We start from the raw sequence: 113,411 nt of genomic DNA on the forward strand, positions 1-113,411 counted from the left end.
GGTTGGGTGTGTAAGCGCTGTGAGGCGTTGAGCTAACCAATACTAATTGCCCGTGAGGCTTGACCATATAACACCCAAGCAATTTGCCCATGCAGGTTGCGGTGGTGAAGACGAAACGCTGAAGATTCGTACACAAACATCACATATCCGAATTTGCTGGGCCGTTCATCTGGACGTTCTGGCTACAGAATTTCTTGACGACAATAGAGCATTGGAACCACCTGATCCCATCCCGAACTCAGTAGTGAAACGATGCATCGCCGATGGTAGTGTGGGGTCTCCCCATGTGAGAGTAGGTCATCGTCAAGATTCATTTCGCAAAACCCCTATCTGCGCGAGCAGGTAGGGGTTTTGTCTTTTCCGGGATCCGGAAATCTGGGGCTTTATAGCGGCCCCCATCGCATTCGCGACATAAGGCCGCTCCTACTACGACCGCGCAACGTCAATTCAACGCGGCCCCAAAATATCTGCCCCCGCCACGATCATCGACATTTTTACCCCATCCGCCGCTCCGGCGCCGCAGCAAGGCCGTTCCTACGGCGATGTCAAACTATAGAATCAAAACACTACAGATAATGATTCGTATTTGCTAGATTGCGTGATCAAACCTATTCCATCACGCCCAGCAGGTCCGCTCATGCTTATCCCTAACGTCCCCCGCAAAAATGCGTTTAATTCCGTGTGGCTGCCGATCGGGCTGGTCGCGAGTATCTCAACACCGTTCGCCTTGGCAGAAACGGCGCTGGAGAACCAGCAACCGGCTAGCGCAAGCGATAGCCCGGGCGTCGTTCTGGAGTTGGAGGAAACTGCGATCTCGGCAAGCGCCGATGCCTCGCGAGAAGGCTTGGTGCCTGAATATGAGGGTGGTCAGGTGGCCCGCGGTGGGCGCGTGGGTATTCTGGGCAACAAGGATTACATGAGTACGCCATTCACCTCGACGTCCTACACCAATCAGCTGATTCGGGATCAACAGGCACAAAGTGTCGCCGATATCCTTCAGAACGACCCGTCGGTGCGCATTGCCCGTGGTTTTGGAAATTTCCAGGAACTCTACGTAATGCGCGGCTTCCCTCTGTATTCCGATGACATTGCTTACAACGGCTTGTACGGGTTACTGCCACGCCAGTATGTGGCTGCCGAATTTATCGAGCGGGTGGAGGTGTTCCGCGGCGCCAACGCCTTCCTCAACGGTGCGGCGCCGGGCGGTACCGGGATCGGCGGTGCGATCAATATCCTGCCCAAGCGCGCCCCCAACGAGGCGCTGACCCGTTTGACTGTAGGTGCCGAGAACAATGGCTTTGGTACCGCCGCCGCGGATCTGGCACGACGCTTTGGCGAAGAGGATCGCTTCGGCGTGCGCGTCAATGTGGCCAAGCGCGGAGGCGAGACTGCGGTAGAAGACCAGGACCGTAGCCTGGACATGTTCGCCTTGGGCCTGGACTATCAAGGCGAGCGCTTGCGTTTGTCCGCAGATGTCGGCCATCAATACCACTTCATCGACAACCCATTGCCCAGCGTCACGCCGACGGGCAGAGTGCCGAGCCCGCCCGATGCAGACAAGAACTACGGGCAGTCGTGGACCTATTCGAAAGAGAAGCAGACGTTCGGCACCTTTCGCGCGGAGTACGACCTGAGCGACGCTGTCACCACGTGGGCAGCGATCGGCATGCGCAAAGGCGAAGAGAAGAATGTGCTCGCCAACCCCTCTTCCAATGCCGCAGGCGTAACCCGAGCCAATCGTTTCGACAACTATCGCGAAGAAACCATCACTACCGGCGAAGTCGGGATGCGCTTCAACCTGCAGACCGGCCCGGTGTCGCACCAGTGGGTGGTGTCGGGTGCGATGTTCGACAGCAAGGATCGAAACGCGTGGGCGGGTAACTTCGGCGGCTTCGCCGGTGACCTGTATGATCCCGCAGATTTTGCTAAACCGGACAATGTGAGCTTCAGCGGTTCCATGTCCGATCCGCACATCACTGCCCGCACGCACACGCAAAGTCTCGCAATCGCCGACACGCTTGGCTTCTTTGATGATCAACTGCTGCTGACGCTCGGTGCTCGTCGTCAGGGCATGGATGTGACCGGTTATGACTACAACAGTGGCGACAAGACGTCGAAGTACAACCGCTATGAGACCACACCTGTTGCGGGTGCTGTATACCAACTGAACGAGCAGTTCTCGGTATATGCCAATTACATCGAAGGGCTGACCAAGGGTGATACGGCCAGCGCCACCACAACCCTGCCTGACGGCTCCAGCGCGCCTGTTCTAAATGCTGGTCAGTCACTCGCACCGTATGTCGCCAAACAGACCGAGTTCGGCGTGAAATACGATGGCGGTGCTCTGGGCGGTAGCCTCGCAGTGTTCGAAACGCGCAAACCTGTAGGTATTGTCGAGAATCAGGTATTCAAGGATGGCGGCGAACAACGTAACCGCGGCATCGAACTGTCGCTGTTTGGCACACCAATTCAACGCGTGCGCCTGCTCGGTGGGGTAACACTGCTTGACGCAGAACTGAGCAAGACTCAAAACGGTGAAAACGACGGCAACGAGCCGATCGGCGTGCCTAAGGTGCAAGCAAACATCGGCGGCGAATGGGATGTGCCCGGCGTCGACGGCCTGACCCTGACCAGTCGCGTTGTCTATACCAGCAGTCAATACGTAAACAACGCCAACAGCCTCGAGATCCCCTCCTGGACCAGGTTTGATCTGGGCGCGCGGTACGGCTTTAAAGTCGATGACAAGGATGTAACCTTGCGCGCGCGGCTGGATAACGTTGCGGGCCGTAACTATTGGGCTTCAACTGGCGGCTACCCCGGCTCGAACTACCTGGTGCTGGGCGCCCCGCGCACGTTTTCGGTCAGTGCGTCGGTAGATTTCTGATGATTTGATCCTGCCTGGAGTTTTGTACAGCCGGGTTGTCATGCTGCAAACAGGCCTCGCTCTGGTAGTACCCGCAAAGGGAAATATCCACCTAAAGCTTGAGAGGCAGTTCTAGTCGATCAGACAGGGGCTGTGCTGACGACCGCTCCAGATTTCGCCGCTTCGGCAATGGCCTCAGTGATGATCAGATTTCTGAGGCCATCGCGCACCGTGACCAGCGGCGCTTCAAACCCTTGGATGACCCGGCAGAAGTGCTCGAGCTGGAGCTCCAGAGGATCTCGACGTTCAACATCAGCGGTCGCCGTCTGGAAAGGTTTGAACCAGGATCGGTCCTCAGCGCGGGCATAGTATTTGAGGCGCATTGTGGGCACTGCAAGTGACCCGTTCTTGCCGCTGATTACATAGCAGTCTTCATCGGCGTAAGCGGCGTAGCTCGCATTCTCCTGGGACGTCTGCTCCCAGCTGCGGGCACACCCCGCAGAGTCCGACAGCAGAAACGAGCCCAGGGCTCCGTTGGCAAAGCGCAGGCCGATACACACCGTGTCTTCGACCGGAAAGTTGCGCGCGGCACTCGACTGCATGGCCTGGACGGCAACGATCTCTCCGCACAGCGAGCGCAAGTTGCCGATCTCGTGAATCATGTTGATCAGGATCGGGCCGCCACCTTCCTGGCGCCGCCACACGGCCGCATCGAAGTAGTCATCCGGCTTGTAGAACAGCGCGCTGCCCTGCACGGCAACAATGTCGCCGAGCACGCCTTCGCCGATGATCTCCCGTGCCTTGGCCAGCACAGGGCTATGTGCTCGATGGTGCCCGACCAGCAGACGCGCACCCTTTGCGGTTGCCGCAGCGAGCAGACGCTTACCTTCTTCAACGCTGTGGGCGACGGGTTTTTCGATCAAGGCGGCAACGCCTGCCTCGACGCATTGCAACGCCTGCGCAACATGCAGCGCATTGGGCGTGGCAAGGATAACGCCGTCCGGTTTGACGTTGTCGAACAAGGCCGCCAGATCTGCATATTGAGGAACGCCCAGAGCGGTCAGGTAATCGTCCGGGATCGTTACCGGATCAACAACGGCAACCAGTTCACAAGACAGGCTCGCTTGTACAAGTTCGATATGGCGGCGACCGATCATGCCGACGCCGGCCACTGCAACTCTGATTCTGGACATGATTTGATCTTCACAGTTGTTTTTGTGTTCCTGAGGAGCAGCGCTGGCTCATCAGGTGCTGTTAGGATCCAGCCTACTATCGCCGGCGAAGGTCATAATTGGCTCAGATGAAATATCAGAATTCTCGATTACTGAACAATGACCCATTCCTGCGTGACCTTTTGCTCTTCACTGCGATCGCCCGCTGTTCGAGCTTCGTCAGTGCAGGGGCTGAGTTGGGGATCTCGCCAGCGCACGTCAGCAAGCGCATCGCGACACTTGAGCAAAGCCTCAACTGCAAGCTGTTCAACCGCACGACGCGCCGCGTCACCATCACCCGTGAAGGCGAGGCGATGCTGGTCTGGGCCAAACAGATTCTGGAGAACGTCCACGGCATGCTGGAAACGTCCCATGGAGACCGGGTAGAGCCCAGAGGGCTGCTGCGGATCAGCACCAGTCAACGACTGGGCCGTTTCCACGTGGCACCCATTCTCGGCCTGCTGCGCAAGCGCTACCCAAGACTTGAGGTCTGGATCGAGTTGATGGACAGGCGCACGGACCTGATCGGTGAACAGTTCGATATCGATATTCGAGTAGGGGAGGTGACCGAGCAGCATCTGATTGCCCACAAGATCGCCAGCAGCCAGAGGATTCTGTGCGCCGCCCCGAGCTATGTCGCGGAGCGAGGCCATCCCGCTTCGCTGGCTGATCTGGCACAGCACGACTGCCTGCTGCTGCGCGACAGGGACAGTAGCTTTGGTTTGTGGCGTCTAGAGGGGCCAGCTGGCATGGAGACCGTCAAGGTGACCGGGCCTATGGCATCGAACAACAGCGACATCGTGCGCGAGTGGGCGCATGAGGGGCTGGGCATCATCATGGCCTCCACATGGGACGTCGCCCCCAGTTTTGCGCAGGGCAAGCTCATGCGACTGCTGCCTGCTTGGCATCAGGTTGCGGATATTTCCGCGGTCACCACGGTCCGTGCTTCGCAGTCGGAAAGAATCAAAGTGTGCCTTGAGTTTCTGACTGAGCAGTTGACGGCGGGTGCTTATGCGCTTGAGGGCATAACTGACTGAGCAGCACATCAAAGAGCACTGCTTTGCTGGAGAAAACGTTCAAACTGTAGAAACTAAAAAGCCCGCAATCAGCGGGCTTTTGGGATGTTGCGTAGACGCCGGTAAGGCGTCTATGTGTTGCGTTTGGTGCCCCGAGGGAGACTCGAACTCCCACTCCTTTCGAAAACGGATTTTGAATCCGCCGCGTCTACCAATTCCGCCATCAGGGCTTGTGGGGCGGCAGTATAGAGAGGCTCCGCGGGTCGGTCAATCGGCTTTCATGGAGAATTTTCACAGGTTGGGCTAAACTTTGCGGCCCTGTCGAACCGAACACAATCATGCGCGTCGCCGATTTTTCCTTCGAACTCCCCGATTCCCTGATCGCCCGCCACCCACTGGCCGAGCGCCATGGCAGCCGACTGCTGGTTCTTGATGGACCGAGCGGCGCGCTGGCTCATCAGCAATTCACCGATCTGCTCGAACACCTGCGCCCAGGTGACCTGATGGTGTTCAACAACACCCGGGTGATCCCGGCGCGGTTGTTTGGCCAAAAAGCCTCGGGCGGCAAGCTCGAAGTGCTGGTCGAGCGCGTGCTCGACAGCCACCGGGTACTGGCCCATGTGCGTGCAAGCAAGGCGCCCAAGGTCGCTACACAGTTGCTCATCGACGGCGGCGGCGAGGCCGAGATGGTCGCCCGCCATGACACGCTGTTCGAGCTCCGTTTCAGCGACGAAGTGCTGCCGCTGCTCGATCGCGTCGGCCATATGCCGCTGCCGCCGTATATCGATCGCCCGGACGAGGGCGCCGACCGCGAGCGCTATCAGACTGTTTATGCCGAGCGCGCAGGTGCCGTCGCGGCGCCAACCGCAGGCCTGCACTTCGACCAGCCGCTGCTCGAGAAAATCGCAGCCAAGGGCGTCGAGAGTGCGTTCGTTACCTTGCATGTGGGCGCCGGCACCTTCCAGCCGGTGCGGGTCGACAAGATCGAAGACCACCATATGCACAAGGAATGGCTCGAAGTCAGCCAGGAGGTAGTCGACGCCGTGGCCGCGTGCCGTGCGCGTGGCGGCCGAGTGGTTGCCGTCGGCACCACCAGCGTGCGCTCGCTGGAGAGTGCCGCGCGTGATGGCCAGCTCAAGGCGTTCAGCGGCGACACCGACATCTTTATCTACCCGGGCCGGCCGTTCCATGTGGTCGATGCCCTGGTCACCAACTTCCACCTGCCGGAGTCCACGCTGCTGATGCTGGTCTCGGCCTTCGCCGGTTACCCCGAGACCATGGCGGCCTACGCCGCTGCGGTCGAGCATGGCTACCGCTTCTTCAGTTACGGTGATGCGATGTTCATCACCCGCAATCCGGCGCCGCGCGGCCCCGAGGATCAAGCATGAGTCGCACCTGTCGTATGTCCTTCGAACTGCTGGCCACCGACGGCAAGGCCCGTCGTGGCCGCCTGACCTTCCCCCGTGGCACGGTCGAGACCCCGGCGTTCATGCCGGTGGGCACCTATGGCACGGTCAAGGGCATGCTGCCGCGTGACATCGAGGCCACCGGCGCCGAGATCATTCTCGGCAACACCTTCCACCTGTGGCTGCGCCCGGGCACCGAGGTGATCAAGAAGCACAACGGCCTGCACGATTTCATGCAGTGGAAAGGCCCGATTCTGACCGACTCCGGTGGCTTCCAGGTGTTCAGCCTGGGCGCCATGCGCAAGATCAAGGAAGAGGGCGTGACCTTCGCCTCGCCAGTCGATGGCTCCAAGGTGTTCATGGGCCCGGAAGAGTCGATGCAGGTCCAGCGTGATCTGGGCTCGGACATCGTGATGATCTTCGACGAATGCACGCCGTACCCGGCCGAGCATGACGTCGCGCGCACCTCGATGGAGCTGTCGCTGCGCTGGGCGCAGCGCTCCAAGGACGCCCACGCCGACAACACTGCGGCGCTGTTCGGCATCGTTCAGGGCGGCATGTATCAAGACTTGCGGGAACGCTCGCTGGAGGCGCTGGTCAACATCGACTTCGACGGCCTGGCGATCGGCGGCTTGTCGGTCGGTGAGCCGAAGCACGAGATGATCAAGGTGCTCGATTACTTGCCGGCGATGATGCCCGCTGACAAACCTCGTTACCTTATGGGGGTAGGCAAACCAGAGGATCTTGTGGAGGGTGTGCGCCGCGGCGTCGACATGTTCGACTGCGTGATGCCGACGCGCAATGCGCGCAACGGCCATCTGTTCATCGACACTGGGGTGATCAAGATCCGCAACGCGTTCCATCGCCATGATGATTCGCCGCTGGATCCGACCTGCGATTGCTATACCTGCAGCAACTTCTCGCGCGCCTATCTGCACCACCTGGACAAGTGCGGCGAAATGTTGAGCAGCATGTTGAATACAATCCATAACTTGCGTCATTACCAGCGCCTGATGGCCGGTTTACGCGAGGCTATTCAACAAGGTAAATTGGCCGCCTTTGTCGACGCCTTCTATGCCAAACGCGGGCTTGCTGTGCCGCCTTTGGACTGACTGACTGTAACCGTTTGCCAACCCAACACGTTGCAACATAACAACTGGAGTGTCACATGAGCTTTTTGATCCCCGCCGCCTACGCGGACGCCGCAGCCCCTGCCGCCGGCCCTATGGGTGGTGGTTTCGAGTGGATTTTCCTGGTCGGCTTCCTGGTCATCTTCTACCTGATGATCTGGCGTCCACAGGCCAAGCGCGCCAAAGAGCAGAAGAACCTGCTGGGCAACTTGCAGAAAGGTGACGAAGTTGTCACCAACGGCGGCATCGCCGGCAAGATCGTCAAGGTTTCCGATGACTTCGTGGTACTGGAAGTGTCCGACACCGTCGAGATGAAGTTCCAGAAGGGCGCCGTGGCTGCGACCCTGCCTAAAGGTACGCTCAAGGCTATCTGAGGTACCGGTTTTACTTTTTCCAGTCGGGGCGCGCAAAGCGCCCCGCGTCTTGAACGGGCGGCGTGATGCTGAACAAATATCCTCTGTGGAAATACGCACTGATCGTGCTGGTGCTGGCGATCGGTTTCATTTATTCCGCTCCCAACCTCTATCCGGATGATCCGGCTGTACAGATCAGTGGTGCCAGCTCGGCGCTGCAGGTCAACCAGGCCGACCTCGATCGCGTCAACAAGGCGCTGACCGAAGCGGGTATCACCGTGAAGGGCACTAGCCTGGGCGAGAAGGGCAGTGGCTTGGTACGCCTGACCGACCAGGAAGACCAACTGCCAGCCAAGGATGTGGTGCGCAAGGCCCTGGGCGATGATTACGTCGTGGCCCTGAACCTGGCCCAGACCACCCCGCAGTGGCTGCGTAACCTGGGTGCAAGCCCGATGAAGCTCGGTCTGGACCTGTCCGGTGGTGTGCACTTCCTGCTCGAAGTGGACATGGACAAGGCCATGAGCGCGCGCATGAAGGTCTACGAAGGCGAAGTGAAGACCCTGTTGCGCAAAGAGCGCATCCGCTACCGCAGCCTGCCTCAGCAGGATGGCGGCATCGTGCTGGGCTTCTCTGACGACGCCACCCGCGAACAGGCTCGTGCCCTGATTCGCAAGAGCTTCACCGATTTCGACCTGACCACCACCGAGCGCAACGAGCTCGCTGTGCTGCGTCTGGCGCTGACCCCGGCCAAGGTTGCCGAGATCCGCGAATACTCGATCAAGCAAAACCTGACCACCGTGCGTAACCGGGTCAACGAACTGGGTGTGGCCGAGCCGCTGGTGCAGCGTCAGGGTGCCAACCGTATCGTGGTCGAGCTGCCAGGCGTGCAGGACACTGCCGAAGCCAAGCGCATCCTCGGCAAGACCGCCAACCTCGAGTTCCGCTTCGGTGCCGAACCAGGTGCCTCCAAGGCCACTACCGAGGTCTTCGAATTCCGTGACGGCGGCCGTTCGGCGCCGGTCGAGCGTGGTTTGATCATTACCGGTGACCAGGTCACCGACGCCCAAGCCAGCTTCGACGAGCAAGGCCGGCCACAGGTCAACATCCGCCTCGATGGCCATGGCGGCGAGTTGATGAGCCGCGCGACGCGCAGCAACGTCGGCCGCAGCATGGCAGTAATCTTCATCGAGCAGAAGCCGATCACTCGCTACGTCAAGCAGACCGTCGATGGCGTCGAGAAGGAAGTTGCCGTACAGAGCTTCCAGGAAGAGAAAAAGATCATCAGCCTGGCGACCATCCAATCGCCACTGGGCAGCCAGTTCCGCATCACCGGCCTCAATGGCCAGGGTGAATCGTCCGAACTGGCCCTGCTGCTGCGTGCCGGTGGTCTGGCTGCGCCGATGTACTTCGCTGAAGAGCGCACCATTGGTCCAAGCCTGGGTGCCGACAACATCACCAAAGGTGTCGATGCATCGCTGTGGGGCATGCTGTTCGTGTCCATCTTCATCATCGCCATCTACCGCGGTTTTGGCGTGATCGCGACCGTTGCCCTGACCGGCAACATGATCCTGCTGCTGGCCTTGATGTCCCTGCTGGGTGCCACCCTGACCCTGCCGGGCATCGCCGGTATCGTGCTGACCATGGGTATGGCGGTCGACGCCAACGTGCTGATCTTCTCGCGGATTCGCGAGGAGCTGAAAAACGGCATGTCGGTGCAGCGCGCCATCCACGAAGGCTTCAGCCGTGCCTACACCGCGATCATCGACGCCAACCTGACCAGCCTGCTGGTCGGCGGTATCCTCTTCGCGATGGGCACCGGGCCGGTCAAAGGCTTTGCGGTAACCATGTCCCTCGGGATTTTCACCTCGATGTTCACCGCCGTCATGGTGACCCGCGCAATGGTCAACCTGACCTGCGGCGGGCGTGACATCAAGAAGCTGTGGGTTTGAGGGAATAACCATGAAAACCATCAACTTCATGGGCGTGCGCAACGTTGCGTTCGCCGTCACTGTCCTGCTGACCATCCTGGCGTTGTTCAGCTGGTGGCAGAAGGGTTTGAACTTCGGTCTGGACTTCACCGGCGGTACGCTCATCGAGCTGACCTACGAGCGTCCGGCAGACCTCAAGCTGGTCCGCGCCGAGCTCGCTCAGTCGGGCTTCGAGGACGCCATCGTGCAGAGCTTCGGTGCGACTACCGATCTGCTGGTGCGCATGCCGGGCGACGACCCGCAACTGGGCAGCAAGGTTGCTGCAGCGCTGCAGAAAGTCGGCGGCGACAACCCGGCGACCCTCAAGCGAGTCGAGTTCGTCGGCCCGCAGGTAGGTGAAGAACTGCGTGACCAGGGCGGCCTGGGCATGCTGCTGGCGCTGGGCGGGGTACTCATCTACCTAGCCTTCCGCTTCCAGTGGAAATTCGCCGTCGGCGCGATCATCTCGCTGATCCACGACGTGGTCGTGACTGTGGGTATCCTCTCGTTCTTCCAGATCACTTTCGATTTGACGGTGCTGGCGGCAGTGCTGGCGATCATCGGTTACTCGCTGAACGACACCATCGTGGTATTCGACCGCGTGCGGGAAAACTTCCGCGTCATGCGCAAGGCCTCGCTGATCGAGAACATCAACGTCTCGACCACGCAGACCCTGCTGCGCACCATCGCCACTTCGGTTTCGACCTTGCTGGCCATCGCCGCGCTGTTGATCTTCGGGGGTGACAACCTGTTCGGCTTCTCCCTGGCTCTGTTCATCGGGGTCATGGCCGGTACCTACTCGTCGATCTACATCGCCAACGTGGTACTGATCTGGCTGAACCTGAACAGCGAAGACCTGATTCCACCGGTCAAGGCCGAGGGTGTGGACGAGCGTCCATAACCGCAAGCCGCCGCCGTTTGGCGCCAAGAGAGCCGCGAGTGTTGAACTCGCGGCTTTTTTTTTGCTCCAAGGCTGGGACAAGCGCGGGTTATGGCCCGCTGGTACGATCAGGAGGTTCACGTGAATAAATCAATGCTGGTGGGTGCGGTGCTCGGTGCCGTCGGTGTAACTGCCGCAGGCGCAATGGCGACCTACAGCTTGGTGAACAAAGGCCCAGAGGTCGCTGAGGTGACCGACGTGCAGCCGATCAAGCAGCAGGTCAAGACTCCACGTGAAGTGTGCAAGGACGTGACCGTGACGCGCCAGGCGCCGGTCAAGGATCAACATCAGATCGCCGGTACCGTGGTCGGTGCGTTGGCGGGTGGCTTGCTCGGCAACCAGATCGGTGGCGGCACCGGCAAGAAGATTGCCACCGTGGCCGGTGCGGTCGGCGGCGGCTACGCCGGTAACAAGGTGCAGGAAGGCATGCAAGAGCGTGACACCTACACCACCACCCAGACCCGCTGTAACACCGTGCATGACCTGAGCGAGAAAGTGGTTGGCTACAACGTCACCTATTCGATTGGCGACAAGGTCGGCAAAGTGAAGATGGATCACGAGCCAGGTTCGACCATTCCGCTGGATGAGAATGGCAAGCTGGTGTTGAGTCAGGCCCAGAACGGGCAGTAAAGCTGTGCAGGAATCACACTGGCCGCTGCTACGCCGAGCGGTGCGGTTCTTGCGGACACAAAAAAGCACCCCGTGGGGTGCTTTTTTTCTGGCTGACCGGCGCTTAGCGCTTCAGCGATTGTGGTACGTGCGGCTGGATGGCAGTCAGCACGGCTTTGAAGCACTTGATGTTGCCAGCAACGATGTGGCCTTTCTCGAGGAATTCGTGGCCACCGTTGAAGTCGCTGACCAGACCGCCAGCTTCCTGCACCAGCAGTACGCCTGCAGCCATGTCCCACTCGGACAGGCCCGACTCCCAGAACGCATCGAAACGACCGGCCGCTACATAGGCCAGGTCAAGGCTGGCAGAACCGGCGCGGCGGATGCCGGCAGTCTGGCCAGTTAGGGCGCGGATCATACCCAGATAGTTGTCAAGGTCCGCCATCTGGTTGTCGCGGAACGGGAAGCCGGTACCCAGCAGAGCGCCTTCAAGGCTGGTGCGCGAGCTGACGCGCAGGCGGCGACCGTTGATCTGGGCGCCACGGCCACGGCTGGCGGTGAACTCTTCCTGGCGAACCGGATCCAGTACCACTGCGTGCTCCAGGCGACCGCGGTATTTGCAGGCGATGCTCACTGCAAAGTGCGGAATGCCACGCAGGAAGTTGGTGGTGCCATCGAGCGGGTCGATGATCCACAGGTAGTCTTTGCCTTCTTCACCTGAGCCAGCGTGGAAGCCGGTCTCTTCACCCTGGATCGAGTGGTTCGGGTAGGCCTTGCGCAGAGCATCGACGATTTTCTGCTCGGCAGCGCGGTCAACCTCGGACACGTAGTCCTTGGCGTCCTTTTCGTCCACCTTGATGGTGTCCAGGCGTTCGATGGAGCGGAAAATCAGTTCACTGGCGCTGCGAGCAGCGCGCAGGGCGATAGTCAGCATAGGCTGCATGGGCGGTTCACCTGGAGATGTTAAAGAAGAAAGCCGGCCATTTTAGCAGAGTTTTTTGACAACGGCAGCGCCGCATTTGCTTTCATGGCGTAACGTCCGTCGGTTCTGTAAGATCGACCGCCCTGATATCTGCCTTTGAGAGCACCCACCGTGCTGCAAAATATTCGTGTTGTTCTGGTCAATACCAGCCACCCCGGCAACATCGGCGGCGCTGCGCGTGCCATGAAAAACATGGGCTTGTCGCGCCTGGTGCTGGTCCAGCCACAGGAGTTTCCGGCAGCTGACGCCAGCGCCCGCGCTTCTGGCGCAGACGACGTACTCAGTGGCGCGCTGGTGGTCGACTCGCTGGAAGAGGCGCTGGTTGGCTGCAGCCTTGCGATCGGCACCAGTGCCCGCGACCGCAGCCTGCCGTGGCCGATGCTGGATCCGCGCGAGTGCGGCGCCAAGTCGGTCGAGCGTGCCACCATGGGTGACGAAATCGCCCTGGTGTTCGGTCGCGAGCATGCCGGGCTGACCAACGACGAATTGCAGCGATGTCACTTCCATGTGCACATTCCCTCGAACCCTGACTTCAGCTCGCTCAATCTGGCCGCCGCCGTGCAGGTGCTTGGCTATGAGGTGCGCATGGCCTGGCTGGCCGCGCAGGGTGCGCCGTCGATCAGTGACAAGGCCGACGCCGTCGAACTGGCGACCCTGGACGAGATGGAGCGTTTCTACGACCACCTGGAAAAAACCCTGGTGGACATTGCCTTCCTCGATCCGGACAAACCCAAGCACCTGATGGCGCGCCTGCGTCGCCTGTACGGCCGCAGTTCGGTAGAGCGTACGGAAATGAGCATTTTACGCGGCATCCTCACCGAGACTCAGAAGGTCGCTCGGGGTGAGTCGCATAAGCGGAAGGATTGAGCAATGTTCGAACGTCTGCGTGAAGATATCCAAAGCGTATTCCATCGTGACCCGGCGGCGCGTAACGCTTTTGAAGTGCTGACCTGCTATCCCGGCATGCACGCGATCTGGCTGCACCGCCTCGGCCACGCCCTGTGGACGCGTGACCTGAAGTGGCTGGCGCGGCTGGTGTCGAACTTCGGCCGCTGGATGACTGGCATCGAAATCCACCCGGGCGCGACCATCGGCCGCCGCTTCTTCATTGACCACGGCATGGGGATCGTCATTGGCGAGACCGCCGAGATCGGTGACGACGTCACCCTCTACCAGGGCGTGACCCTCGGTGGTACCAGCTGGAACGCCGGCAAGCGCCACCCGACCCTGGGCAATGGCGTGGTGGTCGGTGCCGGCGCCAAGGTGCTCGGCCCATTCACTGTCGGCGCCGGAGCCAAGATCGGCTCCAATGCTGTGGTCACCAAGGAGGTTCCGCCAGGCGCCACCGCAGTGGGTATCCCCGGTCGCATTATCGTCAAGGCGCAGGAAGACTCCGAAGTCGAAGCCAAGCGCAAGGCCATGGCCGAGAAGATCGGCTTCGATGCCTATGGCGTCAGTGGCGACATGCCTGACCCGGTCGCCCGCGCCATTGGCCAGATGCTCGACCACCTGCAAGCGGTCGACGAGCGTCTGCAGGGCATGTGCGGCGCGTTGACCAAGCTGGGTAGCGACTATCACGGCAAGGCGCTGCCGGCACTGCCCGAAGAAGATTTCGTTGAAGTCGCTCCGGTCGAGGCAAGGCAGCAGGCGCAGAGCGACACCCAGCCACATTGACAGCGACGATGGCGCTGGCCGTGGGCGTGTGCTCGCGGCCAGTGTCTGCTACACTCGCGCCCGCCCTTCGAGTGCAAACCCGACTAAAGCAGTAGGTCTAATAGTTGACTTAAATGCTCGGGAATCGCATACTTGCTCACATTCTGTAACTCCCGTGGTACCCATACGCCATGCGACTGACTACCAAAGGCCGATACGCAGTGACCGCCATGCTTGACCTGGCGTTGCACGCGCAGCATGGGCCGGTGTCACTGGCCGATATTTCCGAGCGCCAGGGCATCTCCCTCTCTTATCTGGAGCAGCTGTTCGCCAAGCTGCGCCGCAGCAGCCTGGTTTCCAGCGTGCGCGGCCCAGGCGGCGGCTATCAGCTGTCGCGCGGCATGGAAACCATCCAGGTTGCCCAGGTCGTCGACGCGGTCAACGAATCGGTCGACGCTACCCGTTGCCAGGGCCTGGGTGACTGCCATGCCGGTGATACCTGCCTGACCCACCACCTGTGGTGTGACCTCAGTCAGCAGATCCATGAATTCCTCAGTGGCATCAGCCTGGCCGACCTCGTCAAGCGCCGTGAGGTGCAAGAAGTCGCTCATCGCCAGGACCTGCGCCGTGTTGCAGGTCGATCCGCCCAGTTGGACAAGATTGAGACGTCCGCCGTCGACTGACATTGGTCACGAGCGACGCCACCGCCTGATAGGAGATATTCAATGAAGTTGCCGATCTACCTCGATTACTCCGCGACCACGCCGGTCGACCCACGCGTTGCCCAGAAGATGGCCGAATGCCTGCTGGTCGACGGCAACTTTGGTAACCCGGCGTCGCGCTCCCACGTGTTTGGCTGGCGCGCTGAAGAAGCGGTCGAAAACGGCCGTCGCCAGGTGGCCGAGCTGATCAACGCCGACCCGCGTGAAATTGTCTGGACCAGCGGTGCCACCGAGTCCGACAACCTCGCGATCAAAGGCGTTGCGCACTTCTATCAGACCAAGGGCAAGCACATCATCACCTCCAAGATCGAGCACAAAGCTGTGCTCGATACCGCTCGCCAGCTCGAGCGCGAAGGTTTTGAAGTGACCTATCTCGAGCCAGGCGAAGACGGCATCGTTACCCCGGGCATGGTTGAAGCGGTGCTGCGCGACGACACCATTCTGGTCTCGCTGATGCACGTCAACAACGAAGTTGGCTCGATCAACGACATCGCTGCAATCGGTGAACTGACCCGTGCCCGCGGCGTGCTGTTCCACGTTGACGCTGCACAATCGGCCGGCAAGGTCGAGATCGACGTGCAGAAGCTCAAGGTCGACCTGATGTCGTTCTCCGCGCACAAGGCCTACGGCCCTAAAGGTATCGGCGCGCTGTACGTCAGCCGCAAACCGCGCGTGCGTCTGGAAGCAATCATTCACGGCGGTGGTCACGAGCGCGGCATGCGTTCCGGCACGCTCCCTACGCACCAGATCGTCGGTATGGGTGAGGCATTTGCCATCGCCAAGCAGGAGATGGCCAGCGAGAACGCCCGCATCAAGGTGCTGAGCGATCGCTTCTTCAAGCAGGTTTCCAACCTCGAAGAGCTGTACGTCAACGGCAGCCAGACTGCGCGCGTGCCGCACAACCTGAACCTGAGCTTCAACTACGTTGAAGGCGAGTCGCTGCTGATGGCCCTCAAGGACATCGCGGTATCGTCCGGTTCGGCCTGCACCTCCGCTTCGCTCGAGCCGTCGTACGTACTGCGCGCCCTGGGCCGCAACGACGAGCTGGCACACAGTTCGATCCGCTTCTCCTTCGGCCGCTTCACCAGCGAAGAAGAAGTCGACTACGCCGCGCAGGAAGTCTGCAAGGCTGTCACCAAGCTGCGCGAACTCTCGCCGCTGTGGGACATGTACAAAGACGGCGTCGATATCTCCAAGATCGAGTGGGCCGCCCACTAAGCAGTCGCCGGCAAGAGCGGCTACCTGATGAGGAAGGAATTGCACCATGGCATACAGTGAAAAGGTCATCGACCACTACGAAAACCCGCGCAACGTCGGCAAGATGGACGCTGAAGACCCGGACGTCGGTACCGGCATGGTCGGCGCGCCGGCCTGCGGTGACGTGATGCGTCTGCAGATCAAGGTCAACGAGCAGGGCGTTATCGAAGACGCCAAGTTCAAGACCTACGGCTGCGGTTCGGCTATCGCTTCCAGCTCCCTCGCCACCGAGTGGATGAAGGGCAAGACCCTGGACGAAGCCGAGACTATCAAGAACACCCAGCTGGCTGAAGAGCTGGCGCTGCCACCGGTCAAGATCCACTGCTCGGTACTCGCCGAGGACGCCATCAAGGCGGCCGTACGCGATTACAAGCAGAAAAAAGGCTTGATCTGAGTCGTTTGACTGGACGCTAAGGAGTTCCGATGGCTATCAGCATGACAGAAGCCGCCGCCAACCACGTGCGGCGCTCCCTCGACGGGCGTGGCAAGGGTGAAGGCATTCGCCTGGCCGTACGCACCACCGGTTGCTCGGGCCTGGCCTACGTGCTGGAGTTCGTCGACGAAGTGGCAGGCGAAGACGAGGTCTTCGAGAACCACGGCGTGAAGGTCATCATCGACCCGAAAAGCCTGGTTTACCTCGACGGCACCGAGCTCGATTTCGTCAAGGAAGGGTTGAACGAAGGCTTCAAGTTCAACAACCCCAACGTGCGCGGTGAATGTGGCTGCGGCGAAAGCTTCAATGTTTGAGGCTTGATGTGGGTACTCCTTGTCATTTTGCCCTGTTCAATCTGCAGCCGGGCTTTCGCCTGGACCTCGATCAACTGGCCGTTCGTTACCGCGAACTCGCCCGTGAGGTCCATCCGGACCGCTTCGCCGATGCTTCCGAGCGCGAGCAGCGTGTCGCCCTGGAAAACTCGGCAGCGTTGAACGACGCCTATCAGACCTTGCGCAGCGCCCCCCGTCGGGCGCGCTATCTGCTGGCCATCAGTGGTCACGAAGTGCCGCAGGAAGTCACCGTACATGATCCGGCCTTCCTGTTGCAGCAGATGGAGCTGCGTGAAGAACTTGAAGAGCTTACCGACCTCGACGGTGTCGCGGTATTCAAGAAGCGCCTCAAGCTCGCGCAAGATACGCTGTTCGAGGAATTCGCCGCCTGCTGGGATGATCCTGCGCAGCGTCAACAGGCCGAGCGCCTGATGCGCCGCATGCAGTTTCTTGACAAGCTCGCCCAGGAAGTGCGCCAGCTCGAAGAGCGCCTCGACGATTAACCCGGTGTTGCCGTGACAACGCCTAAGGTAGCTAGATAAGCATGGCCCTACTGCAGATCGCCGAACCCGGTCAAAGCCCCCAGCCGCACCAGCGCCGCCTGGCGGTAGGGATTGACCTGGGTACTACCAATTCTCTGGTTGCTGCCGTGCGCAGCGGCCGCAGCGAACCGCTGCCCGATGCCGAGGGGCAGGTCATCCTGCCATCGGCTGTGCGCTACCTGGAGGCGGCTGTCGAAGTCGGCCAGGCCGCGCGCGAAGCAGCCCCAAGCGACCCGTTCAACAGCATCCTTTCGGTCAAGCGTCTGATGGGGCGCGGCCTGGCCGACGTCAAGCAGCTCGGCGAGCAACTGCCGTACCGCTTTGTCGGTGGCGAGTCGCACATGCCGTTCATCGAGACCATTCAAGGGCCGAAAAGCCCGGTCGAAGTGTCTGCCGACATCCTCAAGGTGCTGCGTCAGCGCGCCGAGGAAACCCTCGGCGGCGATCTGGTAGGTGCCGTCATCACGGTCCCGGCCTACTTCGACGATGCTCAGCGCCAGGCGACCAAAGACGCCGCCAAGCTTGCCGGGCTGAACGTGTTGCGCCTGCTCAACGAGCCGACTGCTGCGGCCGTGGCCTATGGCCTGGACCAGAACGCTGAAGGCCTGGTGGCGATCTTCGACCTGGGCGGCGGTACCTTCGATATCTCCATCCTGCGCCTGACTGCCGGCGTCTTCGAAGTGCTGGCCACCGGTGGCGATACCGCCCTGGGTGGTGACGACTTCGATCACGCGATTGCAAGCTGGATCATTGAGCAGGCTGGTTTGTCGGCTGATCTGGATCCAGCGACTCAGCGTCAATTGCTGCAGACCGCTTGCGCGGCCAAGGAAGCCCTGACCGATGCCGCCAGCGTGCGCGTTGTTCACGGTGACTGGCAGGGCGAACTGAGTCGGGCAGACTTCGAAGCGATGATCGAGCCGATGATCGCCCGTAGCCTCAAGGCCTGCCGCCGCGCCGTGCGTGACAGTGGGGTCGAGCTCGAAGAAGTGGTTGCGGTGGTCATGGTCGGTGGTTCGACTCGCGTACCGCGTGTGCGTGAAGCCGTCGGTGGACTCTTCGGCCGTGCTCCGCTGACCTCGATCGACCCTGATCAGGTAGTCGCCATTGGCGCCGCGATCCAGGCCGATACCCTCGCCGGCAACCGCCGCGAAGGTGGCGAGTTGCTGTTGCTCGACGTGATCCCGCTGTCGCTCGGTCTGGAGACCATGGGCGGCCTGATGGAAAAGGTGATCCCGCGCAACACCACGATCCCGGTGGCCCGCGCTCAGGAATTCACCACCTACAAAGATGGCCAGACGGCCATGATGATCCACGTCCTGCAGGGCGAGCGCGAACTGATCAGCGACTGCCGCTCGCTGGCGCGCTTCGAACTGCGTGGGATTCCGCCGATGGTCGCCGGCTCGGCGAAGATCCGCGTGACCTTCCAGGTCGACGCCGATGGCCTGCTCAGCGTCGCTGCACGCGAACTGGGCTCGGGCGTGGAAGCAAGCATTCAGGTCAAGCCGTCGTACGGCCTGACCGACGGTGAAATCGCCCGCATGCTGAAGGATTCGTTCGAGCACGCCGGCACCGACAAGCAGGCCCGCCAGTTGCGCGAGCACCAGGTCGACGGCGAACGCCTGCTCGAAGCGGTGCAGGGTGCGCTGGATGCCGACGGCGAGCGCCTGCTGAGCGCCGAAGAGCGCGAAGCCATTGGCTTCCAGATGCAACAACTACGTGATTTGCTGGCCGGCACCGATGGCCCTGCCATCGAGCAACAGACCAAGCGTCTGTCGCAGGTGACCGATGCATTTGCCGCCCGTCGCCTTGATTCGACGGTCAAAGCCGCACTGGCCGGGCGCAACCTGAATGAGATCGAGGAGTAATCGATGCCGCTGGTGACATTCCTGCCGCATGAGAAGTTTTGCCCCGAAGGGCTGACCGTGGAAGTCGCAACCGGGACCAACATCCTGGAGCTGGCCCACGACCATCACATCGAGATGGAAAGCGCCTGCGGCGGGGTCAAGGCCTGCACCACCTGCCACTGCATCGTGCGCAAGGGCTTTGACTCGCTCGACGAAGCCGACGAGCTCGAAGAAGACATGCTGGACAAGGCCTGGGGCCTGGAAGCGCAGTCCCGGCTGGGTTGCCAGGTGGTCGTCGGTGATACCGACCTGACCATCGAAATCCCCAAGTATTCGCTCAACCACGCCGCCGAAGCGCCGCACTGAAGCCTGGAGGCTGGCATGAGTCTGAAATGGGTTGATGTACTTGAGATCGCTATCCAGCTTGCAGAAAGCAAGCCGGAGGTTGATCCTCGTTATGTGAATTTCCTCGATCTGCACCGCTGGGTAGTGGCTCTGCCAGAGTTCAGCGACGATCCGACACGCGGCGGAGAGAAGGTGCTTGAGGCGATCCAGGGGGCCTGGATCGAAGAAGCCGACTGAGCGTCACCTGCAGGTTAGGCATTCCCCTGGAACCCGCGTATAATTCGCGGGTTTAATTTTTCGTAATACTCAATTTTCTGGAGTTACCATGGCTGTTCAACGTACTTTCTCGATCATCAAGCCTGACGCAGTTGCCAAAAACGTCATCGGCAAGATCACTTCGCGCTTCGAAGAAGCTGGCCTGAAAATCGTCGCTTCGAAACTCAAGCAACTGTCCAAAGCCGAAGCCGAAGGCTTCTACGCTGAGCACAGCGAGCGCGGTTTCTTCGGTGATCTGGTTGCCTTCATGATCTCCGGCCCAGTTGTTGTTCAGGTTCTGGAAGGCGAAAACGCCATCGCTCTGAACCGTGAGCTGATGGGCGCTACCAACCCTAAAGAAGCTGCTGCCGGCACCATCCGTGCTGACTTCGCTGAATCGATCGACGCCAACGCCGTTCACGGTTCGGACTCCGAAGCTGCTGCCGCTCGCGAAATCGCTTACTTCTTCGCAGCTACCGAGGTAACCGCTCGCTAAGCGAAAGCTTACGGGTGAGGGTGAATCCATGACGACATCTACTGGCAAAATCAACCTGTTGGGTCTGACCCAGCCGGAAATGGAACAATTCTTCGACTCCATTGGCGAGAAGCGCTTCCGTGCCGGTCAAGTAATGAAATGGATTCACCATTTTGGCGTCGATGATTTCGCCGCCATGACCAATGTCGGCAAGGTCTTGCGCGAAAAGCTCGAGGCTGTTGCCGAGATTCGGCCACCGGAAGTGGTCAGTGAAGACATTTCCGCCGACGGCACCCGCAAATGGGTGATCCGCGTTGCCTCCGGCAGCTGCGTCGAAACCGTCTACATCCCGACCGACGACCGTGGCACCTTGTGTGTATCGTCGCAGGCGGGCTGCGCCCTGGACTGCAGTTTCTGCTCCACCGGCAAGCAAGGCTTCAACAGCAACCTCACCGCCGCCGAAGTCATCGGTCAGGTGTGGCTTGCGAACAAATCCTTCGGCACTATCCCGGCCAAAGTCGACCGCGCGATTACCAACGTGGTGATGATGGGCATGGGCGAGCCGTTGCTCAATTTCGACAATGTCATTGCCGCCATGAAGATCATGATGGACGATCTTGGCTATGGCATTTCCAAGCGTCGCGTCACCTTGTCGACCTCAGGCGTAGTGCCGATGATCGACGAGCTGGCCAAGCACATCGACGTTTCCCTGGCACTGTCGCTGCACGCGCCGAACGACGAGCTGCGGAACAAGCTGGTGCCAATCAACAAGAAGTACCCGCTCAAGGTCCTGCTCGAGTCGTGCATGGGCTACATGGCCACCCTTGGTGGCAAGCGTGTACTGACCGTCGAATACACCCTGCTCAAGGACGTCAACGATCAGCCCGAGCATGCCACGCAGATGATCGAGCTGCTGCGCGATATCCCGTGCAAGATCAACCTGATCCCGTTCAATCCGTTCCCGCACTCCGGTTACGAGCGGCCGAGCAACAATGCAATCCGCCGCTTCCAGGACCTGCTCCACCACGGTGGTTACAATGTCACCACCCGTACCACCCGTGGTGAGGATATCGACGCCGCTTGTGGGCAGCTGGTTGGTCAGGTCATGGACCGTACCCGCCGCAGCGAGCGTTACATCGCTGTGCGTCAGCTCAATGACGACGTGCAGATCGCCGACAACGCTGCGCGTCACTGAGCGGGCCGGCAGCGATGATCCTGCGCGCAGCGCTGTCGCTGCTGACCCTGTTGCTGCTGGCCGGCTGCGTGTCGGGCGGCAGCAATGACCCGCTGGCCACCCAGCAGGGTCGGGCCGAGGCGGGCAGGGCGTATGTGCAGTTGGGGCTGAGCTATTTGCAACAAGGTCTGACCGAGCAGGCCAAGGCGCCGCTGGTCAAGGCACTTGCCCTGAACAGCCGTGATGCCGATGCGCATGCCGCGCTGGCGCTGGTGTTTCAGGCCGAGGGCGAGCCGACGCTGGCAGCCGAGCATTTCCACAAGGCGCTGGCGCGTAATCCGGATGACACCCGGATTCGCAACAACTACGGCAGTTTCCTATATGCTCAGGAGCGTTTTGCCGAAGCCGAGTCAGTGTTTCGCCTGGCCGCTGCCGATACCCTGTATCCTGAGCGCTCGCGCGTCTTCGAAAACCTTGGCCTGACGGTTCTCAGGCAAGGTCGCCGCGACGATGCCCAGGCGCATCTGCACAAGGCTTTGCAGCTCAACCCGCGACAACCGCGAGCGTTGTTCGAAATGGCTGAGTTGTCCTACGAAAACAGGCATTATGTGCCAGCCCGGGATTACTACGATCGTTTCAGCCAACTGAGCGCCCCGGATGCTCGCAGCCTGCTGATGGGCAGCCGCCTGGCGCGGGTGTTCGAGCAACCGGCAACGGTGGCCGAGCTGGGCCAGCAACTACAACGACTTTATCCCGGTACGCCGGAATATCAGCAATACCTGTCGGAGCAATGATGAAAGCCGCGCATCCCGAAGTAGCAGCAGCGACTCACCAGCACCCTGGTGAGACCTTGCGCCAGGCCCGCGAAAACCGCGACTGGACGCAGGCCGAGGTAGCCCGCAAGCTCAACCTGACCCTGAGCTCGCTGAACAATCTCGAATCCGGCGCCTTCGACAAGCTGCCAGGGCACACCTTTGCCCGTGGTTACATCCGTGCCTATGCCAAGCTGATGGACATGGACCAGGCGCCTCTGGTCGCCGCCTTTGACCAGGTCACCGGCACCCACGCGCAAGGCAGCCAGGTGCACTCGCTGGGACGAATCGAAGAACCGGTGCGCCTGTCGCACAACGTCATGCGCGTTGTCAGCCTGGTGCTGCTGGTGGCAGTAGTAGGTGGCGGCTTCTTCCTCTGGAAGGACCAAAGCAGCCTGCGCAACAGCGACCTTGGCAAAATCGCCCTGGAGCACGTCGAAGTCGAGAGCGCCGACGGCACCACCCAGATTCACCCGCTGGATGAGCCGGAAGACCAGGCTGTCAGCGAAGCCCAGCAAGGCCAGAGTGCGCCGCTGCCATTGGAGCAGGCTGCCACTGGCGAGAGCAGTGGCTCGGCCAACGAAGAAGCCATTCCGGCAAGCCCGGCGGTCGCCGAGAGCACTGCCGCCGCCCCGGTGACCCCGGCCGCGACCAATAATGCCGCCACCGCACCGACTGCACCTGCGCCAGCTGCGCCGGTCAGCGCACCAGCCGTTGCCGCCACAGCCCCCAGCGCACCTGTCGCAGCAGCGCCAGTCCCCGCCGGCAGTGGCCGTGTCGCGATCCAGTTCTCGGCGGATTGCTGGACCCAGGTCACTGATGCCAACGGCAAGCTGCTGGTCAACGCCACCAAGCGTAAGGGCGACAGCCTGGAAGTCACCGGCACACCACCGTTCGCGGTACGCCTGGGCTTCGCCCGCGGCGCCCAGATCAGCTACAACGGCCAGGCCGTTGATGTTGCACCGTTCACCAGTGGCGAAACCGCTCGCCTGAAGTTGGGGCAGTAACTCATGCACGGCGAATCTCCAATCAAGCGTCGCGAAACCCGCAAGATCTGGGTGGGCAATGTGCCGGTGGGCGGTGATGCGCCTATCGCGGTGCAGAGCATGACCAACACCGACACCAATGATGTCGCCGCTACGGTCGGGCAGATCCAGCGCCTGGTCGATGCCGGTGTCGACATCGTCCGCGTCTCGGTGCCAGACATGGACGCCGCCGAAGCCTTCGGCCGCATCAAGCAGCAAGTCAGCGTGCCGTTGGTGGCCGACATCCATTTCGACTACAAGATCGCCCTGCGCGTGGCTGAGCTGGGTGTTGATTGCCTGCGCATCAACCCAGGCAACATCGGCCGTGAAGACCGCGTGCGCGCGGTGGTCGATGCTGCGCGCGATCGTGGTATTCCGATCCGCATCGGGGTCAATGCCGGCTCGCTGGAAAAAGACCTGCAGAAGAAGTACGGCGAACCGACCCCAGCAGCCCTGGTCGAGTCGGCCCTGCGCCATGTCGAGCACCTCGATCGCCTGGATTTCCAGGACTTCAAGGTCAGCGTCAAAGCCTCCGACGTGTTCATGGCCGTTGAAGCCTACCGTCTGCTTTCCAAGCAGATCATCCAGCCGCTGCACCTGGGCATCACCGAAGCCGGTGGTTTGCGTTCGGGGACGGTGAAATCTGCGGTCGGCCTCGGTATGCTGCTGGCCGAAGGCATCGGCGACACGATCCGGATCTCTCTCGCCGCCGATCCGGTCGAAGAAGTCAAAGTCGGCTACGACATCCTCAAGTCGCTGCGCCTGCGCTCGCGTGGGATCAACTTCATCGCCTGCCCGAGCTGTTCGCGCCAAAACTTCGATGTGGTCAAGACCATGAACGAACTCGAAGGGCGCCTCGAAGACCTGCTGGTCCCGCTGGACGTCGCCGTGATCGGTTGTGTGGTCAACGGCCCGGGTGAAGCCAAGGAAGCCCATGTTGGCTTGACGGGCGGCACGCCGAACCTGATCTACATCGACGGCAAGCCTGCGCAGAAACTGAACAACGACAACCTGGTCGAGGAGCTGGAAAAGCTCATTCGCCAGAAAGCGGCCGAAAAGGTCGAAGCCGACGCGGCGCTGATCGCCCGCGGCTGATACACAGATTCGAAAGGACTTTTCGTGAGCAAATCGCTGCAAGCCATTCGTGGCATGAACGACATCCTGCCTGACCAGTCGCCACTGTGGCGTTACTTCGAAGGCACGGTCGCCAGTTTGCTGGACGGCTACGGTTACAGCCAGATCCGCACGCCGATCGTCGAATTCACCGAGCTGTTCAAACGCTCGATCGGTGAAGTCACCGACATCGTCGAAAAAGAGATGTACACCTTCGAGGACCGCAACGGCGATTCGCTGACGCTGCGTCCTGAGGGTACCGCTGCCTGCGTGCGCGCCGTGCTCGAGCATGGCATCACCGGCAACGGCCAAGTGCAGAAGCTCTGGTACACCGGGCAGATGTTCCGCCACGAGCGCCCACAAAAAGGCCGCTATCGCCAGTTCCACCAGATCGGCGTCGAGGTGTTCAACCTGGATGGCCCGGACATCGATGCCGAGCTGATCATGCTGACCTGGCGCCTGTGGGGCCAGTTGGGCATTCAGGACGCGGTCAAGCTCGAGCTGAACAGCCTGGGCACCAGCGAAGCCCGTGCACGCTATCGCGACGCGCTGGTCGAGTTTCTCTCGGCGCGCCTCGAGCAGCTTGACGAAGACAGCCAGCGTCGGCTCAAGAGCAACCCGCTGCGCATTCTCGACAGCAAGGATCAGGGCACCCAGGCCGTGCTGGTCGGCGCGCCGAAGCTGGAAGATTATCTGGACGAAGAATCCCGTTTGCACTTCGAGGGCCTCAAGGCTCGCCTGAACGCTGCCGGCATTCCCTTCGTGATCAACACCAAGCTGGTGCGTGGCCTCGACTACTACAGCAAGACCGTGTTCGAGTGGGTCACCGACAAGCTCGGCGCCCAAGGCACCGTGTGTGCCGGTGGTCGTTACGACGGCCTGGTCGAGCAGATGGGCGGCAAGCCGACTACTGGTGTTGGCTTTGCCATGGGCATCGAGCGGTTGATTTTGCTGCTGGAAACCCTGGGCAAGGTCCCGGAGTCGATCAGTCGCCAGATCGACGTTTACCTGTGCGCCTTTGGCGAGCAGGCCGAGTTGGCCGGTCTGGGCCTGTCCGAGCGGTTGCGTGACCAGGTACCGGGCCTGCGCCTGGCGGTCAACGCCGGTGCCGGCAGTTTCAAGAGCCAGTTCAAGAAGGCCGACAAGAGCGGGGCGTTGTTTGCCCTGATCATGGGGGACGACGAACTGGCGCAACAAGTGGTAGGTTTCAAACCCCTGCGTGGCCAGGGCGAACAACAGAACATAGCCTGGGATGCTCTGGCCGAGCACCTGCAAGCTGCCCTCGCGAACGCGTGAAGCAGTCAAACAGCCGAATTTGCTGAATAGGAGTATTGGGGTGTCGAGTACCGATGATGATGGCCTGAGCGCGGCCAAGGACTGGTGGGATCGCAACGGCAAGCCGCTGCTGACCGGCGCCCTGTTGGCTGCTGCTTTGGTAGCTGGCTGGCAGACCTGGCACAAGTACCAGAGCAATCAGTCACAAGGCGCTTCGGTGCTGTACCAGAACCTGCTGGAAACGGCCCTGACGCCTACCGGCGAGCCTGATGCAAGCAAGGTTGCCGAGTTGGCTGGCAAGCTCAAGAGCGAGTTTGGCGGCACCGCCTATGCCCAGTACGGCAGCCTGTTCGTGGCCAAGGTCGCGGTCGACAGCGGCAAGCTGGACGACGCAGCCAGCGAACTCAACAGCGTGCTGGCAAAACCTGCCGATGCCACCCTGGGCGAGATCGCACGCCAGCGTCTGGCCCGTGTGCTGGCTGCTCAGGATAAGGCTGACGAAGCACTGAAGCTGCTCGATGGCGACGCTGACAAGGCGTTTCAGGCCAGCCGCGAAGAGCTCAAGGGCGATCTGCTGGTACAGTTGGGCCGCGCTGGCGATGCCCATAGCGCATACGAAAAAGCCAAGGCCGCGTTGTCTGATGAAGCAGCGGTCGGTGGCCTGCAACTGAAGCTGGATGACCTGGCCAAAGGGGACGCTTGACGTGATCGGTTGGAAACAAGCAGCAGTGCTGAGCCTGGCCGTACTGGTCGTGGGTTGCAGCAGCAACAGCAAGAAGGAACTGCCTCCGGCCGAGCTGACCAAGTTCACCGAAGAAGTCGTGCTGAAAAAGCAGTGGAGCCGTTCGATCGGTGACGGTCAGGGTGAGACCTACAATACCCTGGTGCCGGCCATCGAAAACGACCGCATCTACGCTTCCGACGTCAACGGCGAAGTCTTCGCGCTCGATCGCAACACCGGCGACATCGTCTGGAAACAGGACCTCGACCTGCCGGTCTCCGGCGCAGTCGGCGTCGGCTATGGCCTGGTCATGCTCGGCACCCTCAAAGGTGAAGTGATCGCCCTGGACAGCAGCACCGGTGAGGAGCGCTGGCGCTCCCGCGTGACCAGTGAAGTGCTGGCGCCGCCGGCCAACAACGGTGACGTGGTGGTGGTGCAGACTCAGGACGATCGTCTGATTGGCCTGGACGCCGCGACCGGCGACCGTCGCTGGATCTACGAAAGCACTCCAGCGGTACTGACTCTGCGTGGCACTGGCGCACCGATCGTGACCAATCGCATGGCCGTTGCCGGCCTGTCGACCGGCAAGGTTGTTGCTGTCGACATCCAGAACGGCGTGCCGGTCTGGGAAAGCCGCGTCGCGATCCCGCAAGGTCGCTCCGAACTCGAACGCGTCGTCGATATCGACGGCGGTTTGCTGCTGTCTGGTGGTACCCTGTACGTCGGTACCTATCAGGGCCGGGTTGCCGGTCTGGACCTGGAAAGCGGCCGCGTGCTGTGGCAGCGTGATGCGTCCAGCTACGTCGGTGTCGCCCAGGGCTTTGGCAACGTCTACGTCAGCGAAGCTTCCGGCACCGTTGAAGGCGTCGATGAGCGTTCGTCGAGCGCACTGTGGAGCAACGATTCCATGGCGCGCCGTCAGCTGAGCGCCCCTGAAGTGTTCTCCAGCTACGTCGCAGTCGGTGACTTCGAAGGCTACCTGCACCTGCTGAGCCAGGTCGATGGTCGCTTCGTTGGCCGTGAGCGTATTGACAGTGATGGCCTGCGCGCCCGCCCCTTGGTGGTCGGCGACACCATTTATGTCTTCGGCAACAGCGGCAAGCTCGAGGCATTGACCATCCGCTGAGGCTAAGCTTGAAGCCGTGAGGCTTCGAGCAGTGGCGCATGATGCGCCGCGCGAACTCCGGCCGCTGCTCTGCAGCGGCCTTTGCATTTTCAAGAATTCAAGAGTGGAGAGCCGTATGGTTCCCGTAATCGCCCTGGTGGGGCGGCCGAACGTCGGCAAGTCCACCATGTTCAACCGCTTGACCAAAACCCGCGACGCCATTGTCGGCGACCTCTCGGGCCTGACCCGTGACCGCCAGTACGGCGATGCCATGTGGCAGGGCCGTTCGTACATCCTGATCGACACCGGCGGTATCACCGGTGACGAAGTGGGCATGGACGAGAAGATGGCCGAGCAGTCGCTGATGGCCATCGAAGAGGCCGACTACGTGCTGTTCCTGGTGGATGCCCGCGCCGGCATGACCGCTGCCGACCAGATGATCGCTGACCACCTGCGCAAGCGGAACAAGTCTGCGGTGCTGGTCGCCAACAAGATCGACCACATCGATCCTGACCTGGCACGTGCCGAGTTCTCGCCGCTGGGCATGGGCAACGCGATTCCGGTCGCCGGATCTCAGGGCCGCGGTATCAACGCCCTGATGGAAGAGCTGCTCGGGCACATCCCGCGCGATCAGGAAGAAGACGCGCTCGACCAGGAAGTTGCCGAAGGCGAAGAGGCGGTTCGGATTCCAGGCCCGAGCGAAAAAGACGGCATCAAGATCGCCATCATCGGCCGTCCCAACGTGGGCAAGTCGACCCTGGTCAACCGCATGCTCGGTGAAGAGCGCGTGGTGGTCTATGACGAGCCAGGCACCACTCGCGACAGTATCTACATCCCGTTTGAGCGTGATGGTGACAAGTACACCTTCATCGACACCGCCGGGGTGCGCAAGCGCGGCAAGATCCACGAGGAAGTCGAAAAGTTCTCGGTGGTGAAAACCCTGCAGGCGATCAAAGACGCCAACGTGGTGATCTTTGTCATGGACGCCCGCGAAGGTGTGGTCGACCACGACCTCAACCTGCTCGGCTTTGCCCTTGAGGCCGGCCGCGCCATCGTCATTGCCCTGAACAAGTGGGATGGCATGCAGCCGGGCGAGCGCGACTACGTCAAGACCGAGCTTGAGCGCCGGTTGTTCTTCGTCGACTTCGCCGACATCCACTTCATCTCGGCGCTGCACGGCACCGGCGTGGGCAACCTGTACAAGTCGGTGCAGGCCGCGTTCAAGTCGGCGGTCACCCGCTGGCCGACCAGCCGCCTGACGCAGATTCTGGAAGACGCTATCGGCGACCACCAGCCGCCGCTGGTCAATGGCCGCCGGATCAAGCTGCGTTACGCTCACCTGGGTGGCGCCAACCCGCCGATCATCGTGATCCACGGGAACCAGACCGAGAAGATTCCACGCTCGTACTCGCGCTACCTGGAGAACACTTACCGTCGCGTGCTCAAGCTGGTCGGTACGCCGATCCGCATCGAGTACAAAGGCGGCGAGAACCCGTACGAGGGTAACAAGAACACCCTCACCGACCGCCAGGTCAACAAGAAGCGCCGCTTGATGTCGCACCACAAGAAGGCCGAGAAGAAGCGCAAAGACAAGCGCTGATTCTGGCCTGACCCTGCACCGGGGCTGCTGCGCGGCCCCTGTTGCATCAGTGTATTGTTTCAACCTTTTTCCTGATTGCTCGATCCGCTATGCTCGGACTCCAGTCCGTGCCGGATACCCCCAGGAAAGAGGGCTTCATGATCCGCAGCAAACTGCCGAACGTCGGCACGACCATCTTTACCACCATGTCGCAGCTGGCCGTGCAAACCGGCGCGCTCAACCTGTCCCAAGGCTTCCCCGACTTCAACGGCCCGCAGGCGCTATTGGATGCCGTAGGCCGGCACGTGGCCGCCGGGCACAATCAATACGCGCCCATGACCGGCCTGCCGGCCCTGCGCCAGCAAGTGGCTGCGAAGGTGGCTCGGCTGTATGGGGTTAGCGTGGATGTCGAGCAGGAAATCACCATCACGCCAGGCGCCACCGAGGCGATCTTCTGCGCGATCCAGGCAGTGATCAATCCGGGCGACGAGGTAATCGTTTTCGACCCGTGCTACGACAGCTACGAGCCTTCGGTAGAGTTGGCCGGCGGGCGCTGCGTGCATGTGCCGCTGAGCAACGACGATTTTGCCATCGACTGGCAACGCTTCAGCGATGCCCTCACGCCGCGCACGCGCATGGTCGTGCTCAATTCGCCGCACAACCCCAGCGGAGCTTTGATCAGCCGTGCCGATCTCGACCAGCTGGCGGGATTGATTGCCGACCGCGATATCTACCTGGTCAGCGATGAAGTGTACGAGCACCTGATCTACGACGGCGTGGCGCATGCCAGCGTGCTGGCTCATGAACAGCTCTATCAGCGCGCCTTCGTCATCAGCTCGTTCGGCAAGACCTACCATGTCACTGGTTGGAAGACCGGCTACGTGATCGCGCCCCCGCAATTGAGCGCCGAGCTGCGCAAGGTACACCAGTACGTCAACTTCTGCGCAGTGACGCCGCTGCAGTGCGCGCTGGCAGACTTCATGGCCGAACACCCTGAGCACATCGAGCAGTTGCCGGGCTTCTATCAGGCCAAGCGCGATCTGTTCTGCGATCTGTTGCAAGGCTCACGCTTCAGCTTCGAGCGTACCTCAGGCACCTACTTCCAGTTGGTCGACTACAGCGCCATCCGCCCTGATCTGAACGATGTCGACATGGCCCTGTGGCTGACCCGCGAGCATGGCGTGGCGAGTATTCCGGTGTCGGTGTTCTACCAGACGCCAGTCCCGCAACAACGCTTGATCCGCCTGTGCTTTGCCAAACGAGAGGAGACGCTGCAGCAGGCAGCGGAGAAACTATGCGCGATCTGACCGCACTGCCCAACCTGAAAATTGCCATGGTGCAGACCACGCTGGCCTGGCATGACCGCGAGGCCAACTACGCCCATTTCGAAGAGTTGCTCAAGCAAGTCGGCAGCCCTGACCTGGTGATTTTGCCAGAGATGTTCACCACCGGCTTTTCGATGGAGTCCGAGCGCCTCGCCGAGCCCGAGAACGGCCCGACCGCCAAGTGGCTCAAGGCCCAGGCGAAGAAGCTCAACGCAGTAATCACCGGCAGCGTGATCGTCCAGGCCGCTGACGGCAGCCACCGTAACCGGCTGCTGTGGGCGCGCCCGGACGGTGAAATCCTGCACTACGACAAGCGCCACCTGTTCCGTATGGCCGGCGAGCACAAGCACTACACCCCGGGCGAGCGCCAGGTGCAGTTCGAGCTGAAGGGTTGGCGGGTCCGCCCATTGATCTGCTACGACCTGCGCTTCCCGGTATGGAGCCGCGATGCCCATGACACTGACCTGCTGCTGTACACCGCCAACTGGCCGGCAGCGCGGCGGCTGCACTGGAACCGGCTGTTGCCGGCGCGGGCGATCGAGAACCTGTGCTTCGTGGCGGCGGTCAACCGGGTCGGCACCGACGGCAAAGGCTTTGCCTACTCAGGCGACAGCCAGGTGCTGGATTTCCAGGGCGAGAGCCTGCTCAGTGCCGGCGAAGCGGACGGCGTATTCACCGTCGAGCTGCGCGCGGCGGAACTGGCGGCGTACCGCAGCCGTTTCCCGGCCAACCTGGATGCCGATACCTTCGACCTGCATTGAGCGTTGCCGGCCGGGACATGGCGTCCCGGCCGTTCGACCGACTCAGTACACGTCGCGTCGGTAGCGACCGTCTTCTACCAGCTGTTGCAGCATGGCCTCGCCGAGGATGCCCCTGAGCGCCGCGTCGACTGCCGCGGCCATGCCCTGCAGGCTGCCGCACACATAGATGCAGGCGCCGTCGGCGACCCAGCGGCGTACCTCGTCGGCCTGCGCCAGCAGCAAGTCCTGGACATAGACCTTTTCAGCCTGATCACGCGAGAACGCCAGGTCCAGCTTGCGCAGCTCACCGCGCGCCAGCCAGCCTTGCAGTTCATCGGCGCAGAGCAGATCGCTGGCGCGATTGCGCTCACCGAACAGCAGCCAGTTGCGCGGTTCACCTTCACTGATACGTGCCTTGAGCAAGCTGCGCAGTCCGGCCAGCCCGGTGCCGTTGCCGATCAGCAGCATCGGTGCTGGGGCCACTGGCAGGTGGAAGCTGCTGTTGCGGCGCAGGCGCAGGCTCAGCGAGCCTTGCAGGGGCAGCACCTCAGTCAGCCAGCCTGAGCCCAGGCCAAGGCTGCCGTCAGTGTGCCGATGCTGGCGCACAATCAGTTGCAGCACACCATCGCTGGCAATCGATGCGATCGAGTATTCACGCGTGCCGAGCGGCACCAGCGCATCGATAACCGCCTGCGCGTGCAGGCCGACCAGATGCTCGCGGCTGACCGGCAATTGCCGACTGCCCAGTGCCTGACCCAGAGTTTCGCGCGAACCTTCAAGTTGCACTGGGGTATCCAGATTCAGGCCCAGGCCTTGGATAAACGCTTGAACCTGGGCGGGGGCATTGCGCGGCAATACCTCCACCAGATCGCCTGCATCCCAGCGCACCGCCTGCTCGGATTGCAGGTCGAGCAGGTACACCGGCTGGCCCTGGCTACCAGGATTGAGCAGCCTGCGCGCGGTCAGGGTCCAGCTGTTGAAGGCGGGCGCTTGCCAGGCGCTGACGGCGCTGGCGCCGGTCAACTGTGCCAGTTGCTGCTGCCAGTGCTGGAGCGCGGCCGGGTCGGCGTTGTCGACTTCGACCGGGCTGAATGCGCTGCTGGCGCCGCGCTCGGCAAGCCATGCCTGCAAGCGCCGGGCAAAGCCACAGAAGTGTTGATACTGACGGTCGCCCAAGGCGAGCAGGGCATAGTCCAGATGCTCCAGCGGCCACGCCTGGCCGAGTATCTTGCACTCGAAACCACGGGCGCTGTCGGGTGCCTCGCCATCGCCAAAGGTGCTGACTACAAACAGCGCCCGGCGTGCCTGGCGCAGGTCATCCTCACCCAGCTCGGCCAAGGCGCGTACTTGCACCGACAGGCCTGCCGCCTGGAGCTGGCCGGCGCTCTGCCAGGCCAATTGCTCGGCGAGGCCGCTCTGGCTGGCAAAACCAATCAACCAGCTGTCACCTGCCGACGTGGTGCTGTCGACACTGCCACGGGCCACGCGGATCTGGCGTTGCTTGCGCCGGCGGTCGAGGTACAGCAGCCAGCCGGTGATGAAGAACAGCGGCATGCACAGGCTGGCGATGGTAAAGATGATCCGCCCGGGCAAGCCGAAATAGCTACCCACGTGCAGGGCATAGATGCTTTGCAGCAGTTGAGCACTGAGCGACTTGTCGGCATAACGCTCGATGCGCGTGAACGTGCCGGTAGCCGGGTCGAGGGTGACGGTGTCAAAGGCGCGTTCGTGATCGGCATCGTCCAGCAGATAGAACAGCGTCGCCGGCTGCCCGCCAACCGGCGGCAGGCGCAGGTTGTAGCCAGTCAGGCCGGGCCCGGCCGCAGCCTGCAGGTTGCTCCAGATGGCGTCGTAGTCGACCCGCAGCGGCGGGGCCTTTTGGTTGACCGACTGCGGGCCACGGCGGCCACCGCCTTCGCCACGCTTGTGCTGCTGGCCCGCAGCCGGGGCGTCGCCGAGCAGCTTGTTCAGCCCGCGGCTGTACCATTCGTACGACCATGACAGACCGGTCAACGCAAACAGCAGATAGAACAGCAGGCACCAGGTGCCGAACACGGCGTGCAGGTCCCAATTGAACGCACGGCCCTTCTTCGCCCAGTCCAGGGTCAGCCAGGTGCGCCAGTTCAGCGCTTTGCGGGGCCAGCGTAGATACAGGCCTGACAGGCAGAAGAAGATCAGCATCAGGGTGCAGGCACCGGTGATCTGCCGGCCGCTTTCGCCCATGGCGAGAAACCGGTGCAGGCTGAGCATCAGGTCGAAGAAGCCTTGGCCGGAGACCTCGCCTTTGATCTCGCCGGTGTAGGGGTCGGCATAGCGCATCTCACCGCGGCGCTGGCCGGGTGGCGCGGTGAAGAAGATTCGTGCGGCATTGCCCTCGCGGGTGTCGACCCGCAGCATCGCGACCTTGTCGCCGTGCGCCGCCTCGACCCGCCGCACCAGCTCTGCCGGTGGCAGCACGCCTTCGGCGCGCACCTGCACCTTGAGCACATCGGCATCGAACAGGCGCAGCAGTTCTTCCTGAAACGACCAGATCGCCCCGGTGGTACCCATCAATGCCAAGACCAGCCCGGCCGTGATGCCAAACAACCAGTGCAATTGAAACAGCGACTTCTTCAGCACGTCGATCACCTTGTCTTGCCGCGCAAACTCAACCGGCGGACATTATGCCTTGCTACGCGAAAGCCCCGCTCACTGGCGTGAGCGGGGCTCGGCGATTGCTGTGTCAGAAATGGAAGCTGGTGGTCAGCAACGCTGTGCGTCCGGCTGCCTGGTTGGCGAAGTGAGTAGAAAACGCCTTGTCGTAGTACACCTCGTTGGTGAGGTTTTGTACGTTCAACTGCAGATCGACGTTCTTGCTCAGCTTGTACGCAGCCATCGCGTCATAGCGCACATAACTGTCGACCATGGTGGTGTTGGCTATGTTGCCGTACACATCATCCATGTAGAAGGCGCCGCCACCCACGGTCAGCTTTGGCGTAAGGGCGTAGGTGGTCCACAGGCTGGCACTGTTGTTCGGCGTATTCGGCAATTGATTGCCGTCGTTGACCGCACCCAGCGCGCCGCCGTCGATCTGGCGGGCCTGCATGTAGGTGTAACCGGCGAACACCTGCCATTTGTCGGTGAGCTTGCCACTGGCCGAAAGTTCGACGCCCTGCACGCGGGTCTCGCCGATGTTTTCGTAGGTGGTGGTGTTGACCTGAACGCGGGCGTTTTCTTTCTCGGTGCGGAATACAGCGGCGGTCAGCGACAGGCGCTCGTCGAGCAAGTCCCACTTGGTACCGAGTTCGTAGTTGGTGGTTTCTTCCGGCTCCATGTCGCTGGCCAACAGGTTGCCGGCGCGGTCGGTGGTGTTGCCCAGCGGGTTGCCTTCGGAGCCTTCGCCCAACTGCGCGCCGGGTGGGGTTGCCGAGGTGGCGTAGGAAACGTAGATGCTGCCGTTCTCGGCGGGCTTCCACACCAGGCCCAGTTGGCCAGTGATGAACTCGCTGGTGTCACTGCCCTTGGATGCAACGCCCTTGCTGTTGACGGCGGTAGCGCCAGAGGCGGTATAGCCGCGGTACTGGGTGTCGAAGTGGTCATAGCGCAGGCCCATGTTGAGCAGCCACTGTGGCGTCAGCTCAAGGGTGTCGAACACATACAGCGCGCGGGTGTTGCTCTTGGTGTCAGTGCCAGCATAGTTGCGCGCGATGGCGCCGTTCCACGGATCGTCCGGGTTGGGATTGCTCAGGGAGGTGCAGTTGTAGCCGCTGTCAGGGCCGATCAGGCCCGGGGTGCAGGTAGATGCTGTTGCGCCGCCGGTGTTGGTATTGACGTTGTAAGACGAGCGCTGGCTTTCTTCCCGGCTCAGCTCAATGCCGGTGGAGAAGCTGTTCTTCATGCCGCCCAGGTAGAACTCGCCAAACAGATCGGTTTGGTTGGTTGTGGTAGCGGTGTTGCCAACTCGGGTGTTGGCGCGGCGCCAGACGCTGCCGTTGTTGACGTTGCCCTTGCTGTCGTCGGGCTGCGTGAGGATGTAGTCCTGCATGCTGTTGCCATGACGCAGGGTGTTCTTGATGGTCAGCGCGTCGGTCAGGTCATGCTCAATCGCGAAGGTGGCGATGTCGACCCGGCTCTTGCGAAAATCACGCCCGGTCAGGCCGTAGAAGTTGTCGCTGTCGCCACCGTCATCCGGTTTGCTCGGGTGGGCCGAGGTGCGCGCGTTGCTGCCCGCGGTCGGGATCGAATAGGGGATTCCCGAGTCCGGCAGATCGTCGCTTTCCAGGTGGTAGTAGTCAAGGTTGACCCGGGTTGGCGTGCCCAGGCCAAACGCCAGCGACGGGGCGATCCCCCAGCGGTCGTAATTGACCTTGTCGCGGCCAGCGACGTTGCTCTCGTGGGTCATCAGGTTGAGGCGCCCGGCAACACTGTCACTGAATTGGTAGTTGCCATCCAGGGTGTAACGCTGGGTCTGGTCACTGCCCCAGGTCCAGGCACCGTCCAGCGAGTTGCCCAGGTGCGCGCGCTTGCTCACCAGGTTGATGGTGCCGCCGGCGGCGCCACGCCCGCCAACAGCCGAGTTCGGCCCTTTGGCCACTTCCACCGATTCAACAGCGAAGATCTCCCGAGTTTGCGCGCCAGTGTCGCGCACGCCGTCCAGGTAGGTATCACCCTGGGCATCGAAGCCGCGGATGAACGGCCGGTCACCTTGGGGGTTGCCGCCTTCGCCGGCACCGAAGGTAATCCCCGGGACGGTGCGCAGGGCGTCTTGCAAGCTCAGCGCGTTGGTTTCCTTGATCACCTGCTGCGGGATCACGGTTACCGAGCGCGGGGTGTCCACCAGCGGCGCGGTGTACTTGGGCGACGAGGCTTTGTCGACCTTGTACTCGGTTGCGGCCTGTTCTGCCTTGCCGTTGACGCTGGTCGCGTCGAGCGTGATGGCTGCGGGCTCTGCGGCATAGGCAGACGAAGCACTGATGGCAACGCCAATGGCTGAGGCGAGCAGGCGTGGTGAACTTACAGCAGACGGCACGTGGCGCATTTTTTTATGACCTTCCCCAAGGTGTGAAGGCCGCGAAGAGTAATGTAAGCAATTGTAAGTCACAATTGAGAAATATTACCATTCGGTACAAATTTACATTCTTTACAATTTAACCCTGCATTTTCTCCGGTCTCATTCGTCAGGGCCTGGCGAAAGGGCTTGCCGTGAGTAAAAGGGAATCAATATCATTGGCGCCCTAGTCCCGACCCGGTCCATTTCCATGCTGCTGCACATCCCTAGCCTGTTCGCCGCCGATGAACTCTTGCGGATTCGTGAAGCGCTGGCGCAGGCAGATTGGGCCGATGGCAAGGTCACCGCAGGCCACCAATCGGCCAAGGCCAAACACAACCTGCAGCTACCAGAGGCGCATCCATTGGCCAAGGAAATCGGCAGCGCCCTCATCGAGCGTCTTTGGCAGACCCCGCAGTTCATGTCTGCGGCCCTGCCGCACAAGGTGTTCCCGCCGTTGATCAACTGTTATCGCGAGGGTGGCAACTTCGGCTTTCACATCGACAATGCCCTGCGCCAGCCCAAGGGCAGCGCCGAGCGAGTGCGCACCGACCTGTCAGCGACGCTGTTTCTCAGTGACCCGGACAGCTATGACGGCGGCGAACTGGTGATTCAGGACACCTATGGCACGCAGCAGATCAAGCTGGCCGCAGGCCACATGGTGCTGTACCCCGGCACCAGCCTGCACAAGGTCAACCCGGTCACTCGCGGTGAGCGCTACGCGGCGTTCTTCTGGACTCAGAGCCTGGTCCGTGAAGACAGCCAGCGGGCGCTGCTGTTCGAGATGGACAATGCCATTCAGCAGCTCAGTGCTGACCTGCCCGATCACCCTTCACTGCTGCAACTGACCGGCACCTATCACAACTTGCTGCGGCGCTGGGCAGAGGTCTGAACATGTCCTATACGTTGCGCCGCGATGAGGTCGTGGATGTCACAGCGCTGCGAGCCATGCTCGAAGCCAGCCCCGCTAAGGCCGCCCAAGCGATCCTGGCAGCGGCCGGGCAGGGCGTCAGTGAGGCGCAGTTGTTGCTGGGCCAGATCCTGCTCGATGGCCGCGGCATCGAGCAGGATCCGCAGCTGGCGCGGCGATGGTTCAGCATTGCCATCCGCGCCGGCAGCGGCATGGCGCACAACATGCTTGGGCGCTGCCTGGAGCACGCCTGGGGCGGGCCGGCCGACCTGCCTGGCGCAGCAGTGCAGTACCAGCGCGCAGCCGCGCAGGGGCTGGACTGGGGCTGGTACAACCTGGGCAACCTGCTGGCCACCGGGCGCGGTGTCGAGCTTGACCAGAAGCTGGCGCTGGCCTGCTACGAGAAGGCTGCACATCTGGGCCACGCCAAATCGATGAACCTCTATGGGCGTTACCTGGAACAAGGCATCGCCGGCCCTGCCAGCCCAGCGCGGGCGTTTCGCTGGTATAAGCGCTCGGCCGAGGCTGGGGATTTTCGCGGTATGTTCAGCCTGGCCATGGTGCTGATCGAGCGTGGCCAGTTGGGCGAGGCGCGGCCTTGGCTGGCGCGTGCGCGGGTGCAAGGCAACGTCAACTTCCTGCGCAGTGCAGTGCTGACTCTGCAAGGTGCTGGACGGTTGCTGGCTGAGGAGGCGGCAGTGTTTGCGCAGGAGCTGCGCCAGCGGGAGCTGGGCTAGCAAAGCGCTGCGTTTACATACAAAAACGGGGCCTTGCGGCCCCGTTTATGATTTACAGGTAGTAGGCTTTCAACGGTGGGAAACCATTGAACTCCACTGCGCTGTAGCTGGTGGTGTAGGCGCCGGTCGACAGCCAGTACAGGCGGTCACCGATGGCCAGGTTCAGCGGCAGGCCATACTTGTAATGCTCGTACATGATGTCGGCGCTGTCACAGGTAGGCCCTGCAATCACCACTTCTTCCATCTCGCCTTTCTTCTCGGTCCAGATCGGGAACTTGATCGACTCGTCCATGGTTTCGATCAGGCCGGAGAACTTGCCCACGTCGGTGTACACCCAGCGCTCGACCGCGGTACGCGACTTGCGCGCAACCAACACCACTTCGCTGACCAGAATACCGGCGTTGGCAATCAGCGAACGGCCCGGCTCGAGGATGATTTCCGGCAGGTCGTCGCCGAAGTCTTCCTTGAGGAAGCGGATGATTTCTTCAGCGTAAGTCTCCAGGCTGTTGGTCCGGGTGATGTAGTTGGCCGGGAAGCCGCCACCCATGTTGATCAGCTTGAGAACGATGCCGTCTTCTTCCTTCAGGCGCTCGAAGATCACTTTGACCTTGGCGATGGCGGCGTCCCAGACGCTGATATCGCGCTGCTGCGAGCCGACGTGGAAGGAGATGCCGTAAGGCACCAGGCCCAGGTCACGGGCAAGGATCAGCAGGTCCATGGCCATGTCGGTCTGGCAGCCGAACTTGCGCGACAGCGGCCAGTCGGCAGTGGTCGAGCCTTCGGTGAGAATGCGCACGTAGACTTTGGAACCCGGCGCAGCCTTGGCGATGTTGCGCAGGTCGGCTTCGGAGTCGGTCGCGTACAGGCGCACACCCTTGTCGAAGAAGTAGCGGATGTCCTTGGACTTCTTGATGGTGTTGCCGTAGCTGATGCGGTCCGGGCTGACGCCCTGGTTCATGACCTTGTCCAGCTCGTAGATCGAGGCGATGTCGAAGTTCGAGCCTTTGTCCTTGAGCAGGTCGATGATCTCGACCGCTGGGTTGGCCTTGACTGCGTAGTAGACCTTGGCGAACTCGAAACCGGCGCGCAGGTCGTCATAGGCCTTGCTGATCATCTGCGTATCGATGACCACAAACGGGGTTTCCTGCTTGTCGGCGAACGCCTTCATCTTCTGGAAGGTGTCACGTGCGAAATAATCTTCGACTTGAATCGACATGCTCAAGGACTCCATGGGCAAACTGAAAAAGAAAGTGGCTGCAAACTGAACGCCCTCCGTATCCCCACTTTGGTTCGCCTACTTCCCAAGGCATGTCGCCGAAAGCAAAAAGGCCAACCGCATGGTTGCGCCTGCTGTCTCGTCGTCAGTACTTGAGCCGGATGGATCGTTTCCAGCATGGACGTTCGGCGCGCACTTTAGGGCGTGAACCAGGCAAGATCAACAGGCAATCCCCACCTGTTCGTCGCGGATCGACGAGCAGTTACTGGAATAACCGACTCGTATTACCGACAGATGTTCCTGAGCAGGCTCAAACGTAAATAATTGTGGAACAGGCAGGGATCTGGCGGCGAACCCCTGAAAAGCTGTGTTCATTGCAGGTCGGTGATATTTCACTGCAAGAACCCGCAAGTAAGCTCTGGAGACCGTTGGTCAGTGGTTCGCTGGATCACACGTCGAGGCAGGGAGTGTTCACATTTATGGCCACACAGTCAGCGCCTGCGAGTGGCCAAAAAAAGCATAAATTTTTTGTTACTACAGCGGGGGCGCCCGATCACAGACGCCCCCGTTGATTCAGGAAGCCACCGTCTCGGCCGGGGAGACGATGCTGGTCTTGGCGCCGCGAGAGCGCCCCGAACTCAAGTAGGCCGCAATCGACTCCTGGGTCACCTCGCCAAGGAACACCTGCTCGGCGTCCAGCACCGGCAACCACGCCCGGTTGAACTCGTACATGCGCGACAACAGGATGCGCAGGTGCTCATCGTGCGAAGCGGTGGCGTTGAACTGCCGCAGGAAGTCAGCACAAGTGCCCTGTTGCCGGTGCATGTCGCGGCGGCGCACATAGCCCAGCGCCTTGTTCGCCGCGTCGGTCACCACCACATAGCGGCGGTCGTGCTCGTCGAGCAGCTCCAGCGCATCGGCCACTGGTGTTTCCGGGCTGACCGACGGCGCGTTGTCGGCGGCGTCCTCGGCGCGCACCAGCAGCAGCCGCTTGAGGGTGCTGTCCTGGCCGACAAAGTTGCTGACGAAGTCGTCCACCGGGTGCGCCAGCAGGGTATCCGGATGATCCAGCTGGAGCAGCTTGCCCGCGCGGAAGATAGCGATCTTGTCACCCAGCTTGATCGCTTCGTCGATGTCGTGGCTTACCATGATCACGGTCTTGTTCAGCGCCCGCTGCATCTCGAAGAACTCGTTCTGGATCATCTCGCGGTTGATCGGGTCGACCGCGCCGAACGGTTCATCCATCAGCAGTACCGGCGCATCGGCGGCCAGTGCGCGGATCACGCCGATGCGCTGTTGCTGGCCACCGGACAACTCGCGCGGGTAACGCTGCAAGTACTGCTTGGGTTCAAGCTTGATCATGCTCATCAGTTCGCGCGCGCGGTCGTGGCAGCGCTGCTTGTCCCAGCCGAGCAGGCGCGGCACTACGGTGATGTTCTCTTCGATGGTCATGTTGGGGAACAGACCGATCTGCTGGATCACATAGCCGATACTGCGGCGCAGGCTGACTTCGTCCAGCCCGGTGGTGTCTTCGCCGTTGATGAACACCTGGCCTGAGGTCGGTGTGATCAGGCGGTTGATCATCTTCAAGGTGGTGCTCTTGCCGCAGCCCGACGGGCCGAGGAACACGCAGATTTCGCCTTCGTTGACGGTCAGGTTGACCGAGTCGACGGCTTTGACGTCCTTGCCGTTGGCATGGAAGGTCTTGCTGAGGTTCTTCAATTCGATCATGAGCGCAGTCCTCGTGGAGTCAGGGCACGTTGCAGGGCTTGCAGGAGCAGGTCGGCGACAATCGCCAGCAGGCTCACCAGCACCGCGCCGACCAGCAGCATCGACATGTCGCTGCGGCTGATGGAAGTCAGAATAAGCACACCCAGGCCACCGGCGCCGATGGTCGCGGCGATGGTCATTACGCCGATGTTCATCACCACGGCGGTGCGCACCCCGGCGAGGATCACCGGCACGGCGATCGGCAGCTCGACCATGCGCAGGCGCTGGCCGAAGGTCATGCCGATACCGCGGGCGGCTTCACGGATGCCCGGTTCGACGTTGGTCAGGGCCAGGTAGGTGTTGCGCAGGATCGGCAGCAGTGAATAAAGGAACACCGCCGTGATCGCCGGCAATGGGCCCAGGCCCTGGCCGAACTTGGAGTAGAACGGCAGCAGCAGGCCGAACAAGGCAATCGAGGGAATGGTCAGCAGCACCGTGGCGCTGGCCTGCAGTGGGCCGGCCAGGACCGGGAAGCGTGTCATCAGAATGCCCAGCGGCACGCCGAAGACAATCGCCAGGCTGACCGCGATGCCGACCAGGGTGATGTGCTGCCAGGTCAGCTGCAGCACCAGCGCCCAGTCGAGGTGGGCAAAGGTATCGAACAGGCTCATGGCTGTACCTCTTTGTCGGCAGTGCCGGGCAGCGGGTGCTCACGCAGGAATGCAGCGGCAACCACCGACGGGCTCTGGTGTTCGACGTCGACCTTGGCATTGAGCTGGCGCATGGTCTCGTCGTCCAGTTGCTCGGCCAGCGGCTTGAGCAGGGTGGCCAGTTGCGGGTTGGCGTCGAGCACCGCTTTACGTACCACCGGCGCAGCGGTGTAGTCGGGGAAATAGTGCTTGTCGTCTTCCAGCAAGGTCAGATTGAACGCGTTGAGGCGACCATCTGTGGTGTACACCAGGCCGGCAAACACCTGATCGTTGCGCAGCGCGGTATAGACCAGGCCGGCATCCATCTGGCGGATGTTGGCGCGGCCGACCTGCAGGTCGTACAGCTCTTTCAGGCCCACCAGGCCATCCGGGCGATTGGCGAACTCGGTGTCCAGCGCGACCAGATGCTTGCGCTTGTGCTCGTCACGCAGCACCTGATTGAGCTGGCTGATGTTGCGCACCCGCGGATACTTTTCGGCGACCTTGCTGGGCAGGGCCAGGGCGTAGGTATTGCTGAACCGCGACGGGGTCAGCCAGATCAGGTCCTTTTTCGCATCCAGCTGTTTGACCTTGGCGTAGGTCGCTTCGGCACTGGTCATGCGCTCGTCGATATGGTTGTACGAGACCAGCGACACACCGGTGTATTCCCACATCAAATCGAGCTGGCCGGTTTCTTGCGCCTGGCGCGCCAGGCTGCTGCCCAGGCCGCCGGTCACGCGCACGGCAAAGCCATTGGCGCGCAGGTATTGCGCGGTGATTTCGGCGAGTACCGTCTGCTCGGTGAACACCCGGGCACCGATGCGAATCAGCGGTTTTTCCGCCGCTTGGGCAAATCCTGCCAACAGCAGGCCCGCGCCAAGCAACAAGGCGATGGTTTTTCTCATGGGTTCCCTCTACTTATTGAGCCAGACCGCGTTCCAGCCAGCGTTTGCTGGAGAAACTCACCAGCACATCCAGCAACAACGCCAACGCCGCCGTGCAGGCCGCGCCGAGCAGTAGCTGTGGCTGATTGTTCAAGGCAATGGCAGGGAAGATCAGGCTGCCTAGGCTGTTGGCGCCGATCAGAAACGCCAGCGGCGCGGTGCCGACATTCAGCGCCAGAGCAACCCGCACGCCGCCGACAATGATCGGCACGGCGTTGGGCAGTTCGACTTGCCAGAGTTGCTGGCGCGGAGTCATGCCGATGCCGGTAGCGGCTTCCTTGAGTGAGGCGGGGACGTTTTTCAGGCCTTCGTAGGTGTTGCGCACGATCGGCAGCAGGGAGGCGAGAAACAGCGCGAAGATCGCCGGGCCTGCGCCGATGCCCAGAAAACTCAGGGCGATGGCCAGTACGGCCAGGGGAGGGATGGTGTTGCCTACGTTGAAGAACTGCATGAAGCGCTCGGCTTTGTCGACCCGGTGCGGTCGACTCAAGGCAATCCCGGCGGGGATGCCCACGGCCAACGCCGCCGCCATCGAAGCCAGCACCAGCACAAGGTGCGCTTGCAGGTAAAACCACAGATCGTCGCGATAACGCGCGATCGTATCAAGGCCGATCCAGTGGATCAGCAGGGCCAGGATGACAAGCGCGGTGGCCCATCCCATCAGCCCTTTTCCGTAGCGTCTAGCCACAGGTGGACTCCTTTTCTTGTCGTCGGCGAACAGTGCTGCGCAGCGCGGCCAGTGCAGGCGGCGGGCAGAGTGATCGCGAGTAGCAGCGTGGCGCTCAGCAAAGCTGCGCGGACATGCCATGAGCCAAGCCCCGTCGGGCTCGAAAATGCAGGTATTACCAGCCCCAAACTGCAATGGTCAGCAGGGGGTGGACGTCTCCGGGGACGCAAAGGTTCCCATCTACAGCGGCAGTTGGCCAGTGTTAATCACTGGCAAGGCCAATTTATGGCGCGACAAAACAGCGGATTTATCCTCTGCAGGCGTTGAAATACCTACGCTGGGCCGCTTCGTGGACATTTGCCGGTGTGGCTGCAAAAAACTCGGCTGGTCAGGCATTGGCTGATGGCTTACGCCGCTGGGCAGGGCGCTGCGGCTGTGTTTGGGTCTATGGGCGGTTTCGGGTATAATCTGCGCCCTTTTTTCGATCCCCATTCAGGCGATTTCCCATGACCAACCAGGCCGCCGAAGTCGCGAAGCGCCGCACTTTCGCAATCATTTCCCACCCCGACGCCGGTAAGACCACCATCACCGAGAAACTCTTGCTGATGGGCAAGGCCATTGCCGTCGCCGGTACCGTGAAGTCGCGCAAGTCCGACCGCCACGCCACCTCCGACTGGATGGAAATGGAGAAGCAACGCGGTATCTCCATCACCACCTCGGTCATGCAGTTCCCTTACCGCGAACACATGATCAACCTGCTCGACACCCCGGGCCACGAAGACTTCTCGGAAGACACCTACCGCACCCTGACCGCGGTCGACTCGGCCCTGATGGTGCTCGACGGTGGTAAAGGCGTCGAGCCACGCACCATCGCCCTGATGGACGTCTGCCGTCTGCGTGACACGCCGATCGTCAGCTTCATCAACAAACTCGACCGCGACATCCGCGACCCGATCGAGCTGCTCGACGAGATCGAAGCGGTACTCAAGATCAAGGCCGCGCCAATCACCTGGCCGATCGGTTGCTACCGCGACTTCAAGGGCGTTTACCACCTGGCCGGCGACTACATCATCGTCTACACCCCAGGCCATGGTCACGAGCGCACCGAGGTCAAGATCATCGAGAAACTCGACTCCGATGAAGCCCGCGCGCACCTGGGTGACGAGTACGATCGCTTCCTTGAGCAACTGGAGCTGGTACAAGGCGCCTGCCACGAGTTCAACCAGGAAGAGTTCCTCAACGGCCAACTGACTCCGGTGTTCTTTGGTACCGCGCTGGGCAACTTCGGTGTCGACCATGTGCTCGACGCTGTGGTCGACTGGGCGCCACGCCCGCTGGCGCGCGTAGCCAACGAGCGGACCGTCGAGCCGGTCGAAGAGAAATTCACCGGCTTCGTGTTCAAGATCCAGGCGAACATGGACCCGAAACACCGCGACCGCATCGCCTTCATGCGCATCTGTTCGGGCAAGTACGAAAAGGGCATGAAGATGCGCCACGTGCGCACCGGCAAGGACGTACGCATCGGCGACGCCCTGACCTTCTTCTCCTCCGAGCGTGAGCAACTGGAAGAAGCCTTTGCCGGCGACATCATCGGCCTGCACAACCACGGCACCATCCAGATCGGTGACACCTTCAGCGAAGGCGAAAGCCTAGGCTTCACCGGCATCCCGCACTTCGCCCCGGAATTGTTCCGCCGCGTGCGGCTGAAAGACCCGCTCAAATCCAAGCAGCTGCGCCAGGGCCTGCAGCAGCTCGCCGAAGAAGGCGCGACCCAGGTGTTCTTCCCGCTGCGCAGCAACGACATCATCCTCGGTGCGGTCGGTGTGCTGCAGTTCGACGTGGTCGCCAGCCGCTTGAAGGAAGAGTACAAGGTCGAGTGCGGCTACGAGCCAATCACGGTCTGGTCGGCGCGCTGGATCAGCTGCGACGACAAGAAGAAGTTCGAGGAATTCGAGACCAAGGCCGTGGAAAACCTCGCCGTCGATGGCGGCGGTCACCTGACCTACCTCGCCCCGACCCGGGTCAACCTGGCGCTGATGGAAGAGCGCTGGCCGGACGTGAAATTCCGCGCCACGCGGGAACATCACTGATCTGATTATTGGGGCCGCATCTGCGGCCCCAATGCTGTTCAGTTACCGGCTTTGATACTGGTCCACAGGCGAGTGCGAATGCGGTCGATCTTGGCGGGCATCGCCTCCAGTGCGTATAGCTTGCCCATCACATCGTCACTCGGGTAGATCATCGTGTTGCTTTTAAGTGCAGGGTCGACCAGCGTGTCGGCCTTGAGGTTGCCGTTGGCGTACTGCACATGGTTGCTGATGTTGGCCATCACCTCAGGCTGCAACAGGTAGTTCATGTAGGCGTAGGCCTGCTTCTCGTCGGGCGCATCGGCTGGCATGGCGACCATGTCGAACCACATCGGCGCACCTTCCTTGGGGATCGAATAGCCAACCTTGACGCCGTTCTTGGCCTCTTCGGCGCGGTTCTTCGCCTGCAGCACATCGCCGGAGAAGCCAACCACCACGCACACGTCGCCATTGGCCAGGTCGCCGGTGTACTTGGATGAGTGGAAGTAGCTGATGTACGGGCGCACCTTCATCAGCAGTTCTTTGGCTTTCTCGTAGTCCTTCGGATCCTGGCTGTGGTGCGGCAGGCCGAGGTAGTGCAGGGCAATCGGCAACAGCTCGGGGCCGTTGTCGAGCACCGCCACACCGCAGCTCTTGAGCTTGCTCATGTACTCGGGCTTGAAGATCAGGTCCCAGGAATCGACCGGCGCGTTGTCGCCGAGCACCGCCTTGACCTTGTCGATGTTGTAGCCGATGCCGGTGCTGCCCCACAGGTAGGGGAAGCCATACTGGTTGCCCGGATCATTGACCTCCAGCGCCTTGAGCAGCACCGGATTGAGGTTCTGCCAATTGGGCAGTTGGCTCTTGTCGAGCTTCTTCAGGGCCTTGCCCTGAATCTGCCGGGCCATGAAGTGGTTCGACGGGAACACCACGTCATAGCCGGAGTTGCCGGTCATCAGCTTGCCGTCGAGGGTCTCGTTGCTGTCGAACACGTCATAGGTCGGCACGATGCCGCTGGCCTGCTGGAAGTTCTTCAGGGTATCGGGGGCGATGTAGCTCGACCAGTTGTAGATCTTTACCGACTCGGCGGCGTTGCTGACACAAGCGGCGAGCATCAGGGGAGCGATTAGAAGCGTGCGCATGTCCGGGGTACCTTGCTTTGTGTGTTGTTATCGAAGGACGGCAGAGGCGATCAGCGATCAGAAAATCAATACATAGCTCTTGCGCACGGTTTCTTCGATGTCCCAGATCCCGGTGCTGTTGGCCGGTAGCATCAGTGCGTCTCCGGCTTCTATGAGTAGCGGTTCGCCTCCATCAGGGGTGAAGGTGCAGCGGCCCTTGATGAAATGGCAGAACTCCTGCTGCACGATTTGCCGGCGCCAGCGCCCTGGGGTGCACTCCCAGATACCGGTTTCGACCCCATCGCTGCGTTCGACGCTGGTCACCGACGTCACGGCGACTGGCTCCCCGTGCGGCACGGCGACCGGGTTGGATTCCTCGAGTACGGCGCTGTCGGTGTGTTTGAACTGGGTGATGTTCATGACCAGTGAATCCTGTGTTGAGAAAAGGGCAAGTCAGTGCATGAAGCCTTCCATGAAGTCGGCCACGCCGCTGGCCAGGCGCCGGCGCCAGGGGGCGCTGGCGGGGTTGGCGAGGGTGCGGTCTTCATGGACGAAGCTGCGGATGATCGCGTTGTAGCCCAGCCAGCGGCAGGGCTCGGGCGGCCAGCTCGCCAGGCTCGTCAGCGGGCAGTTGTCGTGTACCCAGGGCTGTGCGGTCAGCTGGTTGTGCTGGCCAAGAATCAGCGCCGCCAGGGTGCGCCCGCCCAGGTTGGTCGCGCCTACACCTTCGCCGCCGTAGCCGCCGGCGAGGGCGATGCCGCGCTGACGATCACACAGCATGTGCGGGCGGAAGCGCCTGGCCATGCCCAGGTTGCCGCCCCAGGAATGGGTAATACGGGCGTTTTTCAGCTGCGGGAACAGCTCGCCAAACAGATAGCGGCGCAGCTCGATCTCGTGGTCCTTGAGGTTGAAGTCTTCGCGCAGGCGGCCGCCAAAGCGATAGCCACCACGCGCACCGAACACCAGGCGGTTGTCGGCGGTGCGCTGGCCGTAGGTGACCTGGCGGCTGTTCTCGCTGAAGGCCTGCCCCTGGTTCAGGCCGATCTGCTCCCAGGTCGACTCCGGCAACGGCTCGGTGGCGACCAGCAGGCTCTGCACCGGCAATTGGTGCTTGCCTAGCGGCGGCAGGCTGGCTGCGTAACCCTCCACGGCCGGCACCAGCCAATGGGCGCGGACGTTGGCATGGGCCGTGCGCACCATGCCAGGCTGCAGATCAAGCGCAGGGCTGTTCTCGTAAATGGTCACGCCCATGCGCTCGACCGCTCGGGCCAGGCCGCGCACCAGTTTGGCCGGCTGGATGGTGGCGGTGTGCGGGCTGAAGATCGCTCCGTAAGGGCTGCTAACGCGCAGCTGTGCATCCAGTTGTTCAGGACGCAGCCAGCGGTAGTCGTCTTCGTTCATGCCCTGGCGGTAGAGCTCGTCGAGGTGGGCACGCAGGCTGCGCTCCTGCTCCGGATACCGCGCTGCGCAGTACAGTACGCCACCTTTGCGGTAGTCGCAGTCGATGCCTTCATGCTGCAGCACGTTGTGCACTTCGTCAGGGATGCCATGCAGCAGGTCGATACTGGCGCGGCGCAGCTGCGGCGACAGGGTAGCGAGTAGGCGGTCTTCGCCCAGCAGGTTGCCCATCAGCCAGCCGCCGTTGCGCCCGGAGGCACCGAAGCCGGCGATGTTGGCTTCGACAATGGCAATGCTCAACTGCGGCGCCTGCTGTTTCAGGTAATAAGCGGTCCACAGGCCGGTGTAGCCGGCGCCGATGATGCACACGTCGACATCGAGGTCCTTGGCCAGGGCCGGGCGGGCGTCGAGGGGCTCGTCGAGCTGGTCCATCCAAAGGCTGATCGTGCGCCAGGGTTGCATCAGGTGCAGCTCCACATCGGTAAGGTCTGTGGCTGATCCTAGGTTGTGCTGGCGGCGGCTGTCTTACGTGCGTGCACGCAGCGAAAGTTGTTTTACGTAAGCCTTGGGCGACAGCCCGGTGTGCTCGCGAAACGCCTTGTAGAACGCCGACAGCGAGTTGAAACCGGCGCCGAACGCCAGCGCATCCATGGTGGCACCGCCGCTGCTGCCGTCGAGCCCGGCCAGCAGGTGCTGCAGACGCGCCTGGTTGACGTAGCGATAGAAGCTCTGGCCGAGCACCTGATTAAGCAGGTAGGAAATCTGATTGCGGCTGTAGCCGCTGTCCTTGGCCACTTGTTGCAGGTCCAGCTCAGGGTCCAGGTAGGGCCGCTGGCGCTGAAAGTAATGCTCAAGATCCTGTGCCATGGTGCTCAGCTGACGCGGTGACAGGCCCAGCCGGCTGGTGGCAGGGCGCAGGCCGCCGTTGCTGATGCTCTTGCTGCCCTGACGGACCAGTGTGGCGTATTCGTTGACCCGCCAGATCAAGCCGTCCTTGACGGTGATCGCCTCACTGGAGTGAAACGCAGTCAGGCCATCGCCGCCCTGCACCGTGACCTCGTACTGGATGAAAGCGGTGCAGCCGTCGACCCTGATGCGGTCACTGTGAATGATGTCTTCGCCTGCTTCACGGGGCAGGCAGGCGCGTACGTACTCGCGCAGCTCGGCATGGCCCATTACACGGTTCTGGAAGAAGTCGTGGTACTCGACGTCGGGGTGATACAGGGCCATCACCCCGTCGAGGTCGCGGTGTTTCCAGCACAGGTGATAGCGCAGCACGGTGTCGGCTGTAACGGGCGTCTGGGCGGGGCCGTCGGGCAGGGTAATCGATGTCATGGGGTGATGGTGCCGGGCCGCTCAGCGCCGGGCAAGTGCGCGTTGCCGAGGCCCCATTGCAGAAACCCTGAGTGGTATATGGCCATTCGGGTTTTATGCACGATCTTCCCTATACGTTTTTTTGTAAGTAGTTGATTTATATAGATGTCATTTTTTGTCGCAATTGGCACAGTGTCTGCACTAGTGCAAGTGCAAGCAAACGGAACCGTTGCTAACTACAAAAGGCGCTGCCACATGATTACCACTGCCGAGCTATCACCCACTGCCGCCGATGCCTCGAACCATTCGGGCGTGTCCTGGGCGGCGATCTTCGCCGGTGCCGCTGCTGCTGCGGCCCTTTCATTGATCCTGATGATCCTGGGCGCGGGCCTGGGCTTCGCTGCAACTTCGCCATGGGCCCATGAGGGCGCCAGTGCCAAGGCGTTGGGTATCTCGACCATTATCTGGCTGCTGCTGACGCAGATTATTGCTTCGGGCGCCGGTGGCTATATTGCCGGTCGCCTGCGGGTCAAGTGGGCCAATCTGCATGCTGATGAAGTGTACTTCCGCGACACCGCGCATGGCTTCCTGGCCTGGGCTGTGGCGACTCTGGTAACCGCAGTACTGATCGTCAGCATGCTCGGCAACGTCCTCAGCGCTGGCGCGCAGGCCGGTGCAGCTGCAGTGGGCGGCGCGGCTACCGCTGCGACCGCAGTAGTTGGCAAGACCGATGCTGACCCAATGGGTTATTACATCGACAACCTGTTCCGCAGCGAAGGCCCAGCGCCTGTAACAGACGACGCTGCTACCGCAGTTGCCGGTCGCATCGTTGCCCGTGCCGTAGCCAACGACGGTGCTCTGTCTGCTGATGACCGTACCTACTTGGCGCAATTGGTCGCTCAGCGTACCCGCCTGACTCAGGCCGAGGCCGAAGCCCGCGTCGACCAGATCTATACCGAAGTGCAGCAGGATGCACAGAAAGCCAAGGTAGCTGCGCAAGAAGCCGCTGATACCGCCGCCAAGGTCGCTGCCTGGACCGCTCTGTGGACCTTCATCGGCCTGCTTTGCGGCGCGTTCTTCGCCTGCCTTGCTGCCCTGTTTGGTGGCCGTCAGCGTGATCAGGCTCGCTGGATCGACGTCGACGACGCGGCTTATGTCGGTCGCCGTACCGTTCACACCAACAGCGCGCCGATTCGCTAATCAACTGAACTGACCAGGAGAACTACCATGCGCTCGATTCTGCTTTGGATGATTGGGGTACCGATCCCTGTGATCATTTTGATCGCGATCTTCATGCACTGATAAAACCGGGGGGCGCTTTGCGCCCCTTTCGCGACACAAGGCCGCTCCTACAGCTCAGACCGCGTATTTCGTTATCTCGCGGTGTCTGTAGGAGCGGCCTTGTGTCGCGAAAGGGCTGCAAAGCAGCCCCAGCTATCTAAAGAAACTGCTCCGCGTAATGACACGCCACCTGCCGCGTCCCCACCTGCCGGAACGCCGGCACCTCCTTGCTGCACCGCTCCGTGGCATACGGGCAACGCTTGTGAAAGGCACAGCCATCTGGTGGATTCAACGGATTGGGCAGCTCACCCACAATCCGAATCTTCGGCTTCAACGGGTCTGGATGAATCGCCGGCGTCGCTGACAACAACGCCTGGGTATAAGGGTGCAGCGGCTTGTCATAGATATCCGCCTTCGGCCCCATCTCCGCAGGCCTGCCCAGATACATCACCAACACCTGATCAGCCACATGCCGCACCACCGCCAGGTTGTGCGAGATGAACACGTAAGCGGTGTTGAATTCCTTCTGCAGGTCCATGAACAGGTTCAGCACCTGGGCCTGGATTGACACATCCAGCGCCGATGTCGGCTCATCCGCCACCAGCACCTTTGGCTGCAGCATCATTGCCCGGGCCAGGGCAATGCGCTGGCGCTGGCCACCCGAGAACATGTGCGGATAACGCTGATAATGCTCCGGTCGCAAACCCACCTGCTGCATCATTGCCTGAACCCTCTCGCGGCGCTCCTGCTTGCTCAGCGAGGTGTTGATCAGCAATGGCTCGGCCAACTGGTCACCAATCTTCTGCCGCGGGTTGAGCGAGGCATACGGGCTCTGGAACACCATCTGCACATCACGGCGTAGTTGCTTGCGCTGCTCCTTGCTGGCGCCAGTGACTTCGGTGCCGGCGATCTGCAACGAGCCGGCAGTGGGTTCTTCGATCAAGGTCAGGGCGCGGGCCAGGGTCGACTTGCCGCAACCCGACTCGCCGACCACCGCGAGGGTCTGGCCCGCTTCGAGCTCGAACGACACGCCATTGAGTGCCCGCACCAGGGCATGGCCCTTGAACAGGCCGCGAGAAACCTGGTAATGGCGGGTAAGGTCACGTGCGCTGAGTACGGCAGTCATCACGCCACCTCCTGGTTCAGTGGATAGAAGCAGCGCGCCAGGCTCTGGTTCTTGGGCTCGAGCGCTGGTCGCTGCGTGCGGCAGTTGTCGCGCACATACGGGCAGCGCGGCGACAACAGGCAGCCCTGCGGCCGGTCGTAGCGGCCGGGGACGATGCCGGGCAGGGTGGCCAGGCGTTCGGCACCGATGCTGTGCTCGGGGATAGCCGCCAGCAAGGCTTCGCTGTAGGGATGCGCGGGCACGTCGAACAGTTCAGGCACCTGACCAACTTCAACGGCCTGGCCGGCATACATCACGCAGACCCGCTTGGCGGTTTCGGCCACCACGGCGAGGTCATGGGTGATCAGGATCAGCGCCATGTTGCGCTCCTGTTGCAGGTTGACCAGCAGCTCCATGATCTGCGCCTGAATGGTCACATCCAGCGCCGTGGTCGGCTCGTCGGCAATCAGCAGCTTGGGCTCACCGGCGATGGCCATGGCAATCGCCACACGTTGACTCATGCCGCCGGAAAGTTGGTGAGGGTAGGCCTGCAAGCGGCTTTCGGCAGCCGGAATCTCGACTTTTTCGAGCAGCTCCAGGGCCCGTTGCCGGGCCGCTTTGCCTTTCAGTCCAAGGTGCTGGCGCAGTACTTCTTCGATCTGGAAGCCGACCGTGTAGCTGGGATTGAGCGCGGTCATCGGGTCCTGAAAGATCATCGCGATGTCCTTGCCGACGATCTTGCGCCGCTGGCGGCCACTGAGCTTGAGCATGTCGGTGCCGGCGAAGCTCATGGTGTCTGCGGTGATCCAGCCGGGGGCGTCGATCAAGCCCATCAGGGCCATCATGGTCACCGACTTGCCCGAGCCGGACTCGCCGACGATGGCGACGATCTCGCCGGCATCGACCGCCAGGTCCAGGCCATCCACCACCGGCACTGCCGAGGCATCGCCGAAGCGCACATTGAGGTTGTTGATCTGCAATAGTGACATGGCGTGGTCCTCAGGCGGCGTTCTTGAGTTTCGGGTCCAGCGCATCGCGCAGTCCGTCGCCCATCAGGTTGATTGCCAGCACACTGAGCAATATGGTCAAACCGGGCAGGCTCACCACCCACCAGGCGCGTTCGATGTAGTCGCGGGCCGAGGCCAGCATGGTGCCCCACTCAGGCGTTGGCGGTTGCACACCCAAGCCAAGAAAGCCCAGTGCTGCGGCATCGAGGATGGCTGAGGAAAAGCTCAAGGTCGCCTGCACGATCAGCGGTGCCATGCAGTTCGGCAGCACGGTGACGAACATCAGCCGCGGCAGGCTGGCGCCGGCCAGGCGGGCAGCGGTGACGTAGTCGCGGTTGAGTTCGCCCATCACCGCGGCGCGGGTCAGGCGCACGTAGGCCGGCAGCGAAACGATGGCGATGGCGATTACGGTATTGATCAGGCCAGGGCCGAGGATCGCGACGATGGCCACTGCCAGCAGCAGCGAAGGCAGGGCCAGCATCACGTCCATCAGGCGCATGATCGACGGCCCGAGAATCCGCGGGAAGAACCCGGCCAAAAGGCCGAACAGCACGCCCGGGATCAGCGAAATCACCACCGACGACAGGCCGATCAGCAGCGACAGGCGCGCGCCCTGGATCAGCCGCGACAGCAGGTCACGGCCAAGCTCGTCGGTGCCGAGGATGAACTGCCAGGTACCGCCTTCGAGCCACACCGGCGGGGTCAGCAGGAAGTCGCGGTACTGCTCGCTCGGACTGTGCGGTGCAACCCATGGCGCGAACAGCGCGCAGAACACCACCAGGGTCATGAATGCCAGGCCTGCGACCGCGCCCTTGTTGCGCGCGAACGCTTGCCAGAATTCCTTGTACGGTGACGGGTACAGCAGGCTTTGATCGACCGGGCTGGGCGCGGTCACGGTGTTGCGTGTATTACTGCTCATGACGGGGCCTCAGCGCTGGTGACGGATACGTGGATTGGCCAGGCCGTAGAGAATATCCACGACGAAATTGACCAGAATGACCAGGCAGGCGATCAGCAGGATGCCGTTCTGGACCACGGGATAGTCACGGGCGCCGATGGCTTCGATCAGCCATTTGCCGATGCCCGGCCAGGAAAAGATGGTTTCGGTCAGGACCGCGCCTGCCAGCAACGCGCCGACCTGCAGACCGAACACCGTCAGCACCGGGATCAGCGCATTGCGCAGACCATGCACGAACACCACCCGCGCTGGCGACAGGCCCTTGGCGCGGGCAGTGCGGATGTAGTCCTCGCGCAGCACTTCGAGCATCGACGAACGGGTCATGCGGGCGATTACCGCCAGTGGAATGGTGCCAAGCACGATGGCCGGCAGAATCAGGTGCATGAGCGCATCCTTGAACGCGCCTTCTTCGTCACTGAGCAGGCTATCGATGAGCATGAAGCCGGTCCGCGGCTCAATATCCAGCAAGGGATCGATGCGCCCGGATACCGGCGTCCAGCCAAGGCTCACCGAGAAGAACATGATCAGGATCAGGCCCCACCAGAAGATCGGCATCGAGTAGCCGGCCAGAGAAAGCCCCATCACCCCGTGATCGAACAGCGAACCGCGCTTGAGGGCGGCGATCACGCCGGCGAGCAAACCGACGACGCCGGCGAAGAACAGCGCCGCCAGGGCCAGTTCGAGGGTCGCCGGGAACAGCGTGGTGAACTCGCTCCAGACGCTCTCGCGAGAACGCAGCGATTCACCCAGATCGCCCTGGGCGAGCTTGCCGATGTAGTCCAGGTACTGCACCGGCAGCGGCTTGTTCAGGCCCAGGCGCTCCATGGCCTGGGCGTGCATTTCAGGGTCGACCCGGCGTTCGCCCATCATCACTTCGACCGGGTCGCCGGGGATCAGGCGAATCAGGGCAAAGGTCAGCAGAGTGATACCGAAGAACGTCGGAATCAGCAGGCCCAGACGTCGGGCAATAAAACTCAACATGCTTGGTGTACCTCATCAGCCGGCCAGCCCGCCATCGGGGCGGCTGGTCCGGATTGCGCCGCCGGCTCCCGTGCAGGCTGCCAGCGGTCATTGTTGTCGTGCTACTCCACCCGGGTTGTGGCGAAGTTATTGTTGGTCAGAGGGTTGAGCTGATAACCCTCCACATTCGCACGCATGGCCGTGAACACTTTCGGATGGGCCATGCTGATCCAGGGTTGGTCGCCATCGTACACCGCCAAGGCCTTGAAATAGAGGTTTGCCCGTTGATCTTCGTCGATCACGGTGCGCGCCTGACTGATCAGTGCCTGAAACTCAGAGTTGCACCAGCGTGCATAGTTCTCGCCGCTTTTGGCCGCATCGCAGCTGAGCAGCGGAGTGAGGAAGTTGTCCGGGTCGCCGTTGTCGCTGCCCCAGCCTGTAGAGACCAGATCGGCCTCGCCGTTTTTCGCCCGGCGCAGCATCTCAGCCCACTCCATCACGCGGATTTCAAGCTTGATGCCGATCTGAGCGAGGTCTGCCTGGAGCATCTCGGCAGACAAGCGCGGGTTGGGGTTGGTCGGGCCGCCGCCGTTGCGCGTGAACAGGGTGAGCGCGGTGCCGGGCGGCACTCCGGCCTCTGCCAGCAACGCGCGGGCCTTGTCCAGATCACGAGGTGGGTTGTGGTTGTCGGTATTGAAGCCGGACATGCTTGGCGGATAAGGGTTTACCGCCATCAGCGCGTTGCCTTTGCCGAACAACTGGTCGACATGCGCCTGGCGGTCGAAGGCCAGGTTGATCGCGCGGCGCACGCGCGCATCGCTGAGGTATTTGCGCTGGGTATTCATGGCGATATAGCCGGTGACCAGCGCTTCCAGCTCTGCCACCTTCAGGCGTTTGTCCTGCCTGATCAAAGGCACATCGTCAGGCTTGGGATGCAGCGCGACCTGGCATTCGTTGGCGTGCAGTTTCTGGACCCGCACGTTGTTGTCGGTGGCGATCACGAATATCAGCGGGTCAGCCGGCGGCTTGCCGCGGAAATACTCCGGGTTGGCCTTGTAGCGCACCTGAGCATCCTTGCGATAACGCTGGAAGATGAACGGACCGGTACCGATCGGCTTGCTGTTGAGCAGGTTGGGGGTGCCGGCCTTGAGTAGCTGATCGCCATATTCGGCGGAGTAGATCGAGGTGAAGGCCATGGCCATGTCACGCAGGAACGGCGCTTCCGGCCGATTGAGGGTAAAGACCACGGTGAGCTGATCGGTCTTCTCGACCGACTTGATCAGTTTGCTGAACGCCATGCTCTCGAAGTACGGATAACCGACACTGGTCTTGTTGTGCCAGGGATGGTTCGGATCGAGCTGACGGCGAAAACTCCAGAGCACGTCGTCGGCGTTGAAGTCGCGCGTCGGCGTGAAGTAATCGGTGCTGTGGAATTTGACTCCTGGGCGCAAGTGGAAGGTGTAGGTCAGGGCATCGGCACTGATCTCCCAACGCTCGGCCAGCGCTGGCTGGATATCGGTGGTGCCGGGTTTGAAATCGACCAGGCGGTTGAACACGGTTTCGGCCGAAGCGTCGGCAGTCACTGCGGTGGTGTACTGAACGATGTCGAAGCCCTCAGGGCTGGCCTCGGTGCACACCACCAGTGGCTTGGCCGCAACGTTTGCCGCTGCGGCGAGGGTCAACAGGGCTGCCAGGGCAGCGCGTAGGGATAGAGATGTCATGCAACCTCCCTGCTATGAATGATCCAGCGTAGCCGCCACGGCCGGCCTCAGCGAGCCGCGGCGGCTACGGTCAAAGGATGTTGAAAGGGATGGTGGTGACGATGCGCAGTTCATCCAGGCTGCCGTCGGACTGCGCCTTGCTGGCCCGGTGGGTGGTATAGGTAGCGCGGATGCTGGTGTCTTTCAATGGGCCGCTCTGCAGCACATAGCTGCTGCCGACACCCCACTCGTAGTGGGTCTCGCCGTCCAGACCGCGCACGTCATAGGCCGTACCGCGGTAGTGGGTGCCGTCGATGCCCCAGCCGCGGGCGTTGTACAGGTTGAACTTGAGTCCGGGCACGCCGTAATAAGCCATGTTCAGGACATAGGCCAGCTGCAGCGATTTCTCGTTGGGGCCGTTGAAGTCCGAGAGTAATGAGTTGGCCAGGTAGATGCCGTTGGTTTCATGCAGGTAGTCGAAATACTCGTTGCCCATGACCTGCTGCCAGGACGCCGTCAGGCTGTGCGCCTGATGAGTCAGTCCCAGCGACAGGCTGTAAGTGTCGTTATCGATTTTACCGAGCTTCTTGCGGCCTTCGTCCTTGGTTTTGTAGTAGTGCAGGGCGCTGGTCAGGCTCAGGCTAGCGCTGTCTCCCAGCACATGGTTGGCGCCGAAGTAGTACTGGTTCCAGAAGTCATCCACCTTGGCCGCGTACAGGCTGGCGCTCAGGTTGGGCAGCGGCTGATAGTTGAGGCCGACGGTGCTGGCGCGGTCGGTTTCCAGGCCAGCAGCGCCATACTCGCTGCGGAACTTGCTCAAGCTTTGTTCGGTACGGGGCGAGACTCGGTCGAAGCTGGCGAAGTCGAACGAGAGCTTGTCGAATTCGGCGCTGTGCAGGCTGACGCCTTGAAAGCTCGAGGGCAGAGCACGGTTGCCGATGCTGGCCAGCATCGGTGTATCGAGCGACTGGCGGCCCGCGGTCAGGGTGGTGTTGGAAATGCGCGCCTTGATATTGGCCAGGCCGGCTTTGCTCCACTGGTCGAGCGGGTCGCCATTGCTGTGGGTCAGGGTACGGTTGTTGGGGCCGGCCACCGAGCGGCGGTCGCGCTCCAGGGCTACAGCGTTGTAGGCCGCCACTTCTGCGGCGAAGCCGACGGTGCCCTGGGTGAAGCCTGAGCTGTAGTTGAGGATGCTGCCCTGCAGCCAGTTGCTGCGGCTATGCGTGTCGTGGCGGCTGCCGTCGCTTTTGCTGTACTTCCACAGCGGCGCGCGTGCTGCGCGTTCGCGGGCATACCAGTTGCGGGTGCTGCCGGTGACGCTTTGGCCGTCGAAAAAGCCACTGGCGTCAGCCTGGGCACTGGGCCTGAGCTTCAGGGTGAAGAACTCATCGCCGAGCGTGTCGGCCTGGGCGACCGTGCAGAACGCACCTAGCGACAGTGCCAGTGCAGTGGTTACGGGTAGTTTCATGGCTACAGCTCCATTGTATTTTTAGTTATCGCCGCGCCTTGTGAGCGCGGGGTGGTTGCGGTGTTGCCGGAGGACGCGGGGTGTCCGCGAAGAGGGCGGGCGCAGCGGCTCAATCGACGCTGACGCCAGTGAAGGCATTGCGGCCAAATGGGCTGACCTTGAAGCCCTGGACCCGAGTGCTGAGCGGCTGATTGACCGTCGAATGGGCTACCGGGGTAATGGGTACCTGCTGCTTGAGGCGCTGCTGGGCCTGTTGATACAGCGCGCTGCGCTGGGCGGGGTCGGTGACCTGTTTGGCCTGCTGGACCAGTTGGTCGTACTCGCGATCGCACCAGCGCGAGTAGTTGTTGCTGCCGATGGCGGCGCAGCTGTAAAGCGTGCCCAGCCAGTTATCGGGGTCGCCGTTGTCGCCGGTCCAGCCGATCAGGGCAACGTCATGCTCGCCACTTTTCATCCGCTTGACGTATTCACCCCACTCGTAGCTGACGATGCGCACCTTGAAGCCGAGCTTGTTCCAGTCGGCCTGAAGCATCTCTGCCATCAACTTGGCGTTGGGGTTGTAAGGACGCTGCACGGGCATGGCCCAGAGGGTGATTTCGGTGCCGGGCTTGACCCCGGCCTCGTCCAGCAGGCGCTTGGCCTTGGCCGGGTCGTAGAGGGCGTCCTTGATGCTGGTGTCGTACGACCATTGCGTCGGCGGCATGGCATTGACGGCCAGTTGCCCGGCGTCCTGGTACACCGCCTGCAGGATCGCCTGCTTGTTGACCGCCATGTCCATGGCCTGGCGCACCTGCAACTGGTCAAACGGCGCGTGCTGAGTGTTGTAGGCGATATAGCCGAGGTTGAAGCCCGGCATGCTCAACACCTGCATGTTGTCGTCAGTGCTGAGCATCGGCAGGTCGGCAGGCCTTGGATTCAGGGTCACCTGGCATTCGTTACGCCGCAGCTTCTGCATCCGCACCGACGGGTCGACGTTGATCGAAAAGATCAGGTTGTCCAGCTGCACTTGCTCAGGCGCCCAGTAGTGCGCGTTGCGCTTGTAGCGGATCTGCGAGCCTTTCTGATACTTGCTGAACACAAACGGCCCGGTGCCGATGGGCTTGCGGTTGATGTCGGTCGGGCGGCCGGTGGCGAGCAGCTGCTCGGCATACTCGGCGGAGAGGATCGAGGCGAAGCTCATGGCGATGTTCTGGATGAACGCTGCATCGACGCTATTCAGGGTGAAGTTGACGCTCAGCGGATCGTTGCTTTCGATCCTGGCGATGTTCTTGTCCAGGCCCATGCTGACGAAGTAGGGAAACTCGCTGGGGTACGCCAGGCGGAAGCGGTGCTGACGGTCGAGCATGCGCTGGAAGGTGAACAGCACGTCATCGGCGTTGAAGTCGCGGCTTGGCTTGAAGGTTGAACTGCTGTGGAATTTCACTCCCGCACGTAAGTTGAAGGTGTAATGCAGGCCGTCGTCGCTGACCTGCCAGCTTTCGGCCAGCGCCGGTTGCACTGCGGTGCCGCCGCGCTCGAACTCGACCAGGCGGTTGTAGATCGGTTCGGCGGCGTCATTGTCGGTGGCGCTGGTGTACTGGGCGGTGTCAAAGCCGGCCGGGCTGCCCTCGGAACAGAACACCAGGCTGTTGCCATGGCTGAGCGATGCCTGGGTCAGCAAGCCCAGGCCTAATACAACCGAATACAGCGGAATATGGCGCATGGCAGATCCTTCTCCTCATCCAATGTCAGCCGCAGCGGGGGCGCTGGAGCGGCAGCAATTGCTCGTTCCTGACGTTACGTCGGGAGGGAAGGGGGCGACAGGTTGTGATTTCCCCAAGGGCTGTAGGGATTTTCCGACGGAAGTGGGGGATCCGTCCGATGGCCTGATTACAGCGCCCACTGCCAAGGGCTGGCAGTGGGCCTGGCGGGGTTATTTGGCGACGCTTACGCCGTAGAAGGAGTTGAGGCCGAACGGGCTGATCTTGAAGTCCTGCACTGTGCTGCGCATCGGCTGGTACACAGTCGAGTGAGCGATCGGGGTAATCGGCACCTGCTGTTTGAGGATGTGCTGCGCCTGTTGGTACAGCTCGCTGCGCTTGGCTTGGTCAGGGGTGGCCTTGGCCTGCTTGATCAGGTCGTCATAGGGCTTGTAGCACCACTTGGAGAAGTTGTTGCCGTCGACCGCATCGCAGCCGTACAAGGTGCCCAGCCAGTTGTCCGGGTCGCCATTGTCACCGCTCCAGCCGATCAGCATGGCGCCCTGTTCGCCGCCTTTGGAGCGCTTGATGTACTCACCCCATTCATAGCTGACGATCTTGGCCTTGATGCCAACCTTGGCCCAGTCGGCCTGCAGCATCTCGGCCATCAGCTTGGCGTTGGGGTTGTATGGGCGCTGCACGGGCATGGCCCACAAGGTGATCTCGGTGCCTTCCTTGATGCCGGCCTCCTTGAGCAGCTGCTTGGCTTTTTCCGGGTCGTAGGGGGCGTCCTTGATGCTGCTGTCGTAAGACCACTGGGTCGGCGGTAGGGCATTGACTGCCAGCTGGCCGGCGCCCTGGTACACCGATTCAATGATCTGCGGCTTGTTCACCGCCATGTCCAAGGCCTGGCGAACCTTGAGCTGGGCCAGCGGGTTGGGCTGGTTGCTGCCTTTGATCTGGTCCATCACGTTGTAGGCGATATAGCCCAGGTTGAAGCCAGCCTGGTCAGGCATCTGCAGGTCTTTGTCGGCCTTGAGCGGCTGGATGTCGGCCGGTCGCGGGAACAGTGTCACCTGGCACTCGTTACGCTTGAGCTTCTGCATGCGCACCGAGGCGTCGGTGGTGATGGCGAAGATCAGGTTGTCGAGCTTGACCTCACCGGCTTGCCAATACTGCTTGTTGCCCTTGAAACGGATCAGCGCGTCCTTTTGATACTTGTTGAAAACGAACGGGCCGGTGCCGATCGGCTTCTGGTTGATGTCGGCCGGCTTGCCCTGCTTTAGCAGTTGATCGGCGTATTCCGCTGACTGGATCGAGGCAAAGCTCATCGCCATGTTCTGGATGAACGCTGCATCTACCTCATTGAGGGTAAAACGCACGCTGTGCTCATCGATTTTTTCGACGCTGGCGATGTTGCGGTCCATGCCCATGTCGGTGAAATAAGGGAATTCGCTGGGGTATGCCTTACGGAACGGGTGGTTCTTGTCGAGCATGCGCTGGAAGGTGAACAGCACGTCATCGGCATTGAAGTCGCGGCTCGGTTTGAAGTACGGCGTGGTGTGGAACTTGACCCCTTCGCGCAGGTGGAAGGTCCAGGTCTTGCCGTCGTCGGAGACGTCCCAGCTGGTCGCCAGACCCGGAATCACCTTGGTGCTGCCGCGCTCGAACTGGCTGAGGCGATTGAAGATGGTCTCGGCCGAAGCGTCGAAATCGGTGCCAGTGGTGTACTGACCAGGATCGAAGCCTGCCGGGCTACCCTCCGAACAAAACACCAGGTTGCTCGCGGCGCTGGCCGACGGCGCTCCGGCGAGCAAACCTGCGCCGAATAAAAGCGGAATGACTGCATGTTTGAGCATGATGGCCTCATTGTTGTCATTTTTAGCTGAGATGGCCTTGTGAGCCGACCCATCGATCTTTATGCGTGGCAGATTGGCAATGCAACAGTGTGGGTGATAGCTGGCAGGCGGAATGTGGAACGAGCGTACGATAATGTCGCCTGGGTGTAAGTAATGGCGAAGTTGATCGTTTGCGCGGCGATGATGGCGGCTTTTTGCCATATGTTGCGCAGCGGGATGTCAAGGAAGAAGCGCCGCATTGGGGCGTAGGAAAGGGCTTAAAGCGATGTAAGAAGGGGCCGCAAAGCGGCCCCCGGTATAACGTGCAGATCAATCAATCAAGGCATCAGCACTTCAATCAAACCGTCAGCATTCATGCTGACTTCACTGGTGCCCGCTTCGATTTCAGGCGCCACCGCCGCCTCATCAGCCCCCATGGCTTTCATCGCCATTGGCGCGCTTCGCATATAAGGGCGCGGATAGCCGCTGCTGTTCAGGTTCAGGTTGACCACCTTGTAACCCTTGCCGCCGAGGGCCTCGGTCGCCAGCTGAGCGCGAGCCTTGAAGGCATTTACCGCCTCCTTGAGCAACTCGTCTTCGCTGGTCTTGCGCGTAGTCTGGGCAATGGAGAAGTCCATGCCGCCCATCTTCAGGTCCTGCAGCAGCTCGCCGGTGAGTTTCGACAGGGTCGGGAAGTCGGCGCTCTCGAGGCGCAGCTCGGCACGCTCGCGCCAGGCGGTGATCTTCTGGCCTTTGGCGTCGTAGACCGGGTAGCTGTTGCGGCTGCCCTGGCTGATTTTCACTTCCTTGACCTGACGCGCCTGCTGCATGGCCTTGTTCATGGTCTCGGTAATGTCCTTGGCCAGCTTGCCCGGATCGCTGTTCTGAGCTTCGCTGTAAAGGGTCACGACCATCAGGTCGCGGGGCACTTCCTTGCTGACTTCGGCGCGCAGCGAGACCTGGTTGTAACGCGGCTCTTCAGCCAGCGCCGGGAGGCTGGCCAACAGGCCGCAGGAAAGCAGCAGGGCAGTGCTGCGACGAGAGATATGCATAGGTGACTCCTTGGCGAAGAATAGGCGTGGCGAGTAATTGTCCATGCCACGCATGGCCCATAAGACCGGTTTCAGTGTAGTGGGTTCAAAAGTGCCATCATCAAGCTGTGACAAAGTGTGGCGCTTTGCCGCAGCGCTGCAGTGCAAGGCCAGGCTTGGGTATACTCCCGCCGATGTCCCTGGAGCACTCATCAGGAGAGCTCATGCTCGCTGCCGCACAACCGTTGTCTGCAACTCGCCAGAACCTCTGGCGCCTGACCGTTATTCGGGTCCTGGTGCTGGCCGCCCAGGCCGGCTCGGTCGGCGTTGCCTACTGGACCGAACTGCTGCCGCTGCCGTGGCTGTCGCTGGCGGCAACCCTGGCGCTGTCATCGCTGCTGTGCGCCTTCACCGCCTTGCGCCTGCGCCTGTCGCTGCCGGTTACCGAACTCGAGTACGCCTTCCAGCTGGCCTGTGACCTGCTGATTCACAGCGCCTTGCTGTACTACTCGGGTGGCTCGACCAACCCGTTCGTCTCCTATTACCTGGTGCCGCTGGCGATTGCTGCGGTGACCTTGCCGTGGATCTACTCGCTGGTGCTCTCGGGCCTGGCCCTGGTCGCCTACAGTCTGTTGCTGGTGCAGTTCTATCCGCTGGAAACGCTGCCGCTGGCGCGCGACACCATGCAGGTCTACGGCATGTGGCTGAGTATTGCCCTGGCCGCGGCGGTGATCACCTTCTTTGCCGCACGCATGGCCGAAGAGTTGCGCCGCCAGGAGCAATGGCGTGGCGAGCGCCGCGAAGAGAGTCTGCGCGATGAGCAATTGCTGGCCGTCGCCACGCAGGCCGCCGGTGCCGCGCATGAGCTGGGCACGCCGCTGTCGACCATGAGCGTACTGATCAACGAGATGCGCCAGGACCATCACGACCCGCAGTTGCAGGAGGACCTGGCGATCCTGCAAGACCAGGTCAAGCTGTGCAAACAGACCCTGCAGCAACTGGTGCGCGCCGCCGAGGCTAACCGACGCATGGCCATCGTCGAGCAGGACGTTACCGCCTGGCTCGACGAAGCACTCAACCGCTGGCACCTGATGCGCCCCGAAGCCAGTTACCGCTTCCAGCGCCTGCGCGATGGCGAGGTGCCGCAACTGACCCCACCGCCCGACCTGACCCAAGCGCTGCTGAACCTGCTTAACAATGCTGCCGATGCCTGCCCGGATGACCTTGAAGTGCGCCTCGACTGGAACGCCGAGGACATCATCATCAGTATCCGCGACCATGGCCCGGGCATTCCTCCGGCCATTGCCGAGGCCATCGGCAAACCCTTCTTTACCACCAAGGGCAAAGGCTTCGGTCTTGGCCTGTTTCTGAGCAAGGCCAGCGTTACGCGTGCGGGCGGCTCGGTGAAACTCTATAGTCATGAGCAGGGCGGCACGCTTACCGAGCTGCGCCTGCCCCGTGGCAAGCGAGGAGATGAATGATGACTGATGAAACCCAGATCGACGGCGAAGAGCTGCCGCACCTGTTGCTGGTAGACGACGATGCCACCTTCACCCGGGTCATGTCCCGGGCCATGAGCCGCCGCGGTTTCCGCGTAAGCACCGCGTCGTCGGCCGAGGAAGGTCTGATCCTGGCCCAGCACGACCTGCCCGACTATGCCGCGCTGGACCTGAAAATGGACGGTGATTCGGGCCTGGTGCTGCTGCCCAAGCTGCTCGAGATGGACCCGGAAATGCGCGTGGTGATCCTCACCGGTTACTCGAGCATTGCCACTGCGGTCGAGGCGATCAAGCGTGGCGCCTGCAATTACCTGTGCAAACCGGCCGATGCCGATGACGTGCTGGCGGCCTTGCTGTCCGAGCACGCTGATCTGGATTCGCTGGTACCGGAAAACCCCATGTCGGTAGACCGCCTGCAGTGGGAACACATCCAGCGCGTGCTCGGCGAGCACGAAGGCAATATCTCCGCCACGGCGCGGGCGCTGGGCATGCACCGGCGCACCTTGCAGCGCAAGCTGCAGAAGCGCCCGGTACGCCGCTGAAGTACATGCTGCCGGCTGGGTCGAGTGACGATCCAGCCGGCAGCGTGTACTTCACCCGCGCGTTACCTCCGCCTCCCGTGCCACGGTCTTGTGCGCTAGCAGCGTGTAGATGCACGGCAGCACAAACAGCGTGAACAAGGTCCCGATCGACATCCCGGTGGCAATCACCATACCGATGTCAAAGCGGCTGACCGCCCCAGCGCCTGTCGCCAGAATCAACGGCACCATGCCGAACACCATCGCCGCGGTCGTCATCAGCACTGGCCGCAAGCGGATCGCCGCCGCCTCTTCGATGGCTTCGCGCACATCCAGCCCCTTGTCCTTGCGCAGCTGATTGGCGAATTCGACGATCAGAATGCCGTGCTTGGTAATCAGCCCGATCAACGTCACCAGGCCGACCTGGGTGTAGATGTTCATGCTCGACAGGCCCAGAAACAACGGCAGCAAGGCCCCGCAGATAGACAACGGTACCGTCACCAGAATCACCAGCGGGTCACGGAAGCTCTCGAACTGCGCCGCCAGCACCAGGAAGATGATCGCCAGCGCGAGGCCGAAAGTTACCCACAGCGCGCTGCCTTCCTGGACGAACTGCCGCGATACCCCGGCGTAGTCGAACGAGAAGCCTTCTGGCGCTTCTTCACTGGCGATCTGCCGCACCGTCGCCAGCGCTTCGTCCATGCTCACCAGTGGCACGCCCTGAATGATCGCCGAGTTCAGTTGCTGGAACTGGTTGAGCTGGCGCGGTCGAGCACGGTCGCTCAGGGTGATCAGGGTCGACAACGGCAGCAGTTGGCCCTGGTTGTTCTTCACGTAGTAGCTGTTGAGCCAGTCGGGATTGTCGCGATAGGCGCGTTCGACCTGGGCGATGACCTTGTAGCTGCGCCCTTCGAGGGTGAAGCGGTTGATCTCGCCTTCGCCGAGCAGGGTGGCCAGGGTGCCGCCGAGCACGTCCATCGACACGCCCATCTGCGCCGCCTTGGCCCGGTCGATGTCGACCACCACCTCGGGCTTGTCGAACGCCAGGTCGATGTCGAGGAAGGCGAACTTGCCGGACGCCTGCGCGCGCTCCTTGACCCGCTGGGCGACCTCGAGCAGCGCCGGGTAATCACCGGCAGTATTGATTACGAACTGGAACGGCAAACCTTCGCCAGTGCCGGGCAGCGCCGGCAGGTTGAAGCCGAAGATCTGCAGGCCGGCGATTTCGGCAAGCTTGGCCTGGACCAGTGGCAGCAGCTCCATCTGGCTGCGCTCGCGCTCGTTCCACGGCTTGAGCAGGAAGCCACCGATGCCGCTCTGCACGCCATTGAAGCCGTTGATCTGGAACGACGAGTAATACTCCGGGAAGCCTTTGAAGATCCCGGTGTACTGATTGGTATAAGTGTTCAGGTAATCAAGGTTGGTCGGCTGCGGCGCACTGCTGATCATGAAGATCACGCCCTGATCCTCGTCGGGCGCCAGCTCGTTCTGGGTGAACTTGAGCAGCACCGGGATCAGGCACAGGATGATCACGGCAAACACCACCACCACCGGCCTGCTGTCGAGGGTGCCGTGCAGCAGCCGTTGATAACGCAGCTTGAGGCCGTCGAAGATCCGGTCGAGGCGATGCGCCAGGCCACTGGCGTTCTGCTCGCGGCGCAGCAGCAACGCGCACATCATCGGCGACAGAGTCAGGGCGACGATGCCGGAGATCACCACTGCACCCGCCAGGGTCAGGGCAAACTCCTTGAACAGCGCACCGGTCAGGCCTTCGAGAAAACCAATTGGTGCATACACCGCAGCCAGGGTAATAGTCATCGACACTACCGGTATCGCAATTTCGCGGGCGCCTTGCAGCGCCGCATCGAACGGCGTCTTGCCTTCCTCGATATGGCGATGGATGTTTTCCACCACCACGATCGCATCGTCCACCACCAGGCCGATCGCCAGCACCATCGCCAGCAAGGTCAGCAGGTTCAGCGAGTAGCCCATGGTCTGCATGAAGAACAGCACGCCGATCATCGACAGCGGGATGGTGACGACCGGGATCAGCACCGAGCGCAGCGCGCCGAGGAACAGGAACACCACGACGATGACGATCAGCACCGCTTCGCCGAGGGTCTTGATCACTTCGTCGATGGAGGCCTGGATAAACAGCGTCGCGTCGTAGGCAATCGACACCTTGAGCCCGGCCGGTAGTTGACCTTCCAGCTCCGGCATGACCCGCCGCACTTCCTTGATGACCTCGAGCGGGTTGGCCGACGGCGTGGCCTTGATGCCGATGTACACCGAGGGCGTGCCGTCGAACGAGCTGACCGTGTCGTAGTTCTCTGCGCCCATCTCGACCCGGGCGACATCGCCGAGCAGTACCCTGGTGTCGCCGGCCGTCTTCAGCGGCAATGCAGCAAACGCCTCCGGTGATTTCAATTCGGTGGTGGCGTTGATGCTGGTGACCACGTACTCGCCCTTGACCTCGCCTGCGGCCGAGAGGAAGTTGTAGCGGCGCACGGCATCGGTGACGTCATTGGCGGTCAGGCCGAAGCCGGCCAATTTGACCGGGTCGATCCAGATGCGCATGGCAAACACCTGGTTGCCGAGGATCTCGGCCTCGGCCATGCCCGGTAGGGTCGCCAGCTTGGGCTGGATCACCCGTGACAGGTAGTCGGTGATCTGCGGGTTGCTCATCTGCTCGCTGTAGAAGCTGATGTACATCAGCGCCGAGGCGTCTGCTGCCTCCTTGCTCAATACCGGCGCTTCGGACTGCTGCGGCAGCTTGTTGCGCACTTCGTTGGCCTTGGCCAGCAGCTCGGTGAACAAGCGGTCGCTGTTGGCGCCAACCCGTGCGTAGATCGAGATGATAGAGAAGTTCTGCCGGCTCACCGAGGTCATGTAGTCGATGCCTTCGGCACTGGCCAGGCTCTGCTGCAGCGGCTGGGTGATATAGCCCTGGATGGTCTCGGCGTTGGCCCCGGGGTAGGCGGTGGTCACCGTGATCAGGGCGTTTTCCATTTGTGGGTACTGGCGGATCTGTAGTTTGCTCCAGGCCTGAAAGCCGAGCAGCAGGATCAGCAGGCTGACCACACTGGCCAGCACCGGGCGGCGGATGAACGGGTCTGTGAACGCCATGTCAGCCTCCTGCTCAGTTGCCGCGCGGAGCGCTGGCTGGGGTGGTCGACGCTTGCTCGGTGATCTGGATGGCGGCGCCCGGGGTCAGTTTCAGTTGCCCGGCACTGACCACCCGTTCTCCCGCCTTGAGCCCCTCACTGACCACCACCACACCGTCACGGCGCTCGCCGGTGCGGATGGTGCGTTGCTCAGCGATCAGCTGCGGCTTGTCGTCGGCGGCGTTTTCCGGCTGGCCGTCTGCGTTCTGTTTCGGGCTGACCACGTATACCGAGTTGCCGTACAGGGTGTAAGTGATGGCGCTCTCCGGCACTACCACCTGTGGCTGAGGATCGGGCAGCAGCACCAGCAGGCTGGCAAACATCCCCGGCAGCAACTTGCCATCGGGGTTGGCCAGGCTGGCGCGGACCAGCAGGTTGCGGGTGTTCTCGTCGACCTTGGGGTTGATCGCGCTGAGCGTGGCATTGAAGGTCTGGCCAGGGAACGCCGCCACCTGCAGCAGCACTTTTTGGCCGAGGGCCAGTTGCGGCAGGCTCTGCTCGGGCATGTTGAAGTCGACGTACAGGCTGGACAGGTCCTGCAGGGTAGCGATCACCGTACCGCTGGCAAGAAAATCGCCGATGTCGACCTGACGGATACCAATGGTGCCGCTGAACGGCGCCTTGATGCTCTTCTTCTCCAGCGAGGCCTTGAGCTGATCGACCACCGCCTGGTTACGCCGGTACTGCGCAGTCAACCGGTCGAACTCGCCGCGAGAGATAGCCTGGTCACCAACCAGCTGACTACCACGGCCGTAGTCCACCTTGGCCAGGCCTAGGTCAGCCTGGGCGGTGCCGAGCAGGGCGGCTTCCTGATCGCTGTCCAGTTGCAGCAACAACTGGCCTTGCTTGACCTGCTGGCCAGACTCGAAGTGCAGCGACTTCACCGTGCCGGCCTGCTCCAGGCTCAGCTCGACGCCCTGCAACGCCTTGAGGCTGCCGACCGCCGGCAGGCGCTGCTGCCATGGGCGCTGCTCAGCCGTTGCGGCGGCAACGCTGACCGGCGGTTTCGGTGCGGTAAACATCTGGATCTGCTGATAGATCGAAAAGGCCTTGTAGCCCCCCAGAATCAACACGATCAACAGCACGATGGCCAACATGATCAGCATGCGCCGGCGCAGCATAGGTCCACTTCCCTGGAGGTAGTCATTGTTATGGCTGAGGCACGACCACGGGCGTTCCTGCCCACGTGCGAATGCACTGAGTATCGCTGGTTTTCAGTGAGTAGTGTTTCGAATGGGCCGTTCGTTGATCTAAATCTGCCCAGCAATCGTTGAGCGAGACAAATAAATCGCGGCATCCCGCGAACATCGAACGCACGCTGTCTTTGTAGGAGCGGCCTTGTGTCGCGAAAGGCGCGCGTAGCGGGCCCGGGATTTGCGTAGCGCCAAAGAATGCTGGGGCCGCTGCGCAGCCCATTCGCGACACAAGGCCGCTCCTACAGTGGACCGCGCATGTCGATGGAACGCGGGTGCCGGGGCGCCGGAACGATCGCGATAGGCCAGCGCAGCTGGCCCCGGCTATCCGACGGCTCTATCTGATCAAACCAGATGCAGATGGTTATCCCACAAGCCAGACGGCAGCTCCAGCGGCTGGCCCACAAGCTGCTGTTTGCGGCAGTCGTAGAAGCGGCAACGGCCTTGGCCGGAGGTGACCACAAAACCGTCCTTCACCGCACCCACGCCGGCGCAGTCGGGCATCGGTGCGTCGAGCTTGATCGCTGCCGTGTCCAGGTCCCAGATGAACAGCCGGTTGGCCCGCGGCGCAGTCAGGGCGACCAGCCGCAACTCGCTGTGGATGGCCACACTGGCGGTGTACTGAGCCATCGACTGCAATTGCCGCTCCGGCACCGGGAATGCCTGGAACGGTTCGCCCGGGCGCTTGATCGCCAGCAGCTCGGCGGTCTCATCCGATGCGCCCATGAACTGCTGGCAAGCGACCAGGGTGCCGTCGCTGCCGATGGCCAGGTGGCGCACGCTGTTCATCTGCTGGCCGAGGGTTTCCTTGGACAGCAGGGTGCCATCGCGCTCCATCATGACCAGGCTTGGTTGCATGGCGTTGAGGTTCATCTCCACCCGGCTTTCGGCTTCGGTGCGGATGCCGCCGTTGGCCACTACCAGGGTTTCGCCGTCGGGCATCCACGCCAGCTCGTGCGGGCCGATGCCGTGGGTCGAGATCTCGCCGCTGTGCACCAGGCGTTCACCGTCGAAGCGATACACCCCGAGCACGCCACGGCCCGGATCGGTGGTGTCGTTCTCGGTGGCGTACAGCCACTCGCCGTCCTTGTGCATCACCGCATGGCCATAGAAATGCCGGTTGGGCTGCGCCGTCAGGGTTTGCAGCAAACGCCCATCACGCAGGTCGACCAGATAGCTTTCGGTGCCGGGGCGACGCGCCACGAACAGCGCAATCGGCTGTTGCGGGTGATGAATGATGGCGTGGCAACGCTGGCCCACTTCGGTGGCGAACACCTGGCTGCCGTCGAGGCGATAGCCGACGGCGTAGTGCTTGCCGTCGGCATCGTCGCGGGCCGACAGCAGCAGTGGCTCGCTGCCTTTGTTGCGCAGCAGGCTCCAGCCGCCCAGGGTCAGGGCGCTAAGGGCGATACTGGCAAGTTTCAGGGCCTGGCGTCGCAGCATGTCAGTCACCGTCGTTGGCATTGAAGCCCAGCTGAATGTTCAACGCTTTGGCCAGCTCGCCTTCGTGCAGGCGGTGAACCACGTTGAGGCTATCGTAGATATCGTTCAAGGTCTGCTTGCCAGCGTCGTCCGCGAGCAGCTCGCCAAGGGGCTTGTCGTTGGCGGCCAGCAGCTTCAGCGCGTTGGCATAGGCGGCGTCGATCTTGTCGGCGAGGGCGCTCTGGTCCTTGCCGAGCAGGCCGCGCAAGCCGCGGTTGTCGACCCCGACCCAGACCGCCTGGGCGGCTTTCAGGCTGGCTTCCAGGCTCTTCATCGAAGAGTGGCTGCGCCAGGCTTCGGCCTGCAGCGGCTGGGCGATGCCCTTGCTCTGGCGGCCCATCGGTGCGCCGAGCTTTTTCTTCAGGGTGTCCAGTGCGGTGACCTGGGCGCGGAGCAGATCGGCGATCGCCTCGTGCGAGTCAGCATAGCGCTGGTTGGGGAACTTGGTCATCTGCGAAAGCATGCCGTCGGTGCTGTTCCAGCCCTTGAGGATCTCTTCGGCGAGGGCCTTCTGGTGTTCGCTGATGGCCACCAGCAGCGGGCAGTAGCGGGCCTTCTGCTCAGGGGTGGCGATGTCCGGCTTGCTGTCGAAGAGGATGTACTCGTAGGCCGACAGACCGCGCACGACGACGCTGGACTTGCCCAGGGTCTCGTTGTCGATCGGCTTGTCGCCGTTGACCAGTTGCTCGACCTGACGGCCGACCAGGTTTTTCTTGTCGGGCCAGAACTGTACCTGCCACGGGCGGTTGCCTTCGGCCAGCGGGCCGACCAGCAGAGGCTGCAGCTCGGCCCAGGCTTTTTGCGCGTTGAGGAAGTCGGCGCGAGCGGCGTCCAGGGTGGTTTTGCCTTCACAGTAGGACAGGGCGCTGGCGGCCAGCTGGCGGTCAGCTTCGACCCAGCGGCTGTAAGTCGGCAAGATCACCTGCTTGGCGATTGCCGCCGAGGTGACGGCCTGCGGGTCTTGCGGCGAGCAAGCACCGAGGGCGATTGCGGCGAGGCTGGTGAACAACAGTTTGGGTCGGAACATGCCCGGCTCCTTGCGCGTTAAAGTGAATTCAGAAAAGCCAGCAACGCGGCGCGTTGCTCGGCATTGAAGGTCAAGACCTGGTCGCGCGCCGCCTGCGCTTCGCCGCCATGCCAGAGCACGGCTTCGAGCAGGTTGCGGGCGCGCCCATCGTGCAGTAACTGAGTGTGGCCGCTGACCGTTTCGGTCAGGCCCAGGCCCCACAGCGGCGCTGTGCGCCAGTCCTGGCCACCGGCGGCGAACTCGCTGCGCTGGTCGGCCAGGCCGGTGCCCATGTCATGCAACAGCAGGTCGCTGTAGGGGCGAATCAGCTGGTTGGCCAGCTCCGGCTCGACGCCTGCGCTGGCCGTGGTGAACTGCGGCGTGTGGCAGCCCTGGCAGCCGGCCTGGAAAAACAGGTTCTTGCCGGCCAGCACCTGTGGTGCGTCGACGTTGCGGCGGGCCGGCACGGCCAGGTTGCGGGTATAGAAGGTGACCAGGCGCAGGATATTGTCGCTGACCTCTTTCTCGCCGTCGGCGCCGTCACCGTTGGGCGCGGCCAGGCAATCGGTCTGGGCCGGGGTGCAGTCGTCATGGGGCTTGAGCGTGCTGGTCAGGCCCATGTCGCCGGCAAAGGCATGCACGTTCTGCTGGTTGACGTTGGGCTGCCCGGCTTTCCAGCCGAAGCGGCCGAGCACGGTCTTACCCTGGGCGTCATCCCAGACCTGATTGGCGCGCCCGCGGATGCCGTCGCCGTCGCGATCGTCCGGGTCGGCGTTGGCCAGAATCGCCGCTTCGGGGATTGCCTCGAGCAAACCCAGGCCGATCATCGGCGGCGCGATCCGCGCCGAGAAACGCGTGGCGGGGTGCAGCGGGCCGTAGCCGAGCTGGGTGATCTGCAATTGCGGGCGGCGCAATTCCACCGTGTGGCCGTCGGCGAAGCGTACGGTCTCGCTGCTGTAGCTGACGCGGACCTTGCCCTCGGGCTTGATGCCGGGGATGGCCATGTCCTGCAACTGCGTGCCGTAGACCGGCTCCGGGACCACGCCCAGGCGTTCGATTTCCTTGGCGTAGGCGGGCTGGTCGGGGATCGACAGCCTTACCAGCATCGACACAGCGTTGCTGTCGTCGAGTTCCGGCGGGTGCCCGCGGCCGTCGCGGACGTGGCAGTTCTGGCAGGCGTTGGTGTTGAACAACGGGCCGAGCCCGTCACGCGCGGTGGTGGTCGCCGGAGCGATTACCCACGGGTTGCGGAAAAAGCTGTTGCCCACGGCAAAGTCCAGCCGCCGTTCGGGGCTGAGGTTGGCAGAGGGTAGGGAGAAGGCCTGGCGATCGCTGCGCAGGACGGTTGCCTTGCCACCGGACAGGGCCTCGCCTGGTTCGGCCTGAGTGAAACGCGGGGCGTCGTCACAGGCGACCAGAACAGCGGCCAGCAGCAGGGGGCTTAGGCGGAGCAAGGACATCAACAATCCTGGGCTTGGGCAGAAAACCGGCGTGCAAGCTTAGCAGGACGGGATTGTTTGAATAAGAGCAATTTGCAATTACTGGATGAAATCGTTGTCAGGTTGCTGCTGCAATTGGGGCCGCAAAGCGGCCCCAATAGAGTAGGTTTACAGCCCCAATCAGAACTCGTGATCAGCAGTATCCGGATTCAGGTTGGCAATCCCCAACTTGCCCGCGGCCTGCTCGATCGCACCGGTCTGCTTGACCAGCGAAGCAATCGCATCACGCACGATCTGGTTGCCGGCAGCATTGTCGGCGGCGATCAGCTGATCGTAGTGCTCACCCTTGAGGGCATGATCGACGATCACCTGGATCTTGGCCTCGGTGGCCTCCAGGTCAGCTTTCAAGGTGGCGTCGGTAGCCGGGTCAACCTTGGCCACCAGCGACGACAGGCTCGGGCCGGTCAGCTTGCTGCCGTCGGCGCGGGTGTACTCGCCCAGGTAGACGTTACGGATACCCTTGGCATCATAGAAGTGCGAGTAGTGGGTGTTGTCGCTGAAGCAGTCGTGCTCGTCTTCCGGCGAGTTGGCTTCCAGCGAAACCTTCATGCGCTCGCCCGCCAGTTCACCCAGCGACAGACTGCCCATGCCGAACAGCATCTTGCGCACGCCGTCGTTGACCGGCTCCGCTTCCAGCGTGGCGCGGTAGTTGTCGGCAACGTTCGGTGCCCAGTTGCCGACCATCTCTTCGAGGTCTTTGACCAGCAGGTCGGTGACCGCCTTGAGATAGGCACGGCGACGGTCGTTGTGGCCACCGGTGGCGCCAGCGCCTTCCAGGTAGTCAGACGCCGGACGGTTGCCCGCACCTGGGCCGGTGCCGTTCAGGTCCTGGCCCCAGAGCAGGAATTCGATTGCGTGGTAACCGGTCGCGACGTTGGCCTCGGAACCGCCCAGCTCATTCAGGCTGGCGAGTTTCTCCGGGGTCAGGTCCTTGACGTCGATCTTGTCTTCGCCAACCTGGATTTCGGTGTTGGCAATGATGTTGGCGCTGGCGGCAGGGTTGCCCAGCGCATGCTCGTAGCTCTTGTCGACGTAGTCGATCAGGCCTTCGTCCAGTGGCCAGGCGTTAACCTGACCTTCCCAGTCATCGATGATGGTGTTGCCGAAGCGGAACACTTCGCTCTGCAGGTACGGCACGCGGGCAGCGACCCAGGCATCCTTGGCGGCTTGCAGGGTTTCGTCGTTCGGCGTGGCGAGGAACGCGTCGATCGCGCTTTGCAGGGTCTTGGCGGTGCTCAGCGAGTCGCTGTAGACGGCCGAGACGAGCTCTGCATAGTGCTTGACCACGGCCTTGCCAGCCGCCTCGTCGATCGCCCCGGCGGTCGCGGCGGTGGTGCTGGCGGCAGCAGGTGCCTGGGCTTGCGGAGCGGCGGCCTTGTCATTTTTGCCTTCGCCGCAACCGGCGAGGGCGATAGCGATGGCCAGCAGACTGGCGGAGGCCAGAGGCATACGAATCATTGTTGGTTTCCTGCGTGGTGGGTTTGGACGTGTGCCGTGGCACGCGAAACCGTGACATCATGCGAAAGATTTGCATTTGCTGTAAAGGGGTGGGCAGTGAATTCATGAAAATGCCCGCGGGTGGGGCATTTTCCTGTTCTGGCGGGGTTTACAGCACTGAGACCTGATTGCGCTGGGCCTGCTTGAGGTAGGCAGTCAGCTCGCGCGCCGACAGCGGCTTGCTGTAGTGATAGCCCTGCCCCTCATGGCAGCCCTGGGCAATGATGTAGGTCTCCTGCTCGGCGGTTTCCACGCCTTCGGCGATGACCTGCATGCCAAGGCTCTTGCCGAGCTGGATGATGGCGCGAACGATGGTGGCGTCATCGTCGTCATCGAGCAGGTCCTGGACAAAGCTCTTGTCGATCTTGATCTTGTCCAGCGGCAGCGATTTCAGGTAGCTGAGCGAAGAATAACCAGTGCCGAAGTCGTCAATCGCAATCAGCGCACCTGAGCGACGCAGGCTCAGCAGGTGCTGGGCGGCGGTGCTGATGTCTTCCATCAGGCCGGTTTCGGTGACTTCCAGCTCAAGGCTGCGTGGCGGCAGGCGATAGGCCTGCAGCAGGTTGTTGACCACCCGCGGCAGCTCGTTGTGGTGCAGTTGCACGGTCGACAGGTTGACCGCCATGCGCAGCTCGCCAAAGCCCTGATCATGCCATTCGCGCAGTTGCCGGCAGGCCTGGTCGAGGACCCATTCGCCGATCGGGATGATGTGGCCATTCTGCTCGGCCAGCGGGATGAACTGGTCGGGCGGGACCATGCCCAGCTGCGGATGCTGCCAGCGCAGCAGGGCCTCGACGCCGACTACGCTGTGGTCGCGGTAGCTGATCTGCGGCTGATAAACCAGGTACAGCTGGTTACGCGGCAGGGCTTCGCGCAGGTCCTTTTCCAGTTCGCGGCGTCGGCGCATTTCGCTGTCGACGCTGGCGATGTAGAACTGGTAGCGATTGCGCGAGCGCGCCTTGGCCAGAGTCATGGTCTGCTCGGCCTTTTGCAGGAGCTTTTCGGTGCTGTCGCCGTCCTCCGGGAACAGGGTGATGCCGATGGTCGCGCGCAGGCGGATTTCCTGCTGCTCGAGGGCAAACGGCGCCTCCAGGTCGTCGAGGATGCTCTGGGCCAGCTCGGCCGCCTCGTAAGGCTGCTCGATGTCGGCCTGGACTAGCGCAAACTGGTCGCCGCCCAGCCGGGCCAGGGCGCCGAGGCGGCCACTGTGCGCGCGCAGACGGTCGGCGAGGGCCAGCAGCAACTGGTCACCGACCTGATAACCGAATTGTTCGTTGATGCCTTTGAAGTCATCCAGACCTACGCACAGCACCGCCACTCGGCGCTGCAGGCGGCCGCCATCGACGAGGATCTTGTCCAGTTGCTGCTGCAATTGCTGGCGGTTGGGCAAGCCGGTCAGAAAGTCATACTGAGCCATACGTTGCAGGCTGTTCTCGGCTTCATGGCGCAGGTGGGTATTGCGCTCGATCGAGGCCAGCAGCTGGTTGGCGGTGTTGACCCACAAACCCAGTTCATTCTTTTCGTGGCCTTTGACCAGCGGAATCTGATGCTGGCTGGGCCGATCAGGGTTGATCTGGGTAAGGTGCTCGATGATCTTCGACAGCGGCTTGGTCAGCAGCCAGTGGTAGACCAGGTACAACACCAGGCCCATGGCCAGCGCTCGTAGTACGCCGGAGATGAAGATGATCACGGCGTTGATCAGGAATTCTTTGCCATAGGCGGCAGTGTCGAGGGTGATGCTGAGGTCGCCGTAATACTCGCTGTAGGGGCCGCGGCCGACCAGTTGCGTGGTGTAGGTGCGTTCCTGACCGAGCAACAGATCGGTCAGCCAGCGCATCGACATGTCGCGCAGCGGTCGCGATTTCTCTGCGAGCATGGTTTCGTTGGGGTGGCCGATCGAGGCCATGCGCACCGAGTCATCCTGGAACAGGCCTTCCATGACCTGCATGCCCATTTCCCGGTCGAGGCTGTAAACCGCCTGCGTCGACGGGTCACGGAACATGTCGAGGATGCGCTGGGCATCGCTGTTCACCGCCTGACGCGTCTTGTAGGTGTCGTAGACGATCTGCGCACAGCTAAGGACGACGCCAACCGCTAGCGCCGACAGCAGCACTACCCTGAGCAACTTGACCGATAAGCTGTTCCGCAATTGCAGCTTCAATGGGGATTCCTTAATCCATGCGCATGCCATTATTTTGCCAGTAGTTGTGGCAAGACACTATCGACCCTTTGTTGCATTGCTACTGTATCGGTTGCGCAGGCTTGCTACTTTAGTGCTATGCGCCAACTTTCCCAGAGATTTGATGTTAGCGCGCTATGCGGGCGGATCAAGCTGGATTTGCAGCGGTGCGAGCGGGCATAAAAAAACCCGGCGAGTGCCGGGTTTTTTTTGTGCCAAAAGCGAAGTCGATCAGGCCTTGAAGGTCTGGCCTTCGAACTGCTCGGCAACGAACTTCCAGTTGACCAGGTTCCAGAACGCCTCGACATACTTAGGACGGACGTTGCGGTAGTCGATGTAGTAAGCGTGCTCCCAGACGTCGCAGGTCAGCAGCGGAGTGTCGCCGTTGGTCAGCGGGTTGCCGGCGCCGATGGTGCTGGCCAGTGCCAGGGAACCGTCAGCTTTCTTCACCAGCCAGCCCCAACCGGAACCGAAGGTGCCGACCGAAGTCTTGGTGAACTCTTCCTTGAACTTGTCGAACGAACCGAAGGCGGCGTTGATGGCCTCGGCCAGTGCGCCAGTCGGTTGGCCGCCGGCGTTTGGTGCCAGGCAGTTCCAGTAGAAGGTGTGGTTCCAGACCTGAGCGGCGTTGTTGAAGATGCCACCCGAAGAGGTCTTGACGATCTCTTCCAGGGTCTTGCCTTCGAATTCGGTGCCTGGGACCAGGTTGTTCAGGTTCACGACATAGGTGTTGTGGTGCTTGTCGTGGTGATACTCCAGGGTTTCCTTGGAGATGTGCGGCTGCAGGGCATCATGGGCGTACGGCAGCGGCGGCAATTCAAAAGCCATGGTGGATCTCCTGATTCAGGTCTAATTCGCGGTTTGCGCAAGGCCGATCACGGGCGGCCCGAGGTACGTCGGCGAGTTTGTACTCTTTGCGACGCAAGCGTTGGATCATATCACCAGCCCCCGCGCATAACCACGCAACAACTATAGGGACAAATAGTTGCAGCGCCGGCGCCAGTGGCATTCAGCCCAGAATCAGCTGCGCGGCCACCGCGAACATCATCACTGCCACCATCAGGTCGAGCAGGCGCCAGGTCGCCGGCCGTGCCAGCCACGGTGCCAGCCAGGCTGCGCCGAGGGCGAGGGTGAAGAACCACACCAGTGAGGCGCTGGCCGCACCCGCTACGTAAGCGCTGGGCACGGTTTGCTGGGCGCCCAGGGAGCCGATCAGCAGCACCGTATCCAGGTACACATGGGGGTTTAGCAGGGTCACTGCCAAGGCGCTGAGCAGCACCGCCCGGCGCGAGCGGGAGCCCTGGCCTTGCTCCTGCTCCAGGCTTTGTTTGGAGCAAGCCCGTTGCAAGGCCTTGGCCCCGTACCAGATCAAGAACGCCGCGCCGCCCCAACGCGCAGCAGCCAGCAACGTCGGGTTCTGCGCCAGCACCGTGGCCAGTCCGAACACTCCGGCGGCAACCAGCAGGGCGTCGCAGACCACGCAGAGGATGGCCACCGGCAGATGGTGTTCACGGCGCAGGCTCTGCGCCAGGACAAACGCGTTTTGCGTGCCGATGGCCATGATCAGGCCAAAGGCAACCAGCATGCCGTTCGTATAACTTTGCCACATAGCGTAGACACTCCACTGCCACCAACCGATTGGCTGGCGCTGATTGCTTGATCGAATGCTGGTCATTGTGCCGATCTGCGTTGTATAAGAAAAACCAATAAAGCTGATCAGGCATTAGAGAAATCGATGTTCGACTACAAGCTCCTGGCGGCCCTGGCGGCGGTCATCGAACAAGGCGGTTTCGAGCGCGCAGCACAAGTGCTTGGCCTGTCGCAATCGGCCGTGTCGCAGCGGATCAAGCTGCTCGAAGCGCGGGTCGGCCAGCCGGTACTGGTGCGCGCCATGCCGCCGAGCCCGACCGAAGTCGGCCGGCAACTGCTCAACCATGTGCAGCAGGTGCGCCTGCTCGAGCGTGACCTGCAGCGCCAGGTGCCGGCGCTGGACGAAGGCGGTATGCCCGAACGTCTGCGCATTGCGCTCAATGCCGATAGCCTGGCGACCTGGTGGGCCGGTGCGGTGGGCGCGTTTTGCGCCGAACAGCCGGTGTTGCTGGACCTGGTAGTCGAAGATCAGGACGTCGGCCTCAAGCGCATGCGCGCCGGTGAGGTTGCGGCTTGCCTGTGTGGCAGCGAGCGCCCGGTGGCCGGCGCGCGCAGCCAGCCACTGGGCGCCATGCGCTATCGCGCCTTGGCAAGCCCGGCATTCATGGCCCGGCATTTCCCGCAGGGCTTCGACGCCAGCCGGCTGGCGCGGACCCCGGCGATCGTGTTCGGCCCGGATGACTTCCTCCAGCACCGTTATCTCGCATCGCTAGGCATTGCCGATGGTTTTTTGCATCACCTGTGCCCGTCCTCGGAGGGCTTTCTGCGCATGACCGAAGCCGGCCTGGGTTGGGGCCTGGTGCCGGAGCGGCAGGTGACTGCGCAGCTGCAGTGTGGCGAACTGGTGGAAATCTGCGCCGATACTCCCATCGATGTGCCGCTGTACTGGCATCATTGGCGCAATGGCGGGCAACTGCTCGCCCAATTGACCGAGCACCTGCTCCAAATGGCGCCAGGTTGGCTAGTGCCGTTGTAGCCGGCCGCGACGTCAACTGCATCTGAAATCTGGCAAGGCGGAGTGTTACATGCGAATTCTGGTCACCGGCGCGAGCGGCTTTATCGGCGGGCGCTTTGCGCGTTTTGCCCTGGAGCAGGGCCTTGAGGTCCGGGTCAACGGGCGGCGTGCCGAAGGCGTGGAGCATTTGGTCAAGCGCGGCGCGCAGTTCATCCCGGGTGACCTCGGTGATGCCGAGCTGGCCCGGCGTCTGTGCCAGGGCGTCGATGCCGTGGTGCATTGCGCGGGCATGACCGGCGCCTGGGGGCGCTACCAGGATTTCCATCAGGGCAATGTGGTGGTCACCGAAAACGTCGTTGAAGGCTGCCTCAAGGAACATGTGCGCCGGCTGGTACACCTGTCGTCGCCGTCGATCTACTTCAATGGCCGCTCCCGCCTGAATGTGCAGGAACAGCAGCTGCCGCGGCGCATGCATGACCATTACGCCACGACCAAATTTCTCGCCGAGCAGAAGGTCTTCGGCGCGCAGGAGTTCGGCCTCGAAGTGCTCGCCCTGCGCCCACGGCTGGTCACCGGCGCCGGCGATGCGAACATCTTCCCGCGCTTGCTGCAGATGCAGCGCAAGCGCCGCCTGGCGATCATCGGCAACGGCCTGAACATGGCCGACTTCACCAGTGTGCACAACCTCAACGAAGCGTTGCTCAGCGCACTCTTTGCAGATGATGAGGCGCTCGGCCAGGCCTACAACATCAGTAACGGCCAGCCGCTGCCGCTGTGGGATGTGGTCAATTACGTCATGCGTCAGATGCAGTTGCCGCAGGTCACCCGCTACCGCTCCTACGGCCTGGGTTACAGCCTGGCAGCACTCAACGAAGCGGCGTGCATGCTCTGGCCTGGCCGCCCGCAGCCAACCTTGTCACGCCTGGGTATGCAGGTCATGAGCAAGGACTTCACCCTCGACATCAGTCGGGCCCGGCAGCATCTGGATTACCGACCTCAGGTCAGCTTATGGAGCGCGCTCGACGAGTTCTGCGGCTGGTGGAAGAACGTCCCGCACAACCGCTGAAGCGCGCGCCTTGATGATGGTCATCAACGTAACGCGCTGGCGGTTTATACTGTGTCTCTTTGCTATGACTGTGGTTGAAAGCCCCCATGCGTAACGATCTTCGCGACGACTTCGACGACGTGCCAACATTGCGTGCCGGCACCCGAGATGACGATGAACTGCTCCCCGAGCACGTGGCGCGCAGCCGCCAGAAAGCCGCACGGCCGACCAACACCGCGCCGCTCTGGGCTTTGCTGGTGGCCTCGTTCATCGCCCTGGCCGGGCTCGGCTGGTGGAGCTTCCAGCAGATTTCGCTGATGGAGCAGCAACTGGTCGCGACCCAGGAGAGCTTTGCCCGCATCAGCGAGGAAGCCGCCGGCCGGCTGCAAGCGATCAGCGGCAAGGTCGAAGCCAGCGATGCCAGCGTCAACACCGGCAGCGAAGCCTTGAAACTGCAGATTCGCCAGTTGCAGGCCAGCCTGGCCGAGCAGGGCAAGCAGCAGCAGGGCGTGGCCGGTCAGGCCGGCGACCTCGGCAAGCGTCTGGAACAGGTGCTGGCCGATACCCGCGAGCAGCAAAAAGCTGTAACTGAATTGCAGACCCAATTGCAGGCGCAGTTGAAGGCGGTGAATGCCGAGTTGGCGGCGCTGAAGGCGGGCCAGCTGGATGGCGGCAAGCTCGACAACGAGCTCAAGAGCCTGAACAGCGAGATTGCCGCGCTGAAGAAGCAGGGCAATCCGAGCGCGGCGATCAGCAGTCTGGAGCAGGACGTGCTGGTGCTGAAGAGCCAGATCGACAATCGCCCCGCAGCAGCGGCCAGCAGCGGTGCCTCGGTGCAGGAATTCGACGCTTTCAGGGGGCAGACCACGCGCAGCCTGAACACCCTGCAGAACCAGGTGCAGAACCTGCAACAGCAGATCAACGCCCGGCCATAGCCGTAATGCTGATGGGGCCGCGCAAGGCGGCCCCGTTCCTCTGCTTACAGCCGTGGATAGTCGATATAGCCCACCGCGCCACCGCCATAGAACCCCTCCGGCCGCGCCTCGTTCAACGGCGCATCGGCGGACAAACGTGCTGGCAGGTCCGGGTTGGCAATGAACGGCACGCCAAACGCCACGGCATCGGCCAGGCCACCGGCAAGGGCAGCGTTGGCGCTGGCCTTGTCGAAGCGTTCGTTGACGATGTACGGCCCCCCGAATGCTTGCTTGATCTGCGCGCCGAGGCTGTCGTCGGCGAGTTTTTCCCGCGAGCAGATAAACGCGATACCGCGTTTGCCCAGTTCGCGGGCGACGTAGGTGAAGGTCTCGGCGCGGTCAGCATCGCCCATGTCATGGGCATCGGCGCGTGGCGCCAGGTGCATGCCGACGCGCTGGGCGCCCCACACTTCGATCACCGCATCGGTCACCTCCAGCAGCAGCCGGGCACGGTTCTCCAATGAACCGCCGTAGTTGTCGTTGCGCTGGTTGGTGCTGCTTTGCAGAAACTGATCCAGCAGGTAGCCGTTGGCGCCATGAATCTCGACGCCATCAAAGCCCGCCGCCTTGGCGTTCTCGGCACCGATCCGATAGGCCTCGACAATGTCGGCGATCTCTTCGCTTTCCAGTGCCCGCGGGGTTGGGTAGTCGGCCAGCGGACGCACCAGGCTGACATGGCCCTTGGGCTGGATCGCGCTGGGCGCAACCGGCAGTTCACCGTTGAGGTAGCTGGGGTGGGAGATGCGCCCGACGTGCCACAGCTGCAGGAAGATCCGCCCGCCGGCAGCATGCACTGCCTTGGTCAGGCTGTGCCAGCCGCGCACCTGGTCGTTGGACCAGATGCCGGGGGTGTCCGGGTAGCCAACGCCCATTGGCGTCACCGAAGTCGCCTCACTGAGAATCAGCCCGGCGCTGGCGCGCTGCACGTAGTACTCGGTCATCAGCGCATTGGGCACGCGGCCTTCGTCGGCGCGGCAGCGGGTCAGCGGCGCCATGATGATGCGGTTGGGCAACTGCAGGTCACCCAGCAGCAGTGGATCGAATAGCGTAGTCATCGGTTCAGCCTCGCAAAGGTTCAGTTGCCAGCGGTGGCCAGCTCGGCATCGTTGCCGCGCTGGTTGAAAGTGATGAGGGTGACGATCAGGGCCAACAGCGCCAGGGCTGCGGCGGCCAGTGGTACGCGGGTCAGGCCCAGACCATGGGCGATCACGCTACCGCCGACCCAGGCGCCGAGGGCGTTGCCCAGGTTGAAGGCGCCGATGTTCAAGGTCGACACCAGGTTCGGTGCAGCCTTGCCGTAGGTGACCACGTTGACCTGTAGTGCCGGCACGGCGGCAAAGGCAGCTGTGGCCCACAGGAACAGGGTGATTTCAGCGGGGATCACGGCGCTGCTGGTCCAGCTGAACAACGTCGAGATCACCGCCATGGCCACAAACACGCCAATCAGAGTTGCGCCCAGACGGCGGTCGGCGAGCTTGCCGCCGATGATGTTGCCCAGGGTCAGGCCAAGGCCGATCAGCAGCAAGGTCCAGGTCACGCCGCTGGGCGAAACCCCGGTGACATCACCCAACAGCGGCGCGACATAAGTGAACAGGGCGAACATCGAGGCCGAGAACAGCACGGTCATGCTCAGCGACAACCAGATACCGGCCCCTTTCAGCGCGGCCAGTTCAGCGCGCATGTCGACCGCCTCTTCGTCACGTTGCAGCGGCAGGTAGCGGATCAGGCCGATCAGCGCGATCACACCGATCACGGTCACTGCCCAGAAGGTCGAACGCCAGCCGGCGACTTGGCCCAGCGCAGTCCCCAGCGGCACGCCGAGCACGTTGGCCAGGGTCAGGCCGGTGAACATCAAGGCTACGGCGGAGGCACGGCGATTGGCCGGTACCAGGCTGGCGGCGACCACCGAACCGATGCCGAAGAAGGCCCCATGGCACAGCGCGGTGACTACACGGGCGAACATCAACAGGTTGTAGTCAGCGGCGACGGCGCACAGCAGGTTGCCGACGATGAACACGCCCATCAGCGTGACCAGCGCGGCCTTGCGTGGCAGGCGGGCGGTGGCCAGGGCCATGAACGGTGCGCCGATGGCGACGCCCAGGGCATAGCCGGTAACCAGCCAGCCAGCACCAGGGATGGACACGCCGAGGTCGCTCGCCACTTCGGGCAGCAGGCCCATGATGACGAATTCGGTGGTGCCGATGGCGAAGGCGCTCAGCGCCAGCATCAAGAGTGGAAGGGGCATCGCTGAATCCTCGTCAGAGCGTTTCGCTCAGTTGCTTTAGAAACGCCTGGATCGCGTCCTCGTTGCGTTTGAAAAAGTGCCACTGGCCGATTTTCTGGCTGCTGATCAGGCCTGCGCGTTGCAGGGTGGCCAGGTGGGCCGACACGGTGGATTGCGAGAGGCCGCAGCGTTGGTCGATCTGGCCGGCGCAGACGCCGTGCTCGATGCTGTGCTGTTGATCGGGGAACTGGCTGGCCGGGTCCTTGAGCCAGCCGAGGATTTCGCGGCGGACTGGGTGGGACAGGGCTTTGATGGTTTCGTCGAGGTCCAGGGGCATGGGGGAGGCTCTTGGGGTAGGGCGCTATATCGCGATAGGACGAAATATAAATCGGTATTTCGCGATATACAAATATGATGTTGGTCTTAGCTCGGGTCGAATCGCTATATCGGGTTATAACGATATTGGGGGTCAGTAAAACACCACAAAAACCAGATAAGCCCGCAGCCAGCTATCCATCATCCCAAGCCGACCCACCCGCAGAAACCCTATACTGCCCCCATGAACTACCTAGCCCACCTCCACCTAGGCGGCCAACAGCCGCAACAACTACTCGGCAGCCTATACGGCGATTTCGTCAAAGGCACCCTGCACGGCCGTTTCCCGCCCACCCTGGAAGCTGCCATCCAGCTCCACCGCTGGATCGACAGCTACACCGACAGCCACCCCATAGTGCTAGCCGCACTGGCCCGTTTCCCGCAGGAGCGGCGGCGCTACGCCGGAATCGTGCTCGACGTATTTTTCGACCATTGCCTGGCGCACCACTGGCACGACTACGCCGCCCAGCCGCTGACCGAGTTTACCCAGCGCTTTTACCAGGTCCTGCTCGCCGAGCCCGAGCTGCCAGGCCGGCTCGCGCATATCGCCCCGATGATGGCTGCGGACGATTGGCTGTCCGCGTACGGCGATTTCGCTACGCTGGAGTACGTATTCCGAGGCATAGGCCGGCGCCTGTCGCGCCCCGAAGGCTTGGCGGGAGTAATGCCCGAACTGGAGGCGCTGTACCAGCCGTTGCTGGAAGACTTCAGAGCGTTTTATCCACAGCTGCAGGCGTTCGCCAGCGCCCGCTGGCCCCGCTGATCAAGCCGCTCGCGCTTGCCGGCGTGGGGTCAACTCGGCTTGCTCGTGGCCGAACAGGGCGCCATGAATGGCTTGTTGTGCCTGAAACGCCAGCTGCGCGCGCTCCTTGCCGACGCTGCTGATCGGCGCCAGCAACTGAATGCGTACCTGCCCACGCGGTTGGGCAAACAAGCGCAGCAGGTGTGAAACCAGGTCGTCATCGCCAACGAAAGGTGCAATTGGATCAACCTCACCACTGCGCCAGTACTGAATCGCCACCGGTTGCAGTGGGGTAGCGCCATCGATGGCGCCGGCCAGCAGGCGGCCGTGGAAGGTGCGCAGGCTGCGGCCATCGGTAGTGGTGCCTTCCGGGAAGATCAACAGCGGCAGGGCGTCGCCCAATTGCTGGCTGATTTGCTCGCGCAGGCCTTGGGCGTCACCGCCACCGCGGCGGATGAACAGCGTCCCGGCCTGCTCGGCAAGCCAGCCGGCCAGCGGCCAGTGACGGACTTCGGCCTTGGACAGAAACGATAGCGGGGTGAGCATGCCGAGCAGCGGAATGTCGGTCCATGACACATGATTGCCGACCCACAGCATCGGCCGCTGCGGCAGCTCGCCGAGCACCTCGACCTGAAATGGCAGCGCGCCGACCAGGCGCTGCATGTACCAGCGGCTCCAGCGCTGGCGCAGAGCCAGCGACACCGGCACACGCAGACGCTGGCCAAGCGCGGTAACGCTGGCCATGGCCATGCCGATCAGCAGCACCCACAGCAAACGTGCCAGGCGGGCGGCGACCCGCAGCCTCAGCATCACACCGCTGCCTTGAAGTGGCGGGCGTAGCGCGGGCAGAGGTCGTCGCGTTTGAGCAGGATGAACACGTCGGCGACCTGGAAGTCCTCGTCCCAGCACGGTTCGCCGCAGATCTTCGCGCCCAGGCGCATGTAGGCCTTGAGCAGCGGGGGCATTTCGGCAATCACGTTGTTCGGCAGGGCCAGAGTCGGCAGTGGCTTTTTCGGCTCGGCGCGCAGGTTTTCGGTGCACAGGTAGCGTTCACGCAGGCGTTGCATGATCGCGTGGGCCTGCACGCCGCCATCCTGCATGGGGATGCTCGCGCAGCCCATCAGGTAGGTGTAGCTGCCTTCGTTGAGCACCTCGGCCAGCTCGCCCCAGAGCACGGCGATGGTGCCGCCGTTGCGATAGGCCGGGTCGACGCAGGTGCGGCCCAGTTCAAGGATCGGCCCCTGCAATTGCAGCAGGCCGTGCAGGCTGAACTCTTCTTCGCTGTAGAAACGCCCGAGGCTGCTCGCGGCTTGGTGGTCGAGCAAGCGGGTGGTGGCAACCAGGCGGCCAGTGCTCAGGTCACGCACGCCGATATGGCGGCAGTGGATATCGAAATCGTCCATGTCCAGGCCCTGTTCGGCGCCCTTGAGCTTGGCCATGAGTTCACCGCTGAACACCTTGAAACGCAGGGCCTGAGCTTCTTGCAGGGCCGCAGCGCCTAGCAGGCGCTCGGCTTGCAGACGGCGTTCAGTGCTGGTGTCGCCTGAGCGAGCGATCTGGGTCATTGCGAGTCTCCATTGGCCAACCATGTGCGGGGCTGCCGGTCGGCTTTGTTGTGCAGGGTCAGCCTAGGTAGGGGGGGTGTCACCTCGGTGAATCTTTGGTGATGCTTGCGTGACAGCCACCGCTGGCCGTACCTGAGGGGCCGCGAGACTGCTGCTTGCTGCACCGAAGGCGGGCGGGTAATGTTCACGGCTTTGTTTCACGGAATTTCCCATGCCCATGCTTGCCCGTCTGCTTCCCGCCCTGTTCCTGGCGTTGTGCCTGCCCGCTCATGCCAATTGGCACCTGGACGGTGAGTCTTCGCGCTTGTCGTTCGTCACCGGCAAAAACGGCGAGATCACCGAAGTGCATCGCTTTCTGGTGCTGCACGGCAGCGTCGATCGCAAGGGCGCAGCCGGCCTGCGGATCGAGATGGATTCGGTCAGCAGTGGTATCCCGCTGCGTGACGAGCGCATGCGCGATGGCCTGTTCGAGGTCGACCAGTTCCCCGAAGCCAAGGTCAAGGCGCAGATCGACCTGCGCCCGATCGACAACCTCGCCAACGGCGCGCAGATCGAATTGCGCCTGCCGCTGACCGTCACCCTGCACGGCCACTCGCACAGCTACAACGCATTGCTGATGGCCACGCGCCTGGACGAGCGGCGCTTTCAGGTGGTGACCCTTGAACCGTTGATCCTGCGCGCCGCTGACTATGGCCTGCTGCCTGGGCTCGAGAGCCTGCGCAAGTTCGCCAAGCTGAAGTCCATCAACCCCTCGGTACCGGTCAATGCGGTGCTGATCTTCAACGCCCGCTGATATGCCAGGGCCGGTCTTTCCTTGGCGCGACGGTAATCATTTCGAGCTGCTGATCGACGGCCCCGATTTCTTCCCGCGGATGTTGCACCTGATTGCCGAGGCCGAGCGCCAGGTCGATCTGGAGCTGTATCTGGTCGAGGCCGGCACGTGCGCCGAGGCAGTGGTCACTGTGCTGGAGCAGGCCGCCCGGCGCGGCGTGCAGGTGCGCTGCCTGTTTGATGACTACGGCTCGCTGGCCTTCACCACGGCGCTGCGACAGCGCTTGCTTGGCGCCGGTGTGCAGTTGAGCTGGTACAACCGCCTGCACTGGCGCCGCGGCGTGCGCAATCTGTACCGCGATCACCGCAAGATTCTCCTGGTCGACAGCCGCTGGGCGGTAGTCGGCGGCACGGGCGTCACCGATGAGTTCTGGCAGCCGCAGGCCGAGCGGAGCGAATGGCATGAAGTGATGGTGCAGATCCAGGGACCGGTGGTCAGCGACTGGCAGCTGTTGTTCGATCGCCAATGGCATGCCAATGACCGTCGCACCGCCTGGCGACCGCCAGCTGGTTTCGGTCTGCCACGCCTGCCCAAAGTGCCGGTGCAAGGGCAGGGCATGGGCCGGGTGGCTTACGCCGATGCCCGGCAACACCGCGACATCCTGCATTCGCTGGTGCGTGCCCTGAACAGCGGGCAGCAGCGCATCTGGCTGGCGACGCCGTATTTTTTGCCGACCTGGAGTGTGCGCCGTTCTCTGCGTCGGGCTGCTTCGCGCGGCATCGACGTGCGCCTGCTGCTGACCGGGCCGCGCACCGACCACCCCTCGGTGCGCTACGCCGGGCACCGCTATTACCCACGCTTGCTGCGCGCTGGCGTGCGCATCTTTGAATACCAGCCGTGCTTCCTGCACCTGAAGATGGTCGTGGTCGATGACTGGGTCAGCGTCGGTTCGTGCAACTTCGACCACTGGAACCTGCGCTTCAACCTGGAGGCCAACATCGAAGCGCTCGACCCCAGCCTGACCGCAGCAGTCAGCGCCAGTTTCGAGCGCGACTTTGCCCTCAGCGAGGAGGTCGATCTGGCCCACTGGAACGCGCGGCCGTTGTGGCGGCGAGTCAAGCAACGGATCTGGGGCTGGATGGACCGGCTGGTGGCCAACCTGCTGGATCGGCGCAATTGAGATGAACGGCGCATATCGGTAAGCGCCGAAGCGGTCTATCGTGCTCTGATTGATCCCAGGCTAGGCAAGGAGCGGTGGCGATGACAGGCAAGAAGATTCTTATGCTGGTGGGCGACTATGTCGAAGACTACGAAGCGATGGTGCCGTTCCAGGCGCTGAGCATGGTCGGCCACACCGTGCATGCGGTGTGCCCGGAGAAAATCGCCGGGCAGACGGTGCGTACCGCTATCCACGACTTCGAAGGCGAGCAGACCTACAGCGAAAAACCCGGGCACAACTTTGCCCTCAACTTCGACTTCGTCCAGGCCCGCGCCGAAAGCTACGACGCCTTGCTGATCCCGGGCGGCCGCGCACCTGAGTACCTGCGCCTGAACGAGCAGGTGCTGGCGCTGGTGCGGGCTTTCGACGAGGCGCGCAAGCCGATTGCCGCGGTGTGCCATGGCGCCCAGCTGCTGGCAGCGGCAGGCGTGCTGCGTGGCCGCGAGTGCAGCGCGTACCCTGCCTGCGCGCCGGAAGTGCGTCTGGCCGGAGGTACTTTCATCGATATCGCGGTGGATCAGGCCCACGTCGAGGGCAATCTAGTTACCGCGCCGGCATGGCCGGCGCATCCCGCCTGGCTGGCAGCGTTCCTGAAAGTGCTGGGCACTCGGATTTCTTGAATCGGCCGCTGTGCAGGGGGCGAGGCTGACAGCAAAAAGCGGCAGTTATGTAGGAAATATCCTTTTAGCAGTGGCTATTGTCCGCAAAACCCAGCGCCTGGCGTATCATTAGCCCCCTAACGGCAACCCCAAAACCAGGACCGCTCGCGCATGCTCGCCCTTCTTATCCAGACGCTGAACATCACTGCACCGGTGTTCGCCATGCTGTTCATGGGCGTATTGCTCAAACGTTTGCACCTGATCGACGACAACTTCACCAAGGTTGCCTCCACGCTGGTGTTCAACGTGTGCATGCCGGCGCTGCTGTTCCTTGGCATCTACCATGCCGATCTGGATGCAGCGATCAAACCCGGTGTGCTGGTCTACTTCACCGCAATTACCTTGATCGGCTTCGCCTTGTCCTGGGGCCTGGCGATCTGGCGCGCGCCGCTGGCCGAGCGCGGCATCTACACCCAGGGGGCTTTTCGCGGCAACAACGGCGTTATTGGCCTGGCCCTTGCGGCCAGCCTGTACGGTGATTACGGCATTTCGCTGGGCGCGGTGCTCGCCGGCCTGGTGATCCTCCTGTACAACTCGCTGTCGGCGGTGGTGCTGGCGGTGTACAGCCCGGACCTTAAGTCCGATCCGTGGAGCATCTGCAAAAGTGTTTTCAGCAACCCCCTGATCATCAGCGTGTTGCTCGCCACACCCATGGCCTACGCCCAGGTGCCGCTGCCGAACTGGCTGCTGACCTCGGGCGACTATCTGGCGCAGATGACCCTGCCACTGGCGCTGATCTGCATTGGCGGCACCTTGTCGCTGGCGGCGCTGCGCGACAGCGGCAAGTTGGCGGTGGATGTCAGCCTGGTGAAGATGGTCTGGTTGCCGCTGATCGGCACCCTCGGCGCCTGGCTGTGTGGTTTCCGCGGTGCCGAGCTGGGCATCCTGTTCCTGTACATCGGCAGCCCTACCGCTGCCGCCAGCTATGTCATGGCCCGCGCGGCCAATGCCAATCATCAGTTAGCGGCGGCGATCATCGTCATCACGACCCTGATGGCGGCGATTACCACCAATATCGGCATCTTCATCTTGCAGTGGGGCGGCTGGATCTAGATCCTTGCTGCCTGAACAGAACAACAACAGCAACAACGCTGCCACCTGACCTAAGGACACTCCATGCAAGACCAGAACTCGCCCGAGCGGTTACAGCGCGGCCTGAAAAATCGCCATATCCAGCTGATCGCGCTGGGCGGGGCCATCGGCACCGGGCTGTTTCTGGGCATTGCCCAGACCATCCAGATGGCCGGCCCATCGGTGTTGCTCGGTTATGCCATTGCCGGCCTGATGGCCTTCCTGATCATGCGTCAGCTTGGCGAAATGGTGGTGGAAGAGCCGGTTGCCGGCAGCTTCAGCCACTTCGCCCATAAATACTGGAGCGAGTTTGCCGGCTTTGTCTCGGGCTGGAACTACTGGGTGGTCTATGTGCTGGTAGGCATGGCCGAGCTGACCGCAGTCGGCATCTATGTGCAGTACTGGTGGCCGGACTTCCCGACCTGGGCCACGGCAGCGATCTTCTTTGTGGTGATCAACCTGATCAACCTGACTCAGGTCAAAGTCTACGGCGAGATGGAGTTCTGGTTCGCTCTGGTCAAAATAGTGGCGATTGTCAGCATGATCGGCTTTGGCGCCTGGTTGCTCACCAGCGGCCAGGGTGGCCCGGATGCCAGCGTCGCCAACCTGTGGCAATACGGTGGCTTCTTCCCCAATGGCGTCGGCGGTTTGATCATGGCTCTGGCGGTGATCATGTTCTCGTTCGGCGGCCTGGAGCTGGTCGGTATCACCGCCGCCGAGGCGGAAAACCCGCGGGTGAGCATTCCCAAGGCGACCAACCAGGTGGTGTACCGCATCCTGATCTTCTACATCGGTGCGCTGGCGATCTTGCTGTCGCTGTACCCGTGGCAGAAGGTGGTGCAGGGCGGCAGCCCGTTCGTGATGATCTTCCATGAGCTGGACAGCAACCTGGTCGCGACCATCCTCAACGTAGTGGTACTGACCGCGGCGCTGTCGGTGTACAACAGCTGCGTGTACGCCAACAGCCGCATGCTGTTCGGCCTGGCCAGCCAGGGCGATGCACCGCGTCAATTGCTCAAGGTCAGCCGTCGCGGCGTGCCGCTGACCGCGCTGGGTGTGTCGGCAGCGGCCACCGGTTTGTGCGTGGTGATCAACTACCTGATGCCGGGCGAAGCCTTCGGCCTGTTGATGGCGCTGGCGGTATCAGCGCTGGTGATCAACTGGGCAAGCATCAGCATCACCCACCTGAAATTCCGCAAGGCCAAGATCGCTGCCGGCGAAACGCCGTTCTACCGCAGCTGGGGTCATCCGATCACCAACTACCTGTGTCTGGCGTTCATCGTGCTGATCCTGGTGGTGATGTACCTGACTCCGCCGATCCGCATCTCGGTGATGCTGATCCCGCTGTGGATTGCCGCACTGGGCATTGCGTTCAAGCTCAAGAAGCAGCGCCAGGCCAAGCGCTGAGGTGTTTGCTGCAAGGCCTGCGCGGCTAAACTTGCGCAGGCCTCAGTGCTGGCGCCGCCAGGCGCGCACGGTGGTGTACAGCAGCGTCAGGGCGAGCAGCGGCAGCACGTAGAACAGCATCAGTTTCTCCAGCTTGCCCGCCAACGGCATGCCGGTGGTGAAGGTCACCACATGCAGGCCGTAGGCCAGGTACAGGCAGAGAAATACCAGCCCCTCGGCGCGGGTGACGCGGTAGCCGGAGTAGAACACCGGCAGGCTCAGGCAGGCGACGCCGAGCATTACCGGCAAGTCAAAGGCCAGCGCATTCGGTGAGATCGACAGCGGGGCAGGGGTGACCAGCGCGGTCGCACCCAGCACTGCCAGCAAATTGAACAGGTTGCTGCCGATCACCGTACCTACCGCCACTTCGCGCTCCCCGCGCAGCGCCGCAACCAGCGCAGCGGCAAGCTCCGGCAACGAGGTGCAGACGGCGACTACGGTCAGCCCAATGATCCGTTCCGACAGGCCAAGGTCAGTGGCCACTTCCACTGCGGCTTCCAGCAGCAGATGGCCGCCAATGCTGAGCAATACCAGGCCCAACGCGGTCTGCCCCACAGCACCGCTCCAGAAGCGCAGGCGGCTGACCTCGAGGGCATTCGGTGCCGGATAAGTACGCGCGTAGTGGCGCGATTGGTGCCAGAGGATCAACAGATAACCGAGCAGCCCGAGGAGTAGCAGCGCGCCTTCGAAGCGGCCCAGCTGGCCGTTGGCCGCGAGCAGGTAGACCAAGGCGCTGGCGGCCACCATCAACGGGATGTCCAGACGCACCAGTTGGCGCGACACGCGCAGCGGGATGATCAGCGCGGTAAAGCCGAGAATCACCAGCACATTGAAGATGTTGCTGCCGATCACGCTGCCGACAGCGACGTCAGGCGCACCTTGATAGGCCGCTTGCAGGCTGACAGTCAATTGCGGCGCGGTACTGCCGAAGGCAACCAGGCTCAAACCGATTATCAGCGGCCGCACATGCAGGCGCGTGGCCAGGCGCAGGGCGGCGCGCACCAGCAGTTCGGCGCCGAGCACCAGCAGGACAAGGCCCACAGCCAATTGCAGGAGGCTGAAGGTGGGTAGGGTGGCGAGGTCGAAAATGGTCAGGCTCCCGTTGGCTCAGTCGCTCAGACCTTGTACCCGCACTCGCGCGGTTCCGCTACGGATCATGCCGATTTTTTCTGCGGCCGCGCGGGACAGATCGATCAAACGGCCACGGCTGTGTGGTCCGCGGTCATTGATGCGCACCACGACGCTGCGCTGGTTGGCCAGGTTGGTGACCAGCACCCGGCTGCCAAAAGCGAGGCTGCGGTGGGCGGCGGTAAGGCCGTGCTGGTTGAAGGGCTCACCACTGGCGGTCCGTTTGCCATGGTGGCGCGAACCGTAATAGGAGGCGGTGCCGGTCTTGTCGTAACCGCTAGGGTCGATATCGTGACTGGCGCAGCCGGCCAGCAGGGAGAAAAGCGCAAGTGCGCCAAGGGTATGCCGCATGCTCGCGTACGCTCCGCAAAGAATGAGTTGCGCGGTGCACGGCCATGGCTGGCCGCGCACCGCGCAGGGCTTAGCCTTCGAGCTTGGCCTTGAGCAGTTGGTTCACCTGCCCCGGGTTGGCCTTGCCTTTGGAGGCTTTCATCGCCTGGCCGACGAAGAAGCCGAACATCTTGCCGCGCTTGGCTTCATCGGCGGCGCGGTACTGTTCGACCTGCTCGGCATTGGCTGCCAGCATTTCGTCGAGCATGGTCTCGATTGCACCACTGTCGGTGACCTGCTTGAGGCCCTTGCTGTCGATGATGCTGTCGGCGTCGCCTTCGCCTGCGGCCATCGCTTCGAACACGGTCTTGGCAATCTTGCCGCTGATGGTGTTGTCGCGAATACGCAGGAGCATGCCGCCCAGTTGCTCGGCGCTGACCGGCGCCTGGTCGATCTCGACACCGAGCTTGTTGAGCAGGCTGCCCAGCTCGACCATGACCCAGTTGGCGGCGAGCTTGGCGTCGCCACCAATGCGCACCACGGCCTCGAAGTAGTCGGCCTGTTCGCGGCTGGCGGCCAGCACGTTGGCGTCGTAGGCCGACAGGCCGTACTGGCTCTGGAAGCGTTCGACCTTTTGCGGTGGCAGCTCTGGCAGGCTGGCGCGGATGCTCTCGAGCAGGCTGCTCTCGATCACCACCGGCAGCAGGTCAGGGTCGGGGAAGTAACGGTAGTCGTTGGCTTCCTCCTTGCTGCGCATGGAGCGGGTCTCATCCTTGTTCGGGTCGTACAGGCGGGTTTCCTGGATGACCCGGCCGCCGTCTTCGATCAGCTCGATCTGGCGCTGGATTTCGCTGTTGATGGCGCGCTCGATGAAGCGGAACGAGTTGACGTTCTTGATCTCGCAGCGAGTGCCGAACTCGACCTGTCCCTTCGGCCGGATCGACACGTTGCAGTCGCAACGCAGCGAACCTTCGGCCATGTTGCCGTCGCAGATGCCCAGGTAACGCACCAGCGCGTGGATCGCCTTGACGTAGGCCACGGCTTCCTTGGCGCTGCGCATGTCCGGCTCGGAGACGATCTCCAGCAACGGCGTGCCCGCCCGGTTGAGGTCGATGCCGCTGGCGCCATTGAAGTCTTCGTGCAGGCTTTTGCCGGCGTCTTCTTCAAGGTGCGCACGGGTGATGCCGACGCGCTTGATGGTGCCGTCTTCAAGGGCGATGTCGAGGTGCCCCTTGCCGACGATCGGCAGGTCCATCTGGCTGATCTGATAGCCCTTGGGCAGGTCAGGGTAGAAGTAGTTCTTGCGCGCGAACACGTTGCGCGGGCCGATCTCGGCTTCGATGGCCAGGCCGAACATGCACGCCATGCGCACGGCTTCCTGGTTGAGCACCGGCAGTACGCCAGGCATGCCCAGGTCGATCAGGCTGGCCTGGGTGTTCGGCTCGGAGCCGAAGGTGGTAGCGCTGCCGGAGAAAATCTTCGACTGGGTGGCGAGCTGGGTATGAATCTCCAGCCCGATCACAACTTCCCATTGCATGTGTGAATTCCTCAGAAGCCGGTAGGGGCGCGGGTGTGCCAGTCGGTGACTTGCTGGTAGCGGTGCGCGACGTTGAGCAGGCGGCCTTCCTGAAAGTACGGCGCCAGCAGTTGCACGCCGACGGGCAGGCCGTCGACGAAACCGGCTGGCATCGACAAGCCGGGCAGGCCGGCCAGGTTGGCGGTGATCGTGTAGACGTCTTCGAGGTAGGCGGAGACCGGGTCGTTGCTCTTGGCGCCAAGTTTCCAGGCCGGGTTGGGCGTGGTTGGGCCGAGAATCAGGTCGACGTCTTCGAAGGCTGCCATGAAGTCGTTCTTGATCAGGCGGCGAATCTTCTGTGCCTGCAGGTAGTAGGCGTCGTAGTAACCGGCCGACAGCGCGTAGGCGCCAACCATGATCCGGCGCTGTACTTCAACGCCGAAACCTTCACCGCGCGAGCGCTTGTAGAGGTCGGTGAGATCCTTCGGATCCTCGCAGCGATAGCCAAAGCGCACGCCATCAAAGCGCGACAGGTTGGACGAGGCTTCAGCGGGGGCGATCACGTAGTACGCCGGGATGGCGTGTTGCATGTTCGGCAGGCTGATCTGCTTGACCACCGCGCCGAGCTGCTCCAGTTCCTTGACGCTGGCATGCACCAGGTCGGCGATGCGCGAGTCGAGGCCGGCACCGAAGTACTCCTTCGGCAGGCCGATGCGCAGGCCTTGCAGCGGCGCGTTGAGGTTGGCGCTGTAATCAGGCACTGGCTCGTCGATGCAGGTCGAGTCCTTGGCGTCGAAGCCGGCCATGCCTTGCAGGAGCAGGGCGCAGTCTTCGGCAGTACGGGCCATCGGGCCGCCCTGATCGAGGCTCGATGCATAGGCGATCATGCCCCAGCGCGAAACACGACCGTAGGTCGGTTTCAGGCCGGTCAGGTTGGTCAGCGCCGCCGGCTGGCGGATCGAGCCGCCGGTATCGGTGCCGGTTGCCACCGGCAGCAGGCGTGCCGCCACGGCTGCCGCCGAACCACCGGACGAACCACCCGGCACGTGCTCGAGGTTCCACGGGTTCTTCACCGGGCCGTAGTGGCTGGATTCGTTGGCTGAACCCATGGCGAATTCGTCCATGTTGGTCTTGCCCAGAGTGACCATACCGGCCTCGGCCAGCTTGCTGACCACGGTGGCGTCATACGGCGCGGTGAAGTTGTCGAGCATCTTCGAGCCGCAGCTGGTGCGTACGCCCTGGGTGCAGAACAGGTCCTTGTGGGCGATCGGGGCGCCCAGCAGAGGGCCTGTTTCGCCAGCGGCGCGACGGGCGTCGGCAGCGCGCGCCTGATCCAGCGCGCGTTCTTCGGTGACGCTGATGAAGCTGTTCAGTTGCGGATCGAGTTGCTTGATCCGGCCCAGCAGGCTCTGGGTCAGCTCTTCGGATGAAAACGACTTGTCGGCGAGTCCGCGGGCGATCTCGGCCAGGGTCAATTGATGCATGGCAGGTGCTTTCCCTTACTCGATGACTTTTGGAACCAGGTACAGACCGTTCTCGGTCGACGGGGCGATGGCTTGATACGCGTCGCGCTGGTTGCTTTCGGTAACCTGGTCGGGGCGCAGACGTTGGCTGGCCTCCAGGGGGTGGGCGAGCGGTTCGATACCGCTGGTGTCGACAGCTTGCATCTGGTCGACCAACCCGAGGATGCTGTTCAAGGCATCGGTGATGCGCGGCAGTTCGCCTTCATTCAGCCCCAGTCGGGCCAGATGGGCGATCTTTTCCACGTCGGAGCGTTGCAGCGCCATGGGGAATCTCCAGAAAAACCAAACGGAATTAGTTCCGCGATGAGGAACATGCCGGCATTTTGGCGGTCATACAGCCGCGATCATCTGCAGGCTTGCTCGGAAAAACTGCCAATTTAACATATTGGCTCCTTGCCCAAAATCCCTGCCATTGTTAGAGTTTGCCGCACTTTTTTACCCACGCTTTCCCCAGGGTCACTTTCCCATGTTCAAGAAACTGCGTGGCATGTTTTCCAGCGATCTGTCTATCGACCTGGGTACTGCCAACACCCTTATTTACGTGCGTGAGCGCGGTATCGTCCTGAATGAGCCCTCGGTTGTTGCCATCCGTACCCACGGCAACCAGAAAAGCGTTGTCGCCGTCGGGACTGAAGCCAAACGTATGCTGGGCCGTACGCCCGGCAACATTGCAGCCATTCGTCCGATGAAAGACGGCGTCATCGCCGACTTCAGCGTTTGTGAAAAAATGTTGCAGTACTTCATCAACAAGGTTCACGAAAACAGCTTCCTGCAGCCCAGCCCACGTGTGCTGATCTGCGTGCCGTGCAAATCGACCCAGGTCGAGCGCCGCGCCATCCGTGAATCGGCGCTGGGCGCCGGTGCACGTGAAGTGTTCCTGATCGAGGAGCCAATGGCTGCGGCCATCGGTGCCGGCCTGCCGGTCGAAGAAGCGCGTGGCTCGATGGTCGTCGATATCGGTGGTGGTACCACTGAAATCGCGCTGATCTCGCTTAACGGTGTGGTCTACGCCGAATCGGTACGGGTTGGCGGCGATCGCTTCGACGAAGCTATCGTTACCTACGTGCGCCGCAACTACGGCAGCCTGATCGGTGAATCCACTGCCGAGCGCATCAAACAGGAAATCGGCACCGCCTACCCAGGTGGTGAAGTACGTGAAGTCGACGTACGTGGCCGTAACCTGGCCGAGGGCGTGCCGCGTGCCTTTACCCTGAACTCCAACGAAGTGCTCGAAGCGCTGCAGGAATCCCTGGCGACCATCGTCCAGGCGGTCAAGAGCGCCCTTGAGCAGTCGCCGCCGGAACTGGCCTCGGACATCGCTGAGCGTGGTCTGGTGCTGACCGGTGGTGGCGCGCTGCTGCGCGACCTCGACAAGCTGCTGGCGCAGGAAACCGGCCTGCCGGTGATCGTCGCCGAAGACCCGCTGACCTGTGTGGCTCGTGGCGGTGGTCGTGCGTTGGAAATGATGGACAAACACGCAATGGATCTGCTCTCGAGCGAGTGATTCACGGCGCTGTTCAACGTCCGGTAATGATCGCCTGGTTTACAGGTAGCACTCGCAGTGCTACCTGTATGCGCTGGGTTGGCGTCCGTGGGGCGCTGTTTCCGTCAATTCGCAGCAGGCCGGTGCTCCGCTTCATGTCCAGTCACCTCCTGAATCGTCGTCCACGAGGAACGGCCCATTAAACCGCTTTTCTCCAAGGGCCCTTCGCTGGGCGTTCGTCTGCTGGTACTGGTGGTGCTCTCGGTTGCCTTGATGGTGGTCGACTCGCGCTTCGCCCTGCTCAAACCAGTGCGTAGCCAGATGGGCCTGGTGCTGATGGAGTCGTATTGGCTCACAGACCTCCCGCAGCGCGTATTCCAGGGTGTCGCCAGCCAGTTCGGCAGCCGCACCGAGCTTGCCGCCGAGAACGAAAAACTCAAGACCGAAGCCCTGCTGTTGCAGGGGCGCCTGCAGAAGCTGGCGGCCCTGACCGAGCAGAACGTGCGCCTGCGCGAGTTGCTCAACTCGTCGGCGCTGGTCAACGAGAAGGTTGAAGTGGCCGAGCTGATCGGCGTCGACCCCAATCCGTTCACCCACCGTATCCTGATCAACAAGGGCGAGCGCGACGGCGTCTTCCTCGGCCAGCCGGTGCTCGATGCCCGCGGCCTGATGGGCCAGGTGGTCGAGCTGATGCCTTACACCTCGCGGGTACTGCTGCTCACCGACTCCACCCACAGCATTCCGGTGCAGGTCAACCGCAACGGCTTGCGCGCCATCGCCAGTGGTACCGGTAACCCGGAGCGGCTTGAGCTGCGCCATGTTGCCGACACTGCCGATGTCAAAGAGGGCGACTTGCTGGTGAGCTCGGGCATGGGTCAGCGCTTCCCGGCCGGTTACCCGGTGGCCACGGTCAACGAAGTGATCCACGATTCCGGTCAGCCGTTCGCGATCGTGCGCGCCATCCCTACTGCGGCGCTCAACCGCAGCCGCTATATGCTGCTTGTGTTCAGCGACCGCCGCACCCCGGAGCAGCGTGCGACCGAGGCAGCCATGGCCCAGGAAGAAGCTGATCGGCAGGGTACGGCGCAGCCGCCAGCCGCAGCTGCTACCGAGCAAGCCACGCCTGCTGCCAGCGCGCCAGCAAGCACTGCGCCCGCCACCCCGGCTGCTCCTGCGGCAACGCCAGCGGCACCCGTCAATCCGGCTGCGACGCCTGCTGCGTCGCCCAGCCAACCGCGGAGGCAATGATGGCCAGTTCGCGCAGTAGAAACGGTTGGGTCATCTGGCTCAGCTTCGCCATCGGCCTGTTGCTCAGCGTCTCGCCGATGCCGCAGTTCATGGAAGTGTTCCGGCCGATGTGGCTGGCCCTGCTGGTGTCATTCTGGGTACTCAACGTACCGAACAAGGTCGGCATGACCACCGCCTTCGTGCTGGGCCTGGCAGAGGATGTGCTGTACGGCACCCTGCTGGGGCAGAACGCGCTGATCCTGACCCTGATCGCCTTCCTAGTGCTGTCGTTGCAGCAGCGCCTGCGCATGTTCCCGCTGTGGCAGCAGAGCCTGGTGATCCTGGTGATCTTCGGCATCGCCCAGTTGATCCAGTTGTGGCTCAGTGCCCTGACCGGCAATCGCCTGCCGACCCTGGCGCTGGTGTGGTCGGCAGTCATCAGTGCGCTGCTCTGGCCGTGGATCAGCTTTGCCTTGCGCGACCTGCGCCGCCGCCTGCACATCAACTGACCGGCATCGCCGCGCCTGACAGGGATATGTCCACATGAAGCCACTCTATCTCGCCTCTGGCTCGCCGCGTCGTCGTGAACTGTTGAACCAGATTGGCGTGCCGTTCACCACCGTCAGCGCACCCATCGATGAAACCCCGCTTGCCAAGGAAAACGCCGAGGCTTATGTCGAGCGCCTGGCTCGCGCCAAGGCAGCTGCCGGACTGGCCCATATCACGGGTGCTGGTGTGGTACTCGGCGCCGATACTGCGGTGGTGCTTGATGGGCGCATTCTCGGCAAGCCTGAAAGCCGCGAACACGGCCTGGCTATGCTCGCTGAACTGGCTGGGCGCGAGCATCAGGTACTTACCGCAGTTGCTCTGGATGATGGCCAGCAGGTCCGCAGCCTGTGCGTCGCCAGCACCGTACGTTTTCGCTCGATCGGCCCTGACGAGGCCAGCCGCTATTGGGCCAGCGGAGAGCCGCTGGACAAAGCCGGCGGCTATGCCATCCAGGGTTTGGCCGCGATTTTTGTCACCGCACTGAGCGGCAGCTATTCGGCCGTGGTCGGCCTGCCGCTCAGCGAAACCGCCGATTTGCTCGGCCAGTTCGGCATCCCCTGCTGGCAACTGCCAGCAGCTCAGGCAGAGGGTTGAACGCAGCGCTAGCCAGGGATCGGTCAGCGATCCATCATAACCCCAGACCTTTGATGAGAACCTGCCATGAGTGAAGAGATCCTGATCAACATCACGCCGATGGAATCGCGCGTGGCAGTGGTTGAAAACGGTGTTCTGCAGGAGGTGCATGTCGAGCGCACCCTGCGCCGCGGTATCGTTGGCAATATCTACAAAGGCAAGGTGGTCCGGGTTCTGCCGGGCATGCAGGCCGCCTTCGTCGATATCGGCCTGGACCGCGCGGCGTTCATTCATGCCTCGGAGATTTCCCAGCGCGAAGGCTCGGCGGTCGAGACCATCACTGCGCTGGTGCATGAAGGCCAGTCACTGGTGGTGCAGGTCACCAAGGATCCGATCGGCACCAAGGGCGCGCGGCTGACTACTCAGCTGTCGATTCCGTCGCGCTATCTGGTGTACATGCCGCGTAGCAGTCACGTCGGTATTTCGCTGAAGATCGAGGACGAAGCCGAACGCGAGCGCCTCAAGCAGGTGGTCAACAGCTGCATCGAGCAGGAAAACGTCAAGGACGCCGGCGGCTTCATCCTGCGCACCGCTGCCGAAGGCGCTCGCCAGGACGACATCCTCCAGGACATCCGCTACCTGCGCCGGCTGTGGGAGCAGATCGCCAGCCAGATCCAGACCTGCGGTGCACCGACGGTCATTTACGAAGACCTCGGCCTGGCGCTGCGGACCTTGCGTGACCTGGTCAACCACAAGATCGAGAAAATCCGCATCGACTCGCGGGAAACCTTCCAGAAAACCACGCAGTTCGTCGGTGAACTGATGCCGGAGATTGCCGACCGCCTCGAACACTATCCGGGCGAGCGGCCGATCTTCGACCTGTATGGTGTCGAAGACGAAATCCAGCGTGCGCTCGAGCGCAAGGTGCCGCTCAAGTCTGGTGGCTACCTGGTGGTCGATCCGGCCGAGGCGATGACCACCATCGACGTCAATACTGGCGCCTTCGTCGGCCATCGCAACCTCGAAGAAACCATCTTCAAGACCAACCTCGAGGCGGCCACGGCGATCGCCCGCCAGCTGCGTCTGCGCAACATCGGCGGGATCATCATCATCGACTTCATCGACATGGAAGATCAGGAGCACCAACGCCAGGTGCTGCGCACCCTGGAAAAACAGCTCGAACGTGATCACGCCAAGACCAACATCATCGGCATCACCGAGCTGGGTCTGGTGCAGATGACCCGCAAGCGCACCCGCGAGAGCCTTGAGCAAGTCTTGTGCGAGCCGTGCGCCGGCTGCCAGGGCCGCGGCAAGCTGAAAACCGCCGAAACCATCTGCTACGAAATCTTCCGCGAGATCCTCCGTGAAGCGCGGGCTTATCAGGCCGAGGGCTACCGTGTGCTGGCCAACCAGAAGGTGGTCGATCGTCTGCTCGATGAAGAGTCCGGCAACGTTGCTGAGCTGGAAGCGTTCATCGGCCGCACCATCCGCTTCCAGGTCGAGACCATGTACTCCCAGGAACAATACGATGTGGTGCTCCTCTGACGCGTCCTGAAAACCATCGCCGGTTGGCGAAAGTCGCGCTTGCAGCCATAGTTAAAGCACGTTTTGGAGGGCCATGGCCATGGAGCGTCTGACCCGCGTTCTGAGCGCCTTGACCCGTTGGGGGCTGGGCTTGTGTGCCTTGCTGGCGGTGCTGGTGGCGCTGTATGTGAGCATCGGCCGGCAACTGGTGCCGCTGGTGGCAGAGTATCGCGCCGACGTTGAGAGCAAGGCTGAGCAGTCCCTCGGCCTGCCGGTACATATCGGCGCACTGGAAGGCCGCTGGAGTGGCCTGGCACCGGTGCTGCGTGTGCGTGATCTGCAGCTGGGCGAGGGCGCCGATGCGCTGCGCCTGGATGACGTCAAGGCCGTGCCTGATCTATGGGCCAGCCTCAAGGCCCGCGAAGTGCGCCTGGCGCGCATCCAGCTGGGCGGCCTGCAGTTGATTCTGCGCGAGGACGAGCAGGGCTCCTGGGCGCTGGAAGGCCTGCCCAAGCAGGACGACACCCCGCTCGACCCGGCGCAGTTGCTGCAGCGCTTGCAGCAGCTGGGGCGGATCGACGTATTCGATAGCCAGGTCACACTGCACCCCTGGCAGCGCGATCCCCTGACCCTGACTTACGTCAGCGTTGGCTTGCAGGCCGGCGCCTCGCGCCAGGCGCTGGATGCACGGGCGACCCTGCCCGATGGGCAGCCACTGGCGCTCAATCTGCGTAGCCGGGCCACGGCTGATAACTGGCGCGATGGCTCCCTGGACGGCTACCTGAGCCTGCCGCAAAGCGACTGGTCGCACTGGCTGCCACCCAAGCTGCTTGGCCAGTGGCGCGCCGAAGCGCTGCGCGCGGGGGGCGAATTCTGGGTAGGTGTGCGCAAGGGCCAGTTGCAGCACGCAAGCGTGCGCCTCAACGCGCCGCACCTGCGCGGTGCCTACAGCAGCCGCAAGCCCGTCAGCCTGGATGATCTTGCCTTGTCCGCCTGGCTGCAGCGTGGTGAGGACGGTTACCAGCTAGTGCTCGACTCGCTGGCGGCTAGCATCGGCAAGCAGCGTTGGGAAACCCACCTGCAAGCCCGACAGCACAGCGCTTCGACACCTCTCGAAGAATCCTGGCAGGTCCAGGCCGACACCCTCGACCTGACCCCTCTGACCCCCTTGATCAATGCTTTGGCGCCGTTGCCGGACAACCTCATGGCGGTGGTCGACGGGCTCAAGGTGACCGGCGCGCTGCATAACGTGAAGCTGGATATCCGGCCCAAGGCCGAAGGTGATCAGCGCCTGCAGTTTGCCGCCAACCTGGACCGCATCGGTTTCAACGCCTACCACGGTGCGCCGGCGGCGGGGAACGTCAGCGGCAGCATCAGCGGCGACCTCGGTCATGGCGAATTGCGCCTGGATACCGATGCGTTCATGCTGCATCTGTATCCGATCTTCGCCAAACCCTGGCATTACCAGAAAGCCAATGCTTTGCTCACCTGGCGCCTGGATCAGGAGGGCTTCACCCTGATCGCACCGTACCTCAAGGTACTTGGCGAAGAAGGCAAGATCGCCGGCGACTTCCTGATCCGCCTGCTGTTCGAGGAAGGCCGCGAAGACTACATGGACCTGCGCGTCGGCCTGACCGAAGGCGATGGTCGCTACACCGCCAAATATCTGCCCGAAGTCCTTAGCCCGGCCCTCGATGAATGGCTGCGCAGTGCCATCGTCAAGGGCGCTGTGGATGAGGGCTACTTCCAGTATCAGGGTTCGCTGAACCACGATGCCACCCCCGAAGCGCGCAGTATCAGCCTGTTCTTCAAGGTGCGTGACGCGGCGCTGGACTTCCAGCCCGGCTGGCCTCAGGTGCAGCAGGTGGCCGGCGATGTGCTGATCGAAGACAGCGGCGTGCGCATCAAGGCCCGGCAAGGCCTGTTGCTCGACACCAAGGTCAGCGATGTCACGGTGAACATCCCCCACGTTGACGCTGGCCAGGACAGCCATCTGTACCTGACCGGCAACTTCGCCGGCCCGCTCGGCGATGGCCTGAAGATCCTCCAGGAGGCGCCGATCGGCACTGCTGATATTTTCGCTGGCTGGGAAGGTGAAGGCCCGCTCAACGGCAAGCTCAACCTCGATATCCCAATGGCACACGGCAAGCTACCCAAGGTCAAGGTCGACTTCAGCACCGCTGATGCGCGCCTCAAGGTCGCGCCGCCGGAGCTGCAACTGAGCAAGCTCAAGGGCGATTTCACCTTCGACCTGGACAAGGGCCTGAGCGGCAACAACATCAGCCTGCAGGCCTTTGGCAAACCGGTCACCGCGCAAATCGTCGCCGAGGGCCAGCCCGGTCAGATGCAGACCCGCATCAATGCCTCTGGCCAGGTCGCGTTGAAGACCTTGACCGACTGGCTGCAGGTCAAGCAGGCCTTGCCTGCCAGCGGCGAGATTCCCTATCAGCTGCAGCTGAGCCTGGGCAGCCGGGACAATCGCCTGACCGTCGATTCTTCGCTCAAAGGCCTCAGCATCGACTTGCCGGCGCCCTTTGCCAAGGCTGTCCAGGATACCCGTGACAGCCGCTTCAGCATGACCCTGCAAGGTAACGAGCGACGCTTCGATGCCCGTTATGGGGACAGCACACGCTTCGCCTACGCAGCGCCCGGCGGCAAGCTTGACCAAGGCCGCGGCGAGCTGCTGCTGGGCGCGGGCGAGCCACAACTGCCTGGTGGCAAGGGCCTGCGCGTGCGTGGCCGGCTCGACACGCTCGATCTTGAAGCGTGGCAGCAGCAGGCACAGCGCCTGGCCGGCGATGACCCCGGTGGCAGTGCCCGGCAGACCCTGCAAAGCGTCGATCTGAGCATCGGCCAGATACAAGCTTTCGGCACCCAATTGAACCAGGCCGTGGTCCGCCTGGCCCGTGTCGCCAGTGCCTGGGACCTACGCCTGGACAGCCGCGAGGTGATCGGCAACGCACGCATTCCGGATGCCAAGGCGCAGCCCATGGTGGTCAAACTGCAGAGCCTGCGCCTGCCACCGGCCGATCCAGCGCAAGCGCAGGACGACAATGCCCCCGACCCGCTGGCCAGTTTCGACCCGCGCAAGGTCCCTGCGCTGGACCTGAGCATCGACAAGCTGTATCGCGGTGATGACCTGTTCGGTTCGGTAGCGCTGAAATTGCGACCGACCCCGCGCGGCGTGTCTTTCAATGGCGTCGACCTGCTGATCAAGGGCCTGCACATCGATGGTAATGGCGCCTGGGAAGGTCTGCCGGGCAGCACTGCGAGCTGGTACAAGGGCCGCCTGGATGGCAAGAACCTGGCCGATGTGCTGCAGGGCTTTGGCTTTGCGCCCACGGTAACCAGCCGCGACTTCCATCTGGATGTCGATGGCCGCTGGCCTGGCTCGCCGGCCTGGATCGACACCAAGCGCTTCTCCGGCAGCCTCGATGCGTCGTTGCGCAGTGGTCAGTTCGTCGAGGTCGAGGGCGGCGCCCAGGCGTTGCGCGTGTTCGGCCTGCTCAACTTCAACTCGATCGGCCGGCGCCTGCGCCTGGACTTCTCCGACCTGTTCGAGAAGGGGCTTGGCTATGACCGGGTCAAGGGCCTGCTGGTGGCTAGTGAAGGCGTTTACGTGACCCGTGAGCCGATTACCGTCACCGGGCCGTCCAGCAACTTCGAGCTCGATGGCACCATGGACATGGTGCGTGATCGCATCGCTGCCAACCTCCAGGTCACCCTGCCGGTCACCAACAACCTGCCGTTGGCGGCGTTGATCGTCGGCGCGCCGGCCATTGGTGGTGCGCTGTTTCTGGTCGATCAATTGATTGGTGATCGAATTTCGCGCTTTGCCAGCGTGCACTATCGCGTCGATGGCTCGTGGAAAGAGCCTAAGATCACCTTTGTGAAACCTTTCGAAAAGTCTCGCTAGGAGTGCCGATGAAAGCAGCGGTGATTCAGATGGTCAGCCAGGACGATGTGATGGCCAACCTGCAGCGGGCCGGTGTATTGCTCGAGCAAGCCGCTGCCGCCGGCGCGCGGCTCGCCGTGCTGCCGGAAAACTTCGCTGCCATGGGCCGGCGCGATGCCGCTGCGATCGGCCTGGCCGAGGCGCGTGGCGAAGGGCCGATCCTGCCATGGTTGAAACGCACCGCTCGCGCCCTCAAGTTATGGATAGTTGCCGGCACCTTGCCGTTGCCCCCGCTCGGTCAGCCGGACGCCAAGGCGCATGCCTGTTCGCTGCTGATCGACGAGCACGGTGAGGTGGTCGCACGCTACGACAAGCTGCACCTGTTCGATGTCGATGTGGCCGACAACCGCGGTCGTTACCGTGAATCGGATGACTATGCCCACGGTAGCCAGGTGGTGGTGGCCGACACGCCGCTGGGCAAGGTAGGCCTGTCGGTCTGTTATGACCTGCGCTTCCCTGAACTGTACAGTGCACTGAGGGCGGCCGGCGCGGAGTTGATCACGGCCCCCGCAGCATTTACTGCGGTGACCGGTGCGGCGCATTGGGAGGTACTGATTCGCGCCCGCGCCATCGAAACCCAATGCTATCTGTTGGCGGCGGCCCAGGGCGGAATCCACCCCGGCCCCCGCGAAACCCACGGTCAGGCGGCGATCGTCGACCCCTGGGGGCGCATCATCGCCCAGCAGGCTCGCGGTGAAGCGGTGCTGCTGGCCGAGCGCGACATAGATCAACAAGCGTCCATCCGGGCGCGGATGCCGGTGATTACGCACCGGCGCTTTTTCTCGCAGGACGCCTTGCGGCCTGCGCACACCTCGGAGTGACTATGAGCCAGATGTTAACCACCGTCAGCGACCAGCTGCTTGCCCCGGGCGGACTGACCCTGGACAGCCTGCAGGCTGTACTGGGCGAGTTGGCCGGGCCCGGCATCGATGCTGCCGATCTGTACTTCCAGGGCCAGATTTCTGAAACCTGGGCGCTGGAAGACGGCATCGTCAAAGAAGGCAGCTTCAACCTCGACCAAGGCGTTGGCGTGCGCGCCCTGTCTGGTGAGAAAACCGGCTTCGCCTACAGCAATGCGATCAACCTCGAAGCCCTGACCTCGGCCGCACGCGCCGCCCGGTCGATCTCGCGTGCCGGCCAGAACGGCACGGTGCAGGCGTTTCGCAGCCAGGATGTGACCCAGCTGTACACCCCGAACAACCCGCTGGATGTGCTCAGCCGTGCCGACAAGGTCGAACTGCTCAAGCGCGTCGACGTCGCCACGCGGGCCCTTGACCCGCGCATCCAGCAGGTCAGCGTGAGCATGGCCGGGGTCTGGGAGCGGATTCTGGTGGCCGCTGCCGATGGCGGCCTGGCTGCCGACGTGCGTCCGCTGGTGCGCTTCAATGTCAGTGTGATCGTCGAGAAGGACGGCCGCCGTGAACGTGGCGGGCAGGGTGGTGGTGGGCGGACCGACTACCGCTTCTTCACCGAGGAGCGGGTCATGGGCTATGCCCGTGAAGCCCTGCGCCAGGCGCTGGTCAACCTCGAAGCCAAGCCGGCGCCGGCCGGCACCTTGCCAGTGGTGCTTGGCCCGGGCTGGTCCGGCGTGCTTCTGCACGAGGCGGTCGGCCATGGCCTGGAAGGCGATTTCAACCGCAAGGGCAGTTCTGCCTACAGCGGGCAGATCGGCCAGAAGGTTGCCTCCAGCCTGTGCACCATCGTCGATGACGGCACTCTGCAGGATCGTCGCGGCTCGCTCAGCGTCGACGACGAAGGTACGCCAACCGAGTGCACCACGCTGATCGAGAACGGCATCCTCAAAGGCTACATGCAGGACAAGCTCAACGCGCGCCTGATGGGCATGGCAGTGACCGGTAACGGCCGCCGCGAATCCTACGCGCACTTGCCGATGCCGCGTATGACCAACACCTACATGCGCGCAGGCGAGAGCGATCCCGAAGAGATCATCGCTTCGGTCAAGAAGGGCATCTACTGTGCCAACCTGGGCGGTGGCCAGGTCGATATCACCAGCGGCAAGTTCGTCTTCTCCACCAGTGAGGCGTACCTGATCGAAGACGGCAAGATCACCGCGCCGGTCAAGGGGGCGACGTTGATTGGCAATGGGCCGGAGGCGATGAGCCGGGTATCGATGGTCGGTAACGACCTGGCGCTGGACAGCGGCGTCGGTACCTGTGGCAAGGATGGTCAGTCGGTGCCGGTGGGCGTTGGCCAGCCGACCCTGAAGCTGGATGCGATCACCGTCGGCGGTACCGGCGGGTGAGCGTAGTGCGCAGCAAGCGCGCCTCCACCGCGGTGGGGGCGGGCTTGCTGCGCACGAGGCATTACCTAGCGCAGGCCGCGCTGAGCTTCGTCAAGTTCGCGGATGTACTTGAACACCTTGCGCGCAGCAGCCGGCGGCTTGTCCCGGGCTTTTTCGTGCTGGGCATGGCGGATCAACGAGCGCAGTTGCTGACGGTCGGTTTCAGGGTATTCCTGAACAAACCGCTCAAGGTCCTCGTCGTTGCCGTCGACCAGCCGATCGCGCCAGCGCTCAAGGCCGTGAAAGCGTTCGTTGTACTGGCGGGTAGAGCTGTCGAGTTGCTCGATCACCGCAAGAATTGCGTCGGTGTCCTGGTCGCGCATCAGCTTGCCGACGAACGACATATGGCGTTTGCGGGCGATGTGCGCGGTGTGCTTGCTGGCATCGGCCAAGGCCTTGCGCAGCGGGTCGGTCAAGGGCAGGCGCGCCAGGGTGTCAGGCTTGAGCGTCGTCAGGCGCTCGCCGAGTTCAACCAGTGCATGTAGCTCGCGCTTGATCTGGGTTTTGCTTTTTTCGCCATCGAAGGCGTCGTCGTATGAATCAACCATGGTGGCCGTCCGCTAGAAATCGCCGCCATGATAACCAGTCGGGGGCCAATTGTCCGGCCCGGTCGTAGAATGACCCTAGCCGTAAGCAGAATTTGAGTGGAGAAGACCATGAGTGCAGTCCAGAGCATAGGCCCGAAGGACCTGCCGGCCTTGCAGGAGCAAGTCGAGGCGATCGTTGCCGAAGCGCGCCGCCAGGGTGCCAGCGCCTGCGAGGTGGCGGTGTCGCTGGAGCAGGGTTTGTCGACCACGGTGCGTCAGCGCGAGGTCGAGACGGTCGAGTTCAACCGTGACCAGGGCTTTGGCATCACCCTCTATGTCGGCCAGCGCAAGGGCTCGGCGAGTACCTCGGCCAGCGGCCCGGAGGCCATTCGCGAAACCGTTGCTGCAGCCCTGGCGATTGCCAAGCACACCTCGGAAGACGAATGCGCCGGGCTGGCCGATGCCGCCCTGATGGCCCGCGATATCCCTGAGCTTGACCTGTATCACGATTGGGACATCAGCCCCGAGCAGGCCATCGAGCAGGCACTGGCCTGTGAGGCCGCTGCTTTTGATGCCGATCCGCGGATCAAGAATGCCGACGGCACCACCCTCAACACCCATCAGGGCTGCCGTGTTTACGGCAACAGCCATGGCTTTATCGGCGGCTATGCCTCGACCCGGCACAGCCTCAGTTGCGTGATGATTGCCGAAGCCGACGGGCAGATGCAGCGCGACTACTGGTATGACGTCAACCGCCAGGGCGAACTGCTGGCCGACCCGCGCAGCATTGGCCTGCGTGCAGCGCAACGTGCCGCAAGCCGCCTGGGTGCGCGCCCGGTGCCGACCTGCGAAGTGCCGGTGCTGTTCTCTGCCGAGCTTGCCGGTGGCCTGTTCGGCAGCTTTCTTGGGGCGATCTCGGGCGGCAACCTGTACCGCAAGTCGTCGTTCCTCGAAGGCTCTCTGGGGCAGCGCCTGTTCCCTAGCTGGCTGACCCTGGATGAACGCCCGCACTTGCCGCGGGCACTGGGCAGCGCGGGGTTCGACGGCGATGGCCTGGCCACCTACGCCAAGCCGTTCGTCGAAAACGGCGAACTGGTGGCGTACCTGCTCGGTACCTATTCGGGGCGCAAGCTGGGCTTGCCAAGCACCGCCAACTCGGGGGGCGTGCACAACCTGTTCGTCACCCATGGCGTCGAAGATCAAGCTGCATTGATTCGGCGCATGGGCCGTGGCCTGTTGGTAACCGAGCTGATGGGACATGGTCTGAACATGGTCACGGGTGATTACTCGCGTGGCGCAGCGGGCTACTGGGTCGAGAACGGCGAGATTCAGTTCGCTGTGCAGGAAGTGACCATTGCCGGCAATATGAAGGACATGTTTCAGCAGATTGTAGCGATTGGCAGCGATCTTGAAACCCGCAGCAATATCCACAGCGGCTCTGTGCTGATCGAGCGCATGACGGTCGCGGGCAGCTAAAACCCTCCGTTGTGCCAGTTGCACATCCCGGACCCGGCCATCGCGCCGGGTCTTTTGTTTTTGCCTTCGGGGTTGAAGTGATTCTATTTATCACTTAATAATGAATATCATTACACCGTCCAGCAGTGATGATATTCATGAATACCGTACTCCATGAGTTGCCCTACCTGGAAAACTGGCGTTGGCTGAGCCGGCGCATTCGCTGCGCGCTCGACCCCGACGAGCCGCGACTGATCGAGCATTACCTGGCCGAAGGTCGCTACCTGGTGTGCTGCACCGCGACCTCGCCATGGACCGTCGCCCTGACTTCCCTGCGCCTGCTGCTAGATACCGCCAGCGACCGCATGCTGCCCTGGCACTGGCGCGCGCAGTGCCTGGACCAGGCCTGGCGGCCGCTGCTGGACCTGCGCAGCCTCGATCGCCTCGAGCAGAACCAGCGCTGGCAGCCCTATGCCATGCAGCTCGCCAATTGCGTGCTGCTGCCTTCGATTTCCCCCGACGAACTGTTGCAAGGAATTGACCATGAGTAATACCCGTATCGAGCGTGACAGCATGGGTGAACTGCAGGTGCCGGCCCAGGCCCTGTATGGCGCTCAGACCCAGCGCGCGGTCGATAACTTCCCGATCAGCGGCCAGCGCATGCCGGTGCAGTTCATCCGTGCACTGTTGCTGGCCAAGGCGGCAGCGGCCAAGGCCAACGTCGAACTCGAGCAGATCTCGCCGGCGCAAGGCCAGGCCATCGTCCAGGCGGTCGAGCAGTTGCTGGCCGAGGATTTCATTCAGCACTTCCCGGTCGACGTTTATCAGACGGGTTCTGGTACCAGCTCGAACATGAACGCCAACGAGGTGATTGCCACCTTGGCCAGCCGCGTCCAGGGCGAGCCAGTCAACGCTAATGACCACGTCAACTGTGGCCAGAGCAGCAACGACATCATCCCCACTACCATCCATGTCAGCGCTGCGCTGGCCATGCACGAGCAGTTGCTGCCGGCACTGCGCCACCTGGTGCAGGTGATCGATGCCAAGGCCGTCGAGGTGCATCAGTACGTCAAGACCGGCCGCACTCACCTGATGGATGCCATGCCGGTGCGCATGAGCCAGGTATTGGCTGGCTGGGCGGCACAGATCCGCGCTGCCTTGAGCCATCTTGAAGCGACCCTGCCGAGCCTGCAGGCGCTGGCCCAGGGCGGCACTGCGGTAGGTACCGGGATCAACGCTCACCCGCAGTTCGCCGCCGGTTTCGCCCGCCAGCTGAGCGGCCTGACCGCGATCGAATTCACCCCCGGTGACAACCTGTTTGCCCTGATCGGTTCGCAGGACACTGCCGTGGCGCTGTCTGGCCAGCTGAAAACCACCGCCGTTGCCCTGACCAAGATCGCCAACGACCTGCGCTGGATGAACTCCGGCCCGCTGGCGGGCCTGGGCGAGATCGAACTGCAGGCCCTGCAGCCTGGCTCTTCGATCATGCCGGGCAAGGTCAACCCGGTAATTCCCGAGGCGACCGCCATGGTGGCTGCACAAGTCATCGGCAACGACGCCACCATCGCCGTGGCCGGACAGTCGGGCAACTTCGAACTCAACGTGATGCTGCCGCTAATCGCTCGCAACCTGCTGGAGAGCATCGAGCTGATGGCCAACGCCAGCCGCTTGCTGGCCGACAAGGCCATCGCGACCTTCAAGGTCAATGAAAGCAAGCTCAAGGAAGCCCTGGCGCGCAACCCGATTCTGGTCACCGCGCTGAACCCGATCATCGGCTACCTGAAGGCCGCCGAGATCGCCAAGACCGCTTACAAGCAAGGCCGGCCGATCATCGACGTGGCGTTGGAGCACACCGACCTCTCGCGTGACCAGCTCGAAGCCTTGCTTGACCCGGAAAAACTCACCGCTGGCGGTATCTGACCGTCCAGGAGGCACGTCATGCAGCACTGGAAACGCACCACCGATCACGCCAACCGGCTGTTTGCCCAAGGCGACTGGGTCGACGCTCGGGAGTATTACCTGCAAGCGCTGGCCCTGGCCCAGGTGCTGCTCGAGCGCTGGCATGACGTTGACGAGGCGGTTGCCGCACTGGTCATCGCCCATCACAACCTGGCCGATCTGCACCTGCGCCTGAACCAACCCCACGAAAGCGCGGATTACCTCTGCGCTGCCCACCAGCGCCTGCTGCAGGCCAGCCACGAGCCACGACTGCCGCAGCCGCTACGCGAGGCGGCACTGCGCCACAGCGCACGTACCTACACCGAGCTGCTCAATTTCATTGCCGAGTACGGCCAGTACCCGCGCACCGCGCGCTTGCTCAACCGCCAGGCTGGCGCGGCGAGCGAGCTGATTGCTGCGCCGGAAGTTGCACCTCACTCACATAATTACGGAATCCACTGACATGCCGCATACCTTGCCTGCACTGCCGTACGCCTACGATGCGCTGGAGCCGCACATCGACGCCCAGACCATGGAAATCCACCACAGCAAGCATCACCAGACCTACATCAACAACCTCAACGCGGCCATCGAAGGCACCGAGTGGGCTGAGTGGCCGGTGGAAAAACTGGTTGGCGCGGTCAAGCAATTGCCTGAAAAGTTGCAGGCAGCGGTGATCAACCAGGGCGGTGGCCACGCCAACCACAGCTTGTTCTGGACTGTTATGGCGCCCAATGGCGGCGGCGTGCCGCAAGGCGAGGTGGCCAAGGCCATCGAGCAGCAATTAGGTGGCTTTGATGCTTTCAAGGAGGCTTTCACCAAGGCTGCGCTGAGCCGCTTCGGCAGTGGCTGGGCCTGGCTCAGCGTGACCCCGACCAAGCAACTGGTGGTCGAGAGCAGCGGCAACCAGGACAGCCCGCTGATGCACGGCAACACGCCGATCCTCGGCCTGGACGTATGGGAGCACGCCTACTACCTGAAGTATCAGAACCGCCGGCCTGAATACATTGGCGCGTTCTACAACGTGGTCGATTGGGCCGAAGTGGAACGCCGCTATCAGCAAGCCTTGAAGTGAGCCTAACCGGTATGCGCTCGCAGGTGATGTCTGTCAGCAGTGTGCGCCTGTTTCGTCTGGCGCTTGGGACTGTGCTGTTGCTGGTCGGGACTGCGCTGCTAGTGGCACGCGGGATCGATTGGCTGGGCCTGGAGCCGCGCATGCTGCGGGCTCTGGAGGGCGGTGCACTGTGCGCTCTGGGTACTGCGCTGGGCGCGGTGCCGGTGTTGGTGATCCGCAATATGCCGGTAGCGGTGGCTGACACCTTGCTCGGTTTCGGCGCTGGAGTGATGCTGGCAGCGACTGCGTTCTCGCTGATCATGCCGGGCCTGGCCGCTGCACAGGCGATCGGTTTCAGCCCATGGGGCGCCGGTGGGCTGATCAGTTTCGGCCTGCTGTTCGGCGCGCTTTGCCTGTTTCTGGTCGACCTCAAGGTCTCGGGTGCTTCACCCGAAGCCTTGGTCGGTAACGGCAATCAGCCGGTTATCGCCGCGCGGATCTGGCTGTTCGTGATTGCCATCATTGCCCATAACATTCCTGAAGGGATGGCCATTGGCGTATCGGCCGGTGGCGGCATGCCGGACGCCGACAGCCTGGCCATGGGCATCGCCCTGCAGGATGTGCCGGAAGGTCTGGTGATCGCCTTGGTGCTGGCCGGGGCGGGGATGTCGCGCCTCAAGGCTTTCTTGATCGGCGCGGCCTCGGGCCTGGTCGAGCCGCTGGCAGCAGTGATCTGCGCGTGGCTAGTGAATGTTGCCGAACTGCTGTTACCGCTGGGCCTGGCCTGCGCGGCGGGAGCGATGTTGCTGGTGGTGACGCAGGAGATCATTCCGGAATCACGCAGCAACGGCAACTATCGCCTGGCAAGCCTGGGGCTGTGCGTGGGCTTCTGCCTGATGATGGTGATGGACACGGCCATGTCGTGACCGTTTGCTGGTCCAGCGCTGCGGCAGCGCTGGACCAGGCAGCGGCGGGGCGTTATTCGCCTTCGTCGAAGTAGTTGTTGATCAAATCCACCACGGCCTGGAGTGCCTCGTCTTCCTGCTCGCCCTCGGTGAACAGGTGCACCTGAGTGCCCTTGCCCGCTGCGAGCATCATCACCGCCATGATGCTTTTGCCATCGACCAGCTTGTCTGGCGCCCGGCCGACCCTCACCTGGCAAGGAAAGCGCCCGGCCACGCCGACGAACTTGGCGGCCGCTCGGGCGTGCAGGCCCAGCTTGTTGATGATGGTGATTTCGCGGGCGGGCATGTTCGGGTAAATCCTGTGGGCTAGAGGTCGCGGTGGCGGACCTGGACGTTTTTCAAGGATTGCTGCAGAACCTGGCCGAGGCGCTCGGTCAGGTACACCGAGCGATGGTGGCCGCCGGTGCAGCCGATGGCGATGGTGACATAGGCACGGTTGCTTGCGGCGAAGCGCGGCAGCCATTTGAGCAGATAGCTGGAGATGTCCTGGAACATCTCTTCGACATCCGGCTGCGCAGCCAGGTAATCGATGACTGGCTGATCCAGGCCTGAGTGCTCGCGGATTTCCGGCTTCCAGTACGGATTGGGCAGGCAGCGCA

At 62.4% G+C, this 113,411-nt stretch carries 102 protein-coding genes, 1 tRNA gene and 1 rRNA gene (1 of these 104 running past the window's edge); 59 read left to right on the forward strand and 45 right to left on the reverse strand.

Annotated elements, in window-relative coordinates; all coding sequences use genetic code 11:
• The first annotated feature begins 193 nt into the window (after nt 1-193).
• Nucleotides 194-309: ribosomal RNA gene (gene rrf / locus ACIOAU_RS00005) — 5S ribosomal RNA — on the forward strand.
• A gap of 328 nt (nt 310-637) precedes the next feature.
• On the forward strand, nt 638-2,884 hold the full coding sequence (locus tag ACIOAU_RS00010) for a TonB-dependent siderophore receptor (RefSeq protein WP_401179205.1): 2,247 nt from the start codon (nt 638-640) through the stop codon (nt 2,882-2,884).
• A gap of 119 nt (nt 2,885-3,003) precedes the next feature.
• On the opposite strand, the gene ACIOAU_RS00015 is transcribed toward ACIOAU_RS00010, so the two are convergent.
• Nucleotides 3,004-4,056, reverse strand: coding sequence for a Gfo/Idh/MocA family protein (locus tag ACIOAU_RS00015; protein ID WP_401179207.1), 1,053 nt, complete (start codon nt 4,054-4,056; stop codon nt 3,004-3,006).
• 107 nt (nt 4,057-4,163) lie between these two features.
• Here ACIOAU_RS00015 and ACIOAU_RS00020 point away from each other — a divergent pair, with 107 nt between their 5' ends.
• Nucleotides 4,164-5,111: a LysR substrate-binding domain-containing protein gene (locus ACIOAU_RS00020; RefSeq protein ID WP_401179210.1), complete on the forward strand. Its 948-nt coding sequence runs from the start codon at nt 4,164-4,166 to the stop codon at nt 5,109-5,111.
• 124 nt (nt 5,112-5,235) lie between these two features.
• Here ACIOAU_RS00020 and ACIOAU_RS00025 read toward each other — a convergent pair.
• Nucleotides 5,236-5,320 (reverse strand) — tRNA-Leu (locus tag ACIOAU_RS00025).
• Between the two features lie 108 nt (nt 5,321-5,428).
• Here ACIOAU_RS00025 and queA point away from each other — a divergent pair.
• From queA to ACIOAU_RS00055, 6 genes are all read left to right on the forward strand, one after another.
• Nucleotides 5,429-6,478 (forward strand): tRNA preQ1(34) S-adenosylmethionine ribosyltransferase-isomerase QueA, encoded by a 1,050-nt coding sequence (gene queA, locus ACIOAU_RS00030; protein ID WP_401179213.1) that lies wholly within the window; start codon nt 5,429-5,431, stop codon nt 6,476-6,478.
• Nucleotides 6,479-6,492: 14 nt separating this feature from the next.
• Nucleotides 6,493-7,608, forward strand: a complete 1,116-nt coding sequence (tgt, locus tag ACIOAU_RS00035; RefSeq protein ID WP_178080815.1) for a tRNA guanosine(34) transglycosylase Tgt — start codon at nt 6,493-6,495, stop codon at nt 7,606-7,608.
• A 56-nt stretch (nt 7,609-7,664) separates the two neighbouring features.
• Nucleotides 7,665-8,000, forward strand: a complete 336-nt coding sequence (yajC, locus tag ACIOAU_RS00040) for a preprotein translocase subunit YajC (RefSeq protein WP_103436107.1) — start codon at nt 7,665-7,667, stop codon at nt 7,998-8,000.
• 65 nt (nt 8,001-8,065) lie between these two features.
• Entirely contained in the window at nt 8,066-9,928 is a 1,863-nt protein-coding gene (gene secD, locus ACIOAU_RS00045) for a protein translocase subunit SecD (RefSeq protein WP_101316672.1), read from the forward strand.
• 10 nt (nt 9,929-9,938) lie between these two features.
• Nucleotides 9,939-10,847, forward strand: a complete 909-nt coding sequence (secF, locus tag ACIOAU_RS00050) for a protein translocase subunit SecF (RefSeq protein WP_101316674.1) — start codon at nt 9,939-9,941, stop codon at nt 10,845-10,847.
• A 120-nt stretch (nt 10,848-10,967) separates the two neighbouring features.
• A complete protein-coding gene (locus tag ACIOAU_RS00055) occupies nt 10,968-11,516 on the forward strand; it encodes a glycine zipper 2TM domain-containing protein (protein ID WP_103438701.1) in 549 nt (182 codons plus the stop codon).
• Nucleotides 11,517-11,619: 103 nt separating this feature from the next.
• On the opposite strand, the gene suhB is transcribed toward ACIOAU_RS00055, so the two are convergent.
• Nucleotides 11,620-12,438: an inositol-phosphate phosphatase gene (suhB, locus tag ACIOAU_RS00060; protein ID WP_101316676.1), complete on the reverse strand. Its 819-nt coding sequence runs from the start codon at nt 12,436-12,438 to the stop codon at nt 11,620-11,622.
• A gap of 150 nt (nt 12,439-12,588) precedes the next feature.
• Between suhB and trmJ the strand changes: the two genes are divergently transcribed.
• The 21 genes from trmJ to ACIOAU_RS00165 all read left to right on the forward strand — a co-directional run bounded on the left by trmJ (nt 12,589) and on the right by ACIOAU_RS00165 (nt 31,225).
• The gene (gene trmJ / locus ACIOAU_RS00065; RefSeq protein ID WP_101316678.1) at nt 12,589-13,344 is read left to right on the forward strand and encodes a tRNA (cytosine(32)/uridine(32)-2'-O)-methyltransferase TrmJ; all 756 of its coding nucleotides are present in this window, start codon (nt 12,589-12,591) and stop codon (nt 13,342-13,344) included.
• Between the two features lie 3 nt (nt 13,345-13,347).
• Entirely contained in the window at nt 13,348-14,151 is an 804-nt protein-coding gene (gene cysE, locus ACIOAU_RS00070) for a serine O-acetyltransferase (protein ID WP_103436111.1), read from the forward strand.
• 170 nt (nt 14,152-14,321) lie between these two features.
• Nucleotides 14,322-14,813, forward strand: coding sequence for a Fe-S cluster assembly transcriptional regulator IscR (iscR, locus tag ACIOAU_RS00075; RefSeq protein ID WP_101316682.1), 492 nt, complete (start codon nt 14,322-14,324; stop codon nt 14,811-14,813).
• Nucleotides 14,814-14,855: 42 nt separating this feature from the next.
• Nucleotides 14,856-16,070: an IscS subfamily cysteine desulfurase gene (locus ACIOAU_RS00080; protein ID WP_401179220.1), complete on the forward strand. Its 1,215-nt coding sequence runs from the start codon at nt 14,856-14,858 to the stop codon at nt 16,068-16,070.
• A 46-nt stretch (nt 16,071-16,116) separates the two neighbouring features.
• The gene (gene iscU / locus ACIOAU_RS00085) at nt 16,117-16,503 is read left to right on the forward strand and encodes a Fe-S cluster assembly scaffold IscU (protein WP_027619655.1); all 387 of its coding nucleotides are present in this window, start codon (nt 16,117-16,119) and stop codon (nt 16,501-16,503) included.
• A 29-nt stretch (nt 16,504-16,532) separates the two neighbouring features.
• Nucleotides 16,533-16,856, forward strand: a complete 324-nt coding sequence (gene iscA, locus ACIOAU_RS00090; protein WP_101316686.1) for an iron-sulfur cluster assembly protein IscA — start codon at nt 16,533-16,535, stop codon at nt 16,854-16,856.
• Nucleotides 16,857-16,864: 8 nt separating this feature from the next.
• On the forward strand, nt 16,865-17,377 hold the full coding sequence (gene hscB, locus ACIOAU_RS00095; RefSeq protein WP_401179223.1) for a co-chaperone HscB: 513 nt from the start codon (nt 16,865-16,867) through the stop codon (nt 17,375-17,377).
• Between the two features lie 41 nt (nt 17,378-17,418).
• Nucleotides 17,419-19,281: a Fe-S protein assembly chaperone HscA gene (hscA, locus tag ACIOAU_RS00100; RefSeq protein WP_150570784.1), complete on the forward strand. Its 1,863-nt coding sequence runs from the start codon at nt 17,419-17,421 to the stop codon at nt 19,279-19,281.
• A gap of 3 nt (nt 19,282-19,284) precedes the next feature.
• Entirely contained in the window at nt 19,285-19,626 is a 342-nt protein-coding gene (gene fdx / locus ACIOAU_RS00105) for an ISC system 2Fe-2S type ferredoxin (protein ID WP_101316692.1), read from the forward strand.
• Nucleotides 19,627-19,641: 15 nt separating this feature from the next.
• Nucleotides 19,642-19,842 (forward strand): Fe-S cluster assembly protein IscX, encoded by a 201-nt coding sequence (iscX, locus tag ACIOAU_RS00110; RefSeq protein ID WP_101316694.1) that lies wholly within the window; start codon nt 19,642-19,644, stop codon nt 19,840-19,842.
• Between the two features lie 88 nt (nt 19,843-19,930).
• Nucleotides 19,931-20,356 carry a nucleoside-diphosphate kinase gene (gene ndk / locus ACIOAU_RS00115; protein ID WP_101316696.1) on the forward strand — a complete coding sequence of 142 codons (426 nt, stop codon included), beginning with the start codon at nt 19,931-19,933 and terminating at the stop codon, nt 20,354-20,356.
• 28 nt (nt 20,357-20,384) lie between these two features.
• Nucleotides 20,385-21,530, forward strand: a complete 1,146-nt coding sequence (rlmN, locus tag ACIOAU_RS00120; protein ID WP_101316699.1) for a 23S rRNA (adenine(2503)-C(2))-methyltransferase RlmN — start codon at nt 20,385-20,387, stop codon at nt 21,528-21,530.
• A 14-nt stretch (nt 21,531-21,544) separates the two neighbouring features.
• A complete protein-coding gene (gene pilW / locus ACIOAU_RS00125) occupies nt 21,545-22,303 on the forward strand; it encodes a type IV pilus biogenesis/stability protein PilW (protein ID WP_401179230.1) in 759 nt (252 codons plus the stop codon).
• Nucleotides 22,303-23,328 (forward strand): RodZ domain-containing protein, encoded by a 1,026-nt coding sequence (locus ACIOAU_RS00130; protein WP_181108505.1) that lies wholly within the window; start codon nt 22,303-22,305, stop codon nt 23,326-23,328. The genes pilW and ACIOAU_RS00130 overlap by 1 nt, the downstream gene beginning before the upstream one ends.
• Before the next feature lie 3 nt (nt 23,329-23,331).
• Nucleotides 23,332-24,441: a flavodoxin-dependent (E)-4-hydroxy-3-methylbut-2-enyl-diphosphate synthase gene (ispG, locus tag ACIOAU_RS00135; RefSeq protein WP_101316705.1), complete on the forward strand. Its 1,110-nt coding sequence runs from the start codon at nt 23,332-23,334 to the stop codon at nt 24,439-24,441.
• Between the two features lie 24 nt (nt 24,442-24,465).
• The gene (gene hisS / locus ACIOAU_RS00140; RefSeq protein ID WP_150570787.1) at nt 24,466-25,755 is read left to right on the forward strand and encodes a histidine--tRNA ligase; all 1,290 of its coding nucleotides are present in this window, start codon (nt 24,466-24,468) and stop codon (nt 25,753-25,755) included.
• A 40-nt stretch (nt 25,756-25,795) separates the two neighbouring features.
• Entirely contained in the window at nt 25,796-26,437 is a 642-nt protein-coding gene (locus tag ACIOAU_RS00145) for a tetratricopeptide repeat protein (protein ID WP_101316709.1), read from the forward strand.
• 1 nt (nt 26,438) lies between these two features.
• Nucleotides 26,439-27,581 (forward strand): outer membrane protein assembly factor BamB, encoded by a 1,143-nt coding sequence (bamB, locus tag ACIOAU_RS00150; RefSeq protein ID WP_207072425.1) that lies wholly within the window; start codon nt 26,439-26,441, stop codon nt 27,579-27,581.
• 115 nt (nt 27,582-27,696) lie between these two features.
• Complete coding sequence (gene der / locus ACIOAU_RS00155; RefSeq protein ID WP_103436120.1) at nt 27,697-29,160, forward strand: ribosome biogenesis GTPase Der; 1,464 nt, start codon at nt 27,697-27,699, stop codon at nt 29,158-29,160.
• Between the two features lie 137 nt (nt 29,161-29,297).
• Nucleotides 29,298-30,446, forward strand: coding sequence for a pyridoxal phosphate-dependent aminotransferase (locus ACIOAU_RS00160; protein WP_101316715.1), 1,149 nt, complete (start codon nt 29,298-29,300; stop codon nt 30,444-30,446).
• Complete coding sequence (locus tag ACIOAU_RS00165; RefSeq protein ID WP_188035435.1) at nt 30,434-31,225, forward strand: amidohydrolase; 792 nt, start codon at nt 30,434-30,436, stop codon at nt 31,223-31,225. The genes ACIOAU_RS00160 and ACIOAU_RS00165 overlap by 13 nt, the downstream gene beginning before the upstream one ends.
• Nucleotides 31,226-31,267: 42 nt before the next feature.
• Here the strand turns inward: ACIOAU_RS00165 and ACIOAU_RS00170 are convergent, their stop codons facing one another.
• Entirely contained in the window at nt 31,268-33,823 is a 2,556-nt protein-coding gene (locus tag ACIOAU_RS00170) for a PepSY domain-containing protein (RefSeq protein ID WP_401179238.1), read from the reverse strand.
• A 103-nt stretch (nt 33,824-33,926) separates the two neighbouring features.
• Nucleotides 33,927-36,221, reverse strand: coding sequence for a TonB-dependent siderophore receptor (locus ACIOAU_RS00175; protein WP_150572090.1), 2,295 nt, complete (start codon nt 36,219-36,221; stop codon nt 33,927-33,929).
• 220 nt (nt 36,222-36,441) lie between these two features.
• Here ACIOAU_RS00175 and ACIOAU_RS00180 point away from each other — a divergent pair, with 220 nt between their 5' ends.
• Together ACIOAU_RS00180 and ACIOAU_RS00185 are read left to right on the forward strand one after the other, a co-directional pair.
• Nucleotides 36,442-37,122, forward strand: a complete 681-nt coding sequence (locus ACIOAU_RS00180; protein ID WP_103436124.1) for a Fe2+-dependent dioxygenase — start codon at nt 36,442-36,444, stop codon at nt 37,120-37,122.
• A gap of 2 nt (nt 37,123-37,124) precedes the next feature.
• Entirely contained in the window at nt 37,125-37,877 is a 753-nt protein-coding gene (locus ACIOAU_RS00185; protein ID WP_401179242.1) for a tetratricopeptide repeat protein, read from the forward strand.
• Between the two features lie 52 nt (nt 37,878-37,929).
• Here the strand turns inward: ACIOAU_RS00185 and ACIOAU_RS00190 are convergent, their stop codons facing one another.
• From ACIOAU_RS00190 to ACIOAU_RS00210, 5 genes are all read right to left on the reverse strand, one after another.
• Nucleotides 37,930-39,093: a type III PLP-dependent enzyme gene (locus tag ACIOAU_RS00190; RefSeq protein WP_101316725.1), complete on the reverse strand. Its 1,164-nt coding sequence runs from the start codon at nt 39,091-39,093 to the stop codon at nt 37,930-37,932.
• A gap of 573 nt (nt 39,094-39,666) precedes the next feature.
• Nucleotides 39,667-40,824 carry a betaine/proline/choline family ABC transporter ATP-binding protein gene (locus ACIOAU_RS00195; RefSeq protein WP_101316727.1) on the reverse strand — a complete coding sequence of 386 codons (1,158 nt, stop codon included), beginning with the start codon at nt 40,822-40,824 and terminating at the stop codon, nt 39,667-39,669.
• A complete protein-coding gene (locus ACIOAU_RS00200; RefSeq protein ID WP_101316729.1) occupies nt 40,821-41,474 on the reverse strand; it encodes an ABC transporter permease in 654 nt (217 codons plus the stop codon). The genes ACIOAU_RS00195 and ACIOAU_RS00200 overlap by 4 nt, the downstream gene beginning before the upstream one ends.
• Nucleotides 41,471-42,397, reverse strand: a complete 927-nt coding sequence (locus ACIOAU_RS00205) for a glycine betaine ABC transporter substrate-binding protein (RefSeq protein ID WP_401179247.1) — start codon at nt 42,395-42,397, stop codon at nt 41,471-41,473. The genes ACIOAU_RS00200 and ACIOAU_RS00205 overlap by 4 nt, the downstream gene beginning before the upstream one ends.
• 13 nt (nt 42,398-42,410) lie before the next feature.
• Nucleotides 42,411-43,097 (reverse strand): ABC transporter permease, encoded by a 687-nt coding sequence (locus ACIOAU_RS00210; protein ID WP_219860630.1) that lies wholly within the window; start codon nt 43,095-43,097, stop codon nt 42,411-42,413.
• A 512-nt stretch (nt 43,098-43,609) separates the two neighbouring features.
• Here ACIOAU_RS00210 and ACIOAU_RS00215 point away from each other — a divergent pair.
• The gene (locus ACIOAU_RS00215) at nt 43,610-45,193 is read left to right on the forward strand and encodes a peptide chain release factor 3 (RefSeq protein ID WP_101316735.1); all 1,584 of its coding nucleotides are present in this window, start codon (nt 43,610-43,612) and stop codon (nt 45,191-45,193) included.
• A gap of 38 nt (nt 45,194-45,231) precedes the next feature.
• Here the strand turns inward: ACIOAU_RS00215 and ACIOAU_RS00220 are convergent, their stop codons facing one another.
• The 4 genes from ACIOAU_RS00220 to ACIOAU_RS00235 all read right to left on the reverse strand — a co-directional run bounded on the left by ACIOAU_RS00220 (nt 45,232) and on the right by ACIOAU_RS00235 (nt 49,023).
• Nucleotides 45,232-46,311: a polyamine ABC transporter substrate-binding protein gene (locus ACIOAU_RS00220; RefSeq protein ID WP_101316737.1), complete on the reverse strand. Its 1,080-nt coding sequence runs from the start codon at nt 46,309-46,311 to the stop codon at nt 45,232-45,234.
• Nucleotides 46,312-46,368: 57 nt separating this feature from the next.
• Entirely contained in the window at nt 46,369-46,710 is a 342-nt protein-coding gene (locus ACIOAU_RS00225) for a cupin domain-containing protein (protein ID WP_401179252.1), read from the reverse strand.
• Between the two features lie 33 nt (nt 46,711-46,743).
• Nucleotides 46,744-48,150, reverse strand: a complete 1,407-nt coding sequence (locus ACIOAU_RS00230; RefSeq protein ID WP_401179255.1) for an NAD(P)/FAD-dependent oxidoreductase — start codon at nt 48,148-48,150, stop codon at nt 46,744-46,746.
• Nucleotides 48,151-48,213: 63 nt separating this feature from the next.
• A complete protein-coding gene (locus ACIOAU_RS00235) occupies nt 48,214-49,023 on the reverse strand; it encodes a nuclear transport factor 2 family protein (RefSeq protein WP_150570797.1) in 810 nt (269 codons plus the stop codon).
• Nucleotides 49,024-49,257: 234 nt separating this feature from the next.
• Between ACIOAU_RS00235 and ACIOAU_RS00240 the strand changes: the two genes are divergently transcribed.
• Nucleotides 49,258-50,202 carry a hypothetical protein gene (locus ACIOAU_RS00240; protein ID WP_150570798.1) on the forward strand — a complete coding sequence of 315 codons (945 nt, stop codon included), beginning with the start codon at nt 49,258-49,260 and terminating at the stop codon, nt 50,200-50,202.
• A gap of 238 nt (nt 50,203-50,440) precedes the next feature.
• Here ACIOAU_RS00240 and ACIOAU_RS00245 read toward each other — a convergent pair whose 3' ends face one another.
• From ACIOAU_RS00245 to ACIOAU_RS00285, 9 genes are all read right to left on the reverse strand, one after another.
• Entirely contained in the window at nt 50,441-51,409 is a 969-nt protein-coding gene (locus ACIOAU_RS00245) for a peptide ABC transporter ATP-binding protein (RefSeq protein ID WP_101316745.1), read from the reverse strand.
• On the reverse strand, nt 51,409-52,377 hold the full coding sequence (locus ACIOAU_RS00250) for an ABC transporter ATP-binding protein (RefSeq protein WP_150570799.1): 969 nt from the start codon (nt 52,375-52,377) through the stop codon (nt 51,409-51,411). The genes ACIOAU_RS00245 and ACIOAU_RS00250 overlap by 1 nt, the downstream gene beginning before the upstream one ends.
• A gap of 10 nt (nt 52,378-52,387) precedes the next feature.
• Nucleotides 52,388-53,314, reverse strand: a complete 927-nt coding sequence (locus ACIOAU_RS00255) for an ABC transporter permease subunit (RefSeq protein ID WP_181108495.1) — start codon at nt 53,312-53,314, stop codon at nt 52,388-52,390.
• Nucleotides 53,315-53,323: 9 nt separating this feature from the next.
• Nucleotides 53,324-54,334, reverse strand: coding sequence for an ABC transporter permease subunit (locus ACIOAU_RS00260; protein ID WP_101316749.1), 1,011 nt, complete (start codon nt 54,332-54,334; stop codon nt 53,324-53,326).
• Between the two features lie 101 nt (nt 54,335-54,435).
• Entirely contained in the window at nt 54,436-56,034 is a 1,599-nt protein-coding gene (locus ACIOAU_RS00265; RefSeq protein ID WP_401179262.1) for an ABC transporter substrate-binding protein, read from the reverse strand.
• A gap of 70 nt (nt 56,035-56,104) precedes the next feature.
• Nucleotides 56,105-57,481, reverse strand: a complete 1,377-nt coding sequence (locus tag ACIOAU_RS00270; protein WP_181089317.1) for an OprD family porin — start codon at nt 57,479-57,481, stop codon at nt 56,105-56,107.
• 109 nt (nt 57,482-57,590) lie between these two features.
• Nucleotides 57,591-59,183 carry an ABC transporter substrate-binding protein gene (locus tag ACIOAU_RS00275; protein ID WP_401179266.1) on the reverse strand — a complete coding sequence of 531 codons (1,593 nt, stop codon included), beginning with the start codon at nt 59,181-59,183 and terminating at the stop codon, nt 57,591-57,593.
• A 210-nt stretch (nt 59,184-59,393) separates the two neighbouring features.
• Nucleotides 59,394-61,019 (reverse strand): ABC transporter substrate-binding protein, encoded by a 1,626-nt coding sequence (locus ACIOAU_RS00280; RefSeq protein ID WP_181108492.1) that lies wholly within the window; start codon nt 61,017-61,019, stop codon nt 59,394-59,396.
• Between the two features lie 317 nt (nt 61,020-61,336).
• Entirely contained in the window at nt 61,337-62,050 is a 714-nt protein-coding gene (locus tag ACIOAU_RS00285; RefSeq protein ID WP_188035443.1) for an SIMPL domain-containing protein, read from the reverse strand.
• Between the two features lie 203 nt (nt 62,051-62,253).
• Here ACIOAU_RS00285 and ACIOAU_RS00290 point away from each other — a divergent pair, with 203 nt between their 5' ends.
• The gene (locus tag ACIOAU_RS00290) at nt 62,254-63,510 is read left to right on the forward strand and encodes an ATP-binding protein (protein ID WP_103436140.1); all 1,257 of its coding nucleotides are present in this window, start codon (nt 62,254-62,256) and stop codon (nt 63,508-63,510) included.
• A complete protein-coding gene (locus ACIOAU_RS00295; RefSeq protein WP_101316763.1) occupies nt 63,510-64,070 on the forward strand; it encodes a response regulator transcription factor in 561 nt (186 codons plus the stop codon). The genes ACIOAU_RS00290 and ACIOAU_RS00295 overlap by 1 nt, the downstream gene beginning before the upstream one ends.
• A 51-nt stretch (nt 64,071-64,121) precedes the next feature.
• Here the strand turns inward: ACIOAU_RS00295 and ACIOAU_RS00300 are convergent, their stop codons facing one another.
• From ACIOAU_RS00300 to ACIOAU_RS00340, 9 genes are all read right to left on the reverse strand, one after another.
• A complete protein-coding gene (locus ACIOAU_RS00300; protein WP_401179272.1) occupies nt 64,122-67,172 on the reverse strand; it encodes a multidrug efflux RND transporter permease subunit in 3,051 nt (1,016 codons plus the stop codon).
• Nucleotides 67,173-67,185: 13 nt separating this feature from the next.
• Nucleotides 67,186-68,331: an efflux RND transporter periplasmic adaptor subunit gene (locus tag ACIOAU_RS00305; protein ID WP_150572078.1), complete on the reverse strand. Its 1,146-nt coding sequence runs from the start codon at nt 68,329-68,331 to the stop codon at nt 67,186-67,188.
• A 417-nt stretch (nt 68,332-68,748) separates the two neighbouring features.
• Nucleotides 68,749-69,846 (reverse strand): DUF1513 domain-containing protein, encoded by a 1,098-nt coding sequence (locus ACIOAU_RS00310; protein ID WP_401179275.1) that lies wholly within the window; start codon nt 69,844-69,846, stop codon nt 68,749-68,751.
• A 1-nt stretch (nt 69,847) separates the two neighbouring features.
• Entirely contained in the window at nt 69,848-70,912 is a 1,065-nt protein-coding gene (locus tag ACIOAU_RS00315) for an imelysin family protein (RefSeq protein WP_150572077.1), read from the reverse strand.
• Between the two features lie 17 nt (nt 70,913-70,929).
• A complete protein-coding gene (locus ACIOAU_RS00320) occupies nt 70,930-72,357 on the reverse strand; it encodes a di-heme oxidoredictase family protein (protein WP_401179279.1) in 1,428 nt (475 codons plus the stop codon).
• 153 nt (nt 72,358-72,510) lie between these two features.
• A complete protein-coding gene (locus ACIOAU_RS00325; protein WP_103436147.1) occupies nt 72,511-73,848 on the reverse strand; it encodes an imelysin family protein in 1,338 nt (445 codons plus the stop codon).
• Between the two features lie 148 nt (nt 73,849-73,996).
• Nucleotides 73,997-76,048, reverse strand: a complete 2,052-nt coding sequence (locus ACIOAU_RS00330) for a bifunctional diguanylate cyclase/phosphodiesterase (RefSeq protein ID WP_101316777.1) — start codon at nt 76,046-76,048, stop codon at nt 73,997-73,999.
• A 249-nt stretch (nt 76,049-76,297) separates the two neighbouring features.
• Nucleotides 76,298-76,894 (reverse strand): superoxide dismutase, encoded by a 597-nt coding sequence (locus ACIOAU_RS00335; RefSeq protein ID WP_101316779.1) that lies wholly within the window; start codon nt 76,892-76,894, stop codon nt 76,298-76,300.
• A gap of 181 nt (nt 76,895-77,075) precedes the next feature.
• Nucleotides 77,076-77,675, reverse strand: coding sequence for a LysE/ArgO family amino acid transporter (locus tag ACIOAU_RS00340; protein ID WP_188035446.1), 600 nt, complete (start codon nt 77,673-77,675; stop codon nt 77,076-77,078).
• Nucleotides 77,676-77,801: 126 nt separating this feature from the next.
• Here ACIOAU_RS00340 and ACIOAU_RS00345 point away from each other — a divergent pair, with 126 nt between their 5' ends.
• The 3 genes from ACIOAU_RS00345 to ACIOAU_RS00355 all read left to right on the forward strand — a co-directional run bounded on the left by ACIOAU_RS00345 (nt 77,802) and on the right by ACIOAU_RS00355 (nt 80,651).
• Nucleotides 77,802-78,692, forward strand: coding sequence for a LysR family transcriptional regulator ArgP (locus tag ACIOAU_RS00345; RefSeq protein ID WP_401179285.1), 891 nt, complete (start codon nt 77,802-77,804; stop codon nt 78,690-78,692).
• 49 nt (nt 78,693-78,741) lie between these two features.
• Nucleotides 78,742-79,737: an NAD(P)-dependent oxidoreductase gene (locus ACIOAU_RS00350; RefSeq protein ID WP_101316785.1), complete on the forward strand. Its 996-nt coding sequence runs from the start codon at nt 78,742-78,744 to the stop codon at nt 79,735-79,737.
• An 86-nt stretch (nt 79,738-79,823) separates the two neighbouring features.
• Entirely contained in the window at nt 79,824-80,651 is an 828-nt protein-coding gene (locus tag ACIOAU_RS00355) for an ATPase (protein WP_181089309.1), read from the forward strand.
• A gap of 44 nt (nt 80,652-80,695) precedes the next feature.
• On the opposite strand, the gene ACIOAU_RS00360 is transcribed toward ACIOAU_RS00355, so the two are convergent.
• Genes ACIOAU_RS00360 through ACIOAU_RS00370 form a run of 3 tightly spaced genes read right to left on the reverse strand, consistent with a single transcriptional unit; the run spans nt 80,696 to nt 83,251 of the window.
• Complete coding sequence (locus tag ACIOAU_RS00360; protein ID WP_401179289.1) at nt 80,696-81,745, reverse strand: alkene reductase; 1,050 nt, start codon at nt 81,743-81,745, stop codon at nt 80,696-80,698.
• 20 nt (nt 81,746-81,765) lie between these two features.
• Nucleotides 81,766-82,935, reverse strand: a complete 1,170-nt coding sequence (locus tag ACIOAU_RS00365; RefSeq protein ID WP_188035447.1) for an MFS transporter — start codon at nt 82,933-82,935, stop codon at nt 81,766-81,768.
• A gap of 13 nt (nt 82,936-82,948) precedes the next feature.
• On the reverse strand, nt 82,949-83,251 hold the full coding sequence (locus ACIOAU_RS00370; protein ID WP_103436154.1) for a helix-turn-helix transcriptional regulator: 303 nt from the start codon (nt 83,249-83,251) through the stop codon (nt 82,949-82,951).
• A 222-nt stretch (nt 83,252-83,473) separates the two neighbouring features.
• On the opposite strand from ACIOAU_RS00370, the gene ACIOAU_RS00375 reads away from it, so the two are divergent.
• A complete protein-coding gene (locus ACIOAU_RS00375; RefSeq protein ID WP_150570812.1) occupies nt 83,474-84,052 on the forward strand; it encodes an ACP phosphodiesterase in 579 nt (192 codons plus the stop codon).
• Here the strand turns inward: ACIOAU_RS00375 and ACIOAU_RS00380 are convergent, their stop codons facing one another.
• Nucleotides 84,053-84,841, reverse strand: coding sequence for a 1-acyl-sn-glycerol-3-phosphate acyltransferase (locus ACIOAU_RS00380; protein ID WP_312390292.1), 789 nt, complete (start codon nt 84,839-84,841; stop codon nt 84,053-84,055).
• Nucleotides 84,841-85,596 carry an L-ornithine N(alpha)-acyltransferase gene (gene olsB / locus ACIOAU_RS00385; protein ID WP_401179295.1) on the reverse strand — a complete coding sequence of 252 codons (756 nt, stop codon included), beginning with the start codon at nt 85,594-85,596 and terminating at the stop codon, nt 84,841-84,843. The genes ACIOAU_RS00380 and olsB overlap by 1 nt, the downstream gene beginning before the upstream one ends.
• Nucleotides 85,597-85,807: 211 nt before the next feature.
• On the opposite strand from olsB, the gene ACIOAU_RS00390 reads away from it, so the two are divergent.
• The 5 genes from ACIOAU_RS00390 to ACIOAU_RS00410 all read left to right on the forward strand — a co-directional run bounded on the left by ACIOAU_RS00390 (nt 85,808) and on the right by ACIOAU_RS00410 (nt 90,724).
• Complete coding sequence (locus ACIOAU_RS00390; RefSeq protein WP_101316802.1) at nt 85,808-86,389, forward strand: YceI family protein; 582 nt, start codon at nt 85,808-85,810, stop codon at nt 86,387-86,389.
• Nucleotide 86,390: 1 nt separating this feature from the next.
• Complete coding sequence (locus ACIOAU_RS00395) at nt 86,391-87,548, forward strand: phosphatidylserine/phosphatidylglycerophosphate/cardiolipin synthase family protein (RefSeq protein WP_150570814.1); 1,158 nt, start codon at nt 86,391-86,393, stop codon at nt 87,546-87,548.
• An 80-nt stretch (nt 87,549-87,628) separates the two neighbouring features.
• The gene (locus ACIOAU_RS00400) at nt 87,629-88,207 is read left to right on the forward strand and encodes a DJ-1/PfpI family protein (protein ID WP_101316806.1); all 579 of its coding nucleotides are present in this window, start codon (nt 87,629-87,631) and stop codon (nt 88,205-88,207) included.
• Between the two features lie 150 nt (nt 88,208-88,357).
• Complete coding sequence (locus ACIOAU_RS00405) at nt 88,358-89,299, forward strand: AEC family transporter (RefSeq protein ID WP_101316808.1); 942 nt, start codon at nt 88,358-88,360, stop codon at nt 89,297-89,299.
• Between the two features lie 63 nt (nt 89,300-89,362).
• A complete protein-coding gene (locus tag ACIOAU_RS00410; RefSeq protein ID WP_101316810.1) occupies nt 89,363-90,724 on the forward strand; it encodes an amino acid permease in 1,362 nt (453 codons plus the stop codon).
• Nucleotides 90,725-90,766: 42 nt separating this feature from the next.
• Here the strand turns inward: ACIOAU_RS00410 and ACIOAU_RS00415 are convergent, their stop codons facing one another.
• The 5 genes from ACIOAU_RS00415 to gatC all read right to left on the reverse strand — a co-directional run bounded on the left by ACIOAU_RS00415 (nt 90,767) and on the right by gatC (nt 95,524).
• Entirely contained in the window at nt 90,767-91,810 is a 1,044-nt protein-coding gene (locus tag ACIOAU_RS00415) for a calcium/sodium antiporter (protein WP_101316812.1), read from the reverse strand.
• 60 nt (nt 91,811-91,870) lie between these two features.
• Nucleotides 91,871-92,242: a septal ring lytic transglycosylase RlpA family protein gene (locus ACIOAU_RS00420; RefSeq protein ID WP_101316814.1), complete on the reverse strand. Its 372-nt coding sequence runs from the start codon at nt 92,240-92,242 to the stop codon at nt 91,871-91,873.
• A gap of 70 nt (nt 92,243-92,312) precedes the next feature.
• Nucleotides 92,313-93,758, reverse strand: coding sequence for an Asp-tRNA(Asn)/Glu-tRNA(Gln) amidotransferase subunit GatB (gene gatB / locus ACIOAU_RS00425; RefSeq protein WP_103436164.1), 1,446 nt, complete (start codon nt 93,756-93,758; stop codon nt 92,313-92,315).
• A gap of 11 nt (nt 93,759-93,769) precedes the next feature.
• Nucleotides 93,770-95,221 carry an Asp-tRNA(Asn)/Glu-tRNA(Gln) amidotransferase subunit GatA gene (gene gatA / locus ACIOAU_RS00430; RefSeq protein ID WP_150570818.1) on the reverse strand — a complete coding sequence of 484 codons (1,452 nt, stop codon included), beginning with the start codon at nt 95,219-95,221 and terminating at the stop codon, nt 93,770-93,772.
• A 15-nt stretch (nt 95,222-95,236) separates the two neighbouring features.
• Nucleotides 95,237-95,524, reverse strand: coding sequence for an Asp-tRNA(Asn)/Glu-tRNA(Gln) amidotransferase subunit GatC (gene gatC, locus ACIOAU_RS00435; RefSeq protein ID WP_101316820.1), 288 nt, complete (start codon nt 95,522-95,524; stop codon nt 95,237-95,239).
• Nucleotides 95,525-95,726: 202 nt separating this feature from the next.
• Here gatC and mreB point away from each other — a divergent pair, with 202 nt between their 5' ends.
• The 8 genes from mreB (at nt 95,727) to tldD (ending at nt 106,834) form a co-directional block, all read left to right on the forward strand.
• Nucleotides 95,727-96,764: a rod shape-determining protein MreB gene (gene mreB / locus ACIOAU_RS00440; protein WP_003255163.1), complete on the forward strand. Its 1,038-nt coding sequence runs from the start codon at nt 95,727-95,729 to the stop codon at nt 96,762-96,764.
• Between the two features lie 207 nt (nt 96,765-96,971).
• On the forward strand, nt 96,972-97,991 hold the full coding sequence (gene mreC, locus ACIOAU_RS00445) for a rod shape-determining protein MreC (RefSeq protein WP_219855908.1): 1,020 nt from the start codon (nt 96,972-96,974) through the stop codon (nt 97,989-97,991).
• Nucleotides 97,991-98,479, forward strand: coding sequence for a rod shape-determining protein MreD (gene mreD / locus ACIOAU_RS00450; RefSeq protein WP_101316824.1), 489 nt, complete (start codon nt 97,991-97,993; stop codon nt 98,477-98,479). The genes mreC and mreD overlap by 1 nt, the downstream gene beginning before the upstream one ends.
• 34 nt (nt 98,480-98,513) lie before the next feature.
• Nucleotides 98,514-99,113: a Maf family protein gene (locus tag ACIOAU_RS00455; protein ID WP_401179305.1), complete on the forward strand. Its 600-nt coding sequence runs from the start codon at nt 98,514-98,516 to the stop codon at nt 99,111-99,113.
• A gap of 66 nt (nt 99,114-99,179) precedes the next feature.
• On the forward strand, nt 99,180-100,637 hold the full coding sequence (gene rng / locus ACIOAU_RS00460; protein ID WP_101316828.1) for a ribonuclease G: 1,458 nt from the start codon (nt 99,180-99,182) through the stop codon (nt 100,635-100,637).
• A gap of 73 nt (nt 100,638-100,710) precedes the next feature.
• Nucleotides 100,711-104,532 (forward strand): YhdP family protein, encoded by a 3,822-nt coding sequence (locus ACIOAU_RS00465; protein WP_401179308.1) that lies wholly within the window; start codon nt 100,711-100,713, stop codon nt 104,530-104,532.
• Nucleotides 104,533-104,540: 8 nt separating this feature from the next.
• Nucleotides 104,541-105,392: a carbon-nitrogen hydrolase family protein gene (locus ACIOAU_RS00470; protein ID WP_101316832.1), complete on the forward strand. Its 852-nt coding sequence runs from the start codon at nt 104,541-104,543 to the stop codon at nt 105,390-105,392.
• Nucleotides 105,393-105,394: 2 nt separating this feature from the next.
• On the forward strand, nt 105,395-106,834 hold the full coding sequence (tldD, locus tag ACIOAU_RS00475) for a metalloprotease TldD (RefSeq protein WP_103436172.1): 1,440 nt from the start codon (nt 105,395-105,397) through the stop codon (nt 106,832-106,834).
• Nucleotides 106,835-106,899: 65 nt separating this feature from the next.
• On the opposite strand, the gene yjgA is transcribed toward tldD, so the two are convergent.
• Nucleotides 106,900-107,421: a ribosome biogenesis factor YjgA gene (gene yjgA / locus ACIOAU_RS00480; RefSeq protein ID WP_101316835.1), complete on the reverse strand. Its 522-nt coding sequence runs from the start codon at nt 107,419-107,421 to the stop codon at nt 106,900-106,902.
• A 108-nt stretch (nt 107,422-107,529) separates the two neighbouring features.
• On the opposite strand from yjgA, the gene pmbA reads away from it, so the two are divergent.
• From pmbA to ACIOAU_RS00510, 6 genes are all read left to right on the forward strand, one after another.
• Nucleotides 107,530-108,876: a metalloprotease PmbA gene (gene pmbA, locus ACIOAU_RS00485; protein ID WP_101316837.1), complete on the forward strand. Its 1,347-nt coding sequence runs from the start codon at nt 107,530-107,532 to the stop codon at nt 108,874-108,876.
• Between the two features lie 128 nt (nt 108,877-109,004).
• Complete coding sequence (locus ACIOAU_RS00490; protein ID WP_178080747.1) at nt 109,005-109,406, forward strand: FagA protein; 402 nt, start codon at nt 109,005-109,007, stop codon at nt 109,404-109,406.
• On the forward strand, nt 109,399-110,775 hold the full coding sequence (locus ACIOAU_RS00495; RefSeq protein ID WP_401179315.1) for a class II fumarate hydratase: 1,377 nt from the start codon (nt 109,399-109,401) through the stop codon (nt 110,773-110,775). The genes ACIOAU_RS00490 and ACIOAU_RS00495 overlap by 8 nt, the downstream gene beginning before the upstream one ends.
• Before the next feature lie 18 nt (nt 110,776-110,793).
• A complete protein-coding gene (locus ACIOAU_RS00500; protein ID WP_101316843.1) occupies nt 110,794-111,255 on the forward strand; it encodes a hypothetical protein in 462 nt (153 codons plus the stop codon).
• 1 nt (nt 111,256) lies between these two features.
• Nucleotides 111,257-111,868, forward strand: coding sequence for a superoxide dismutase (locus ACIOAU_RS00505; protein ID WP_150572060.1), 612 nt, complete (start codon nt 111,257-111,259; stop codon nt 111,866-111,868).
• An 11-nt stretch (nt 111,869-111,879) separates the two neighbouring features.
• Complete coding sequence (locus ACIOAU_RS00510; protein WP_101316848.1) at nt 111,880-112,773, forward strand: ZIP family metal transporter; 894 nt, start codon at nt 111,880-111,882, stop codon at nt 112,771-112,773.
• Nucleotides 112,774-112,825: 52 nt separating this feature from the next.
• On the opposite strand, the gene ACIOAU_RS00515 is transcribed toward ACIOAU_RS00510, so the two are convergent.
• Nucleotides 112,826-113,098 carry an HPr family phosphocarrier protein gene (locus ACIOAU_RS00515; RefSeq protein ID WP_101316850.1) on the reverse strand — a complete coding sequence of 91 codons (273 nt, stop codon included), beginning with the start codon at nt 113,096-113,098 and terminating at the stop codon, nt 112,826-112,828.
• A gap of 20 nt (nt 113,099-113,118) precedes the next feature.
• Nucleotides 113,119-113,411 carry the 3' portion of an RNase adapter RapZ gene (gene rapZ, locus ACIOAU_RS00520; RefSeq protein ID WP_101316852.1) on the reverse strand. 562 nt of this gene lie beyond the right edge of the window, so the window shows 293 of its 855 coding nt (coding positions 563-855); its start codon lies beyond the right edge, outside the window; its stop codon occupies nt 113,119-113,121.

Origin of the sequence: Pseudomonas sp. NPDC088322, assembly GCF_044740745.1 — a bacterium.
Taxonomy (GTDB): domain Bacteria; phylum Pseudomonadota; class Gammaproteobacteria; order Pseudomonadales; family Pseudomonadaceae; genus Aquipseudomonas; species Aquipseudomonas shirazensis.

Excerpts from the sequence above, each read along its gene's own strand:
- ACIOAU_RS00010 (WP_401179205.1), top strand. The coding sequence starts at position 638 with ATGCTTATCCCTAACGTCCCCCGCAAAAATGCGTTTAATTCCGTGTGG.
- ACIOAU_RS00015 (WP_401179207.1), bottom strand. The coding sequence starts at position 4,056 with ATGTCCAGAATCAGAGTTGCAGTGGCCGGCGTCGGCATGATCGGTCGC.
- ACIOAU_RS00020 (WP_401179210.1), top strand. The coding sequence starts at position 4,164 with ATGAAATATCAGAATTCTCGATTACTGAACAATGACCCATTCCTGCGT.
- queA (WP_401179213.1), top strand. The coding sequence starts at position 5,429 with ATGCGCGTCGCCGATTTTTCCTTCGAACTCCCCGATTCCCTGATCGCC.
- tgt (WP_178080815.1), top strand. The coding sequence starts at position 6,493 with ATGTCCTTCGAACTGCTGGCCACCGACGGCAAGGCCCGTCGTGGCCGC.
- yajC (WP_103436107.1), top strand. The coding sequence starts at position 7,665 with ATGAGCTTTTTGATCCCCGCCGCCTACGCGGACGCCGCAGCCCCTGCC.
- secD (WP_101316672.1), top strand. The coding sequence starts at position 8,066 with ATGCTGAACAAATATCCTCTGTGGAAATACGCACTGATCGTGCTGGTG.
- secF (WP_101316674.1), top strand. The coding sequence starts at position 9,939 with ATGAAAACCATCAACTTCATGGGCGTGCGCAACGTTGCGTTCGCCGTC.
- suhB (WP_101316676.1), bottom strand. The coding sequence starts at position 12,438 with ATGCAGCCTATGCTGACTATCGCCCTGCGCGCTGCTCGCAGCGCCAGT.
- cysE (WP_103436111.1), top strand. The coding sequence starts at position 13,348 with ATGTTCGAACGTCTGCGTGAAGATATCCAAAGCGTATTCCATCGTGAC.
- iscR (WP_101316682.1), top strand. The coding sequence starts at position 14,322 with ATGCGACTGACTACCAAAGGCCGATACGCAGTGACCGCCATGCTTGAC.
- ACIOAU_RS00080 (WP_401179220.1), top strand. The coding sequence starts at position 14,856 with ATGAAGTTGCCGATCTACCTCGATTACTCCGCGACCACGCCGGTCGAC.
- iscU (WP_027619655.1), top strand. The coding sequence starts at position 16,117 with ATGGCATACAGTGAAAAGGTCATCGACCACTACGAAAACCCGCGCAAC.
- iscA (WP_101316686.1), top strand. The coding sequence starts at position 16,533 with ATGGCTATCAGCATGACAGAAGCCGCCGCCAACCACGTGCGGCGCTCC.
- hscA (WP_150570784.1), top strand. The coding sequence starts at position 17,419 with ATGGCCCTACTGCAGATCGCCGAACCCGGTCAAAGCCCCCAGCCGCAC.
- fdx (WP_101316692.1), top strand. The coding sequence starts at position 19,285 with ATGCCGCTGGTGACATTCCTGCCGCATGAGAAGTTTTGCCCCGAAGGG.
- iscX (WP_101316694.1), top strand. The coding sequence starts at position 19,642 with ATGAGTCTGAAATGGGTTGATGTACTTGAGATCGCTATCCAGCTTGCA.
- ndk (WP_101316696.1), top strand. The coding sequence starts at position 19,931 with ATGGCTGTTCAACGTACTTTCTCGATCATCAAGCCTGACGCAGTTGCC.
- rlmN (WP_101316699.1), top strand. The coding sequence starts at position 20,385 with ATGACGACATCTACTGGCAAAATCAACCTGTTGGGTCTGACCCAGCCG.
- pilW (WP_401179230.1), top strand. The coding sequence starts at position 21,545 with ATGATCCTGCGCGCAGCGCTGTCGCTGCTGACCCTGTTGCTGCTGGCC.
- ACIOAU_RS00130 (WP_181108505.1), top strand. The coding sequence starts at position 22,303 with ATGAAAGCCGCGCATCCCGAAGTAGCAGCAGCGACTCACCAGCACCCT.
- ispG (WP_101316705.1), top strand. The coding sequence starts at position 23,332 with ATGCACGGCGAATCTCCAATCAAGCGTCGCGAAACCCGCAAGATCTGG.
- der (WP_103436120.1), top strand. The coding sequence starts at position 27,697 with ATGGTTCCCGTAATCGCCCTGGTGGGGCGGCCGAACGTCGGCAAGTCC.
- ACIOAU_RS00160 (WP_101316715.1), top strand. The coding sequence starts at position 29,298 with ATGATCCGCAGCAAACTGCCGAACGTCGGCACGACCATCTTTACCACC.
- ACIOAU_RS00165 (WP_188035435.1), top strand. The coding sequence starts at position 30,434 with ATGCGCGATCTGACCGCACTGCCCAACCTGAAAATTGCCATGGTGCAG.
- ACIOAU_RS00175 (WP_150572090.1), bottom strand. The coding sequence starts at position 36,221 with ATGCGCCACGTGCCGTCTGCTGTAAGTTCACCACGCCTGCTCGCCTCA.
- ACIOAU_RS00180 (WP_103436124.1), top strand. The coding sequence starts at position 36,442 with ATGCTGCTGCACATCCCTAGCCTGTTCGCCGCCGATGAACTCTTGCGG.
- ACIOAU_RS00185 (WP_401179242.1), top strand. The coding sequence starts at position 37,125 with ATGTCCTATACGTTGCGCCGCGATGAGGTCGTGGATGTCACAGCGCTG.
- ACIOAU_RS00190 (WP_101316725.1), bottom strand. The coding sequence starts at position 39,093 with ATGTCGATTCAAGTCGAAGATTATTTCGCACGTGACACCTTCCAGAAG.
- ACIOAU_RS00195 (WP_101316727.1), bottom strand. The coding sequence starts at position 40,824 with ATGATCGAATTGAAGAACCTCAGCAAGACCTTCCATGCCAACGGCAAG.
- ACIOAU_RS00200 (WP_101316729.1), bottom strand. The coding sequence starts at position 41,474 with ATGAGCCTGTTCGATACCTTTGCCCACCTCGACTGGGCGCTGGTGCTG.
- ACIOAU_RS00205 (WP_401179247.1), bottom strand. The coding sequence starts at position 42,397 with ATGAGAAAAACCATCGCCTTGTTGCTTGGCGCGGGCCTGCTGTTGGCA.
- ACIOAU_RS00210 (WP_219860630.1), bottom strand. The coding sequence starts at position 43,097 with ATGGGATGGGCCACCGCGCTTGTCATCCTGGCCCTGCTGATCCACTGG.
- ACIOAU_RS00215 (WP_101316735.1), top strand. The coding sequence starts at position 43,610 with ATGACCAACCAGGCCGCCGAAGTCGCGAAGCGCCGCACTTTCGCAATC.
- ACIOAU_RS00220 (WP_101316737.1), bottom strand. The coding sequence starts at position 46,311 with ATGCGCACGCTTCTAATCGCTCCCCTGATGCTCGCCGCTTGTGTCAGC.
- ACIOAU_RS00225 (WP_401179252.1), bottom strand. The coding sequence starts at position 46,710 with ATGAACATCACCCAGTTCAAACACACCGACAGCGCCGTACTCGAGGAA.
- ACIOAU_RS00230 (WP_401179255.1), bottom strand. The coding sequence starts at position 48,150 with ATGCAACCCTGGCGCACGATCAGCCTTTGGATGGACCAGCTCGACGAG.
- ACIOAU_RS00235 (WP_150570797.1), bottom strand. The coding sequence starts at position 49,023 with ATGACATCGATTACCCTGCCCGACGGCCCCGCCCAGACGCCCGTTACA.
- ACIOAU_RS00240 (WP_150570798.1), top strand. The coding sequence starts at position 49,258 with ATGATTACCACTGCCGAGCTATCACCCACTGCCGCCGATGCCTCGAAC.
- ACIOAU_RS00245 (WP_101316745.1), bottom strand. The coding sequence starts at position 51,409 with ATGACTGCCGTACTCAGCGCACGTGACCTTACCCGCCATTACCAGGTT.
- ACIOAU_RS00250 (WP_150570799.1), bottom strand. The coding sequence starts at position 52,377 with ATGTCACTATTGCAGATCAACAACCTCAATGTGCGCTTCGGCGATGCC.
- ACIOAU_RS00255 (WP_181108495.1), bottom strand. The coding sequence starts at position 53,314 with ATGAGCAGTAATACACGCAACACCGTGACCGCGCCCAGCCCGGTCGAT.
- ACIOAU_RS00260 (WP_101316749.1), bottom strand. The coding sequence starts at position 54,334 with ATGTTGAGTTTTATTGCCCGACGTCTGGGCCTGCTGATTCCGACGTTC.
- ACIOAU_RS00265 (WP_401179262.1), bottom strand. The coding sequence starts at position 56,034 with ATGACATCTCTATCCCTACGCGCTGCCCTGGCAGCCCTGTTGACCCTC.
- ACIOAU_RS00270 (WP_181089317.1), bottom strand. The coding sequence starts at position 57,481 with ATGAAACTACCCGTAACCACTGCACTGGCACTGTCGCTAGGTGCGTTC.
- ACIOAU_RS00275 (WP_401179266.1), bottom strand. The coding sequence starts at position 59,183 with ATGCGCCATATTCCGCTGTATTCGGTTGTATTAGGCCTGGGCTTGCTG.
- ACIOAU_RS00280 (WP_181108492.1), bottom strand. The coding sequence starts at position 61,019 with ATGCTCAAACATGCAGTCATTCCGCTTTTATTCGGCGCAGGTTTGCTC.
- ACIOAU_RS00285 (WP_188035443.1), bottom strand. The coding sequence starts at position 62,050 with ATGCATATCTCTCGTCGCAGCACTGCCCTGCTGCTTTCCTGCGGCCTG.
- ACIOAU_RS00290 (WP_103436140.1), top strand. The coding sequence starts at position 62,254 with ATGCTCGCTGCCGCACAACCGTTGTCTGCAACTCGCCAGAACCTCTGG.
- ACIOAU_RS00295 (WP_101316763.1), top strand. The coding sequence starts at position 63,510 with ATGACTGATGAAACCCAGATCGACGGCGAAGAGCTGCCGCACCTGTTG.
- ACIOAU_RS00300 (WP_401179272.1), bottom strand. The coding sequence starts at position 67,172 with ATGGCGTTCACAGACCCGTTCATCCGCCGCCCGGTGCTGGCCAGTGTG.
- ACIOAU_RS00305 (WP_150572078.1), bottom strand. The coding sequence starts at position 68,331 with ATGCTGCGCCGGCGCATGCTGATCATGTTGGCCATCGTGCTGTTGATC.
- ACIOAU_RS00310 (WP_401179275.1), bottom strand. The coding sequence starts at position 69,846 with ATGCTGCGACGCCAGGCCCTGAAACTTGCCAGTATCGCCCTTAGCGCC.
- ACIOAU_RS00315 (WP_150572077.1), bottom strand. The coding sequence starts at position 70,912 with ATGTTCCGACCCAAACTGTTGTTCACCAGCCTCGCCGCAATCGCCCTC.
- ACIOAU_RS00325 (WP_103436147.1), bottom strand. The coding sequence starts at position 73,848 with ATGATTCGTATGCCTCTGGCCTCCGCCAGTCTGCTGGCCATCGCTATC.
- ACIOAU_RS00335 (WP_101316779.1), bottom strand. The coding sequence starts at position 76,894 with ATGGCTTTTGAATTGCCGCCGCTGCCGTACGCCCATGATGCCCTGCAG.
- ACIOAU_RS00340 (WP_188035446.1), bottom strand. The coding sequence starts at position 77,675 with ATGTGGCAAAGTTATACGAACGGCATGCTGGTTGCCTTTGGCCTGATC.
- ACIOAU_RS00345 (WP_401179285.1), top strand. The coding sequence starts at position 77,802 with ATGTTCGACTACAAGCTCCTGGCGGCCCTGGCGGCGGTCATCGAACAA.
- ACIOAU_RS00350 (WP_101316785.1), top strand. The coding sequence starts at position 78,742 with ATGCGAATTCTGGTCACCGGCGCGAGCGGCTTTATCGGCGGGCGCTTT.
- ACIOAU_RS00355 (WP_181089309.1), top strand. The coding sequence starts at position 79,824 with ATGCGTAACGATCTTCGCGACGACTTCGACGACGTGCCAACATTGCGT.
- ACIOAU_RS00360 (WP_401179289.1), bottom strand. The coding sequence starts at position 81,745 with ATGACTACGCTATTCGATCCACTGCTGCTGGGTGACCTGCAGTTGCCC.
- ACIOAU_RS00365 (WP_188035447.1), bottom strand. The coding sequence starts at position 82,935 with ATGCCCCTTCCACTCTTGATGCTGGCGCTGAGCGCCTTCGCCATCGGC.
- ACIOAU_RS00370 (WP_103436154.1), bottom strand. The coding sequence starts at position 83,251 with ATGCCCCTGGACCTCGACGAAACCATCAAAGCCCTGTCCCACCCAGTC.
- ACIOAU_RS00375 (WP_150570812.1), top strand. The coding sequence starts at position 83,474 with ATGAACTACCTAGCCCACCTCCACCTAGGCGGCCAACAGCCGCAACAA.
- ACIOAU_RS00380 (WP_312390292.1), bottom strand. The coding sequence starts at position 84,841 with ATGCTGAGGCTGCGGGTCGCCGCCCGCCTGGCACGTTTGCTGTGGGTG.
- olsB (WP_401179295.1), bottom strand. The coding sequence starts at position 85,596 with ATGACCCAGATCGCTCGCTCAGGCGACACCAGCACTGAACGCCGTCTG.
- ACIOAU_RS00390 (WP_101316802.1), top strand. The coding sequence starts at position 85,808 with ATGCCCATGCTTGCCCGTCTGCTTCCCGCCCTGTTCCTGGCGTTGTGC.
- ACIOAU_RS00395 (WP_150570814.1), top strand. The coding sequence starts at position 86,391 with ATGCCAGGGCCGGTCTTTCCTTGGCGCGACGGTAATCATTTCGAGCTG.
- ACIOAU_RS00400 (WP_101316806.1), top strand. The coding sequence starts at position 87,629 with ATGACAGGCAAGAAGATTCTTATGCTGGTGGGCGACTATGTCGAAGAC.
- ACIOAU_RS00405 (WP_101316808.1), top strand. The coding sequence starts at position 88,358 with ATGCTCGCCCTTCTTATCCAGACGCTGAACATCACTGCACCGGTGTTC.
- ACIOAU_RS00410 (WP_101316810.1), top strand. The coding sequence starts at position 89,363 with ATGCAAGACCAGAACTCGCCCGAGCGGTTACAGCGCGGCCTGAAAAAT.
- ACIOAU_RS00420 (WP_101316814.1), bottom strand. The coding sequence starts at position 92,242 with ATGCGGCATACCCTTGGCGCACTTGCGCTTTTCTCCCTGCTGGCCGGC.
- gatB (WP_103436164.1), bottom strand. The coding sequence starts at position 93,758 with ATGCAATGGGAAGTTGTGATCGGGCTGGAGATTCATACCCAGCTCGCC.
- gatA (WP_150570818.1), bottom strand. The coding sequence starts at position 95,221 with ATGCATCAATTGACCCTGGCCGAGATCGCCCGCGGACTCGCCGACAAG.
- gatC (WP_101316820.1), bottom strand. The coding sequence starts at position 95,524 with ATGGCGCTGCAACGCTCCGACGTGGAAAAGATCGCCCATCTGGCCCGA.
- mreB (WP_003255163.1), top strand. The coding sequence starts at position 95,727 with ATGTTCAAGAAACTGCGTGGCATGTTTTCCAGCGATCTGTCTATCGAC.
- mreD (WP_101316824.1), top strand. The coding sequence starts at position 97,991 with ATGGCCAGTTCGCGCAGTAGAAACGGTTGGGTCATCTGGCTCAGCTTC.
- ACIOAU_RS00455 (WP_401179305.1), top strand. The coding sequence starts at position 98,514 with ATGAAGCCACTCTATCTCGCCTCTGGCTCGCCGCGTCGTCGTGAACTG.
- rng (WP_101316828.1), top strand. The coding sequence starts at position 99,180 with ATGAGTGAAGAGATCCTGATCAACATCACGCCGATGGAATCGCGCGTG.
- ACIOAU_RS00465 (WP_401179308.1), top strand. The coding sequence starts at position 100,711 with ATGGCCATGGAGCGTCTGACCCGCGTTCTGAGCGCCTTGACCCGTTGG.
- ACIOAU_RS00470 (WP_101316832.1), top strand. The coding sequence starts at position 104,541 with ATGAAAGCAGCGGTGATTCAGATGGTCAGCCAGGACGATGTGATGGCC.
- tldD (WP_103436172.1), top strand. The coding sequence starts at position 105,395 with ATGAGCCAGATGTTAACCACCGTCAGCGACCAGCTGCTTGCCCCGGGC.
- yjgA (WP_101316835.1), bottom strand. The coding sequence starts at position 107,421 with ATGGTTGATTCATACGACGACGCCTTCGATGGCGAAAAAAGCAAAACC.
- pmbA (WP_101316837.1), top strand. The coding sequence starts at position 107,530 with ATGAGTGCAGTCCAGAGCATAGGCCCGAAGGACCTGCCGGCCTTGCAG.
- ACIOAU_RS00490 (WP_178080747.1), top strand. The coding sequence starts at position 109,005 with ATGATATTCATGAATACCGTACTCCATGAGTTGCCCTACCTGGAAAAC.
- ACIOAU_RS00495 (WP_401179315.1), top strand. The coding sequence starts at position 109,399 with ATGAGTAATACCCGTATCGAGCGTGACAGCATGGGTGAACTGCAGGTG.
- ACIOAU_RS00500 (WP_101316843.1), top strand. The coding sequence starts at position 110,794 with ATGCAGCACTGGAAACGCACCACCGATCACGCCAACCGGCTGTTTGCC.
- ACIOAU_RS00505 (WP_150572060.1), top strand. The coding sequence starts at position 111,257 with ATGCCGCATACCTTGCCTGCACTGCCGTACGCCTACGATGCGCTGGAG.
- ACIOAU_RS00510 (WP_101316848.1), top strand. The coding sequence starts at position 111,880 with ATGCGCTCGCAGGTGATGTCTGTCAGCAGTGTGCGCCTGTTTCGTCTG.
- ACIOAU_RS00515 (WP_101316850.1), bottom strand. The coding sequence starts at position 113,098 with ATGCCCGCCCGCGAAATCACCATCATCAACAAGCTGGGCCTGCACGCC.